The 111264-nt window shown below is 63.7% G+C and carries 109 protein-coding genes, 1 tRNA gene and 1 pseudogene (1 of these 111 only partly in view); 46 read left to right on the top strand and 65 right to left on the bottom strand.

The window, feature by feature from the left end:
- Positions 1-573, bottom strand: the start of a protein-coding gene (locus FJ490_RS30210; RefSeq protein ID WP_140627864.1) for an FGGY-family carbohydrate kinase. 795 nt of this gene lie to the left of the window's left edge; the window shows 573 of its 1368 coding nt (coding positions 1-573); its start codon is at positions 571-573; the stop codon falls past the left edge of the window.
- The gene (locus tag FJ490_RS30205; protein WP_140517930.1) at positions 570-1352 is read right to left on the bottom strand and encodes a DeoR/GlpR family DNA-binding transcription regulator; all 783 of its coding nucleotides are present in this window, start codon (positions 1350-1352) and stop codon (positions 570-572) included. Before FJ490_RS30205 ends, FJ490_RS30210 begins: the two co-directional genes overlap by 4 nt.
- 188 nt (positions 1353-1540) lie before the next feature.
- Between FJ490_RS30205 and FJ490_RS30200 the strand changes: the two genes are divergently transcribed.
- The 3 genes from FJ490_RS30200 to FJ490_RS30190 are packed head-to-tail and all read left to right on the top strand — an operon-like array spanning position 1541 to position 4735.
- Positions 1541-2584 carry a class II aldolase/adducin family protein gene (locus FJ490_RS30200; protein WP_140729382.1) on the top strand — a complete coding sequence of 348 codons (1044 nt, stop codon included), beginning with the start codon at positions 1541-1543 and terminating at the stop codon, positions 2582-2584.
- A gap of 1 nt (position 2585) precedes the next feature.
- A complete protein-coding gene (locus FJ490_RS30195; RefSeq protein WP_140729383.1) occupies positions 2586-3887 on the top strand; it encodes an FGGY-family carbohydrate kinase in 1302 nt (433 codons plus the stop codon).
- Positions 3884-4735, top strand: coding sequence for a TIGR01459 family HAD-type hydrolase (locus tag FJ490_RS30190; protein ID WP_140729384.1), 852 nt, complete (start codon positions 3884-3886; stop codon positions 4733-4735). The genes FJ490_RS30195 and FJ490_RS30190 overlap by 4 nt, the downstream gene beginning before the upstream one ends.
- Here the strand turns inward: FJ490_RS30190 and FJ490_RS30185 are convergent.
- Positions 4722-5732 carry a sugar-binding transcriptional regulator gene (locus FJ490_RS30185; RefSeq protein ID WP_140729385.1) on the bottom strand — a complete coding sequence of 337 codons (1011 nt, stop codon included), beginning with the start codon at positions 5730-5732 and terminating at the stop codon, positions 4722-4724. The two genes, FJ490_RS30190 and FJ490_RS30185, sit on opposite strands and share 14 nt — an antisense overlap.
- Positions 5733-5887: 155 nt before the next feature.
- Here FJ490_RS30185 and FJ490_RS30180 point away from each other — a divergent pair, with 155 nt between their 5' ends.
- A complete protein-coding gene (locus FJ490_RS30180; RefSeq protein WP_140729386.1) occupies positions 5888-6688 on the top strand; it encodes a hypothetical protein in 801 nt (266 codons plus the stop codon).
- A gap of 19 nt (positions 6689-6707) precedes the next feature.
- On the opposite strand, the gene ptsP is transcribed toward FJ490_RS30180, so the two are convergent.
- From ptsP to FJ490_RS30155, 5 genes are all read right to left on the bottom strand, one after another.
- Positions 6708-8678 (bottom strand): phosphoenolpyruvate--protein phosphotransferase, encoded by a 1971-nt coding sequence (gene ptsP / locus FJ490_RS30175; protein WP_140729387.1) that lies wholly within the window; start codon positions 8676-8678, stop codon positions 6708-6710.
- Between the two features lie 52 nt (positions 8679-8730).
- The gene (locus FJ490_RS30170; RefSeq protein WP_140501604.1) at positions 8731-9111 is read right to left on the bottom strand and encodes a PTS glucitol/sorbitol transporter subunit IIA; all 381 of its coding nucleotides are present in this window, start codon (positions 9109-9111) and stop codon (positions 8731-8733) included.
- A gap of 145 nt (positions 9112-9256) precedes the next feature.
- Positions 9257-10261: a PTS glucitol/sorbitol transporter subunit IIB gene (locus tag FJ490_RS30165; protein ID WP_140558471.1), complete on the bottom strand. Its 1005-nt coding sequence runs from the start codon at positions 10259-10261 to the stop codon at positions 9257-9259.
- Positions 10262-10277: 16 nt separating this feature from the next.
- On the bottom strand, positions 10278-11045 hold the full coding sequence (locus tag FJ490_RS30160; protein WP_140625045.1) for a PTS glucitol/sorbitol transporter subunit IIC: 768 nt from the start codon (positions 11043-11045) through the stop codon (positions 10278-10280).
- A gap of 52 nt (positions 11046-11097) precedes the next feature.
- Positions 11098-11535, bottom strand: a complete 438-nt coding sequence (locus FJ490_RS30155) for a transcriptional regulator GutM (RefSeq protein ID WP_140517924.1) — start codon at positions 11533-11535, stop codon at positions 11098-11100.
- A gap of 191 nt (positions 11536-11726) precedes the next feature.
- On the opposite strand from FJ490_RS30155, the gene FJ490_RS30150 reads away from it, so the two are divergent.
- Complete coding sequence (locus FJ490_RS30150; protein ID WP_140729388.1) at positions 11727-12368, top strand: hypothetical protein; 642 nt, start codon at positions 11727-11729, stop codon at positions 12366-12368.
- Between the two features lie 82 nt (positions 12369-12450).
- Positions 12451-13125, top strand: coding sequence for an HAD family phosphatase (locus FJ490_RS30145; RefSeq protein WP_140625043.1), 675 nt, complete (start codon positions 12451-12453; stop codon positions 13123-13125).
- Positions 13126-13134: 9 nt separating this feature from the next.
- Here FJ490_RS30145 and FJ490_RS33695 read toward each other — a convergent pair whose 3' ends face one another.
- The 6 genes from FJ490_RS33695 to FJ490_RS30115 all read right to left on the bottom strand — a co-directional run bounded on the left by FJ490_RS33695 (position 13135) and on the right by FJ490_RS30115 (position 20190).
- Entirely contained in the window at positions 13135-13782 is a 648-nt protein-coding gene (locus FJ490_RS33695) for a DUF930 domain-containing protein (RefSeq protein ID WP_348640097.1), read from the bottom strand.
- 657 nt (positions 13783-14439) lie between these two features.
- Positions 14440-15195, bottom strand: a complete 756-nt coding sequence (locus FJ490_RS30135; RefSeq protein WP_140729390.1) for a 5'/3'-nucleotidase SurE — start codon at positions 15193-15195, stop codon at positions 14440-14442.
- Entirely contained in the window at positions 15192-16358 is a 1167-nt protein-coding gene (locus FJ490_RS30130) for an MBL fold metallo-hydrolase (RefSeq protein WP_140558488.1), read from the bottom strand. Before FJ490_RS30130 ends, FJ490_RS30135 begins: the two co-directional genes overlap by 4 nt.
- Positions 16358-17434, bottom strand: coding sequence for an ABC transporter ATP-binding protein (locus FJ490_RS30125; RefSeq protein WP_140500632.1), 1077 nt, complete (start codon positions 17432-17434; stop codon positions 16358-16360). Before FJ490_RS30125 ends, FJ490_RS30130 begins: the two co-directional genes overlap by 1 nt.
- Positions 17422-19125: an iron ABC transporter permease gene (locus tag FJ490_RS30120; RefSeq protein WP_140500631.1), complete on the bottom strand. Its 1704-nt coding sequence runs from the start codon at positions 19123-19125 to the stop codon at positions 17422-17424. Before FJ490_RS30120 ends, FJ490_RS30125 begins: the two co-directional genes overlap by 13 nt.
- Before the next feature lie 78 nt (positions 19126-19203).
- Complete coding sequence (locus tag FJ490_RS30115) at positions 19204-20190, bottom strand: ABC transporter substrate-binding protein (protein WP_140525497.1); 987 nt, start codon at positions 20188-20190, stop codon at positions 19204-19206.
- A gap of 263 nt (positions 20191-20453) precedes the next feature.
- On the opposite strand from FJ490_RS30115, the gene FJ490_RS30110 reads away from it, so the two are divergent.
- Complete coding sequence (locus FJ490_RS30110) at positions 20454-21431, top strand: sugar-binding transcriptional regulator (RefSeq protein ID WP_140525496.1); 978 nt, start codon at positions 20454-20456, stop codon at positions 21429-21431.
- Positions 21432-21449: 18 nt separating this feature from the next.
- On the opposite strand, the gene FJ490_RS30105 is transcribed toward FJ490_RS30110, so the two are convergent.
- The 6 genes from FJ490_RS30105 to FJ490_RS30080 form a co-directional block, all read right to left on the bottom strand.
- A complete protein-coding gene (locus FJ490_RS30105; RefSeq protein WP_140500628.1) occupies positions 21450-21818 on the bottom strand; it encodes a hypothetical protein in 369 nt (122 codons plus the stop codon).
- A gap of 114 nt (positions 21819-21932) precedes the next feature.
- Positions 21933-23345 carry a pyruvate dehydrogenase complex dihydrolipoamide acetyltransferase gene (locus FJ490_RS30100; protein WP_140729391.1) on the bottom strand — a complete coding sequence of 471 codons (1413 nt, stop codon included), beginning with the start codon at positions 23343-23345 and terminating at the stop codon, positions 21933-21935.
- A 3-nt stretch (positions 23346-23348) separates the two neighbouring features.
- Positions 23349-24347: an alpha-ketoacid dehydrogenase subunit beta gene (locus tag FJ490_RS30095; RefSeq protein ID WP_140558466.1), complete on the bottom strand. Its 999-nt coding sequence runs from the start codon at positions 24345-24347 to the stop codon at positions 23349-23351.
- Complete coding sequence (locus FJ490_RS30090) at positions 24347-25375, bottom strand: thiamine pyrophosphate-dependent dehydrogenase E1 component subunit alpha (RefSeq protein ID WP_140500625.1); 1029 nt, start codon at positions 25373-25375, stop codon at positions 24347-24349. Before FJ490_RS30090 ends, FJ490_RS30095 begins: the two co-directional genes overlap by 1 nt.
- 2 nt (positions 25376-25377) lie before the next feature.
- Positions 25378-26706, bottom strand: a complete 1329-nt coding sequence (locus FJ490_RS30085) for an NAD(P)H-dependent oxidoreductase (RefSeq protein WP_140500624.1) — start codon at positions 26704-26706, stop codon at positions 25378-25380.
- A 279-nt stretch (positions 26707-26985) separates the two neighbouring features.
- Entirely contained in the window at positions 26986-27774 is a 789-nt protein-coding gene (locus tag FJ490_RS30080; RefSeq protein ID WP_140517914.1) for a 3-hydroxybutyrate dehydrogenase, read from the bottom strand.
- Between the two features lie 88 nt (positions 27775-27862).
- Between FJ490_RS30080 and FJ490_RS33410 the strand changes: the two are divergent.
- Positions 27863-27987 (top strand): annotated as a pseudogene (locus tag FJ490_RS33410) (acetoacetate decarboxylase family protein); the annotation flags it as partial.
- A 56-nt stretch (positions 27988-28043) separates the two neighbouring features.
- Here the strand turns inward: FJ490_RS33410 and FJ490_RS30070 are convergent.
- The gene (locus tag FJ490_RS30070) at positions 28044-28613 is read right to left on the bottom strand and encodes a TetR/AcrR family transcriptional regulator (protein ID WP_140517913.1); all 570 of its coding nucleotides are present in this window, start codon (positions 28611-28613) and stop codon (positions 28044-28046) included.
- A gap of 145 nt (positions 28614-28758) precedes the next feature.
- Between FJ490_RS30070 and FJ490_RS30065 the strand changes: the two genes are divergently transcribed.
- Together FJ490_RS30065 and FJ490_RS30060 are read left to right on the top strand one after the other, a co-directional pair.
- Positions 28759-30072 (top strand): efflux RND transporter periplasmic adaptor subunit, encoded by a 1314-nt coding sequence (locus FJ490_RS30065; RefSeq protein ID WP_140584505.1) that lies wholly within the window; start codon positions 28759-28761, stop codon positions 30070-30072.
- Entirely contained in the window at positions 30069-33152 is a 3084-nt protein-coding gene (locus FJ490_RS30060; protein WP_140525490.1) for an efflux RND transporter permease subunit, read from the top strand. The genes FJ490_RS30065 and FJ490_RS30060 overlap by 4 nt, the downstream gene beginning before the upstream one ends.
- Before the next feature lie 152 nt (positions 33153-33304).
- Here FJ490_RS30060 and FJ490_RS30055 read toward each other — a convergent pair whose 3' ends face one another.
- Complete coding sequence (locus FJ490_RS30055; RefSeq protein ID WP_140517911.1) at positions 33305-33769, bottom strand: L,D-transpeptidase; 465 nt, start codon at positions 33767-33769, stop codon at positions 33305-33307.
- Positions 33770-33982: 213 nt separating this feature from the next.
- Between FJ490_RS30055 and FJ490_RS32895 the strand changes: the two genes are divergently transcribed.
- Complete coding sequence (locus FJ490_RS32895) at positions 33983-34174, top strand: hypothetical protein (RefSeq protein ID WP_181165414.1); 192 nt, start codon at positions 33983-33985, stop codon at positions 34172-34174.
- A gap of 356 nt (positions 34175-34530) precedes the next feature.
- Entirely contained in the window at positions 34531-34698 is a 168-nt protein-coding gene (locus FJ490_RS30045) for a hypothetical protein (protein WP_140558462.1), read from the top strand.
- Between the two features lie 81 nt (positions 34699-34779).
- Here the strand turns inward: FJ490_RS30045 and FJ490_RS30040 are convergent, their stop codons facing one another.
- Positions 34780-35481: a response regulator transcription factor gene (locus FJ490_RS30040; protein ID WP_140500617.1), complete on the bottom strand. Its 702-nt coding sequence runs from the start codon at positions 35479-35481 to the stop codon at positions 34780-34782.
- Positions 35482-35526: 45 nt separating this feature from the next.
- Here FJ490_RS30040 and FJ490_RS30035 point away from each other — a divergent pair, with 45 nt between their 5' ends.
- Together FJ490_RS30035 and FJ490_RS30030 are read left to right on the top strand one after the other, a co-directional pair.
- On the top strand, positions 35527-36300 hold the full coding sequence (locus FJ490_RS30035) for a response regulator transcription factor (RefSeq protein ID WP_181165415.1): 774 nt from the start codon (positions 35527-35529) through the stop codon (positions 36298-36300).
- Between the two features lie 160 nt (positions 36301-36460).
- Positions 36461-38548, top strand: a complete 2088-nt coding sequence (locus FJ490_RS30030) for a sensor histidine kinase (protein ID WP_181165416.1) — start codon at positions 36461-36463, stop codon at positions 38546-38548.
- Between the two features lie 129 nt (positions 38549-38677).
- Here FJ490_RS30030 and FJ490_RS30025 read toward each other — a convergent pair whose 3' ends face one another.
- Complete coding sequence (locus FJ490_RS30025; RefSeq protein ID WP_140666462.1) at positions 38678-39088, bottom strand: hypothetical protein; 411 nt, start codon at positions 39086-39088, stop codon at positions 38678-38680.
- Between the two features lie 439 nt (positions 39089-39527).
- Between FJ490_RS30025 and FJ490_RS30020 the strand changes: the two genes are divergently transcribed.
- The gene (locus tag FJ490_RS30020; protein WP_140500615.1) at positions 39528-40730 is read left to right on the top strand and encodes an aromatic ring-hydroxylating dioxygenase subunit alpha; all 1203 of its coding nucleotides are present in this window, start codon (positions 39528-39530) and stop codon (positions 40728-40730) included.
- 74 nt (positions 40731-40804) lie between these two features.
- On the opposite strand, the gene FJ490_RS30015 is transcribed toward FJ490_RS30020, so the two are convergent.
- Entirely contained in the window at positions 40805-42229 is a 1425-nt protein-coding gene (locus FJ490_RS30015) for an aminotransferase (RefSeq protein ID WP_140729392.1), read from the bottom strand.
- Between the two features lie 26 nt (positions 42230-42255).
- A complete protein-coding gene (locus FJ490_RS30010; protein ID WP_140729393.1) occupies positions 42256-42501 on the bottom strand; it encodes a hypothetical protein in 246 nt (81 codons plus the stop codon).
- A gap of 63 nt (positions 42502-42564) precedes the next feature.
- Between FJ490_RS30010 and FJ490_RS30005 the strand changes: the two genes are divergently transcribed.
- Genes FJ490_RS30005 through FJ490_RS29995 form a run of 3 tightly spaced genes read left to right on the top strand, consistent with a single transcriptional unit; the run spans position 42565 to position 45414 of the window.
- The gene (locus tag FJ490_RS30005; RefSeq protein ID WP_140517906.1) at positions 42565-43482 is read left to right on the top strand and encodes an ABC transporter permease; all 918 of its coding nucleotides are present in this window, start codon (positions 42565-42567) and stop codon (positions 43480-43482) included.
- Positions 43479-44303, top strand: a complete 825-nt coding sequence (locus FJ490_RS30000; protein ID WP_140525484.1) for an ABC transporter permease — start codon at positions 43479-43481, stop codon at positions 44301-44303. Before FJ490_RS30005 ends, FJ490_RS30000 begins: the two co-directional genes overlap by 4 nt.
- 37 nt (positions 44304-44340) lie before the next feature.
- Positions 44341-45414: an ABC transporter ATP-binding protein gene (locus FJ490_RS29995; RefSeq protein WP_140729408.1), complete on the top strand. Its 1074-nt coding sequence runs from the start codon at positions 44341-44343 to the stop codon at positions 45412-45414.
- On the opposite strand, the gene FJ490_RS29990 is transcribed toward FJ490_RS29995, so the two are convergent.
- From FJ490_RS29990 to FJ490_RS29970, 5 genes are all read right to left on the bottom strand, one after another.
- Complete coding sequence (locus FJ490_RS29990) at positions 45378-46688, bottom strand: flavin monoamine oxidase family protein (protein WP_246672825.1); 1311 nt, start codon at positions 46686-46688, stop codon at positions 45378-45380. The two genes, FJ490_RS29995 and FJ490_RS29990, sit on opposite strands and share 37 nt — an antisense overlap.
- A complete protein-coding gene (locus FJ490_RS29985) occupies positions 46685-47761 on the bottom strand; it encodes an extracellular solute-binding protein (protein ID WP_140729395.1) in 1077 nt (358 codons plus the stop codon). The genes FJ490_RS29990 and FJ490_RS29985 overlap by 4 nt, the downstream gene beginning before the upstream one ends.
- 110 nt (positions 47762-47871) lie before the next feature.
- On the bottom strand, positions 47872-48972 hold the full coding sequence (locus FJ490_RS29980) for an ABC transporter substrate-binding protein (RefSeq protein WP_140525481.1): 1101 nt from the start codon (positions 48970-48972) through the stop codon (positions 47872-47874).
- A 33-nt stretch (positions 48973-49005) separates the two neighbouring features.
- On the bottom strand, positions 49006-49692 hold the full coding sequence (betI, locus tag FJ490_RS29975) for a transcriptional regulator BetI (RefSeq protein ID WP_224655901.1): 687 nt from the start codon (positions 49690-49692) through the stop codon (positions 49006-49008).
- A 27-nt stretch (positions 49693-49719) separates the two neighbouring features.
- Positions 49720-50520 carry a class I SAM-dependent methyltransferase gene (locus tag FJ490_RS29970; protein ID WP_140517901.1) on the bottom strand — a complete coding sequence of 267 codons (801 nt, stop codon included), beginning with the start codon at positions 50518-50520 and terminating at the stop codon, positions 49720-49722.
- Positions 50521-50721: 201 nt separating this feature from the next.
- On the opposite strand from FJ490_RS29970, the gene FJ490_RS29965 reads away from it, so the two are divergent.
- The 4 genes from FJ490_RS29965 to FJ490_RS29950 are packed head-to-tail and all read left to right on the top strand — an operon-like array spanning position 50722 to position 55425.
- Entirely contained in the window at positions 50722-52341 is a 1620-nt protein-coding gene (locus FJ490_RS29965) for an NAD(P)/FAD-dependent oxidoreductase (protein ID WP_140729396.1), read from the top strand.
- On the top strand, positions 52328-53893 hold the full coding sequence (locus tag FJ490_RS29960) for an NAD(P)/FAD-dependent oxidoreductase (RefSeq protein WP_140729397.1): 1566 nt from the start codon (positions 52328-52330) through the stop codon (positions 53891-53893). The genes FJ490_RS29965 and FJ490_RS29960 overlap by 14 nt, the downstream gene beginning before the upstream one ends.
- Positions 53894-53944: 51 nt before the next feature.
- On the top strand, positions 53945-55168 hold the full coding sequence (locus FJ490_RS29955; RefSeq protein WP_140729398.1) for an aminomethyltransferase family protein: 1224 nt from the start codon (positions 53945-53947) through the stop codon (positions 55166-55168).
- 2 nt (positions 55169-55170) lie between these two features.
- Entirely contained in the window at positions 55171-55425 is a 255-nt protein-coding gene (locus FJ490_RS29950) for a hypothetical protein (protein ID WP_140500602.1), read from the top strand.
- A 5-nt stretch (positions 55426-55430) separates the two neighbouring features.
- Here the strand turns inward: FJ490_RS29950 and FJ490_RS29945 are convergent, their stop codons facing one another.
- The 4 genes from FJ490_RS29945 to FJ490_RS29930 form a co-directional block, all read right to left on the bottom strand.
- A complete protein-coding gene (locus FJ490_RS29945) occupies positions 55431-56489 on the bottom strand; it encodes a dipeptidase (protein WP_140558438.1) in 1059 nt (352 codons plus the stop codon).
- Between the two features lie 153 nt (positions 56490-56642).
- Complete coding sequence (locus tag FJ490_RS29940) at positions 56643-56942, bottom strand: GNAT family N-acetyltransferase (RefSeq protein ID WP_140500600.1); 300 nt, start codon at positions 56940-56942, stop codon at positions 56643-56645.
- Entirely contained in the window at positions 56935-57564 is a 630-nt protein-coding gene (locus FJ490_RS29935; RefSeq protein WP_140525475.1) for an alpha/beta hydrolase, read from the bottom strand. Before FJ490_RS29935 ends, FJ490_RS29940 begins: the two co-directional genes overlap by 8 nt.
- Positions 57565-57575: 11 nt before the next feature.
- Positions 57576-58508, bottom strand: coding sequence for a VOC family protein (locus FJ490_RS29930; RefSeq protein WP_140517894.1), 933 nt, complete (start codon positions 58506-58508; stop codon positions 57576-57578).
- Between the two features lie 221 nt (positions 58509-58729).
- Here FJ490_RS29930 and FJ490_RS29925 point away from each other — a divergent pair, with 221 nt between their 5' ends.
- Positions 58730-60295, top strand: a complete 1566-nt coding sequence (locus tag FJ490_RS29925; protein WP_140729399.1) for an alkaline phosphatase family protein — start codon at positions 58730-58732, stop codon at positions 60293-60295.
- 58 nt (positions 60296-60353) lie between these two features.
- Here the strand turns inward: FJ490_RS29925 and FJ490_RS29920 are convergent, their stop codons facing one another.
- The gene (locus FJ490_RS29920; protein ID WP_140558434.1) at positions 60354-61664 is read right to left on the bottom strand and encodes a PRC-barrel domain-containing protein; all 1311 of its coding nucleotides are present in this window, start codon (positions 61662-61664) and stop codon (positions 60354-60356) included.
- Between the two features lie 276 nt (positions 61665-61940).
- Between FJ490_RS29920 and FJ490_RS29915 the strand changes: the two genes are divergently transcribed.
- The gene (locus FJ490_RS29915) at positions 61941-62861 is read left to right on the top strand and encodes a diacylglycerol kinase family protein (RefSeq protein WP_140525473.1); all 921 of its coding nucleotides are present in this window, start codon (positions 61941-61943) and stop codon (positions 62859-62861) included.
- A gap of 29 nt (positions 62862-62890) precedes the next feature.
- On the opposite strand, the gene FJ490_RS32890 is transcribed toward FJ490_RS29915, so the two are convergent.
- Positions 62891-63064, bottom strand: coding sequence for a hypothetical protein (locus FJ490_RS32890; protein ID WP_181165417.1), 174 nt, complete (start codon positions 63062-63064; stop codon positions 62891-62893).
- 158 nt (positions 63065-63222) lie between these two features.
- Between FJ490_RS32890 and FJ490_RS29910 the strand changes: the two genes are divergently transcribed.
- Positions 63223-64755: an HWE histidine kinase domain-containing protein gene (locus tag FJ490_RS29910; protein ID WP_224704190.1), complete on the top strand. Its 1533-nt coding sequence runs from the start codon at positions 63223-63225 to the stop codon at positions 64753-64755.
- Positions 64756-64798: 43 nt separating this feature from the next.
- Here FJ490_RS29910 and FJ490_RS29905 read toward each other — a convergent pair whose 3' ends face one another.
- The 3 genes from FJ490_RS29905 to FJ490_RS29895 all read right to left on the bottom strand — a co-directional run bounded on the left by FJ490_RS29905 (position 64799) and on the right by FJ490_RS29895 (position 66555).
- On the bottom strand, positions 64799-65263 hold the full coding sequence (locus FJ490_RS29905; protein WP_140500594.1) for a hypothetical protein: 465 nt from the start codon (positions 65261-65263) through the stop codon (positions 64799-64801).
- Positions 65264-65273: 10 nt separating this feature from the next.
- Positions 65274-65600 (bottom strand): DUF883 family protein, encoded by a 327-nt coding sequence (locus FJ490_RS29900; RefSeq protein ID WP_140517891.1) that lies wholly within the window; start codon positions 65598-65600, stop codon positions 65274-65276.
- Positions 65601-65793: 193 nt separating this feature from the next.
- Complete coding sequence (locus FJ490_RS29895; protein WP_140525472.1) at positions 65794-66555, bottom strand: Crp/Fnr family transcriptional regulator; 762 nt, start codon at positions 66553-66555, stop codon at positions 65794-65796.
- Between the two features lie 44 nt (positions 66556-66599).
- Between FJ490_RS29895 and FJ490_RS29890 the strand changes: the two genes are divergently transcribed.
- The gene (locus FJ490_RS29890) at positions 66600-67049 is read left to right on the top strand and encodes a response regulator (RefSeq protein WP_140500637.1); all 450 of its coding nucleotides are present in this window, start codon (positions 66600-66602) and stop codon (positions 67047-67049) included.
- Between the two features lie 77 nt (positions 67050-67126).
- On the opposite strand, the gene FJ490_RS29885 is transcribed toward FJ490_RS29890, so the two are convergent.
- Both FJ490_RS29885 and FJ490_RS29880 read right to left on the bottom strand, forming a co-directional pair.
- Entirely contained in the window at positions 67127-67678 is a 552-nt protein-coding gene (locus FJ490_RS29885; RefSeq protein ID WP_140500591.1) for an RNA polymerase sigma factor, read from the bottom strand.
- Positions 67679-67681: 3 nt separating this feature from the next.
- Positions 67682-67885 (bottom strand): NepR family anti-sigma factor, encoded by a 204-nt coding sequence (locus FJ490_RS29880; RefSeq protein WP_181165418.1) that lies wholly within the window; start codon positions 67883-67885, stop codon positions 67682-67684.
- Positions 67886-68104: 219 nt separating this feature from the next.
- Between FJ490_RS29880 and FJ490_RS29875 the strand changes: the two genes are divergently transcribed.
- The 5 genes from FJ490_RS29875 to FJ490_RS29860 all read left to right on the top strand — a co-directional run bounded on the left by FJ490_RS29875 (position 68105) and on the right by FJ490_RS29860 (position 71187).
- Entirely contained in the window at positions 68105-68899 is a 795-nt protein-coding gene (locus tag FJ490_RS29875; protein WP_140500589.1) for a response regulator, read from the top strand.
- 183 nt (positions 68900-69082) lie between these two features.
- Positions 69083-69247, top strand: a complete 165-nt coding sequence (locus tag FJ490_RS29870; RefSeq protein ID WP_006203859.1) for a DUF1328 domain-containing protein — start codon at positions 69083-69085, stop codon at positions 69245-69247.
- Positions 69248-69424: 177 nt separating this feature from the next.
- Positions 69425-70459, top strand: a complete 1035-nt coding sequence (locus tag FJ490_RS29865; RefSeq protein WP_140500587.1) for a PAS domain-containing sensor histidine kinase — start codon at positions 69425-69427, stop codon at positions 70457-70459.
- A gap of 129 nt (positions 70460-70588) precedes the next feature.
- Positions 70589-70759, top strand: a complete 171-nt coding sequence (locus FJ490_RS32885) for a hypothetical protein (RefSeq protein WP_181165419.1) — start codon at positions 70589-70591, stop codon at positions 70757-70759.
- Between the two features lie 182 nt (positions 70760-70941).
- Positions 70942-71187 (top strand): YMGG-like glycine zipper-containing protein, encoded by a 246-nt coding sequence (locus tag FJ490_RS29860; RefSeq protein ID WP_140500585.1) that lies wholly within the window; start codon positions 70942-70944, stop codon positions 71185-71187.
- 203 nt (positions 71188-71390) lie between these two features.
- Here the strand turns inward: FJ490_RS29860 and FJ490_RS29855 are convergent, their stop codons facing one another.
- The 4 genes from FJ490_RS29855 to xylF all read right to left on the bottom strand — a co-directional run bounded on the left by FJ490_RS29855 (position 71391) and on the right by xylF (position 76501).
- Positions 71391-73013: a CHASE domain-containing protein gene (locus FJ490_RS29855; RefSeq protein ID WP_140676410.1), complete on the bottom strand. Its 1623-nt coding sequence runs from the start codon at positions 73011-73013 to the stop codon at positions 71391-71393.
- Positions 73014-73149: 136 nt separating this feature from the next.
- On the bottom strand, positions 73150-73950 hold the full coding sequence (locus tag FJ490_RS29850; protein WP_140686493.1) for an ATP-binding cassette domain-containing protein: 801 nt from the start codon (positions 73948-73950) through the stop codon (positions 73150-73152).
- Between the two features lie 15 nt (positions 73951-73965).
- Positions 73966-75318, bottom strand: a complete 1353-nt coding sequence (locus tag FJ490_RS29845) for a sugar ABC transporter permease (RefSeq protein ID WP_140500580.1) — start codon at positions 75316-75318, stop codon at positions 73966-73968.
- 142 nt (positions 75319-75460) lie between these two features.
- On the bottom strand, positions 75461-76501 hold the full coding sequence (gene xylF / locus FJ490_RS29840) for a D-xylose ABC transporter substrate-binding protein (RefSeq protein WP_140500579.1): 1041 nt from the start codon (positions 76499-76501) through the stop codon (positions 75461-75463).
- 258 nt (positions 76502-76759) lie between these two features.
- On the opposite strand from xylF, the gene FJ490_RS29835 reads away from it, so the two are divergent.
- Positions 76760-78001, top strand: a complete 1242-nt coding sequence (locus tag FJ490_RS29835) for an ROK family protein (protein ID WP_140500577.1) — start codon at positions 76760-76762, stop codon at positions 77999-78001.
- 7 nt (positions 78002-78008) lie between these two features.
- Here FJ490_RS29835 and phoB read toward each other — a convergent pair whose 3' ends face one another.
- The 8 genes from phoB to FJ490_RS29790 all read right to left on the bottom strand — a co-directional run bounded on the left by phoB (position 78009) and on the right by FJ490_RS29790 (position 89402).
- A complete protein-coding gene (phoB, locus tag FJ490_RS29830; protein ID WP_010911896.1) occupies positions 78009-78698 on the bottom strand; it encodes a phosphate regulon transcriptional regulator PhoB in 690 nt (229 codons plus the stop codon).
- Positions 78699-78717: 19 nt separating this feature from the next.
- On the bottom strand, positions 78718-79425 hold the full coding sequence (gene phoU / locus FJ490_RS29825) for a phosphate signaling complex protein PhoU (protein WP_140729400.1): 708 nt from the start codon (positions 79423-79425) through the stop codon (positions 78718-78720).
- Between the two features lie 25 nt (positions 79426-79450).
- A complete protein-coding gene (gene pstB, locus FJ490_RS29820) occupies positions 79451-80254 on the bottom strand; it encodes a phosphate ABC transporter ATP-binding protein PstB (protein ID WP_140500574.1) in 804 nt (267 codons plus the stop codon).
- Complete coding sequence (pstA, locus tag FJ490_RS29815; RefSeq protein ID WP_140517887.1) at positions 80251-81102, bottom strand: phosphate ABC transporter permease PstA; 852 nt, start codon at positions 81100-81102, stop codon at positions 80251-80253. Before pstA ends, pstB begins: the two co-directional genes overlap by 4 nt.
- Positions 81103-81105: 3 nt before the next feature.
- Positions 81106-82095, bottom strand: coding sequence for a phosphate ABC transporter permease subunit PstC (gene pstC / locus FJ490_RS29810; protein ID WP_140517886.1), 990 nt, complete (start codon positions 82093-82095; stop codon positions 81106-81108).
- A 65-nt stretch (positions 82096-82160) separates the two neighbouring features.
- A complete protein-coding gene (gene pstS, locus FJ490_RS29805) occupies positions 82161-83219 on the bottom strand; it encodes a phosphate ABC transporter substrate-binding protein PstS (protein WP_140517885.1) in 1059 nt (352 codons plus the stop codon).
- Between the two features lie 517 nt (positions 83220-83736).
- Positions 83737-87870 (bottom strand): PAS domain-containing protein, encoded by a 4134-nt coding sequence (locus FJ490_RS29800; RefSeq protein ID WP_181165420.1) that lies wholly within the window; start codon positions 87868-87870, stop codon positions 83737-83739.
- 608 nt (positions 87871-88478) lie between these two features.
- Positions 88479-89402, bottom strand: a complete 924-nt coding sequence (locus tag FJ490_RS29790) for a DUF2865 domain-containing protein (protein WP_140525468.1) — start codon at positions 89400-89402, stop codon at positions 88479-88481.
- A 304-nt stretch (positions 89403-89706) separates the two neighbouring features.
- On the opposite strand from FJ490_RS29790, the gene FJ490_RS29785 reads away from it, so the two are divergent.
- Complete coding sequence (locus FJ490_RS29785) at positions 89707-89910, top strand: hypothetical protein (protein ID WP_140729401.1); 204 nt, start codon at positions 89707-89709, stop codon at positions 89908-89910.
- Between the two features lie 185 nt (positions 89911-90095).
- Here the strand turns inward: FJ490_RS29785 and FJ490_RS29780 are convergent, their stop codons facing one another.
- The 4 genes from FJ490_RS29780 to FJ490_RS29765 form a co-directional block, all read right to left on the bottom strand.
- Positions 90096-90455 carry a hypothetical protein gene (locus FJ490_RS29780; protein ID WP_246672828.1) on the bottom strand — a complete coding sequence of 120 codons (360 nt, stop codon included), beginning with the start codon at positions 90453-90455 and terminating at the stop codon, positions 90096-90098.
- Positions 90456-90877: 422 nt separating this feature from the next.
- Positions 90878-90952, bottom strand: a tRNA-Glu gene (locus FJ490_RS29775).
- A gap of 89 nt (positions 90953-91041) precedes the next feature.
- On the bottom strand, positions 91042-91449 hold the full coding sequence (locus tag FJ490_RS29770) for a VOC family protein (protein WP_140525467.1): 408 nt from the start codon (positions 91447-91449) through the stop codon (positions 91042-91044).
- 13 nt (positions 91450-91462) lie between these two features.
- The gene (locus FJ490_RS29765; RefSeq protein ID WP_140500558.1) at positions 91463-91861 is read right to left on the bottom strand and encodes a fimbrial protein; all 399 of its coding nucleotides are present in this window, start codon (positions 91859-91861) and stop codon (positions 91463-91465) included.
- A gap of 25 nt (positions 91862-91886) precedes the next feature.
- On the opposite strand from FJ490_RS29765, the gene FJ490_RS29760 reads away from it, so the two are divergent.
- The gene (locus tag FJ490_RS29760; RefSeq protein WP_140517878.1) at positions 91887-92942 is read left to right on the top strand and encodes an RluA family pseudouridine synthase; all 1056 of its coding nucleotides are present in this window, start codon (positions 91887-91889) and stop codon (positions 92940-92942) included.
- Positions 92943-93153: 211 nt separating this feature from the next.
- Positions 93154-94065, top strand: coding sequence for an RNA polymerase sigma factor RpoH (gene rpoH / locus FJ490_RS29755; protein ID WP_027023478.1), 912 nt, complete (start codon positions 93154-93156; stop codon positions 94063-94065).
- A gap of 86 nt (positions 94066-94151) precedes the next feature.
- Here rpoH and FJ490_RS29750 read toward each other — a convergent pair whose 3' ends face one another.
- The 4 genes from FJ490_RS29750 to FJ490_RS29735 all read right to left on the bottom strand — a co-directional run bounded on the left by FJ490_RS29750 (position 94152) and on the right by FJ490_RS29735 (position 96744).
- Entirely contained in the window at positions 94152-95024 is an 873-nt protein-coding gene (locus FJ490_RS29750; protein WP_140729402.1) for an MBL fold metallo-hydrolase, read from the bottom strand.
- Between the two features lie 248 nt (positions 95025-95272).
- Positions 95273-95932 (bottom strand): peroxiredoxin, encoded by a 660-nt coding sequence (locus FJ490_RS29745; protein WP_140500553.1) that lies wholly within the window; start codon positions 95930-95932, stop codon positions 95273-95275.
- A 169-nt stretch (positions 95933-96101) separates the two neighbouring features.
- Positions 96102-96467: a cell division protein ZapA gene (locus FJ490_RS29740; protein WP_140500552.1), complete on the bottom strand. Its 366-nt coding sequence runs from the start codon at positions 96465-96467 to the stop codon at positions 96102-96104.
- A gap of 4 nt (positions 96468-96471) precedes the next feature.
- The gene (locus FJ490_RS29735; RefSeq protein ID WP_140500550.1) at positions 96472-96744 is read right to left on the bottom strand and encodes a DUF4164 domain-containing protein; all 273 of its coding nucleotides are present in this window, start codon (positions 96742-96744) and stop codon (positions 96472-96474) included.
- A gap of 259 nt (positions 96745-97003) precedes the next feature.
- On the opposite strand from FJ490_RS29735, the gene tkt reads away from it, so the two are divergent.
- The 7 genes from tkt (at position 97004) to FJ490_RS29700 (ending at position 106559) form a co-directional block, all read left to right on the top strand.
- Entirely contained in the window at positions 97004-98995 is a 1992-nt protein-coding gene (tkt, locus tag FJ490_RS29730) for a transketolase (RefSeq protein WP_140525465.1), read from the top strand.
- A gap of 211 nt (positions 98996-99206) precedes the next feature.
- Positions 99207-100217 (top strand): type I glyceraldehyde-3-phosphate dehydrogenase, encoded by a 1011-nt coding sequence (gap, locus tag FJ490_RS29725; protein ID WP_140561556.1) that lies wholly within the window; start codon positions 99207-99209, stop codon positions 100215-100217.
- Between the two features lie 213 nt (positions 100218-100430).
- Positions 100431-102314, top strand: a complete 1884-nt coding sequence (locus FJ490_RS29720; RefSeq protein ID WP_140500544.1) for a potassium/proton antiporter — start codon at positions 100431-100433, stop codon at positions 102312-102314.
- 183 nt (positions 102315-102497) lie between these two features.
- Positions 102498-103694 carry a phosphoglycerate kinase gene (locus FJ490_RS29715; protein ID WP_140729403.1) on the top strand — a complete coding sequence of 399 codons (1197 nt, stop codon included), beginning with the start codon at positions 102498-102500 and terminating at the stop codon, positions 103692-103694.
- Positions 103695-103819: 125 nt separating this feature from the next.
- Complete coding sequence (locus FJ490_RS29710) at positions 103820-104845, top strand: class I fructose-bisphosphate aldolase (RefSeq protein ID WP_140729404.1); 1026 nt, start codon at positions 103820-103822, stop codon at positions 104843-104845.
- 167 nt (positions 104846-105012) lie between these two features.
- The gene (locus FJ490_RS29705) at positions 105013-105744 is read left to right on the top strand and encodes a thioredoxin family protein (RefSeq protein WP_140729405.1); all 732 of its coding nucleotides are present in this window, start codon (positions 105013-105015) and stop codon (positions 105742-105744) included.
- A gap of 98 nt (positions 105745-105842) precedes the next feature.
- Complete coding sequence (locus FJ490_RS29700; protein ID WP_140500537.1) at positions 105843-106559, top strand: SGNH/GDSL hydrolase family protein; 717 nt, start codon at positions 105843-105845, stop codon at positions 106557-106559.
- Between the two features lie 81 nt (positions 106560-106640).
- Here FJ490_RS29700 and FJ490_RS29695 read toward each other — a convergent pair whose 3' ends face one another.
- Positions 106641-106820: a hypothetical protein gene (locus FJ490_RS29695; protein ID WP_181165425.1), complete on the bottom strand. Its 180-nt coding sequence runs from the start codon at positions 106818-106820 to the stop codon at positions 106641-106643.
- Between the two features lie 97 nt (positions 106821-106917).
- The gene (locus tag FJ490_RS29690) at positions 106918-107865 is read right to left on the bottom strand and encodes a ring-cleaving dioxygenase (protein WP_140500536.1); all 948 of its coding nucleotides are present in this window, start codon (positions 107863-107865) and stop codon (positions 106918-106920) included.
- A gap of 302 nt (positions 107866-108167) precedes the next feature.
- Here FJ490_RS29690 and FJ490_RS29685 point away from each other — a divergent pair, with 302 nt between their 5' ends.
- The 4 genes from FJ490_RS29685 (at position 108168) to FJ490_RS29670 (ending at position 110309) form a co-directional block, all read left to right on the top strand.
- Entirely contained in the window at positions 108168-108335 is a 168-nt protein-coding gene (locus FJ490_RS29685; protein ID WP_140500534.1) for a hypothetical protein, read from the top strand.
- Positions 108336-108419: 84 nt separating this feature from the next.
- Positions 108420-109010 carry a type 1 glutamine amidotransferase family protein gene (locus FJ490_RS29680; protein WP_140561546.1) on the top strand — a complete coding sequence of 197 codons (591 nt, stop codon included), beginning with the start codon at positions 108420-108422 and terminating at the stop codon, positions 109008-109010.
- A gap of 55 nt (positions 109011-109065) precedes the next feature.
- Complete coding sequence (locus FJ490_RS29675) at positions 109066-109509, top strand: hypothetical protein (protein ID WP_246672830.1); 444 nt, start codon at positions 109066-109068, stop codon at positions 109507-109509.
- A gap of 80 nt (positions 109510-109589) precedes the next feature.
- Complete coding sequence (locus FJ490_RS29670) at positions 109590-110309, top strand: YafY family protein (RefSeq protein ID WP_140500532.1); 720 nt, start codon at positions 109590-109592, stop codon at positions 110307-110309.
- A gap of 62 nt (positions 110310-110371) precedes the next feature.
- Here the strand turns inward: FJ490_RS29670 and FJ490_RS29665 are convergent, their stop codons facing one another.
- Positions 110372-111064 (bottom strand): DUF1013 domain-containing protein, encoded by a 693-nt coding sequence (locus FJ490_RS29665; protein ID WP_140517606.1) that lies wholly within the window; start codon positions 111062-111064, stop codon positions 110372-110374.
- Between the last annotated feature and the right edge of the window lie 200 nt (positions 111065-111264).

The raw sequence follows: 111264 nt of genomic DNA, 5'->3' as shown, positions 1-111264 counted from the left end.
CCACCCCTCGGCGTCGACCAGTGAGGAAAAATCGTGACGACGCGGCGCCCACAGATGCGAATGGCAGCCGAGATAGGACACTTCGCAAACCGGCCTGCCGCCAAGGCGCCAGCTCCAATATTGCGGATAGCCGAGGATCCATTTCGCCGTCGCGAAAGCGTCGGGTGCGGCCTCCTGCAGCCACAGCATGTGGCGGCCGTAGTTGAAACCGAGCGGCAGCCGCGGCGAGAACGTCTCGGCGTAGTCCGGAATGCGGCGATCGATCCGCGCGGCGATTTCGGCCGGCGGCTCCTGCTCATAGTCGAGGATCGGATGCGTCAGCGCCGCGTCGTCCACGAGGGCGAAGGTGCAGCCATGGCCCGACACCATCACCCCTTCCACGCCATGGTTTTCGATCACAGCGGTGACGGCGCCGAGCGCCCAATCGTGGAGGTCGGCCTCATCGAGCACGCTGAAGCCGCCTTGGCGCGTCCATTTCGGCTGGGTCCGGCGCTCGTCGAGAATGCGTCCGTCCTGGCCGAAGACGAACAGCTTCGAATTGGTCTTGCCGAAGTCGAGCACCGCGACCTTCATGCGATGGCTCCCATGGTCGAAGCAATCCGCACCATGACGCCGGCATCCTCCAGCATGCGCGCGTCGGCATCGGAAAGACCGTCGTCGGTGACCAGCGTGCCGATGCGCGACAGGGGCAGCGCAACGTTACGGGCCTGGATCGAAAGCTTGCGGCTGTCGGCCAGCACGACGATCTGGTCGGCGCACTGGCTAAGCTCGACGATCGAGCGCACCAGCAGCGGGTGCGATTCCAGCAAGCCTTCCTGGCCGATGCCTTGCGCGCCGAGAAAGAACTTCGAAGCGTAGAAAGGTGCCGGATGGGTGAGCGAGTGAATGATGCCCGGCTCGCGATGCAGGTCGCCGCCGGCAACGGTCAGGCTGCAATGGCCATGATCGCTCAGATACGCCGCCAGCGGCATCGAGTTGGTGTAGAGCCGGATGCTGCGCTCGGCGAGCTTGACCCCGAGATGGAAACAGGTCGAGCCGCCATGCACGATGACCGCGTCGCCGTCGCGCACCATGGTCGCGGCTAGGTTGGCGATCTGCCGCTTGGCCTCGACCGCGAGGTCGCGATTCTCGTCATAGGGCCGGGCATAGGCGACGCCGGCCTGCGACGTGCCGTCCAGCGCCGAAACACCGCCATAGACCTTGCGCGCCTCGCCCGCCTCGTCGATCCGGTCGATGTCGCGCCGCACCGTCGCGGCCGAAACGCCGAGCCGCTCCTGCAGCTCCCGCACCGAGGCGAAGGGGCGATCACGCAAGAGCTCGACAATCTGACGCTGGCGGCCGGAGTCGCTCAACTGTTTCCTCCAAAACGCCGTTCTGCGACGGCAGTTGGTGTAACTTACTCAACATTAGCTCGATTGCAAGCCGCAACTGACGGTATTCGATCACGGTTGACGGAACTCACTCTTATCTGCGATATCAAACCCGTCGAATGCCCGACCACCGCATTCGACGGTTGGCGGATTGTTGGAGGAGATGCGTGATGGCGACCCAGGCGGATGCGCAGGAATTGGCGGCGCTGCGGGCGCTTTCGGCCGCCATCGGACAGGATCCGCATCTGACTCAGGCCGCCGGCGGCAACACCTCGCTGAAAGCCGGAGACACGCTGTGGATCAAGGCTTCCGGGACCTGGCTGAAAGACGCGCTCGCCGATGATATCATGGTGCCGGTGGCGATGGCGCCATTGCTCGAGGCGGTTGAACGACGCGATCCCGCCGCCGACCAGCCTCAGGCCTTCGCCATCGGCGCGCTCAACCCGCGCGGGCTGCGTCCCTCGATCGAGACCACGGTGCATGCCTTGATGCCGCAGCGCGTGGTCCTGCATGTCCACTGCGTCGACACCATTTCGCTTGCGGTGCAGGCCGATTGCGAGGTCCTGGCCGCGCGCCGGCTCGCAGGCATCCAATGGGCCTATGTTCCCTACCGCCGGCCGGGCCTGCCGCTGGCCCAGGGCATCTCCGAAAGGCTGCGGCCGGGCGTCGATGTCCTGATTCTGGGCAATCACGGCCTCGTCGTCGCGGCCGAGACCGTCACCGGGGCCGAGGCGCTGTTGCGCCGCGTGACCGGGCTTCTGGCAAGGGCGCCGCGCGACGCGGCCGCGCCCGACATCCCGGCACTGACCGCGCTTGCCGCAAATTCCGGCTACCGCTTGCCCGTCGACACCGAGGCGCACGCGGTCGCCATCGATCCCGACAGCCGCCGCATGGCATCGGGCGGCAGCCTCTATCCCGACCATGTCATCTTCCTCGGCAAGGGTTCGGTGGTGGCTGCGCCCGGCGAGGACGTCGCCGCTGTCGTCAGGCGTCGCGGCGCCCAGCCCCTGTCGATCCTGTTCCCGGGGCTCGGCGTCCTGATGCGCGCCAATGCCAGCGCCGGCGCCGACGCCATGCAGCGTTGCCTTGCCGACGTGACGGCGCGGGTCGATGTCACGGCGACGTTGAATTACCTTACCGAGGCGGAGAACGACGAACTCGTCAACTGGGACGCCGAGCAGTACCGCCAGAAACTGAACGCCTCCGGTGGCTGACATGTCGCCCGTCGCCGGCTCGCCTCTCTCGGATCGCCTCGTCATCGGCGTCGATATCGGCACCTCGGGCGCCCGCGCCGTAGCCATGCGTCCGGACTTTTCAATTGCCGGCCAAGCCGCCGTCCGCCTCGACGCATTTGGCCAGGATCCACGCAGTCCGGCGGCCTGGTGGCAAGCGGTCCGGGCAGCGCTGGCGGAGTTGATTGCGGGCATCGACCGGACCGCAGTCCGCGCCATCGCCGTGGATGGCACCTCGGGCACGTTGCTGCCGGTCGACGGTGCCGGACGGCCGCTCGCCGAACCGCTGATGTACAATGACAAGGTCGCCGGCGACGATATACTGGCCGCGATCGCGCGCGAGGCGCCGGCGGGCAGCGCCGCGCACGGCGCGACCTCAGGCCTCGCCAAGGCGCTTCACTTCCAGCATCTGCCGGGCGTGGCGGCGGTGCTGCATCAGGCGGACTGGATCGCCGGACAGTTCTCGGGCCGCTTCGACATCAGCGACGAGAACAACGCCTTGAAAACCGGCTACGATGTCGAGGCCCGCCGTTGGCCGGACTGGATCGCGGCGACCGGAATGCGCATGGATTTGCTGCCTGACGTCGTCGAGCCGGGCGACGTCACCGGCACGCTCACCGCGGCCATGGCGGATCTGTTCGGCTTGGCCCGCGACGTGACCGTCGTTGCCGGCACGACCGATGGCTGCGCCTCTTTCCTGGCGACGGGTGCGGCGGGGGCCGGCGACGGGGTCACGGCGCTTGGATCGTCGCTTACCATCAAGATCCTGTCCGACCGGCCGATCTCGGCGCCGCGATACGGCATCTACAGCCATCGGCTGGGCAATGCCTGGCTGGCCGGCGGGGCCTCGAATTCCGGCGGCAAGGTGCTGGCGCAGCATTTTCCGCTCGCGCGCATCATCGAGCTCAGTGCCATGATCGACCCGGCGACCGAGACCGGCCTCGACTATTATCCGCTCGCCACATCGGGCGAACGGTTCCCGATCGCCGATCCGGCGCTCCCCCCGCGCCTCGTCCCGCGCCCGGTGGATGATGCCGACTATCTCAAGGCGATGTTCGAAGGCATGGCCGCGATCGAAGCGCTCGGCTATCGCCGGCTTGGCGAGCTCGGCGCGCCGGCGCTGACTTCGGTGCGCAGCGTCGGCGGCGGCGCGGCAAATCCGGCGTGGAGCGCGATCCGGCAGCGTAAGCTCGGCGTTGCGTTCTTGCCGGCTTTGTCGGACGAGGCCGCTGCCGGAACGGCGCGGCTGGCGTTGAAGGGTGCGAACGAGGCGGGGCTGCTATGAACCGGAAACTGGCTGAACGCCTCGACGGCATCGGACCGCTGGCGGAGCGCTACCAGGTCTTCCTGGTCGACCAGTTCGGCGTGCTGCATGACGGCTCGGCCCCCTATCCCGGCGCGGTGGCGGCCTTGGCGGCACTGAAGCGCGCCGGAAAGACCGTGGTGCTGGTCTCCAACTCCGGCAGGCGCGCCAAGCCCAACGAGGACCGTTTGCTGAGGCTCGGCTTCGAGGCCGGAAGCTGGGATCATTTCGTTTCCTCCGGCGAGGTGGCGTGGCGATCCTTCCACGAAATGGCGGCGACCGGAGCGTTGCGGCCCGGCACGAACTGCCTGTTGATCAGCCGCGATAATGACCGCACAGCGATCGAGGGCCTGCCTTTTGTGTTGACCGGAGCCGGCGATACCGCCAACCTGGTACTGATCGCGGCCAGCGAAGGCGACCGCTACGACCTGGACCATTATCGCCGCCTGCTGGCGCCGGCGGCGGCGCGAAAGGTGCCATGCTTCTGCACCAATCCCGACAAGATCATGCTGACGGCCGTCGGGCCCCGCTTCGGCGCCGGCGAGATCGCCGATCTCTACGAGAGCCTGGGCGGCAGCGTCACCCGCATCGGCAAGCCCGGCCCGGCGATCTTCGATGCCGCACTGGCGCTGGCCGGCGAGCCCGACCGCGCCAGCGTGGTCTGCGTCGGCGACAGTGTCGAGCATGACATAGCGGGCGGAAACGGCTCCGGCATCGCCACGGCGCTGGTCCTGAGCGGGATATTGGCGGACACTTCGGATCTTGTCGCTGTTTTCGACGAGGAGCAGGCCTGGCCGGACTACGTCACGGGGTCCTTCAGCTTCCGTTGACCGCCTCGAGCATGCGCCTTGCGCTCTCTTCGTCGGTGATCAGGATGGTCGGCGCGATCAGGTTCATGGCGCCGAGCAGCGCCGCTGTCTTCTCTTCGCCGCCGGACGTGAGAATGCGGATCGGCGCCTTGCGCAGCCGATCGACCTCCACCGACATCACATGGCTGTTGACGGGGTGGTCGACGAGATCGCCATTGCGGTCGAAGAAATGGAACAGAAGGTCGCCAACGGCGCCACGCGCAACCAAAGCCTCGCGGTCCGCCTCCTTAAGAAAGCCGCCGCGAGAGAAGGTAGTGGCCGAAGCGATGCCGCCGACGCTCAGCAGAACGGCATCGAGCACGTTGGCCATCTCAAAAACCTCCTGCAGTCCGCAACGCTCGACCAGCGCGATCTTGGTCTCGACGCTGTCGACGACGGCCGGCGTCGGGATCAGATAGCCGTCGCCCTGGAAGATTTGGGCGAAGCGCCAGGCGAACTCGGCCGGGTTGTAGCGGCGCACGACGCCCACACCGCCTAGCAGCGAAATGACCTTGAAGTCGGTGAGCGATTTGGCGCTGATGAAGGGCAGACTCGAGAACAGCGTCTGACCCCAGCCGACGCCGACGCGCATGCCGGATTTCATCGTGTCGGACAGGAAAATCCCGGTCTTCGCACTGATCGCGGGGATCGGATCGGCATTGGGCGCGGTCAGCGGCGCCACCAGCGCCTGCTTCAGGCCGAACGTGCGCTCCAGCGCGCGCTCCAGCCGCACGATCTCTGACAACTCGCTTTCGATGGTGATTTTCACCTCGTTGCGGGACCTCGCCTCCGCCAGCATGCGAACGATGGTGACGCGGCCGACGCCGAGCACGTCGGCGATCTCGTTCTGCGTCATCTGCTCGACGAAATACATCCAGGCGGCGCGGATCCTGAGGCGGTCCGTGCGGCTCTCGTTGACGACCTGTTCGGGCCCCTCGGTCACTCCGCTTTCGCTATCGCCCTGCCGTCGCCTGCCCAACTGTCTTCTCCCCGCTCGGCGATGTAGGAGTCACTCGCCGATTCTCCACGCTGGTTTAATATCGCCTATTGATCTACCAATCGATAGGAACAATGTAGGGTCAGCGGCCGGCTCTCGGCGGCCGAGGCCGGTGGACGTTTTTGAGGCGATTCGCGATGCTCCGACAAATCTCCAGGGATGTCCGCGTCAATTTGAAGGACCGGCTGCGCGACGTCCGCGACATCATTCGCCAGAGCCGCCACGACAGCGACAGCGAGGCCAATCTCGTGCGGGAAGCAACCAGCCATTTGCCGCCGTTCCCGGGCAAAGGTATCGAAGGCCTGCTCGGCCATGCCGCCAGTGCCGTCGACGAAGCCTTGTCGATCGCCGAATCCTTTGTCCCGCATGACCGCCCGACGAAGATCGACGGAACGACTGTGAAAGGCCTTGGCATCTATTTCCCGGCCGGCAACGACGAACGCCAGTCCAGCGCCGAGCGCGTCTTCCGGCGCGACATGTACTATCTGACCAGGACCGTGCTCGCCGCCCTGAAGATCGACAATGCCCGGATCCACGAGGCGGATTTCGCCGCCGTCCACGCCGCCATGCAAAAACGCCACGCCGGTCTGCTGGCCGCGATGCCCGCCAGACCCGGCCCCGCCGCGCTGCCGGCCGTCGCCGCTGCCTGTGCGGCGCTGCTGGTCGAGTGCCTCAACCACCGTCCTGTCCGCTTTGTCGAAGCCGAACCGGATGCAATCGGCGACCGGGCGCTCGACATAGCTTGCTTGGCCCCCGTCGTCCTGGCCTGCGGCCTGGCCACCACGGCCAGCGACGGTGCGCCTGAGCCCGACATGCTGGAGACCGCTGTTCTGGCGGCCGGCATCCGTCACGACCGCATCGTCAAGGCCTGTGCCAAGGCGAGCCCGGTCGATGAATTGACACCTGTCTTCGCCACCTTGCTTGCCCATTTGCCGTAGCTGCCGGTTCTGGCCGAGACTATCGCCCGAGCGCCATGTCCGCGATGGTCTTCTTGGCGCGCTGGATCGAGGCCGGGCTCATCGAGAGCTCGGTCAGCCCCATCTTGAGAAAGGCCGGGATGAGGTCGGGGCGTCCGGCCGCCTCGCCGCACATGCCCACCATGATGCCGGCGGCCACGCCGGCTCTTGCCGTCAACTCGATCGCCGACATGACGGCCGGGTTGGCGACATCATTGAGCTTGGCCACGGTCGGGTTGAGCCGGTCGGCGGCCATGATGTACTGGGTCAGGTCGTTGGTGCCGATCGAGAAGAACGACACCTCTTTCGCCAGCGCCGGCGCGATCAGAACGGCGGCCGGCGTTTCGATCATCACACCAAGATCGAACGCCGCATGCGGCACGCCTTGCGCCTTCAGTTCCGCCGCGCACTCGGCAACCAGAACCCGCGTCTGCCGTACCTCCGATATGTCGGAGACCATCGGGAGCATCACCTTGATGTTGCCGTGCACGGCTGCCCTGAGCAGCGCCCTGAGTTGGCGCTTGAAGATATCCGGCCGGTCGAGGCACATGCGAATGCCGCGCCAGCCGAGGAAGGGATTTTCCTCGTCGGGAAATTCGATGCCGGCGATCGGCTTGTCACCGCCTATGTCGAGCGTGCGCACGATGACGGGATAGGGCGCGAATGCCTTGGCCAGCGCCGCATAGGTCTCGGCCTGCATGTCCTCGGAGGGCAGATGCATATGGCGCATGAACAGAAGCTCGGTGCGGAACAGGCCGACGCCCATGGCGCCGGCTTCCTGCGCTGCCGCGATTTCCTCCAGCGAGCCGATATTGGCGGCGACCTCGATGATCCTGCCGTCCGCGAGTTTGGGCGTCACGGTCTTGAACACGGCCAGTCCGGCGCGCTCCTTGGCCGCCGCCTGGACGCGGGCGGCGAAGTCCGCGCGGGTCGCCGCATCGGGGTCGACGATCACCTGCCCGCCATTGCCGTCCACGGCCACCTCGCGCGCGCTGCGCAGGGCATTGATCTGGTCGCCAAGGCCCAGCACTGCCGGAATGCCGTGCGAACGGGCGATGATGGCAATGTGCGAGGTGGCCCCGCCATGGCCGCACACCACCCCGCCGATGCGCTTCAGCGGCGCCCGCGCCAGGTCCCAGGCGCCGATGTCGTCGGCGATCAGGATGGCGCCTTCGGGGATATTTTCGAGGCTGGCGTCATCCTGGCCGAGCAGCGCCAGACAGATCTGTCGTCCGACCGCATGGCAGTCGTCGGCGCGCGCGTTGAGATAGTGATCATCGACCGCGCTGAAATCGGCGGCTATGGTGGAGGCGGCGGTGATGACGGCTGAGACAGCGTCATTGCCGCTTTTGATCGCCTTCTCGGCCTCGCCGGTCAGGCTGTCGTCGGCGGCGATGTCCCGCAGCGCCGCGATGATGCCGCGATCTCCGGCGGACAGGGTGTCCTGCGCCAGCGCCTTGTCCATGCGCGCCTGAACGGCGGCGACGGCGGCGCGGAACCTGTCGATCTCGCCGGCGATCTCCTCCGCCTGCAGCATGCGGCCCTGTCCAGCGATGTCAGGCGGAAAATGCGCGAAGGCAGGCCCGATGGCGACGCCCTCGCTCGCCGCGACGCCGCGCAAACCGGCCACGCCTGAAGCAGCCGGTACGGGTTCGGACGCCGGCACAATGTCCTCGCCCGTATTGGCGGCCGGTTGCGGATCGTCATCGTCGAGACCTGCCTTCGGATTCTCGAGATAGCCGATTAGCGCCTCGATCGCCTCAATGGCGTCCGCGCCATTCGCCCGCACGGTGACTTCCTGGTTTTCCTTCACCGCCAGCAGCATCAGCTTGACCGAGCTCTTGGCGCTGACCGCCTTGCCGTCCTTGACCAGCTCGACATCGGATTCGAAACCCTTGGCAAGCTTGACGAAGCGCGTGGCGGGACGGGCGTGCAAACCTTCATGCACTCTGACGATGGTCGAGCGTTCCATGGCAAATACTCTGTTGTGGCGCCGCGCCGACATGGGTCGCGGCGCGAATGCTTCAGGCGGCGATGGTGATGATCGCGTCTGTCTTCAGGGCGGCCACGAGCGCTTGGGTGTCGACCTGCGAAGCGCAGATCTCGCCCGGCCGCTCGGCCTCGGTGGCGCCATTGAACGAGATGACGACATGCCCCATCTCGAGCACCTTGCTCCAGGCGCTGGAGCCGACCGCCGTGATTGTCGCGGAAACAGGTCCAAGGGTGATCGACGCGCCCTTCTGCGGCGCGCCTTCGCTGGGCCCGAGTTCCGTCTTGTGGAGCACGGAAACCTCGGCAAGCTCCGGCGGCGAGCCATCCGCGAACAGGATGAGCACGCCCCCTTCGGCAAGGTCCGCTACTTCAGGCCCGATGGAAGTGACCCGTGTTCTCAGCAGAACCGTCATATGGCGAACCTCATTTCCTTACTTTCCTCGAGGGGGTCACGGACGCCCGTGAACCCCTCTATCTCCGTGCTTTGGCGCGATTCCCAAGGAAAGCGCTACGCGCCCTTTTTCCGGGAAAGCCGTTTCAGGCTTTCCCGGAATTTGCTTAGAACACGATCAGGCTGACGACCCAGGCGATCAGCACCGAGACCGGGCCCATGATCTGGCGGCTGATGAGAACCGCCGGGACGCCGATTTCGATCGTCTTGGGCTTGGCTTCACCGAGCGCCAGGCCGACCGGGACAAAGTCGCAGCCCACCTGGGTGTTGTAGGCAAACAGCGCCGGCAGCGCCATCGCCGGCGAAATCGTGCCGTTGGCGATCTGCGGACCGATGATGGCGACGCCGATGACCTGCGCGATGACCGCGCCCGGTCCCAGGATGGGGGACAGGAACGGCAGGCCGCAGATGGCCGAGATGATCAGCAGGCCGACGATGTTGTTGGCGAGCGGTCCCATCGGCTGGGCAAGCACGTCGCCGATGCCGGTGTACAGGATCAGGCCGATGAGCATGGTCACGAAGGCCATGAACGGCAGCACGTTGCGCACCACCTGGTCGATCGTACGGCGGCCGGCATTGAAGAAGATGCCGACCACGCGGCCCATGACGCGGCCGATCGAGCTGATCAGGCCGATCAGCCCGCCTTCGCTCGGTAGCGGCTGTGGTGCCGCGGCCGCGGTGTTGTTGCCTGGACTCATCGATGCTGCTCCCCCCGCAGTGGTGACCGCCTCGGATCCGTCCGCCATCGTGACATTGGCCGGCTTCACGCCCGAAACGTAGATGTCCTCGGTGATGAACTGGGCGAGCGGCCCAGCCTGGCCGACCGGCGTCAGGTTGACGGTCGGGATGCGCTTGCGCGGATAGACGCCGCAGCGTGCGGTGCCGCCGCAGTCGACGACGACGACCGCCATCTCGCTTTCGATCGGCGGCGCCTTGAAGCCGTCGACGGCCGTGGCGCCGGTCATGTCGGCGATGAGCTGTGCCACGGGATGGATGCCGCCTCCGGTGACGGAGACGATCTTGTCGCGCTGCGCGGTCGGCTCGATGACGAGCGGGCCGCCCCAGCCCGTGGAGCCCCGGGAGATCCTTACGGCTTTGTATGTCTTGGCCATGATGTCCTCCCCGCCCTTACAGCTCGACGCCCTGGCGGCGTGCCATGATGGCGGTGATGCGCTCGGTCAGCATGCCCTTGAGCAGGATGACGACGAGGCCGACGATGGCGTACCAGATCGCCACCTTGACGTGATAACCTCCGGCGACGACACCCCGCTTCTCCAGGTCGAGCAATGCGACCAGCATGCCGCCCCAGACGAAGTATTCGCCGGGGTTGATATGCGGGAACAGGCCGAGCGGCGGATGCACGTAGGAGACAGCCGCGTCATAGAAGGCGGGCTTGTGCTTTTCTTCCAGGAACGATCCGAAGGTGTAAGCCATCGGATTGGTGAGGAAGAACACCGCCAGCAGAGGCAGCAGCGTATAGCGGGTCAGCGCGATCCTGCCGGCGCCGCGTGCCAGGCCGTGGACGCGCTCCTCGCCGACCAGTTCGGTGACGGCGTAGAAGGCGGTCATCAGCACCACCAGTGTCGGGATGATGCCGGTAACGAAGCCGGCGAACACTTCGCCGCCTTTCTGGAAGATGCCGATGAAGTATTTGCCGATTGCGGTCAGCCAGCCGAGTTGCTCTTCCTGCTGCACGTTTTTCAGCTGTTCCTTCAGCTGATCGGCGGTGACAGGCGCGCTGTCGGTCTGCGCCTGCGCCAACACCACGAGATGATCGGTGGCATGCTCGACGCCGAGCCTGCCGTGCCAGGCAGCATCCGAGACCATGGTGCCTGCAACATGCAGGTTATGCACGGCCATGTCGGCATGCTGCGCCAATAACGAAAATACAGACATTTCTCCTCCTTATGCCGCCCGCCGGTTGATTCCGGCCGGTGCGCGGCGTCCTCTAGGCCCTTGCTACGTTCAAGCCGGACAAGCCCGGCTTCTTCCCCGGCTCCGACCGTGCTTTGTCGATCTGTTCAATCGCCCGTTTCACGGCCTCGGCCACACCGGGTTCCCCCTCCCCCAAGATCGCAGGGTTGGACCGGAGTTGATCGAGGGGAACACCCTCGAATTGTTGATGTCGTTTGAATTTGGTGAATACCGAGCGCCCGCTCATGACCATCATGCGGCGCACGATCAGGTCCGGCGTCACCACGACGAGCGCGATGGTGCCCTTGGCCAGCCGGCCGCGAAAATTGCCGGCCCCGACGAAGCCATCCTTGTACTGGTCGGTGACGCCCCGGAAGACGTCCGAATAGTGCCGCATCTGCAGCCAGACGCCGAGCGACTGCAGCGCCCACACGATAACCAGCAGAAGCAGTCCCCACTGCCAAATCGCCATTCGGTTCTCCTCCCGAAGCCTTCATTGAACCGCATCTTGGACGGATGCGCGACAACAGCAAAGTGAGAACATTTGTTTCCGAGAATGTCAATATGTATGATATTGACCTCGGTCATGGTCATCCACAGGCCGTCGGCCGATTTCGGCGACGGCACGGTTGTGCTAGCCTGTCGTCAAACGGGATATGTGAAATGGAACTGCCCTTCAGGGATGAACTGGCCCTTATGCCCGACCTTCGCCATCGGTTGCGGCAATTGCGCTGGTTCCGCGCCACGTTTCGCGGCAGCGCCAAGGTGGTGTCCGACACATTCGGCGTGCGTTTTGAAATCGACGAAGCCAGGCTCACAAGGGCTTTTCTCGACTGGGTCGAGATCATGGAGGCGCAGAAGCGTTTCGCCGCGATCGACCGCGCCGACTTCATCGTCTTTGCCGCCGGCCTCGTGCTGCGCGAACTGATACGGCAGGCGCCGGCCAGGGAAGTCTCCGGCCTCAGCCATCTCGTCGGGACCGAGCAGAATGCCGGCACGCTGGAAATCGTCCGCTTCTGGCCTGAGGGGTTCCTCTACACCAATTATTGCGTTTCGGTGATTTCGGCGATCTACGAGCAGGAATTCGGCTCAGCGCCCAGCATCGACAAATGCGCCGACGACCTGCGCACATGGTGGTCCTATCGCGAGAACGTGACCGAGATGCCGGCCTATGCCGTGGCTTTCCTCGACCGCTTCCTTGGCACCGAACCGAACTGGATCACGCCGGATCGCGCGCAATCGCGGCAGGCCATGCAAAGGGCGCTTGGGTCGGCCCGGGCCAGCGATGCGCTACGCCAGCTTTGACAGATTTTGGCGCCCGACCACCACGCTATTGAACATTTGACTTTTTGCCGGTAGCAAAGTGCAAAACTCCGGGGAGAAGCGCGTGGCGCGATCAAGGCCTATCATTTTCGATTGCGACGGCGTTCTCGTCGACAGCGAACCGCTGGCCGCCAAGGCCTATGAGCGCGTCTATGAAAAGCACGGCATGCCGGGCGTGCACGGCGGCATCATCGCCCAGTGCATCGGCATGAAACAGTCCGACATCATCATCAAAATCAGGGAATTGACCGGCCATCAGTTTCCGGCGGCGGCGGACGGCGACATCTGGACCGAGACCAGGATCCTGTTTTCGCAGGAACTGAAGCCGACACCAGGAATCGCCGCGTTTCTGGAGGCGTTTGAGGGCGACCGCTGCGTTGCCTCCTCGTCCTCCGTCGAGCGCATAAACCACAGCCTGGCAGTGACGGCGCTGGCGCGGTTCTTCGGCGACGCAATTTACAGCTCCTCGATGGTTAAGAACGGCAAGCCCGCGCCGGACATTTTCCTGTTCGCCGCGGCAAAGATGGGCGCCAATCCGGCGGACTGCATCGTCATCGAGGATTCGCCCTTCGGTATCCAGGGCGCGGTTGCCGCCGGCATGACGGCGATCGGCTACACCGGCGGCGGCCACACCTATCCCGAGCATGGCGCGCGACTGAAGGCGGCCGGCGCCGATTTCGTCTGCACCGACTGGCAAGAGATCAGCCGGCAATTGTCCGGGCTCGGTGTCCCCGCCTAAGAGCTTGTTCTAGCGAGTGGGTAGTCCAAGCCGAACCCATTCGTCTGGCGGGATTACAGATCCGACACGTAGGCCGAACGACAAAACCCTGGTCACATCGCTGTCGACCTCGCAGCGGAAGCCCAGATGGTACCACGTGCCCGTTGCGCGAAAAGCGACATCCGGGGCGTTGAGAATATTGCCGGCCTTCAGCGGCACGCTTGGGATCAAGTCGGGGAAATATGAGGCGTCCAGCAATTGCTGCTGCAATGCGCTGGCGCAAAGTTTGGCACCACGCTGGGCGCGCGGCACGCCGCCCATCGAGGTCGTGGCCAGCGCATCGCCGGTAGCGTCTTGCGAATAGAGCTTGCGAACGCCCGGAAGCCCGGAATAGCGACGCGACGCGGCACTGGCGACATCAGGGGAAGTTGGGCTTCCCGCGCTCCCGTTGGAGGACTTCGAAACTTTTGAAGAGCCGGGCTTCGGCGCATTTGCGGGTTTTGGCGTCGGCTTTTCAGCCGATATCGGAAGCTCGACCTCAGTATCGCCATCATCGGCGGCCAACGGCGCTGCCGCAGCCGTTTGGTTGTCGGCGTCGGGGGTTTCCGCCTCCTCAGCATCCTTCAGGGACTCGGCATCCTTCGCGGCGGTTGCCGGCTTCTCGCCGGTCTCGGGCAACTCTGCCGGCTTTTCGGTGGCCGCCGGCGCGCCAGACTTGGTCTCCGCAGGCTCAGGCGTCACGGGCGGCTTGGACGTCTCCTCCTTGGCAGGCGCTGGCGAACTGTCTTGAGCGCTGGCTCCGTCCAGGGATTTCCTGGGGCCGGCGTCCTTGTCGCCGAACTGAAAGACAGGTCTCAAGGTCTCGATCGGCGGCGTCTTGCGCGACTGCTTTTCGGGCGGTTCTTCAGGCTTCGTTTCCGGCGGCTTCTCGGCTTTGGGCTCCTTTGGCGGTGCGGGAGCAGGTTTCGGTTTTGGCTGATCGGGCGGAGGCACGAGCGCGACATTTACCGGCTGGTCCTGCTGCGGCTCTTGGCCTGGCCTCGGCAGGTTGTAGAACACCAGCGCTGCGAGGAGCGTATGCAGGATCAGCGATGCGGGCAGCGCCCACAACAGATCCCGACGCCGCTCTCGTGCCTCGTCCTTCATGCTGACCGATGTGGAATGAAATAGCGGCGGCTTCAAGCATAGGCTTTGGATTGATGCAATTTAACCGCTGCACAGCTCGGTGATCTGGATGATCCGCGCCGCCGCGCCGCCCGTCGAGGCGTTGGCACGGCTGGTCGAGCGACCGTACCGTCCTGAATATTCGCAACGACCCTGTTCTGTGACGAGTGACTAGCCTTGCCGCTGGTGCTGGATCTCGTCCAGAAACTGTCCGTCCAGCGGCGTTTCGCCAAACCAGTTCAGCCGGTTGATGCTGACGAAGCCGGCATCGATCGCCTCGTTCTCGTCGCCCGGCTCACTTGCGTGAGCGCGCCCGCGCGGGACTGTGATGACGGTGCGATCGCCGTCGCTCTCCAGGATTTCAGCCTTGCGGCCGATCTTGTCGCGGCCGATGCGCGGCTGCCGGATCCCGGCCGGCAGCGAAGCCGGCAGGTTGATGCTGAGCCAATGGCCATATGCCGCCCACTCTTCACGCGACCGCCAGAGCGAGGCGATCAACGCGCCGAGCCACTCGTCGTCGACACCGCTGAAGTCCGGATTCTTCACCCGGGAAAAGCCGATCGCCGGAATACCCCAGAATGTCGCCTCGCGCGCAATGCCCAGCGTCCCGGAATAGGCAAGGTCCTCGGCGACGTTGCGCCCGTCATTGACGCCCGCCAGAACCAGGTCGGGCTTTTGGCCATCCGCGAACAGCCAGGCCATCGCACTCACCACGCAGTCGGCCGGAGTGCCGGAACACGAATACCAGCCGGGCTTGACGCGCCGCATGATCAACGGCCGCGCGATCGTCAGCGATGCGCCCGCGGCGGTGCGCTTGCCGTCGGGTGCCACCACCCACAAATCGTCGCTCAGGCTGCCGGCCGCCTTGACCAGCCGGGCAAGGCCCGGCGCCTCGATGCCGTCATCGTTGCAGATCAGGAGTCTCATGTCTCGTTTCCTCGGCGCACCGGGATGTTCTGGCCGGTGCGGCATTGCGGGCGCAGCGACGGAATATGGGCTTTCAGGTCGTCGAGGAGTTCGCTCGCGCAGGAATGACCGAGCGCCTCCGGGCGCCCTGCCTTCTCCCAGATATCGACATTGCCCGACAGCGTTGGGTGGGTGGGCATGCGCACCCAGTCCGCCCGGCCGGCTTTGTGCAGCAGATCGCCGGGGGAGCCGGAGGGCAGATGCCCGGTCAGCAACACCGGAAAGCCGGCCCGGTCGGCGCGCGGCAGCAGGCGGGACGAAGGCCCGGCCTCGCCCATGCCGTCATCGGCCAGCAAGGGCAGCGAGGGCAGCGGGTCGGCGTCGGTCCAGTCTGCGGCACTACCCAGCCGCAAGCGCAGGATCTCGGATACGCCAGGCAGCAGCGCTGAAGTGGCGGCGATCTGCGCTTCGAGCGAAGCACGCATGCCGGCGTGGATGGCGAAGGGTCCCGGCAAGGCCGCGATCAATTCCAGCGACCGCCCCGACAGCGGCGTCGGCAGAAGGCATCCGTTCGAATGACGCGCCACCCAGCCCGAAATGGCCTCGGCGCGCGCCGCACCCGGCACGGGATCGGCGCCATAGGACGCGTCGAGAACGAGAAGATCGCATTCGGGGATCGCGTCCATCACGAAGACATTGCTGTCCGGCACCACGTCGGCCGAATAGACGACGCGGCTCTTGCCATCGTCGACGGCAAACCAGACGCCGCCGACGACATGTCCCGACCTCCCCGTCCTGACCCTGAGATTGCCGCTCTTCAGCAAATCGCCGGGTTCGAAAATCTCGATGCGATCTTCCGGAAAGGGAAATCGCTTGAGATCCCCGGGATCGGCATAGCCGGCGAGCGTGGCCGGAGCCTCGGCGCGGGTTTCGGCCGTCATGAAAATCGGACCGGCATAGCCGCGCGACAAAAGCCAGCTCAGAGCACCGACGTGATCCTCGTGCGCATGCGAGACAAACAACGCGTCGATGTCGGCGATCGACCCGTCAAGTGCCGGATAGTACTCCGCCCCTGTGGCCCCGACCTTGATGCCGATATCGAGCAGGATGCGATCGTTTCCGCTGCGGACGGCAACGCTGGTGCGGCCCTTTTCGCCGAAGCCGCCGGCCAGGTCCAGCTTCATCACGACGCCGCCTCCGCCGGGATTACCCAGCCGGACTTAATGCGCAGGCGCGCCTGGGCTCCGCTCTCCAGCACGACCGGGTCGGGCTGCTCGAAATGCAAGGTAAGATCAGGTCCTGCGGAAGGCGTAAATTCGATGCGCGCCGAGCCACCCTGGTAGATCACCCGCTTGACGAGGCCATCGAAGCCGGGGCCGTCCGACGAGACGTCGAGATCGGCCGACCGGCAGCAGATCCTTGCGCCAGCGCGCGGCCGCTCGCCTGCCCGGCAGCGGACGACCAGCTCGGTTCCGAGAACCCGGACCTTGCAATGACCCGCCTCCTCGGAGCTCAGCACGTCGGCCGGAAGCAGAATGCCCTGTGAAATGAAGGAGGCCACCATTTCATTCGCCGGCTCATGATAGAGCTCGCGCGGGGTCGCGAGCTGGACCAGGCGACCGTGATCCATCACCGCGATGCGATCGGCCAGCGCCATGGCCTCGGCCTGATCGTGGGTGATGTAGACGATGGTCGTGCCGGTGCGCTTGTGAAAGGCGGCGAACTCGTCCTCCATCGAGGCCCTGAGATGCACGTCGAGATTGGCGAGTGGCTCGTCGAACAATACCAGCGAGGGCGCGGCGACCAGGCAGCGCGCCAGGGCCACGCGCTGGCGCTGGCCGCCGGAGAGGTTGGCCGGCCTACGGTCTCCTAACCCCTGTAGATTGACCAGGGCCAGCGCGTCGGCAACCTTCTGGCGGGCGACCGCCTTGTCCAGCTTTGCAACCTTGAGCGAATAGCCGATGTTCTCGGCGACCGTCATGTGCGGCCACAATGCGTAGTTCTGGAAGACGATGCCGACCCGCCGCTTCTCTGGTGGAACGCTGCCGCCTGCACCCGACACGACCTCGCTGCCGACGCGGATTTCGCCCGACGTCACCTTCTCGAAGCCGGCGACAAGCCGCAGCAACGTCGTCTTGCCGCAGCCGGAAGGCCCGAGCACGGCAAGGAATTCGCCGTCGCCGACATCGATCGAAACGTCCTTGACCGCATCGAACTCGGCGAAGCTCTTGGTCACATGGTCCAGGGTCAATCGCGCCATGGCAGAACTCCACTCGGAAGATGAGGGGCAAGCAGGTTGGTCACCAGCATCAGCACGAAGGTGACCGCGACCGTGATGACGGACATCGCCGCCGCGTAGTTGGAATCGCCGCCCTGTTCGAACGAGAACATCACCACGCCGATTGTCTCGGAACCCGACGACCACAGCAGCGCCGAGACCGTGAGCTCGCTGAGCGCCGTCATGAAGATCAGCAGGCCACCGGCGATCGCCGCCGGCGCCACCAAAGGAAAGACGATGGTGCGCATGCGCGTGAACAGGCCCGCGCCCGCCACTTGTGCAGCCTCCTCCAGCGTCCGGTCGATCTGGTGATAGCCGCTGATCGTCGGCCGCAAGGCCAGCACCAGGAAGCGGGCGAGATAGGCGTAGAGAATGATCCAGACCGTGTTGTAAAGCTGTATGCCGGTCAGCGGGATCGGCCGCAGGAACAGCAGCAGCGAGGCGATCGCCAGCACCACGCCGGGCAAGGCATAGGGCAGTTCGACCGAAAGATTGAGCAGCCGCACCCAGCGCTGCTTGCCCCAGGCAATGAGATAGCCGATCGGCACGGCGACGAGGACCGCGAAGAAGGCGGCGGCGATAGACAGCCAGAAGCTGTTGAAGAAGGCGCGGCTGGCGGCAGCGTGCTCGAACAGCACGAAGCGGTAGTTGTCGAGCGTCGCCGTCTTGGCGCTGAGCGCGATGCCGTAGCCGGGAACCAGCGACGTCAGCACCAGCCCGAACAGCGGCAGGAACAACACCAGTACGACCAGCAGCCACATGCCGGCCTGGACGACCGGACGCCAGCGGCCAAGCTCGTAGGGCTCGGCGGGCAGCGAGGTGGAGCTGATGCGGTAGTCGCGGCGCCGGCTCATGACCTCCTGGGCGATAATGCCGGCCATGGCGATGATGCCGATCAGCACCGACAGGAACGCCGTCTCGCCGAGCACGGCCGGCCCGCCGCCGGCCAGTTTTTGATAGATCAAGGTCGGCAGCACGAGATAATTGGCGGGAATGCCGAGAAAGGCGGGAATGCCGAAATTGCCGACGCAGGACACGAAGGCCAGTGCCGCTGCCGCCATGATCGACGGTGTCATCAGGGGTAGCACGATGGTGACGAGCACGGTGAACCAGCTCGCGCCGCCGGCTCGCGCCGCCTCGACCAGTTCGCGCGGCAGCTTGCGCAGGCCGGCGCGCACCAGCAGGAACACCAGCGGGCCATACTGCACGCCGAGCAGCAGGATGATGCCCGACGTGGAATAGAGCGGGTTCTTGGTGCCCAGCGGCGGTGCGGCGCCGAACAGCTTGAGGAACGGGCTGGCCGGTCCGAACAGTTGCAGCCAGGCAAGCGCCGTGACCTGCGGCGCGATCATCAGCGGCATGACGTAGCAGAGCACCAGCGCGCTTCGGCCGCGTATGTCGGTCAGCGTGATGAGCACCGCCACCAGCGTTCCCGACAGCACGGCAAGCACCGTGCCGCCTATGCCGACGACAAGCGTGTGCCAGGTGGCGATCCAGGTCGCCGGACTTCTCAGTCCGGCCTCCAGCGCCATCGTCGACACCATGCCGCCGGGTGCCACGATCTCCTTGATGAGGCGCAGCATCGGCAGCAGGGAGAGCAGCACGATGACGACGGCTACCGCCGCCGTCAGGACCATTTCCTGGCCCCGGCTTTCCCTGATCGTTGATGGCATGGTTGCTTTCCTGAAATTCGACCAGCGCGCAGTGGGGATGCCGCCAAAGCGGCATCCCGCCCGGATCGCCGAGCCTTGTCAGCCGCCGAACAGTTCCGAGAACTTCGCCTTGTCGGCGTCGGTCTTGGCGACGATTGCCTTGGTGTCGAACGACATTACCTTGACCTTGACGCCTTCCGGCAGCCATTCGGGCCGGCCGACCGAGGCCCGTGCCGGCAGGTAGCCCATGGAAAGCGCCAGCTTCTGGCCTTCGTCCGAAAGAATGAAGTCGACGAACTTCTTGGCGCCGTCGACATTCTTGGCCGTCTTCATGATCGCGACCGGTTCGGTCACGGCCGGAACGCCTTCCGAGGGGAACACGAATTCCACCGGCGAGCCCTTCTTCTTGGCGTTCATCGCCATGAAGTCGACGAGGATGCCATAGGGCTTCTCGCCTGATGCCACGGACTTCAGCACCGCGCCATTGCCGCGCACGCTGACGGTGTTGTTGGCCTTCAGCTTCTGGAAGAAATCCCAGCCGTAATCGGCATCGCTGGCGAAACCCGAAAGCAGGTAGGCGGCGGCACCTGAATAGAGCGGGCTCGGCATGACGAGACCATCGGCATAGGCCGGCTTGGCGAGATCGGCCCAATGCTCGGGTTTTTGCGCAGCCGCGGTGTTGTAGACGATGCCGGTGGTGATCAGCTTGCTGCCGAAATAGGTCTTGTCGGCGTCGTAAGCATCCGGCTCGATGCCGTCGAGCTTTGCCTCGGGATAAGGCAGCAGCCGGCCATCCTTCTTCAGCAACTCCATCGAGACCGCATCGGCGATCAACAGCACGTCGGCCTGCGGGCTGCCGGCGGCGAATTCGGCCGCCATCTTTGTGAGGATGTCGCTGGTACCGGAACGATAGATTGCCACGTCGATGCCGGGCTGCGCCTTCTTGAAGGCCTCCACGGTCTTGGCCGCATCGGCTTCCGGCTGGGATGTGTAGAGCGTCAACGTTTCGGCACTTGCCATGCCGGCAAACAAAGTTGCCGCGAGCGCCAGCTGGCTGCCCAGCAGCTTGATGAATAGCGTCTTCATAAGACCTCCTGTCCTGTCTGTGCACGACTGGTCCGGCCCCGGCCGGTTCCCTGTCTCTTCCTCCCTGCACGGCGCATATGACTGGTGGATGACACAGCGCGTGAGATATACAAAATATGTTCATATGTTCGATGTCAATTACAAATGAACAAAACTGTGCAACAATCGACACGCCGGACATCCGGTGCCAGTTGACACGCGGCCGGCCTTGCTCCGAAGAGGCGATGCGGGGCCCAGGCCAAGGCTCATGAGGACGAAAAGCGATGCCCGTGGAAAAACCGAGACCGGCCCGCTCCGGATTGCCGATGGTGTCGTCGGATCTCAACGTCAAGACGGCGTGGCTCTATTATGTGGAGGGCTTCACGCAGGAGCAGATCGCCGAGAAGCTCGATGTCTCCAGGGTTAAGGTCATGCGCACGCTGGCCGCGTGCACGGCCGAGGGCATCGTCGTCACCATGATCAACGCGCCGACCGCCGAACAGGTGGCGCTCGAACGTGCACTCGAGAAGCGCTGGGGCCTCGATGCCGCCGTCGTCATCCCGACGCCTTCGGCGCAAGAGCACCTGGAGAAGGCGATCGGCCACGCCGTGGCGGCCTATCTCGGCGAGCAGATGCAGGACGGCATGACGCTGGCAATCGGCGGCGGCGCGACCCTGCATGCAAGTTTGGGCTTTCTCGCCCGCCGGCAGCTGAAGCACGCCTCGGTCGTGGCGCTCGTCGGCAGCCTGCCGCATTCGCAATGGATCAATCCGTCGATCGTCGCCGCCAAGGTCGCCGATGTCTTCGAGGTCGACAGCTACCAGATCACTGCGCCGGTGACGGTCGACAACCCCTCGCTGCGTGACCTGCTCTGGGCGCAGCCGGCGCTGCAGGACGTGCGGCAGCGCGCTGCCGCCGCCGATATCGCGCTGCTTACCGTCGGCGACATGTCGCCGGACGCGACCATCTTCCGCCACGGCATCGTGCCGTCGTCGCTCATCGCGTCGCTGAAAGCGAAGGGCGCGGTCGCCAACATGCTGTGCTATTTCGTCGATGCCTCAGGCAGGCTGGTCGACCACGAAGTCAACGGCCGCGTCATGGCCATCGACCTCGATGTCGTCGGCCAGGTGCCGAATGTCGTGCTGGCCGCCGGCGGAAAACGCAAGGTGGCCGCGATCCTCGCCGCGCTGAAGGCCGTCAGCACCAATGTGCTGATCACCGACAGCGATACGGCGACGGCGCTGCTGGCAAAGGCTGGCTGACGCTGCTTCCAGTGCCGCTTAGATCAGGCCGCGTTCGCGCAAGAAATCCTCGACGCCGACATGGGTCATGGATTCGAATTCGGCGATCGCCTCGGCCACCCGCCTGCGCTGGGCCGCCAGCAGCGTGAACACCTGCTTCATCTCGCCGGAAACGCCGAAGCGGCCCCAGCGCTCCGCGATATGCGCAGGCAAGCCGATATCGGCGCAGAACGCATCCAGGCTCTCATAGCCGAGACTGGCGACGAGTTGCTTGGTTTCGTCCGCCGACATGCGCGGCTCGAAAGCGTGATCGTGCAGGCGCTGCGCCACCAGCTTGATGTCGGACGGAGACGCGCCCATCACCTTGCCGAACAGGGTCTTGACGTCGGATGGATCGAATGCGGGCATGCGGACCTCCCTTGATCACAGTCCACCTGAAACATGGGCGAAGGGTTCGCGCCTGACAAGTCGATTCTGTGGTGAGCCGGCGCATCATTCGACGCCGGCTCACGTCAACGTGACCTACACCAGCATGCCCATCGGGTTCTCGATCAGCTTCTTGAAGGCGACCAGCAGTTCGGCACCGAGTGCTCCGTCCACGGCGCGATGGTCGGTCGACAGCGTCACCGACATCACCGTGGCGATTCTGATCTCGCCGTTCTTGGCCACCGCCCGCTCCTCGCCGGCGCCCACCGCCAGGATCGTCGCATGCGGCGGGTTGATGACGGCGGCGAAATCCTTGATGCCGAACATGCCAAGGTTCGACACCGCCGTGGTGCCGCCTTGATACTCTTCCGGCTTCAGCTTGCGACTGCGCGCGCGGCTGGCCAGGTCCTTCATCTCGTTGGAGATCACCGACAGCGTCTTTTCGTCCGCCTTGCGGATGATCGGCGTGATCAGGCCGCCGGGGATCGAGACGGCAACGCCGACATCGGCATGCCTGTGCTTGACCATGGCGCTTTCGGTCCACGAGGCATTGGCATCCGGCACCGCTTTCAGGGCCATGGCCATCGCCTTGATCACCATGTCGTTGACCGACAGCTTGTAGGCGGGCGCCTCGCCCTTGTCGGTCTTCTTTACCGGTGCGGCCGCATTGAGCTGCGTGCGCAGCGAAAGCAGCGCATCGAGCTCGCAGTCGAGCGTCAGGTAGAAATGCGGGATGGTGGTCTTGGCCTCGACCAGCCGGCGCGCGATGGTCTTGCGCATGTTGTCGTGCGGGACGAGTTCATAGGAGCCTTCCTCGAACAGGCGCAGCACGTCCCCCTCCCCCTTGAGGGGAGAGTGGCCGGCCGCAGGCCGGTCGGGTGGGGTCGCTTCGACGGGGCTCGGCGCAAAAGCGGTGCCTCCTGAGACGACCCCCTCCGTCCGCTTCGCGGACACCTCCCCCTCGAGGGGGGAGGAGAGTACCGCATCGATATCCGCCTTCACGACGCGGCCATGTGGGCCTGTGCCTGATATGCCGGAGAGATTCAGTCCTGCTTCACGAGCCAATCGACGCGCCAAGGGTGTAGCGCGGGTTTTTCCCTCCCCCTCGAGGGGAGGGTGGCCGGCCGAAGGCCGGTCGGGTGGGGTCGGTTCGACCGGGCTCAGCGCGAGGGCGGTGCCTTCTGAGGCAACCCCCTCTGTCGACTTCGTCGACATCTCCCCCTCAAGGGGGGAGATTGGCGCCTTGTCCTGCTTGGCCCCGTAGCTTTCATCATCGGCATAGATCCACGCAACCGGCGCGCCGACGGGGATATCGACGCCTTCCTTGCCGGAGACATCGCGCAGGATGCCGCTGGCCGGCGCGTCGATTTCCATCGCCGCCTTGTCGGTCTCGATCTCGAACAGCACGTCGCCCTTCTTGACCCGGGCGCCTTCCTCGGCGAACCAGCGCGAGATCTGTCCGGTCGCCATGTCCATGTCGACCTTGGGAAGAATGACTTCGGTCGGCATGTCTCAGCGAACCCCTCTCACGAGGTCGCGGGCGGCGGTGATGATGCCGGGAACCTGCGGCACCGTCGCCTTCTCCAGCTCCGGATTGTACGGGATCGGCGTCTCCGCGCCGCCCAGCCGCACGATCGGCGCGTCGAGATAGTCGAACGCCTCGCTCTCGGCGATCATGGCGCTGACCTCGGCGCCGATGCCCAGCGTCTTGACCGCTTCGTAGACGCACATCAGCCGCGACGTCTTCTTGACGCTGTCGATGACGGTCTGCTTGTCCATCGGCCGGATCGTCCTGAGGTCGACGACTTCGACGTCGATGCCTTCCGCTTCCAGCGCGGCCGCGGCGTCGAGCGCCTTCTGCACCATGATCGAGGTGGCGACGATGGTGAGATCGCGCCCTTCGCGGCGGATATCGGCCTTGCCGATCGGCACCGTGTAGTAGCCTTCCGGAACCGGGCCCTTCATCTTGTAGAGCAGCTTGTGCTCGAAGATCATCACCGGATCGGGATCGGCGACGGCAGCCAAAAGCATGCCCTTGGCATCGTGCGGCGTCGCCGGCTGGATGACCTTTAGGCCCGGCACATGGCCGAGCCAGGCCTCCAGGCTCTGGCTGTGCTGCGCGGCGGCACCGGTGCCGGAACCGGCGGGAAAGCGCATCACCACGGGAACGGAAACCTCACCGCCCAGCATGAAGCGCATCTTGGCCGCCTGGTTGACGATCTGCTCCATGGCGAGCGTGGCAAAGTCGGAGAACTGGAACTCGAAGATCGGCCGCATCCCGGTGAGGGCCGCACCCACCGCGACACCCGCGCCGCCCAGTTCCGAGATCGGCGTATCCATCACCCGGTCCGCGCCGTAGCGCTCGACCAGATCGCCGGTCACCTGGAAGGCGCCGCCATAGACGCCGATGTCCTCGCCCATCAGGAAGACGCGTTCGTCCATGTCCATGGCGATCGCCATGGCTTCCTGGATCGCCTGGGCGTAGCTCAGTTCACGCACCATCGCGTCCATCACGCCTGCTCCGTATACACGTAATTTCCGGTCTCGCTGACATCAGGCGACGGGCTCGCCTTGGCGAACTCGATGCCGTCGGCGATTTCCTTGGCCACCGCTTCGCGGATCGCCTCGATGCCCTTGTCGTCAATGAACCCGAAGTCGCGCAGCTCGCTTTCGAACAGGGTGATCGGATCGCGGTTCGACATCCAGTCCTCGATCTCCTCCTTGGTGCGATAGCGGTTGCGGTCGCTCTTGGAATGGCCGCGATGGCGGTAGGTCTTGGACTCGATCAGCGTCGGCCCCTCGCCCGCGCGTGCGCGCTCGACGGCCTTGTAGGACGCCTCGGCGACCTCCGAAAAAATGTTGCCGTTGACGATGACGCCGGGCATCGAATAGGCGGCGGCGCGCTCGGCGATGTTCTTGACCGCGGTCGAGCGGGCCGTCGACGTCGACATGCCGTAGCCATTGTTCTCGCACACGAAAATCACCGGCAGCTTCCAGATCGCCGCCATGTTCAGCGCCTCGTGGAAAGCGCCCTCATTGTTGGCGCCGTCGCCGAAGAAGGAGACCACGACCTTGCCGGTCTTCATCATCTTGGAGGAGAGCGCCGCCCCGACGGCGATCGGAATGCCGCCGCCGACGATACCATTGGCGCCCAGATTGCCCTTGGCCACGTCGGCGATGTGCATCGAGCCGCCGCGTCCCTTGCAGTAGCCGGTGGTCTTGCCGAAGAACTCGGCGAACATGCGCTTGACCTCGGCGCCCTTGGCGATGCAGTGGCCGTGGCCGCGATGCGTCGAGGTGATCTGGTCATCCTCGCCGAGCGGCATGCAGATGCCCATGGCGCTGGCTTCCTGCCCGATCGACAGATGCATGGTGCCGTGGATGAGGCCGCGCGTGTAGCTCTCCTCCGCGCCCTCTTCGAAGCGGCGGATGAGGTACATCTTGTAGAGCACCTGTCTGAGCTGCTCGGCGCTGTACTGGCGATAGACGAAGGGCAGGTTGGCACGGCTGTCCGCGACGGCTTTGCTGGCTGCGGCCATGATCACACCTCCACGGTTCCGTAGACGAGCTTGTCCTGGCGCGCGCGCAGTTCGGCGATCTTGGAGCCGGGAGCCGGGGCGGCATTGGCGTAGGTGATGAGCTCGCCCTTCTTGATCGGCGCCGTCACCGAACCGCCTTGCAGCAGACCGCAGGGAATGGCCCTGGCGGCATGTGCTTCCGGCGCCGTCATGATCCAGGCGCGGTAGCAATATTCGCCGATCGCATCGAGCTTCTCGCCCGGCTTCATGTCCTTCTTGGCCACGGCTGCGACTTCGGCCACCGGCTTTGCCAGCGGCACCATGTCGGCCTTGCCGTAGAGCACGACGCGGGCGCAGGTCAGGGGCACTTCGAGCGAGGTCAAATGGTAGGGCCGATGGAAGGTGAAGTACGGGCCCTTGCCCATCTTCAAATCTTCCATGCGCTCCGAAATGCGCGGATGCGACATGTCGGCGACGACGAACACGCCGGGCGCGACACCCTTGCCGATCGAATAGTCGACGACGCCGACCTTCGACAGCACGCCGCCGTCCTTCTGCGGCACCAGCACCTTGGACAATTCGCCGAGCGTCGCCGCCGGACCATGCATGCCGGCCTTGTCGGGCACCAGCCCGGTGGCGTTGGCGATCGCCGCCATCTCGACCATGGTCTTGGAGCCGTCGACGAACTCGACCAGCATACGCACATTCATGTGCCGGCGCTTGGCTTCCTCTTCATAGTCGGGCGGCGTGGCGTCGATGTTGAGCGGATTGTTCTTGCCCTTGCCGGCGGCGACGATCGGATGGCCCATGGCCGAGACGAATTCGATAAGCTCCATGCAGGAAGACGGCTCGTCGCCGGCGCCCAGCGAATAGGTGACGCCGAGCCGGTCGGCCTCGCTCTTGAGATAGGCGCCGATGGTGACGTCGGCCTCGACATTCATCATCACCAGGTGCTTGCCGTGCTCCATGGCGCGCAAGCCGATCTCGGCGCCGACGGCGGGAACGCCGGTGGCGTCGATGACGACGTCGATCAGGTCATTGTTGATGACCAGGCTGGCGTCGTTGGTGACCGCCACCTTGCCGGCCTCCATGGCGGCCGTCATCGCCGAGGCGTTCGACACTTCGCGCGCATGCCCGGTTTCCTGGAAGGCGATATCCACGGCCTTACTGGCGGCGGGCAGGTTCAGCTCGGAAATGGCGCCGATCTCAATACCGGACATATGGGCGACGCGGGTGACGATGTCGGTTCCCATCTCGCCCGAACCGATCAAGCCGATGCGGATTGGCTTGCCCGACCTGGCCCGCACCTCGAGATCACGGGCAAGGCCCGTCAACGAAACATTGGAAGCCATACCGCTCATTCCTCCCGTAATGCTGCTATTCAATCACCTGACGGGTATTGAACATCTGTATTTCTGTCAAGACTAATGTCCAGATTCGTAGCACTTTTGTACCCTTTCCAGCATCACGAGCAAGGTGGGAAAACCGGCAAATCCGACAACCAAACGGCTCGCGACGGTTCGACGCATTCGGGCCCAGAAAGTTCGGGCTCAAGACGCGCTTGCGCGTCCCGACGCCGAGGGCTGTGCCTCTTGCAGCATCAGCGAGGAACAGAACCCCTCGCCTGGGCTCTATTGTGCCGTCCAGCCGCCGTCCATCGGCAAGGTCGTGCCGGTGATCTGCCTGGCTGAATCCGAGCACAGGAACAGCGCCAGGGCGGCAAGGTCCTGGACGGCGACGAATTCCTTTGTCGGCTGTGCGGCCAGAAGCACATCGCGCTTGACCTGTTCCTCGGTCATGCCGCGCGCCTTCATCGTGTCGGGGATCTGCTTCTCGACCAGCGGCGTCCAGACATAGCCGGGCGCGATCGCGTTGACGGTGATGCCGTCCTGCGCGACTTCCAGCGCCACCGTCTTGGTCAGGCCTGATATGCCGTGCTTGGCCGAGACATAGGCGGATTTGAACGGCGAGGCGACGAGCGCATGAGCGGAAGCCGTGTTGATGATGCGGCCCCATTTGCGGCTCTTCATGCCAGGCAGCGCCGCTTTTATCGCGTAGAAGGCCGACACGAGGTTGATGCGGATGATCGCTTCCCATTTGTCGTCCGGGAATTCCTCGATCGGCGCGACATGCTGGATGCCGGCGTTGTTGACCAGGATGTCGAGGCTGCCGAACGCCTCTTCCGCCTCATGCACCATGGCGCTGACCGCCGCGCCGTCCATCATGTTGGAATCGGAGTAGCGGCATTTGACGCCGAAATCCTTCTCGATGCCGGCGCGCTCCTGCTCGATCGCCGTGGCCTCGCCCAGGCCGTTGATGGTGAGATTGGCGCCTTCGGCGGCGAAGGCGCGGGCGATGGCCAGGCCGATGCCGCTGGTCGAGCCGGTGACGAGCGCATTCTTCGAAGACAGGGAACCCATGGGTGATCTCGATATGGTGGGAGGGAACACGAAAGATAGGGCGCGGTCTTGTGCGCCGCAACATGACGATGCCACAGCCATATATCCGCGCATGCCCGACTCGACCGGCTTCGGCGACTACACCGAGACCGGTCACGTCATTCCGGTGCGCTACAAGGCCAGCATGGCGACTATGTCCACTCGATGTACCTCGACGACGCGCCGATCACCGGCGCGAGCGCGGTTTTTCCTCCGGAATTGCCTGGAAACCGAACCGCCCTGATGGTCCGTCAGGGTCGCTTGGCCCGGGCAGGGCCAACATCGGGCGACCCGGCGATTTCCAGCAGCGACGACACCAGCAATTGCCGCTCGTCTGGGGAAAGCACGTCCGCGTCGAACAGGTTCATGCTGCGCAGGCCCTCGATGGCGAGATAGCAGACCAGCAGCGACTTGAGATCCGGCGTCTCGCTCTTCAGTCGTTGGAAGAGTTGTCGCTTGAACGTCTTTATCGGCGACATGAAGTCCGGATCCTCGGCGATCGCCGAAAATATCCACGACGCCGATGGCTGCTTGTCCTCGCAATCCTTGGCCGAAAGCCTGATGTAGACGGCGAGCGGATTTGCGCCATTGTCGTTGCTGCTGGCGGTCTCCAGCGCCTGCTCGAATTCGCGCAGATAGCCTTCGACCAGGCCCTGCATCAATTTGGCCTTGGTCGGGAAATTGTAGAGCAGTCCGCCCTTTGATACGCCGGCGCGGCTGGCGACGGCATCCAGGGACAGGCTACCGGGACCGGATTCCCGTGCGACGTCCGCCGCCGCAGCGAGAATCCTCTCGCGCGAGTTCGTTCGTTGGGCTTTCATGGCGCCTCCCATCGCAAGCTTAGGCCCAATTGACAAGACCGTCCAGACGGTACAGTAAGACCGCGGTCATTTGAAATCGGGGCCCGCAGTCGATATGTGTCCCGATATCCGCGCTTCGCGCCGGATTTCGACTGAGGGGACTTCTTTGTTCAAGCGCATACTCCGTTTCGTTATCATCATTCTTGTGTTGGCCGTGCTCGTCATCGTGGTCGGCGGCATCGTCGGGTTCAATTTCCTGCGTGACAACGGCATCAAGCAATATTTCGCCACGATGAAGCCGCCAGCGGCAACCGTGTCGACAACCATCGTCAAGCCGTCGAACTGGACGCCGGGCATCGAGGCGATCGGCACGGTCCGCGCCGTGCGCGGTGTCGACCTGACGGTTGAGACCGCCGGCATCGTCAAGGAGATCCCCTTCCATGCCAACGAGAAAGTGGCGGCCAATGCGGTGCTGCTGCAGCTCGACGACGCCGTAGAGCGTGCCGATCTCGCGGCACAGAAGGCGCAGGCGGCGCTCGATCAGACATCGCTGACCCGTGCACTCGAACTGACCAAGCGCGGTGTCGGCTCGGACTCGACCTTGGACACCGCACGTGCGGCCGCGTCCGCCTCGGCATCCCAGGTCAACAGGCTTCAGGCAGTGCTCGACCAGAAGCAGCTGACGGCGCCCTTTGCTGGAACCGTCGGCATCCCGAAGATCGATCTAGGCCAATATCTGGCGCCCGGCACCGCCGTGGTGACGCTGCAGGATCTCGACACGATGCGGGTCGACTTCACGGTTCCCGAACAGCAACTGCCGCTGCTCAAGATCGGGCAGACGGTTCGGCTGGGCCTCAGCGGCGGCGACATGCCTTTTGCCGGGACCATTCGCGGTATCGATCCCAAGATCGACCCGTCCAGCCGGCTGGTGAACATCCGGGCGGAAGTCGCCAATCCCGAAGGCAAGCTGACCCCCGGCCAGTTCGTGCAAGTGCGTGTCGAACTGCCCGAGGAGCAGAATGTGCTGGCGCTGCCGCAGACGGCGCTGACCACCAGCCTCTATGGCGACTACATATTCGTAGTGCACCCGGCAAAGCCCGCCGAGGCGCAGCCGACCAAGCCGGAGACAAACCCCGCCGCGGCGGCGACCGACAAGCCGGCGGACGCCAAGCCCGCGGCCGATGCCAAACCGGCCGAAGCCGCGAAGCCTGCCGCCGATGCGGCAAAACCAGCGGACAAGGCCGCCGCCGATCAGGCCAAGCCGGCCACGGGGGGCGAGCAGCCTGCCCTGGTCCTGTCGCAGGTATTCGTCAAGCCCGGCCGCCGCAACGAGGGCATGGTCGAGATCGTCGAGGGCCTCAAGGCGGGCGATGAGGTTGTCACGGCAGGTCAGAATCGCCTCTTCAACGGCATGTCCGTCAACGTCGACAACACCATCGACCCAACCAAATCGGCGAACAAGCAGGCCGACCAGCAATGAGCGTTTCCGATCTCTTCATTCGCCGGCCCGTCCTCTCCACGGTCCTTGCATGCATGATCCTGCTCCTGGGTTTCCAGGGCATATTCAGCCTGTCGATCCGCCAGTATCCGAAGGTTGACGAAACCGCGATCACCATCACGACGGCCTATCCGGGCGCCAGCGCCGACCTGATCCAGGGCTTCATTTCCGCTCCGATCGCGCGCGCCGTCGCCTCGACCGAGAACATCGATTACGTCACGTCGTCGAGCCGACCGTCCTCCAGCACCGTGACTGTGCAGATGAAGCTCGGCTCCAACCCGGACGTCGCGCTGACCGAAGTGCTGTCCAAGGTCCAGGGCGTGCGCGGCACCTTGCCGGACGCCTCCAAGGATCCCGTCATCGTCAAGGGCACGGGCCAGCAATTCGCGATGATGTACATCTCGATGCAGAACCCGAACATGACCAAGGAGCAGCTGACCGAGTATATCGAGCGCGTCATCAGGCCCCGCATGTCGACGGTCGAAGGCGTCGCCGACGTGCAGATCTTCGGCGCCCAGGAATATTCGATGCGGGTCTGGATCGATCCGGTCAGGCTCGCCGCGCGCGGTGTGACCGCATCGGAAGTGCTGACGGCGATCAACAACTCCAACTTCCTGTCGGCGCCCGGCAACACCGAGAACGAATATGTCGTCTCCTCGATCACCGTGCGCTCGACGCTCCAGACGCCGGAAGCCTTCGCCGAACTGCCGCTGCGCTCGACCGACGGCAATGTGGTGCGGCTGCGCGATGTCGCCCGCGTCGAACTGGGCGCCGAGAATACCGACACCAGGGTTTCCTTCAACGGCAAGCCAGGCACCTTCCTCGCCATCTTCCCGACCCCGGCTGCCAATCCCCTGACCACGGCGGCGGCGCTCACCAAGCTGGTGCCTCAAATCCAGGAGACGTTGCCGAAAGGCATGACGATCGAGATCGTCTACGACGCGACCGGGCAGATCAGCGCCTCGATCGACGAAGTGTTCAAGACCATCGGCGAGGCCGTTGCCATCGTCGTCGTCGTCATCCTTTTGTTCCTTGGCTCTTTCCGTTCGGTGATGATGCCCATCGTCACCATCCCGCTGTCGCTGATCGGCGTCTGCTTCCTGTTGTTCGCGGTGGGCTATTCGATCAATCTTCTGTCGCTGCTCGCCATGGTTCTGGCGATCGGCCTCGTCGTCGACGACGCCATCGTGGTGGTGGAGAATATCCACCGCCACATGGAAGAGGACCACATGTCGCCGATGCAGGCGGCCTTCAACGGCATGCGCGAGATCGCCACCGCCATCGTCGCCATGACCATGACGCTGGCCGCGGTGTTCGCACCATTGGCCTTCACCGGCGGCCTGACCGGCGCGCTGTTCCGCGAATTCGCCGTCACGCTCGCCGGCTCGGTGGTGCTGTCGGGCGTGATCGCCATCACCATCACGCCAATGATGTCGGCGCGCCTGCTGAAGTCCGGCACGCCAGGCCGTTTCCAGCGCATTGTCGACGGCACTTTCGCGCGGGTCGAGCACGTCTATGAGCGGGCCGTCACCGGGTCGCTCAACTATCGCCCGCTGACGCTGATCATCGTGCTGGCGCTTGTCGGGGTGACCGGCTTCATGTTCACCAAGACCTCAACCGAACTGGCGCCGGAAGAAGACCAGGGCTTCCTGCTCTCGCTTGTAACGGCGCCGCGTTATGCGACATCCGATTACACCGAGACTTACGTCAACCAGATGCTCGGTCTGGTGAAGGATATTCCCGAAACGCGGGCGCAGTTCTCGGCCGTCGCGTTCGGCGGCACGACGAACAGTGCGTTCGTCGGTTTCGCCTTCAAGGACTGGGCGGAGCGCAAGCGCAACTCGAAGGAGCTGCAGGCCGACATCACAGCCCGTCTCGCCAAGGTGGCGGGCGTCCAGGCCTTCGTCTTTGCGCCACCGACGCTGCCGGGCTCCGGCGGCGGCCTGCCCATCGCCCTGGTGGTGCGATCGACCGGCGACTCCTCGGAAGTGTACGACGTGGCCGAGAAGATCAAGAACAAGGCACAGGCCTCCGGCCGCTTCATCGTCGTGCAGAATTCGATGGCCTATGACGCGCCGCAGGTGACGGTGACCATCGATCGCGACCGCGCCGCGGCGCTGAACCTGCCGATCGCCGATATCGGCCGGACGCTGACGCTGCTGGTCGGCGGCGCCGAAGTGGCGCAGTTCGACCGCGACTCCAACAGCTACGACATCATCCCGCAGGTGCCGAAAGAATTCCGCGACAATCCCGAAAAACTCGGCGAGTACTTCGTGCGCAGCGTAACGGGCGAGATGGTGCCGCTGTCGGCGGTGGTGAAGATCTCGACCAATGCGTCGCCGGCCGCGATCGAGCAGTTCAACCAGCTGAATTCGTCGACGATCTCGGCGCTGCCGCTGCCCGGCGTCACCACGGGCGATGGATTGAAAGTCCTCGAGGACATAGCCAGGGAGAGCCTGCCCGACACCTTCTTCATCGACTATTCGGGCCAGTCCAGGCAGGAGAAGGAACAGGGCAACACGATCCTGATCGCCTTCGGGGCGGCCGTCATCGTCATCTATCTGGTGCTGGCGGCGCAGTTCGAAAGCTTCCGTGATCCGCTGATCATCATGATGGCGGTGCCGCTGTCGATCTTCGGCGCCATCGTGCCGCTCAATCTGGGCCTCGGCACACTCAACATCTACACGCAGGTCGGACTGATCACGCTGATCGGCCTGATCACCAAGCACGGCATCCTGCTGGTCGAGTTCGCCAACCAGCAGCGCGAGATCCACGGTATGCGGCGACGCGACGCCATCATCGCTTCGGCCAAGGTGCGGCTGCGGCCGATCCTGATGACGACGGCGGCGATGGCGCTTGGCGTGGTGCCGCTGATCACGTCCAGCGGCGCCGGCGCCGCGGCCCGTTATTCGATGGGCCTGGTCATCTTCACCGGCATCCTGGTCGGCACCATGTTCACGCTCTTCGTCGTGCCCATGTTCTATACCTTCATTGCCAGCAAGGACTTGCCCCAGCTGGCCGAGAAGCCGGATCCCAAATTGATGCCGGCATTGCCGAGCTGATGGAAACGGCATTGCCGAACTAACAAAAACTAACAAAAAAGAGGCCGGAAACGTCCCGGCCTCTTTTTTGGCTGTGCTCGATTACCGCGGGAAAATGTTCCGGCGGGAGCCCTGAACGGATATGGCTACTGTGCCGATCCGTTGCCAGCCAGCTACTTGACGATGACGATGCTGGTGTTGGCCGGCCCGAAGGTTTCGACGAGCTGGTAGAAATCGGCGGCATTGTCGGGATGCAGCCGGACGCAACCATGCGAGGCCGGCCGGCCAAGCCGCTTTATGGCATAGGTGGCGTGCACCGCATAGCCGCCGCTGAAGAACACCGAATGCGGCATCGGCGCGTTGTCGTACTTCTTCGAATACCACATTTCATGCATGCGCGTCGGCTTGAACGAGCCGGTCGGCGTCACATGCGCCCTGTCGCCGGTGGAAACCTTCCAGGCGAAGGCCGGGCGGCCGTCGACCGAGACTTCCATGACCTGTTGCGAAAGCGAGACGCGCGCCACGATCTTGTTGGCGGCATGCGCGGTACCCGTGCCGGCGCCGAACAGAAGCGCCGCACCCGTCAGGGCAGCGGCGGCGGTTATGTTGATGAGCTTGGCGGAAATAGCAGTATGCATGATGTCCCTCTCTCTGCCGGGCTGGCCGGCCCCAAATTCGATGAGCGGCTTATCGATGCATCATGTTTCGGAGAGATTTCGTGAAATGCTCGTTTGTGTTTCGAATATGTTTCCTCTGGTTAACGGGCCAAAGTTCCCAAATGGCGGACATTGACGCTGTCACCCTGGACAGGAGTAGGCACATAGGTATCCAGCCCGAAACGAAAGTTCGGATTGGCCAAACTTGAAAGGTTGGAGCCCTATTTCGAAACAGAATCTGCAACAAAGCGCATTTTCGGCGGCATGAAGCGGATACAGGCCGCCGGCAGAGTTGACGTAACGAAAGCAGACGGCAACGACCACGGGAACGAAAACGAACATGCGGTCCTGGTTTCTCGGGATCAGCATCGCAGCAGCAGCCACTAGCGGCGCCGGCACGGTTGCCGACGGTTCCATGGCCCGCCTCGCGGCGATGAGTTCGAGTGAGATCTCAACCCTGCATACCGTCCTGTTTTGTGCCACGGTCTGGATTGTTCCAGCCTGCGCATCGTCCGGCTCAAGGCCCACTGGCGGGTTGGCCTTCAGCTGCTGGCATTGCGCGGCCCCTCCGGCAACTTGCTGCTGAGAGGACCGAAGGCCCGCGCCGTGACGGGGGGCTCCGTAGACGGCGCGGGCACTTCGGGAGTTCCTGAAGTATGCCGAGGCGTCACGCGCCCACCCAAGACGGGCGTTGGTCTTCGGAAAACAAGCTGCCGCAACATGATTTACTGGGGATTGACGCAATGAAAACGAAACTTGCAGCTTCGGTGCTTTCGGCACTGCTCTACGCACAGGGCCTGCTCGGCTTTGCCGGGCTCGCCACCGTGCTCTTGAAAGAGCGCGCGCATGCAGGCGAGTTCGCGGCAGGCAGCGACATGCCGCCGGGGCCATCGCTACTGGTGGTGCGCTGAGCGCAGGGCAATCGGGCCCGAGGTGAAAACCGGTTTGGAAATCCGATGCTCAACCAGAGGAATTGCGTGAGCGCCCAGCCGTCAATCGGCGAATTGCGCCGGCGGATCGAAACGGTAGCCGGCGCCGCGTATGGTGATGATGGCTTCCGTATCGAGCTTGCGGCGCAGCCGCACGATGCGCGAATCGATCGAGCGGTCGAAAGCGTCGACATTCTCGGCCGGCGCCGCCGCGATTATGTCGTCGCGCGTCAGCACCTTGCGGGGACTGGCCAGGAACAGCCGAAGCAGCGCCACCTGGCCGGGCGAAAGCTGCTCCTCCGTGCCCGAGCGGTGCATGACGATGGCCGACCTCAAATCGACGGTCGCGTTCTCCAACACGATCAGTTCCTGGGCGGCCCTGCCCCGCCGCGTCAGCAGGCCGCCGACGCGGGCGGCGAGTTCCCTGACATTGAGCGGACTTTCGATGACGTCGGCCGCACCGAGCTCGAGCGCCAGCACCTTGTCGACGAGGTCGCACGGCCGGCAGATCAGGATGAAATCCGGTCCGCCTTCACCGCCCCCGCCTTGGCTGCCATAACGCCTGAGCAGATCACGTCCCTCCGCCTGGCTGAGGCTGTCACCGACGACGACGACGTCGACGCCCTTTCCCGCCAGCATAGATTCCGCTTCCCAGGGCTGGCGCGCCTGACGCACGTCGTGGCCTCGCCGCTCAAGGTGATCGGCGAGTTCGGTCGCCACCACGTCGGCGACGCAGATAAGCCCGATAACGGCGCGTGCAGCCATGTTTTCCAACCATTTCCTGGCAACCCGATATGAGTGCTGGACATCATGTTTATACCCAATCTACTTTCCACCGAAAGTGGGAGCGAGCGCATCGTGCGGGCAAGAATTTTAATTGTCGAGGATGAGCCCGATCTAAGAGAGGCGGTCGCCGAATATCTCGGCGCCGCCGGCTATGACGTGGCGACCGCCGAAACCGCGGCCGCCGCGCGCAGCCTGGTCGAAACGCAATCATTCCACCTCGCCATCCTCGACATCGCCATGCCGGGTGAGGATGGGCTATCGCTCGGCCGCTGGTTGCGCTCGAGACTGCCGATCGGCATCATCTATGCCACCGCCGCCGGCACCGCGCTTGATCGCATCGTCGGACTTGAGCTCGGCGCCGACGACTACATCGTCAAACCCTACGAGCTGCGCGAGGTGCTGGCCAGGATCCGCAGCGTGCTGCGCCGGGTTCCGCAGCACGCGCCGATGCACGGCCAAAAGGCGAGCGATCCCCGCCGCTCCGTCGCTTTCGGCTCCTTCCAGGCTGATCTCGACGGCAGGCTGGTCACCGGCGCCAACGGCGCGGTGATCGACATGGCCAAGAGCGAGTTCGACGTGCTGGAGGTTTTCCTGACCCGCGCCAACCGGCTGCTGACACGTGCTGCCATTTCCGAAGCGATCGGCCTCACCGAAGATCCGGAATCCTCGCGCGCGGTCGACATTCGCATCATGCGCCTGCGCAAGAAGATAGAAACGGATCCGGCCAGCCCGAAATTCCTGCGTACGGTGCGCGGCGAAGGCTATATCTTCTCGCTGCCGGCCGGCGACGGCCACTAAGTGGGCGCGGGGGATTGCTCCCGCGCCTGTGCTGGTCTGTGGACGGACCCGTCGCAATACTTGTCTCCCAAAAACGCTCTTGGATTTGGGACAAGGCATAAAAACAAGGATTTGAAACGCGGCGCATGAAATCCGCTTGGCACCGCAACAATGGCTGAAAATGACCGCTGAAGCAGCAGGCACGGACATGCAAGACGGCCGGCAAGGCGCGGCGATGGCGGCCGTGCGCGTGGTGCGGCGGCTGCGCGAGGCCGGCGACTGGCAGCGCGAGATGGAAGCCATACTGGAAACGCTTTGCCACGCAATGGACTGCCAGCGCGGCATCCTGTTCCGCCTGCGCGAACTGCCCGGCCAGGGATTTGCCCAGTCGGTGGCCGCCTACTGGATCGATCCCGTGGTCGGTGGCGAGCTGGCCTCGCCGACGGTGATCGTGCAGTCGATCATCAACGCCGATCCGCTGCTGGAACGGCTGCAGGAGGATGAACGGCAGGGCAAGATTTTCGCCGGCCATACGCGCGACCTCGAGGGCTTCCTGAGAGCCGACTTCGAGAAACAGAGCATTAAGTCGTTCCTGTCGGTGTCCGTATTCGCGCATGGCCACCTATGGGGGACGCTGGCGGTCAATGACTGCATCGAGGAGCGCGAATGGACCGACGAGGAAGAAGCGACGCTGCACATCATCGCGCTGGCCATCGGCGACGCGATCGAACGCTCGCCCTCCGACGCCCACGCCAGCGAGGTCATCCGCCGCACCATGCTGCAAGCCTCGCTCGATGCCATCCTCGTCATCGACGAGACCGGCTCGATCGTCGAATTCAATCCGGCCGCCGAGAAGATGTTCGGCTTCCTGCGCAGCGATATCCTCGGCAAGGACCTGCTCGACACCATCGTGCCGATCTATTACCGTAAGGGCTATGCGTCGGGGGCCGAATACATGTCCGGACGCGGCGCGCCAATGGTCGGACAGCGGCTCGAGACGGTGACCCAGAACGCCGCCGGCGAGATTTTCCCCATCGAACTGACGGCGACCGAGATGCGGGTCGCCGACCGCCGCCTGATCTTCGGCTCCATCCGCGACCTGCGCGACAAGCTGCGCGCCGAGGAGGAGATCAACCGCCAGCGCGAGAAGCTGCACCAGAACGAGAAGATGGCGGCGATGGGTTCGCTGCTTGCGGGTGTCTCGCATGAACTCAACAACCCGCTGGCCGTGGTTGTCGCGCAGTCGACATTGCTGCACGAATTCGCCTCCGATCCGCAGACCAAGGTTCGCGCCGAGAAAGTGCGCGCCGCCGCCGAGCGCTGCGGCCGCATCGTCAAGAGCTTCCTGTCGATGGTCCGGCTGCATCCGACGGAGCGGGCCGAGACGGACCTCAACCAGGTGATCCGCGCGGCGCTCGAGGTGACCGCCTACGGCGCGCGCTCGAGCGGGATCATCATCGACACCGATTTCGCGCCTGGCCCGTTGCTGGCCATGGCCGATGCCGATCACGTCACCCAGGTGGCCGCCAATTTCCTCATCAACAGCCAGCATGCGCTGGCAGGCATAGGCGGCGACCGGCTGATCAAGGTGCGGACCTTCCGCAGCGAGCGCGGCGATCCCGGTTTCTCGGTCGAGGACAATGGGCCTGGCGTACCGGAAGCGATCCGGTCCCGCATCTTCGAATCCTATTTCACCACCAAGCCGGTCGGCGTCGGAACCGGCATCGGCCTGTCGATCTCGAAATCGATCATCGAGCGGCACAATGGCAATGTCTGGTTCGAGGAAGTGCTGCCAAGTGGCGCCCGTTTCGTCGTCCAGCTGCCGGCCATTGTAGCCGGCGTCGCCATCGCCGGCGAGAGCCAGCCGCGATCGAGCGGGCTGCGCCACGCCTTGATCATCGATGACGAGCCCGACGTCGCCGGTTCGCTCTCCGACATACTCGAACTGATGGGCATCAAGTCACGGATCGCGCCCCTCTGGGACACGGCCACAGCCATATTGGCTGGCCACATGCCGCCCGACATCGTCTTTTCGGACCTGCGCATGCCTGGAACAAGCGGCATGACCATCTATCGAGAGTTGCTTGCCGAAAGACCGGAACTGGCGCGGCGTTTCGTGCTGGTCACTGGCGACCTGATCGGCGCCAAGGCCGAAATCGAGGCGCTGCCGCTACTGCAGCGTCCGCAGATCCTGGAGAAACCGTTCAGCACGCTGGATGTGCGCAGCGTCCTGTCCGCCATTGCCGACCAGGTGGTTTCGAAGGGATAGATCGCACCAACCGGTAAAAAAGCCCCCGGCCGACATGCGGCGGGAGCCGAAGGGAGCGCTGGACGCGCTCGGGGAGCGCCGCGGCACGTTCCAAAGCGGAGCCGCTTCGGAACCATGTTTCAGTCGAACTCAGAAAATATTCGGCGTATTGGTCAGCGGCGCGGCATTGGCGATCATCCGGACCGCACGGGCTTTGTGGGCTCCGGACTGCTCGGCTATGGCCCGCAGGCAATCGGCGCTCTCGGCGCCCCAGGCCTGACCCTTGCAGGCAAGGTCGACCATCGGCATCGGCAGGCGTGCGGTTCTGGTGGTGGTCATTGCGCCGCCGACGACGTTGGCCGGTGGATTGAGCGAAGCAAAGGCCGGGCCGACCGTCGGCGCGAACGCCATGCCGGCGAAGGCGCAAGCAGCCAGCGCCATGAACATCGCCATGGGGTGGTCGCTGGCGCGCTGGCGCAACGCCAGCTTCGGGCGGCGGCCAACGCGCTCCGGAGCCTGGGACCGGCGGTCGTTGCTGGCAATCTGAACTTTCGCATGCATCATCATCCCCTTCGTTGACTTTCTTTTTTTGATAAAACGAACTTAGTCGCGCTCTGTATCAGCGGAAAGCTGGTGTGAATCTGATATTGTAACCGCCTTGAAACGGCACCCGCGGCAGACCCCACCAACTGGGCATCACGCGCCCGCTTGCCGATCTCGGCTCGGCGGATCGGCAAGCGGGCAAGACGCGCGGCGACGCCTTTTGCCTCGGCTTCCGCCGTGGCAGGATTTGCTTCGAAACCCTGCCGGAACCAAGCTTTGAAACCCGGGCTAACGCGCGGATTCTCCGGGGTTTTCGGGGCCAGCCGTCACATCGGATTGGATTGAAATCGGCGCGCCAATTTTCTTTCGAAAATATGCTCGTTTCCACAAGCCATTGCATTTCAATGAAAAATATGATTATATTGAACGGATATTCAATAAAAAGAAGAGACGTTTTATGAACCCGCATCTCCGTGACGTGGCCATTCCCAACGATTGGGACCGGCGGGGACTGCCTGGCTGGAGCTACCATTCCGATGCCCTCCTCGAACTCGAGAAGGAGCACGTTTTCCGCAACCACTGGCAGATCGCCGGACATGTCAGCGACATCCCTGACGCAGGCGACTACCTGGCCATGGACGTCGTCGGCGAACGCGCTCTGATCGTGCGCGGCAAGGACGGCGTCGTGCGCGGTTTCAACAATATGTGCCGCCATCGCGGCAGCCGTGTCGTCGCCGACAGCCAGGGCAATTGCAAGAACGCGCTTGTGTGCCCATTCCACGGCTGGGTCTACAATCTCGATGGCACGTTGCGCGGCGCTGCCCGCCCGCGTTCCTTTCCCGATCTCGACAAGACCGAGTTCGGCCTGATGCCGCTCGATCTGGAGGTCTGGATGGGCTTTATCTTCATTCGCTTCCGCGCTGGCGGCCCGCAGCCCTCCGTCGCCGAGCTGATGAAGCCGATCGAGCCCGAATTCTCGCACTACAAGGCCGCCGACATGGTGCCCTCCTGGGGCATCTGGACCCAGAAAACTCCGGTCAACTGGAAGTCGGTGCGCGACGTCGACAATGAGGGCTATCACGTCGCCATGGCGCACCCGGCCCTGCAGGACCTCTATGGCGCGACCTATTTCGACGAACCCTTCGTCAACGGCGTGTCGCGCTCCTTCGCCAGCTACAACCCGCATGCCGGCCGTCGCTGGAGCGTCAGGAACTACGTCAAGATCGCGCCGGAGCCGGCGCATCTGCCGGACTATCTGAAGAAGGCCTGGGTCTATTATGGCATCTTCCCCAATGCCGTCCTCTCGGTGATGCCGGAATCGGTGCAGTTCTATCAGGAGTTCCCGCTGTCGACGGGTGAGACCCTGCTGCGCGGCGCCATTTACCGCTATCGCGACGAAAGCCGCGAGCAGGCTGCGGCCCGCTATCTCTCCTTCCGCATCGACCGCGACACCATGTCGGAGGATGTCCAGCTTTCGGTGTGGTCGAACGAATCCATGCTGTCGGAAGCCTTCGAGGGTTTTTACCTCTCCGACCTCGAATACGGAGTGCGCACCCACCACGACCATCTGCGCAGGCAGATCCCCGTGCTTGGGCTCGAAACGGCGCCGGAGGAGAAGGACATGTGGAACTTGAACGACGCGCTGCGGTCGCGTGGATAGGCGACGCCGATAATTGGCGAAACCATCGGTGAGAGCGCTCCTCTCCCCGTCCTATGCGGGGCGAAGAAAGAACGTCATCCCCGCCACACCCCTTCTTTCCTGAGGTCATCCATCGTGCGCGAAATGCCCTCGCGCAAAATGCCGACCATGTCGTCGATCTGCTCGCGCGTGATGACCAGCGGCGGCGACATCACGCACATGTTGATCAGCGGCCGCACCAGCAGGCCGAGCTCGTGGCAATGCGCGTCGATGCGTTTGCCGACATCCTTGTCGAGCTGCAGCGGGTCCTTGCTTTCGCGGTCGGCGACACATTCGACGCAGCCCATCAATCCCAGCCCGCGCACCTCGCCGACCAACGGCAATTCTTCCAGCGTCTTCAGCTGCGCCTGGAAATAGGGCGCGACCGCTTGCGTATGGGCAAGTACGCCCTGTTCCAGAAGGTCGAGATTCCTGAGCGCCACTGCGCAGCCGACCGGATGGGAGGTGTAGGTCAGGCCATGGCCGAACATCGCGTCGGGATGGTTCGACCGGCGCAGTTCCTCCAGCAGCCGTTCCGATATGATGACGCCGCCGAGCGGGAAATAGCCTGACGTCACACCCTTGGCGAAGGTGATCATGTCGGGATCGATGCCGAACACATCGCCGGAGGCGAAGACATGGCCCAGCCGTCCAAAGCCCGTCACCACCTCGTCGGAGACATAGAGGATGTCGTTGTCGCGGCAGATCTCGCGGATGCGCTTGAGGTAGCCGTCCGGCGGCACGATAACGCCGCCGGAGGCCTGCACCGGCTCGCCGACGAAAGCGCCGATCCGGTCAGCACCGACTCGCGCGACGGTGTCGCGGAACTGACCGACGAGGAAGTCGGTGAAATCAGCTATGCTCATGCCCTGCGGACGACGGAACGGGTCGGGCGAGGACAGCTTGATCACCAGATCGTCGGCGCCGTCCATCCAGTCACGGTCGCGCGGTCGGCCATTGAGCGAGGCCGACAGATAGGTCGAGCCGTGATAGGCGCCGCCGCGCGACAGGATCAGCTTCTTCTCAGGCCGGCCCCGCACATTGTTGTAGAACTGCATGAAGCGCAGCGCCGTCTCCACCGCCGAGGAGCCGCCTGTGGTGTAGAAGACGTGGCTGAGATCGCCGGGCGCGTGACCGGCTATGCGACCGGCAAGTTCCGCCGAAGGCGCGTTCATCGTGTACCACGGCGTGTTATAGGATAGCGCCATCGCCTGGTCGTACATCACCCTGGCGAGTTCCTCGCGCCGATGACCGACATTGACGCACCACATGCCGGCCGGCCCGTCGATCAACCGCTTGCCGGTGCCGTCGGCGATGTAGATGCCGTCGCCTTCGCTGATCAGCGCGCGCGCTTCCGCGCCGACCGAACCGGCATACGGCCAAGGCTGGACGAGATGGCGCCTGGCCAACTCGACGGCATCGGCAGCTCCGGCTCCGGCTCCGGCCATTTCGCTCGCCTTCAGGTCCCTCGCAGCCGCCATCGTCATCTCCACATCACTTGTCGAATTCAGGATTTCGAAAGTTGGCCGGCAATGCTGGAAATTTCCGGCATAATCCCCACAATTTTGAATGTCCGTTCAATCAATATCTCAGAAATAGCGCTTGATTTCAATCCGCGGATGCGGGCATGATGAAAGAAAGCCGGCAAGCTCGGAGCGCGATCAGCAAAACTGGTCACCGGTTTTGCGTTCGATCGCGCTCCAAAACAAAGTTGGGAACAAACAGCCGGCGCCAGTCCAACGGGATACCGCATGGCGGGACGCTCCAGGCCAGCAACCGAGATCACAGCCGGAGCCCTGCCCCCCGGAGTCTGGCAATGACGGCGGCGGTGGAAGGGTCGCCCCCGTTGCGCATGACGCGGGCCAGACGAAATGCCCTTCTGCAATCCGAACCCGTGCAGGGCTTTGCCCTGATCAGCCCAACCTTTCTCTACGCGCTCATCCTCCTGGTCCTGCCGATCCTGGTGGTCATCGCCCACTCCTTCTGGACGCAGAACTATCTGACCATCGACCGCACCTTCACGCTGGAAAACTACCGCGTCGCCCTGACCGAGCCGATCTATCGCGATCTGTTGTGGCGCTCGCTGTATATCTCGCTGACGGTCAGCTTCTTCACCGTCGTCCTGGCTTATCCGATCGCCTATTTCATTTCCTTCCACGGCGGCCGCCACAAGAGCCTGTGGCTGTTCCTCATCACCATCCCGTTCTGGACCAGCTATCTCCTGCGCGTGATGTCGTGGAAGGTCATTCTCGGCTATAACGGCGTCTTGAACTCCGGGCTGATCGGCCTCGGCATCATCAACGAGCCGTCGACGGCGCTGCTCTACAATTCGAGCGCCGTCATCATCACGCTGACCCACGCCTGGGCGGCCTTCGCCATCCTGCCGATCTTCGTCTCGCTGGAGAAGATCGACCGGACCCTGGTGGAGGCGGCTACGGATCTCGGCGATGGTCCCTTTCGTTCGTTCCTTCGCGTGACTTTGCCGCTGTCGGCGCCAGGCATCATCTCGGCGGCGCTGATCGTGATGATCCCGACGGTCGGCGACTATGTCACCCCCAAGCTCGTCGGCGGCAAGGACGGCGTCATGATCGCCAACGCCATCCAGGCGCAGTTCGGCAAGGCCTCGAACTGGCCGCTGGGCGCCGCCCTTTCCGTCACCACCATGCTGGTCGTGACGTTGATGGCCGGCGCCACGGTGCTGGTCATCCGTGCCGCCCAGAGGCTTGCGCGATGAGCGCGGCGCGACGTCTGCTGCCGGGCGGCTGGCTGTCGGCCTACGCCTTCCTTTATGTCGGCTTCCTTTATCTGCCCGTGATCTTCCTGCCGATCTTTTCGATCAACACTGCGGCCACGCCGAAATTCCCGCTGACCGGCTACACCCTCAAATGGTACGAGGACCTGCCCAACACGCCGGCGCTGCTCGACGCCACCTGGAACAGCCTGATCGTCGGCGTCTCGGCGTCCGTCCTTTCGACGGTTCTCGGCATCCTCGCTGCCCGCTCGATCACCCGCTACCGCTATCCCGGCCGGCGGGCCATCAACGGTCTGATCATGGCGCCGCTCGTGCTGCCGGAAGTCATCGTCGCCATCTCGATGCTGCTGGTGATGCTGCAGCTCGGCTTGAGCCTCTCTCTGTTTACCGTCGTGCTCGGCCATGTCCTGGTCTGCATCCCCTATTCGATGACGGTGCTGACCTCCGGCTTCGAGGGTTTCGATCGCAGCCTCGAGGAGGCCTCGGCCGACCTCGGCGAGAGCGCCTTCGGCACCTTCCGGCGGGTGACGCTGCCGATGGTGGCGCCGGCAATCATCTCCAGCCTGCTGGTCTGCTTCACCATTTCGCTGGACGAGTTCATCATCGCCTTCTTCCTGACCGGTACCGAGGCGACGCTGCCGATCTATATCTGGGGCCAGTTGCGCTTCGCGGCGAAACTGCCGGGCGTGCTCGCGCTCGGCACGCTGCTGCTGGTCGCCTCCTTCCTGCTGATGACCGTCGCCGAAATCCTGCGCCGCCGCGCCGCCAGACGCACCCAGAACGAGGGAGGGCTTTATGCCTGAGCAGGCCCCATCGGCACGAACCCTGTCCGAACGGACGATGATCGAGATCAACCGCGTCACCCGCAGCTACGGCGCCTTCAAGGCGCTCGACGATGCCTCCTTGACCATTCGCGAGGGCGAATTCTTCTCGCTGCTCGGCCCGTCCGGCTGCGGCAAGACCACGCTGTTGCGCATGATCGCCGGCTTCGACAACCCGACGAGCGGTTCGATCTCGGTCGGCGGCCAGCCGATGGAAGGCATTGCGCCCAATCGCCGCCCGACCAACATGGTGTTCCAGAGCTATGCGATCTTCCCGCATCTCAACGTCGAGCAGAACGTCGCCTATGGCCTGAAGCGGCTGAAATTGCAGGGCGGCGAGGAGAAGCGCCGCGTCGAGGAAGCCCTGGCGCAGGTCTCTCTCACCGGCCTCGGCAAGCGTCTCGCCACCGAGCTGTCCGGCGGCCAGCGGCAACGCGTCGCGCTCGCCCGCGCGCTGGTGATGCGGCCCAAGGTGCTGCTGCTCGACGAGCCGCTGTCGGCGCTCGACAAGAAGCTGCGCGAACAGATGCAGGTCGAGTTGCGCCGCCTGCAGCAGGCCGTCGGCATCACCTTCGTGCTGGTCACCCACGACCAGTATGAAGCGCTGGCCATGTCCGACCGCATCGCCGTGATGTTCGGCGGCAGGATCGCGCAGGTCGCCTCGCCCAAGGAGATCTACCAGCGGCCGGTCAACCGCCAAGTCGCCGACTTCCTCGGCGGCATGAATTTCGTCAAGGCCGAGATCGTCGAGGAGAACGGCGCCTCGCTGGTCGTCGACACGCTGGGCTTCGGCCGTGTGAAGACCGACAAGCCGAAGGCCTTCGTGCGCAATGGCGGCGGCGCCACGCTCGGCATCCGCCCGGAGCGCCTGCGCGTCCTGTGGGACAATGCGACGGCCAAGTTCGAGGTTGCCGGAAAGGTGGTCGAACGCCACTATTTTGGCGAGATCACCCATTTGATCGTCGAGATCCCCGGCCTGGAAAAGCCGCTGTCGGTAACCGAGACCAACGATTTCGGCGCCGACGATATTCCGGTCGGCACTTCGATTCGCCTCGCCTACGATCCCGAAGCCCTGGTGGCGATGGCGGATTGACGGTCCGCGATGATCTTTCGCGCCGCTATGCGACCGGCAACGATCGCCCCTTCGACATAGCCGGGAAATGACGGCGACAGCTCCGACGATGCGAAATGAACAGGCGGCGCGCCGGCCAGGAGCACAGGTTCGGCATCGGTCGCCGCGACGTCGACGATGAGGTCGCTGTAGCCGCCGCCGCTCCAGCGGTCATGCGTCCAGTCGCGCTGGCTGAAACCCGCGATTTCGGCCGCGTCGGGACCGAGGGCTTCCACCAGTTTCCCGGTCACTTCGGCGCGCAGTGCCGTCTCGCCAAGCTCACCCCAGCGCAAGGCGAGCGGGCCGCCGACGAAGACGACCAGCGCCGCGTGGCCTTCATCCGGACTGGCATCGCAAGCGAACAGCCCCGGCGGGTCGCGCCACATCACCATGCCGCTCAAGCCGCGGCGGCGCCAGAAGGCAGCGGGGTAGCGCACTAGCACCTTGATCACGGCGCCGCTTTCCCAAACGCCGAGCGCCTTCGCCAGGGATTCGGGCAGGGCGGGTGCGAAGCCCAGTTTCGCCGCCATGACCGGCGGCACCGCGACAAGTGCCGCCCGCGCTTCAATGACACCCGCCGCCGAGACGATGCGAACGGCTTGCGGTCCATGCTCGATGCATGAAACGGCCGCGTTGAGCCACAGCCGGTCGCCGAGATCGCTGGCCAGGTCCTCGGCCACCGACTGCATCGTCTCGCGCAGGAAATACTGGAGCTCCGGCACCTCATTGGTGATGCGCCGATCGTTGTCGATCAGGTGCCAGAGCGGCAGTTTCTCCAGCGTCAGGCACCACAGGCCTTCGATCATCGAGCGGAAGGCTGCCTTGGCGGCATCGGCATCGTCTTGCCGGTCGAGCCAGGCGGCAACGGTCAGCCCGGCAATCGAGGGATCGTCCGGCGCGATCGCGTTCATCCGATCGCGGATCGCCATCGAACCAGAATAGGTTCGCTTCGCCTCGGCGGCGGAGATTGGCGGCTGGGCGATAAACGCGCCGTCGACATGGGTTTCGACAAGCGTCTTGCCGCGCACGTCGACAAGCGCCATCAGCTCCGGCATGTCCTCGCACAGGAACTGCCCGCCACTGTCGATGCGCTCGCCGGAACCGATCTCCATCGACTCGACGCGCCCGCCGACACGGTCGCGCGCTTCGAGCAGCACGAAATCGACGCCGGCCTTTTTCAGCTCGAGCGCGGCCGACAGCCCGGTGAAGCCGGCGCCGATGATGACGACATCGGCTCTTGTGGATTCGCTGTTCAATAGCCGGCCTTGATCTTCTCGAACTCGGCGACCATGCGCTGCTTGAGCTCCGGCCCCACCGGCTGTTGGAACAGCGTCTTGTCGAGGAATTTGTCGAGATCGTCGAAGCCGCGATCGGCCAGAACCGTGTGGTCGACTACAGCCATGCCGGCGCTGTTGCCGTGGCCGTAGCCGAAGGTCTTCACCAGATAGTCCGAAACGGCAGAAGCGTTGACTGCATTCAGAAAGTCATAGGCCTGATCGAGCTTGCCGGGTGCATCCTTCATCAGCACATAGCCGCACACCCAGGTCGAGATACCCTCCTTGCTGTCGCGGTTCATCGCGATCGGCAGGCCTTGCCCCTTCAGCGTCACATAGGTCTCGTTCCAGCCCCAGACGAGATCGACCTCATTGCCGATGAAGGCCTGGTTGAGATCAGTGTCGTCGGTCCAGTAGAAACGGATGTTCTTGTGCACGTCGCGCAGGAAGGCGGACGCCTCCTGGAACTGGGCATCGGTCATCCCTGTCCAGTCTTTCAGCCCGATGACCAGGCTCGCCAGCGCATAGGCGTCGTCGACATTGTCGCCGATGGTGACGCGGCCCTTGAACTTCGGGTCAGCGAAGATCCTGAGCGATTGCGCCTGCTCCGGCGTCACCTTGTCGGTGCGGTAGAGAAGCGAGGTGTTGCCCCAGTCGAACGGCATGAACCATGCCTTGCCGTCGTCTGTGGTGGCGAGATCCTTCATCGCCATGATGCCGGGATTGAGGTCTTTCCAGCCTGCTATCCTCGACGTGTCGAGCGGCTGCAGCATGCCCGCCTCGCGCCACTTGACCACGCTTTGCGAACAGGGATGCGCGATGTCGGCCTTGAAGCCGGCCCGCATCTTCTCGAAGGCCTCGTCCTCGTCGCCGAAGAAGGCGAAGGTCGGCTCGGCGCCGTATTTGGCGGCATAGGCGGGGTGCAGCAGCGGGTCCTCATAGCCGGACCAGTCGAACACGACGAGGTCGCCGCCACCTTCCGCCCAGGCATAGACGGCGCCGGCGCCGATCACGCAGGCGGCGGCAAGGGCAAGGCTGCGTAGCACTGGCTTCATGGTGCGAATTCCCCCGTCGCGAAAGGCTGCCGCGAGGTTATGAGAATTCGCCTCTCTTGGCGAGCCCGCCCGCCCACCATCTCCGCAGGCGGGCGGGCGGCCGAACCGGCTCAATATCCGGCTTTGATCTTCTCGAATTCGGCGATCATCTTGAGCTTGAGCTGCGACGGCACCGGCGACTGGAACAGCGTCTTGTCGACGAATTTCTGCACGTCGTCATAGCCTTTTTCCTTCAGCACGGCCTGATCGACGCCGGCCATGCCCTTGGCGTTGGCCTGGCCATAGCCCCAATCCTTGACCAGCACCTTGGCGGTTTCGGGATCGTTGACGGCGTTCAGATAATCATATGCCTTGTCGACATTGCCGGGCGCATCCTTGAACAGCACATAGCCGCAGACCCAGGTCGAAATGCCTTCGTCCGTGTCCTTCTTGGCCTTGATCGGCACGCCGGCGGCGACCGATTGCACGGTGGCGTCGTTCCATGCCCAGGCAAGATCGACCTCGCCGCCGCTCAAAAGCTGCACCACGTCCGTTGTGTCGGTCCAGTAGGAGCGCACGTTCTTATGCACCTGGCGCAGGAAATCCGACGCCTGCTTGAACTGGTCGTCGGTCATCTTGGTCCAGTCCTTGACGCCGATGGCGAGGCTCGCCAGCGCATAGGCGTCGTCGACATTGTCGCCGATCGAAACCCGGCCCTTGAACTTCGGATCGGCGAACGCCTTCAGCGACTGCACGTCCTTGGCGTCGACCTTTTCGGAATTATAGGTGAGCTGGGTGTTGCCCCAGTCCCAGGGCATGAACCAGGCCTTGCCATCGGCGGTCGTGGCGAGATCCTTCATCGCCATGATTCCGGGATTGAGATCTTTCCAGCCTGTTATCTTCGATGTGTCGAGCGGCCGCAGCAGGCCGGCCTCGCGCCATTTCACCACGCTCTGCGAGCAGGGATGGCCGAGATCGGCCTTGAAACCCGAGCGCACTTTTTCGAACGCCTCGTCCTCGTCGCCAAAGAAGGCGAAGGTCGGCGAATCGCCGTTCTTCTCGACATATTTCGGATGGAAGCTCGGATCCTCATAGCCGGACCAGTCGAACACGACCAGGTCTTTGTCGGCGGCAACCGCCAGGGCTGCGGCCGAGGCCGCCAGCACGCCGGTCAATGCCAGGGTCAATGTCAGGCGTCGGGCCAATGTCAGCCGCTGGATTGATGTCTTCATTGCTGTTCCATCCTCTTTTATTTATCGATTGCTTCATGCCTTGCGACGGGTGGCGGCTGCTCCCTGGTAATGTTTGGGGAATGCGGCCGACAGGAATTCGTTGGCTGCCTGCAAGGCGCTCTCGCGGGTAGTGTCTTCGGTGCCCATCATCAAGCGCAGCCACAGTCCCTCCAGCGTCGCGCTGAGCGCCAGCGCCATGACCTGCGGCTCATAGGCATAGCCGCCGCTTTGCTTGAGCGTCGCGCAAAGCTCGATGAAGATGTTCTGGTAGACGGCATCGCGGGCGCTGCTCAGCGCCTGGTAGGTCGGCCGCGACTTGGCCTCGCCCCAGAAGGCGCACCAGGCCGCCAGCTTGCGCTTGTTGCAGATCGAACGGTCGAAATCGGCCGCGACCAGGGTCCGCAACTGGTCGGCGGGATCGTTCCCCGCTTTCTCCAAGGCATTGCGCCAATGCGCCGAGTACTCGTCATACATATGCTGCAAGGTCGCGATCAGCAGTTTTTCCTTGCTCTCGAAATGGAAATTGACGATGCCGCGCGACAGGCCCGCGCCATCGGCGACGTCGGCCATCGTCGTCTCCGAATAGCCGCGCTTGGCCAACGAATCGATCGTCGCCTCGATCAGCTGAAGCTGCCTGACCTCCTTGGAAGCCTTACGCCCGCGTTTCTCGGGTTCGCTCGATGCCTCGGCGGACTGCTCTTGGCGTGCTGCAATTTTCATGGGTGCGGTCATGCTCCACATCGCCGGCTAGCCGACCATCTTCGGTTTTTGCCCGCGAAGATGAGTGGGACGGTGCTCGCCACTGTCAAGCACCTTCTGCATGGCCTCCCAGGTTCGTATGTTCTTGTCGACATAGGCGGCGCCCACTGCCGCCGCGACCGTCGGATAGAGCGGCCCCTTCAGCCTTTCCAGTTCGCCCCGCGCCACCTCGCGGTACCAGGGATTGCGGTCGCGAACCGCGATCTCGGCAAAGCCCGCCTGGCGCATCGCCTGTGCGTAGCGCGCCGGCGAGGCCATCGCGAAGGACAGCCCTTCGGCGGCGACATAGGCCTTCATCTCCGGTGATGGTTCGCCGTCATGCGAGATCATCCAGTTTGATGCCGCAAAGGCGCCGCCGGCCTTGAGCACGCGGAATATCTCCGCAAACAGCGCATCCTTGTCGGCGACATGCAGCAGCGCATCCTTGGAGAAGACGACGTCGAACGACTGATCCTCGAAAGGCAACCGCCCAGGCGGCGCCTGGATGAAGCTGGCGCGGTCGGCAAGCCCGCGGGAGGCTGCCCGGCGCCTGGCCGTTTCGATCACCGGCCGCTCGACATCGAAGCCGGTGACGTGCGCGGCGCCATGCCGTTCGACCAGATGCAGCGTGATGCCTCCGGACCCGCAGCCGATGTCGAGCACGGTCTTGCCTGCGAGCGAAAGTCCCTCGAGCACGCGGTCGACTTCGTCGGGCCCGCCCGGCGACAGGTAGCCGTCGCCCCACAGCGCCTCGAGGAAGCGGATGGCGGCTCCGTCATACTCCGGCTCGGCCTCGGCCGTTTCGATCATCAACCCTCGATCCCCAATCGACGAATGTCCGTCTCGAACGCCTGCAAAGCCTAGCCCATGTCTGGGAAAACGCAACATCATTTGTTGAACATTCATTCAATATAGCTGGACAAAACGACGACTACCATGCCAAATTTCGCGCATTGAGGGGACGGATTACGCCAAGATGAACAGCGGATCGCATGGAAAGACTGGGCCAAAATGAAAGCTTGGGATGCGATCGTCATCGGCGGCGGACACAACGGACTGGTCAATGCCTGCTATCTCCAGCGCGCCGGGCTCGACGTGCTGGTGGTGGAGAAGAATCCCTGGGTCGGCGGCGCCGCCACCAGCCGGGAACTGACGCCGGGCTTCCTCTATTCCAACTGTTCCTATGTTTGTTCGCTGTTTCGCCCTGAAATCATGCGCGACCTCGAACTGCCGCGCTTCGGCCTGCAGGTTATTTCCTATGAGGGCGGCGCGGTGTTCACCAGGGATGGCGATTATCTCGCCAATTACCGGGACCATGATGCACACCGGCGCGAATTTGCGCGCTTCTCGAAACGCGATGCCGAAGCCTACGACCGTTATGCGCGCGACGTGACGCGCCAGTGCCGTTTCATCCAGCCGCTGTTGATGCGCACCGCGCCCGACCCGACCAGTCTGCGGCCGCGGGATCTGGGCGAGCTCCTTTATCTGGGCAAGAAATTCGCGGGCCTGTCGGCGGAGGAAATGGCGCTGACGCTGCGCTTCTGGACCATGTCGATCTCGGACTTCCTCGATGAATATTTCGAGACCGATGTCATCAAGGCCAATTTCGCTTTGTCCGGCATCATCGGCACGGCGCTCGGGCCGATGTCGCCCGGCACGGCTTATGTGCTGCTGCACCACTATATGGGCGAGGTCGACGGCTCGGTCGGCGCCTGGGGCTATGCGCGCGGCGGCATGGGCGCGGTGACAAAAGCGCTGGCGGCATCCTTCAGGGCGTCGGGTGGAACCATTCGCACCGGCGCCGAGGTCGACCATGTTCTGGTGAGCCGCGGCAAGGCCAAGGGTGTGGTGCTGGCTGGCGGTGAGGAGATCCGTGGCAAGCTCGTCGTCTCCAACGCCGACGTGAAACGAACCTTCCTGAAACTGGTCGAGGAAAAGGAACTGCCCGAGATTTTCCTGCGCCGGGTCAGGAACTTCAAGATCCGAGGTTCGTCCGGCAAGGTCAACATCGCGCTGGACTCGATGCCCGAATTCCCAGCTCTGCCGAAGGATTCGCCGGTTTATCGCGGCGACATGCATTTCACCGATTCGATGGAGCGGATGGAGCGCGCCTATGACGACTGGAAGGCCGGGCGCTGGTCGGCCGACCCCTTCCTCGACATGGTCATCCCGACGACGCTCGACCCGACGATGGCGCCGCCGGGAAAACACTTCATGAGCTGCTTCGTGCAATACGCGCCGCCCAAGGTGAACGGCCATGAATGGACCGACGCCGATCGCGACGGATTCGCCGAAAGCGTGATTGCGCAGATTGCCGACTACTCGCCCGGCTTTCGCGACCGCATCGTCCACATGGAGGTGCGCACGCCGCGCGAAATCGAGGCCGAGGTCGGGCTCACCGAAGGCAACATCTTCCAGGGCGAACTGACCTTCGACCAGCTTCTGTTCAACCGCCCGGTGCCGGGCTACGCGCAATACCGCTCGCCGGTCGGCGGTCTTTATATGTGCGGCTCCTCGACCCATCCCGGCGGCGGCGTCATGGGCGCGCCCGGCCGAAATGCCGCGGCCGAGATCCTGCGCGATCTCGCCAAATCGACCTCGCATATGAGCCCGGCCCATGACGTCATATGATGCAATCGTCATTGGCGGCGGCCATAATGGCCTCGTCACTGCTGTCACGCTGGCGAAGGCAGGGCGCAAGGTGCTGCTGCTGGAAGCGGGAGCCGATCTCGGCGGCGCCGCGCGCACGGAGGAATTCGCGCCGGGTTTTCATGTCTCGTCGATCGCCCATCTGCTGAACCGCCTGCATCCCGACGTGGTGAAGACGCTGGAGCTGGAGAAGCATGGCTTGCGGATCACCCCAGACGACTTCGCGCCGTCGGTTGCGCTGTCGATGGACGGCTCCCCGCTGGTCCTGCACCGCGCCTATGGCGAAATGCTGACCGGCGCAAGTTCGTCGGAGCAATCGGCGTGGAAGCAGTTGCGCGCGCAGCTGCTGCGCTACGCCGGCATCCTGGAACCCTTCCTCTCGCGTCGTCCGCCCGAGCTGGCCGGCATGTCGCTGCTGGAGACAGCGGCGCTCGGCCAGGCCGCACTGGCGCTGAAAAGGCTCGGCAAGGAAAACATGCGCGATTTCCTGCGCGTGCTTTTGATGAACGTCGCCGACCTGCTCGACGAGCAGCTTGCCGACATCAGGCTGAAAGGGCTGCTTGCCTTCGACGCGACGCTCGGCAGCCATCTCGGTCCGCGCTCGCCCACCTCGCTGCTCGGCCTCTATTACCGGCTGGCCGGCGAGGCCGGCGGTGTGGCCGGCGCGCAGATAGTGCCGAAGGGCGGCATGGGCGCGGTGATCGCCGCCATCCGCGCCTCGGCCGAAAAGGCCGGCGTGAACGTCCGCACATCGGCGCCTGTCGCAAGGATCATTGTCGAGAAAGACCGCGCCGTCGGTGTCGCATTGGACAATGGCGAGGTGCTGCGCGCCAGGACGATCGTCTCCGCGACAAATCCGGCGACGACTTTGCTCGACCTTGTCGGTCCACGCGAACTCGACACCGGCTTCGTGCGCAAGGTGAACAACATCCGCATGAAGGGTGATGTCGCCAAGCTTCACCTGGCGCTCGACAGGCCGCCGCAATTCACAGGTGCCGATGCCGCCGGCCACAGGGGGCGGCTGGTTATCGCCCCCTCGCCCGATCATGTCGAGCGCGCCTTCAATCCATCCAAATACGGCGCGTTCTCGCCCGAACCGGTGATGGAGATCACGCTGCCAAGCCTCGCCGATCCATCGCTCGCGCCCGACGGCGCCTGCGTGCTGTCGGCGGTGGTGCAATACGCGCCCTATGCTCTGAAAGAGGGATGGGGCGCCGGCAAGGCGAAATTCCTGGAGGCAATCATGGCTCAGCTCGAAGCCTACGCGCCAGGCATCGGCAAGACGGTGCGCCACACCGAGCTCTTGACGCCCGCCGACATCGAAACGCGCTACCGCATGCCGGGCGGCCACTGGCACCACGGCGAGTTGCAGGCCGACCAGATGCTGATCTCGCGCCCGGTCTCGGGCTGGTCCGGCTACGACACACCGCTCGACGGGCTGTTTCTCGCCGGTGCCGGTTCACATCCCGGCGGCGGCGTCTCCGGCGCACCTGGATTGAACGCCGCTCGACGCATTATTGCGATGAAGGGGTAAGGCGATGTTTCAGTTGGCGGCAGTCGCGTTCTACGGCGAAGGATCGCCAGCATGAATCAGCAACCATCATCCGCCCGCATCGCCGCCCAATCCCACTTCCGCACGTTGCGTCTCGGCACGCCGTTCCAGCCGCGCATCGATGCTCTGGCCAAGACCCAGGATTGGTACAACTGGGCGGGCTACCGCGCCCCCCATTCGCTGTGGGACGAGGAGCTCGAATATTTCGCCATTCGCAGCCAGTCGGCGCTCTTCGACATCTCGCCGATGACCAAGTACCGCGTCGAGGGACCGGACGCCGAGGCCTTCCTCGACCGCGTCACGCTGCGCGACGTGACCAGGCTGAAGCCGGGCCGCGTCCATTATACCGCGTGGTGCGACGACGAGGGCTTCGTCCTCGATGACGGCACGCTGTTCCGGCTCTCGCCAACGCGGTTCCGGCTGTGCTCGCAGGAGCGGCATTTGCCTTGGCTGCTCGACAGCGCCATCGGGTTCGATGTGACGGTGGAGGAAGAGACCGAAGCCGTCGCGGGCCTGGCACTGCAAGGTCCGACCTCTTTCGCCGTGCTGCGTGATGCCGGTTTTGCCGATGTCGAAAAGCTGAAGGCATTCGACCTCGCCGAATTCCCGCATGATGGCGAAACCGTCACCATCTCGCGCACCGGCTTCACCGGCGACCTCGGCTATGAACTGTTCATGCCGGTCGACAAGGCGCTGAGCCTGTGGGACCGGCTGATGGCGGCCGGCGAACTGCGCGGCATCCGCGCCATCGGCTATGCCGCGCTCAGCCGCGCCCGGATCGAGGCCGGGCTGATCGTCGCCAATGCCGACTTCACGACGGCCGAACACGCCATCCGCGCCGACCGCTTGCGCATGCCCGATGAGATCGGGCTCGGCTTCATGATCGACCTGGAAAAGGCCCATTTCAACGGCCGTCGCGCCATCTTCGAGGCGCGCGCCAAGCGCAAGCTGCGGCATGTGCTGGTCGGGCTGGAGATCGAAGGCAACATCCCGGCCGAACACGCCATCGTCTATCACAGAAAGAGCCAGGAGGTCGGGCTGGTCAGCGCCGCCATGTGGTCGCCGATGGCCAAGCGCAACATCGCCATCGCTTCGCTGGTGCGACCATATGGTGATACTGTCGTCGACGACCTCTGGGTCGAGATCTACGCAATGCGCGAGCTGCAATACCAAAAGCTGATGAAGCGGGCCAAGGTGGTGCCGCGGCCGTTCATCAAGCTCGATCGCCGCACCGCCAATCCGCCGGCGGATTTCTGACCATGGACGAGGAAGCCGACAAGCAGCAAGAAGAGGCGGCCGAACAGTGGGAACTGGTCAACACGCCGCTCGGCGAAAAATGGTCGGGCCGCACACGCTATGCCGCCGCCATGTTCTTCTACAAGCGCGGCGAGATGAGCGCCGAGACGCTTGAGGTCTACCGCATCTGCGCGCGGCTCGATTCGGAAAACCCGCTGCCGATCATCCGCGACCGCGGCGTCGGCAAGGACTGGCTGAAGCGCATGGGGTTCGGCTGACCTGCCTATCCTATGGTTCTTTCCAGCATGGCCAGCCAGTTTCGGTAGGCGATCTTTTCGATCAGCGCGCGGCCGAAGCCGCGTGCGGCGAGCGCATCGATGAGCTTCGGCAGACCGGCGGCGTCGCCAATGACGGCCGGGATCATGGCTCCGTCGAAATCGGAGCCGAGGCCAACCCCATCCTCACCCAGCGCCTGCAGCAGGGAATCGATGTGGCGCACCATGATGTCGAGGCCGGTATCGGCATTCATCTTTCCGTCCTCGCGCAGGAAGCCGGTGGCGAAGTTCAGCCCGACCATGCCGCCGGTTTCGCGAATCGCGCCGAGCTGCCAGTCGGTGAGATTGCGTGAGTGGCCGCAGATCGCATGCACGTTGGAATGGGTCGCGACCAGCGGCGCATCGCTGAGCGCGGCGACGTCACGAAACCCCTTCTCGTTGAGATGCGACAGGTCGATCATGATCCTGAGTTGGTTGCAGGCCTTGACCAGCGCCTTGCCGGCATCGGTCAAGCCGGGACCGGTATCGGGCGAGGACGGAAAGCGGAACGGCACGCCATGGCCGAAAGCGTTCGGGCGGCTCCAGACGATGCCGAGCGAGCGCAAGCCGGCGGCATGCAGCACGTCGAGCATGGTGAGTTCGGGATCGATCGCCTCGACCCCTTCGATATGGAATACCGCAGCGATCGACTCGCGCGCCATGGCGCCGCGCACATCTGCGGCATTGCGGCAGACGCTCAGCGCTCCGGCCCGTTCCAGCCTGAACAGGATCGAGGCCATCGCAATCGTCGAGGCCAGCGCATCGCTGTGCGGGAGTTCGGGCGGCAAAGGCTCGGCATCGCTGGGCGTCGACGGGACAGCGCCGCGCCGGCCTCTCTCGACAGGCGGCGGGAAGATCGCGAACATGCCGCCGGCGAACCCGCCGGCCCGTGCGCGCGGCAGGTCGATATGGCCGCCCGATTTCCCTTCCATGAACAGCTTTTCGACGTCCGGGTCTTTCGACTGATAGAGTCTGAGCAGCGTGTCGTTATGGCCGTCGAAGACGGGAACGAGATCGGTTTCGGTCATGAAGGGATCATTCGGTTCGATGTGTCGCACGCTGCCCGCGATATATCATATCTACTTAGGCAAGATGGGCCGAGCGTGCAAATGCCAAAGCCGTGCTGGCCTATCAGACTGTTTTACTCCCGCGGGTCCCGAATGGTAAAGCGCCGGCTGATCCTACCCCTTCAGCACGTCGGCCCACTCCGGATGGCGGCGGAACTGGGCGTTGGCGAAGGGACAGAGCGGGATGATCTTCTTGCCCGCCGCGCGCGCGTCCTCGACGGCGCGGGTGACGAGCCGAAGCCCAGCACCCTGGCCGCGAAACGCGTCGGGCACTTCGGTGTGGTCGATGATGATCTGGTGCTCGCCGATCCTGGTGAAGGTCATCTCCGCCTCGGCGCCGCCCGGACCACGCAGCACGTAGCGGCCCTTGGAACCACGATCTTCGAGTTCGATCTCCGGCAGTTGGTCAGGCATCACTTACTCCTTGGGCCACGCCGGCAAGGAGCTGCCGCGCCGCCTCGATTTCGTTCGGCCGCACTTCGTGCCCGCCTTCATGCCACTCCACTGTGACATCGGCGCCATCGGCGCGCAAATAGGCTTCGAGCCGCGAAGTCAGGTTCGGCGGACAGATCGGATCCCGCCTGCCGGCGGTCACCAGAATGCGGCGCCCGGCAAGACTGCCGTTCACCTCCGGTTCGAACGGGATCAGCGGGTGCATCAGCACCGCCGCGTCGAACAGGTCAGGGGCTTCGAACAGCAGCGACGCCAGGATGTTGGCGCCGTTGGAGTAGCCGAGAGCGTGTATCGCCGACGGCTTCGCCGCTGCTATCTGCGCCTTGACGAAGCCCGCCATCTTCCGAGTCGCGCGCGCCAGGTCCTGCATGTCATAGACGCCCTCGCCGGTGCGACGGAAAAAGCGCGCAGCGCCTTGTTCAGACACATCGCCGCGTGGCGAGATGATGGTTGCCTGGGGCGCGAGATCGCGCCCCAGCGAGACGAGCTGGCCCTCGTCGCCTCCGGTGCCATGGAAGACGAAGAGCAGCGGACCGCCCGGCGAACCGGGCAGCACCTTGTGGATGTAGCTGTCTGTGCTCATGACCCCGCCCCTCAGTCTTCCAACTTCTGCAGATGCTTTTCGAGATAGGGCCGCAGGTGCTGATGCTGCGCCGGCAGCTTCAAGGCTTCACCGAGATGGGCGGTGTCCTCGTCGCGGTCGAAGCCCGGCTCGTTGGTGGCGACTTCGAACAGAACGCCGCCCGGCGTGCGGAAATAGATCGCCCAGAAGTAATCGCGGTCGATCACTGGCGTCACCTGGTAGCCGGTATCCATCAGCGCCTTGCGCACTTCGAGCTGCCTGGCTCGATCCTCGACGGCGAAAGCGACGTGATGGACCGAGCCCGCGCCGAGATCGGCAAAGGCGGCACCGGGTAGCGATTCGATGTCGACGACGTCGGCGCCATTGCCGTTCCTGATCGCCAGCCGCCTGACATTGCCGGATTTGTCGAGCTCCTCATAGCCCATGAACTTCAAGAGTTCCTCGGTGGCGCCGCCATCCTTCAGGCGCAGCGACACGGAGTGAAAGCCCCGGATCGCCTCGTCGGCGGGAATGCCGCCCTTCACCCATGGCGCGCGCGTGTCGGCCCTGTCCTCGACGAGCGCGAAACCGTCGCCGTCCGGTCCGGCGAAGGCCAGACGCTTCTCGCCAAAGGTCTCTTCGCGCGACAGGCCGGCGATACCTTCCTCGGCGAAGCGCCTTTCCCAATAGGCGAGCGTGCCTTCCGGCACCGAATAGGCGGTGGTGCCGACTTCGCCGACGCCGTGACGGCCCTTGCCGATATTGGGAAACGGAAAATAGGTCATCACCGAACCCGGCGTGCCGAGCTCGTCGGCATAGTAGAGGTGGTAGACGTCGGGCGCGTCGAAATTGACCGTTTTCTTGACCCGGCGCAGGCCGAGCTTCCCAGTGAAGAACTCATTGTTCTGGCGGGCATCGCTGGCCATCGAGGTGACGTGATGCAAACCCTTGATCTGGTCGAGCATGAGTGCTGCTCCCTTGTTCTATTGCGGCCCCTGCCGCTGTCCTCGCCAATATGAGCATCGGCCTGTTCCCGTCAAAGGCGACAAAGACGGGATGGACTGTACTCTGGAAGTGAACAATCGAAAGCAGTTTGTTCACCGAACCACCAGCAGCCCGGGCTTGCGCCGGGGCGGGATTTCGGTTCCATGAGCGACGCTCGCACATTAGCCAAGGATTATCGCCAGTGACCGGAAAAGGCAGGCGTCCGAACGTTCTCCTGATCACCTGCGACCAATGGCGCGGCGATTGCCTTTCGGCGGCCGGCCATCCCCTGGTGAAGACGCCGAATGCCGACGCATTGGCAGCGGAAGGCGTATTGTTCAAGCGGCACTATGGCGGCGCGGCACCCTGCTCGCCGGCCCGTGCCTGCCTCTATACCGGCCTCTACCAGATGAATAACCGGGTTTGCCGCAACGGCACGCCGCTCGATGCCCGTCACGGCAATATAGCGCTTTCGGCGCGCGCGCTGGGCTACGATCCGACGCTGTTCGGCTACACCGACGTATCGCTGGATCCGCGCCGGCTCGCTCCGGCTGATCCGCGGCTGCGAAGCTATGAAGGCGTGCTTCCTGGTTTCACGGTGCGCCAATTGCTGCCAGAGCATCAGAAGCAGTGGCTGTCATGGCTGGGAATGCAGGGCATCGATACCGACGCCGGCTCCCCCGCGATCCATCGACCGGCGAACGGGGCAGGCGACGCCGGCTCCGTGACGACTGCGCCGCCCGTCTATTCGAAGGAGCAGACGCCGACGGCTTTTCTTGCCGGCGAATTCATCCGATGGCTGGGCGAACAGGATCATGCCGCGCCCTGGTTCGCGCATCTCTCTTTCATCAGCCCACATCCGCCCTTCATCGCGCCTGCACCATACGACGCGATGTACGACCCCGCCGACGGCCCCGGCTTTCGCCGCGCGGCAGGCTGGCAGAAAGAGGCGGACAGCCATCCCTATCTCGCCTACGATTTCGGCAGGCAGAAAAAGCACAAGTTTCGACCTGGCGCCGCAGGCAGCGTACATGACTGGAGCGAGGATGATTTCCGCCGCATCCGCGCGATCTATTACGGCATGATCTCGGAAGTCGATGCGCAGCTCGGCCGTATCTGGCAGGCGGTCAAGACGGCGGGCGCGTGGGACGACACGGTCATTGTGCTTACCTCCGACCATGCCGAGATGATGGGCGACCATTTCATGCTGGGCAAAGGCGGCTTCTTCGACGCCAGCTATCATATCCCCCTGGTCATCCGCGACCCGCGTCACGGCCACACCGCAGGCGTGGCCGTCGACCGCTTTACCGAGGCGGTGGACATATTGCCGACCTTGCTCGACCTGCTGGGCGGCGAACCGGCGCCGCACCTCGACGGTCACTCGCTGCGGCCGTTCATCGCCGGCGAGGAGCCGTCGGACTGGCGCGACGCCGCGCATTGGGAATTCGATTTTCGTTCGATCGCGGAAGGCGAAGCCGAACGGCATTTCGGCCTTGCCTCGCGCCAGTGCAATCTCGCCGTGATCCGCACGGAAAAATTCAAATATGTGCATTTCGGCGGCGGCCTGCCGCCATTGCTGTTCGACCTGGAAAAGGATCCCGCCGAGCTCGCCAATCTCGCCGCCGATCCCGCCTATCTCCCGATCAGGCTCGAGTTCGCCGAACGGCTGCTTGCCTGGCGGGCCGAACATCTCGACCAGTCGCTGGCGCTGGCGGAGCTGACCAGGGATGGCGTTGTGGGCTATGTAAGTAGGGCAGTAGGGGAATAGGGAATCCCTACTGCCCTACTGCCTACTGCCCTACTACCCTACTGCCCTACTGCCGTTGCTATCTCACGATCATCCGCTGCTGCTCGCGGTTCTGCGCATAGCTGCCTTTGTCGTAGGCGGCCTGGGCCTCGAGCTGCTCCTTGGTGAAGGTCGTGTAGAGATATTTGTTACCGTCCTTGTCGGTCATGAATTTCAGGTTGTCCATGCCGACGGCGACTTCCTTCTCGCCGACGCCGAGGAAACCGCCGACATCCACGATGACCGCGTCGGTCTTGTTGTCGGGCGTCAGCACGACATCGCCGATCTCGCCGACCTTGACGTCGTTGGCGCCATAGACTGTGGTACCCTTGAGATCGTCGCCCCTGACTTCGCCGACAGGCATTTCGGTCAGTTTGGATTTGTCGATCGCTGCGGTCTTCGTCTGGTCGGGGGCGGTCGCATCAGGCGTCGAGGCGGACGGGGCCTGCGCCGTCTTGTCGATCGGAGCCGTATTGGTTGTCGGCGCGACGGCCGGGGTGGACGCAGCAGGTGCGTTGGATGCCGTCGTGACCGGAGCCGGATCATAGGCCTTGCGGTTGAAGTCCGGCAATGCCTGCAGCTCTTCCTTGGTGGTTTGGGCTACCAGCCAGCGGTCGCCGTTTTTCTCGGCCCACTGGGCCTTGCCGAAATCATAGGTGACGTTCTTCTCGCCGATGCCGAGGAAGCCGCCGACGCCGATGACCAGTGATTGCGCCTTGCCTTCCTTGGTCAGGACGATGTCGTTGACGTTGCCGATGTTCTGCGCATCGTCGCCGGTCCCGTTATAGACGCTCTCACCGATGATATTGGTGGCGAGATTGCCGGCGGCGCGCTTCACCGATTCCGCCGGAGCCGCGTTCATGTCGACTGGCGCCTGGGCGGTATCGCTCGGCGCGGATGTGGACGGCGCCTGTGCGGCTGTCGATGCGGCCGGTGCCGGAGCATAGGGCTTGGTGTCGAACTCCGGCTGCGCCGTCAACTGGTCCTTGGTCGTCTGGGCGACCAGCCAGCGGTCGCCGTTTTTCTCGGCCCACTGCAGCTTGTCGTAATCGAACGCGACATTCTTCGTCCCGACGCCCAGAAAGCCCCCGACGCCGATGACTATGGATTTGGCCTGACCGTCCTTGTCGAAGACGATGTCGGTTACTTTGCCGATATTCTCGGCATTGTCGCCGGTGCCGTTATAAACCGATTCACCGATGATGTTGGTGGCGATGCTGCCCTCGGCGTGCACCACAGGAGCGGCGGGTTGCTCCGCGCCAGGCGCAGCCGGTGTCGGAGTCGTCTGCGCATGCGCGCCCGTCGCCACGAACATGGCAAGAGCAGTCGTGGCTAAAAGATTGCGGATCATGATGGTGTCTCCTCGTGCCTGATTTCATGCATGCCGCACCGGCCTCCGCCGTCACCGGCGACGGGCGAACGCGGCATTCGCCTGATCACAACGTCGTGACTGCGCCCATTGTTCCGACAAAAGCCAGGACGCATATTCTCCGCACACGCGGCTCGCAACTTGCGTCCTGCAAAGGGAAATTCGCCGCATCATCCGGAACCTTTTTGCTACTTGCGCCGTTCAGCCGACGGCTGGAGCTTCTCCGGCTCGGAGTTTTTTTGAGAACACGGAGGGGACATGCGGTTTGCGGCGGTGCTGAACCGGGACGGTGGCACCTTGCGCACCCTTGACCTGGATGGCTTTCGCGATCGCATGCGCGACCTGCTGGAGGCGGCAGGCCATTCCATCGATATCGACGTGGTTGCCGGCAAGGACATCGTGCCGGCATTGGACAACGCGGCTTCGCGTCGCGGCATCGACGTGATTCTCGCCGGCGGCGGCGATGGCACGATATCGGCGGCGGCGGCGCGGCTGATGGGCAAGAAAAAGGCGCTGGCCATATTGCCCGCAGGCACCATGAACCTCTTCGCGCGCGGGCTCGGCATCCCGCAGACGCTCGATGCGGCTTTGCGATCCTTCGCCGATGGCGAGGTGATGGCGGTGGACATCGCCACCGCCAATGGCCGACCTTTCGTGCATCAGTTCTCGATCGGCATGCACGCCAAGATGGTGCAGCTACGCCAGAACATGGAGTTCGGCTCCCGGCTGGGCAAGATGCGGGCATCCGCGAAAGCGGCTTGGCAGACGATCAAGAATCCGCCGGCGATGACGGTCACCCTGACCATTGGCGAGGCCGAGATCACGGCGCGAACCACCGGCGTCGGCGTCACCAACAACCTGTTTGGAGAGGGTCACCTGCCCTTTGCCGACAATCCGGCGGGCGGCGTGCTCGGCATTTATGTCACGGTCGCGCGGCAGCGCGCCGAACTGGTCAAGTTCTTCTTCAACGTCGCGCGTGGCAAATGGCGGGACAATGAACATGTCGAAATCCATCAGACAGAGCGGGCTGTGCTGAAGATCCGGTCGGCGGCCAGGAAATACCGCGCCGTCCTCGACGGTGAACTTATCAAGCTCGAGGACGAAATTACCATCGAAATCCACCCGGGCGCCTTGAACGTGCTGGTGCCGCGGCACGCCATGCGGGCAAAGGCGGCCTGATGCAGGGGCAGCCGACGAGGAACAGAAGACTAGCCGCTCGGAGCGCTGCCTTGTTCGGTGGTCGGGGATTTCGTGTACTCGCCGTAAATCTCGACGATGCCCCAAACGACAAAGGCCAGGAGAAGTCCCGCAATCAGGATCCGCAAGCCGTGCCAGCCCCAGTGTCCCTGACGCGCTTTGTTTTCAGGAATGGTCTTGGGCATAGCCGGCCTCGATGCGATGTGGACGCGTTGAGCGTCTCTGGCAAAACATCTTCGGGTAACGGTTCCTTGCTACGAAGGTTCCGCGTTTGGCCAAGCCCTTCGCCGGCAAGTCGGGAAGGCGAAGTCGGAGGGCTCGCGAGGAAGCGTCGGGGGCGCTGGTGAACAAGGCGGCGAAATTGGCGCCGGGCCTTCCGGCCGAAGTAATGCACGTCGTCAACGACGCCGGCCGGCTGGCCGTGCTGCACGGCTTGCAGGCGCTGGATACGATGACTGACGCCGACTTCGACGGCGTCAGCCGCCTTGCCGCGGCCGCCATGCGCGCACCGATCGCGCTGGTTACGCTCGTCGACGTCGAGCGGCAATGGTTCAAGTCGCGTGTCGGCCTGGACGAGATCGAGACCGCAACCGACATCTCCTTCTCCGCCCATGCGATTGCCGCGGGCGGCGAACTGATGGTGGTACCCGACGCGACCTTGGATCCGCGTTTTAAAGCCAACTCACTGGTCACGGGCAAGCATCACATCCGCTTCTTTGCGGGCGCGCCGGTGACCGTCGCCGGCGCCAGGATCGGAACGCTCTGCGTTTTCGACCGCAAGCCCCGTCCCTTTCCATCGCGCGTCAGGCTCGACCAGTTGAAGGCGCTGGCCGGCCTAGCCGCCAGCCTGTTCACGCTGAAGGATGCGACGCGCAGCGGCGCCATCGCCGAGGCGGCGCTGGTTCGCGAAGAAAAACGGCGCGCCATAGCGCTCGACGCGGCATCGCTTGCCAGCTGGGCCTGGGACATCCGCACCGACATGATCGAATGCGATGGTTTGCTGCCGGAATTGTTCAATCTGCCGCGATCGAACCGGTTGCGGGCGCGCGACATCCTGATGGCAATAGATCCACGCGACGTCTATCAAACCGAAACCCGCTTCCGCGACGCCTTGGCCGGCGGCGACGACTATTTCGGCGAGTACCGCGTGAAAGGCTTCCATCCACCCCGCTGGCTGGCGACGCGCGGCCGCGTCATCGAGCGCGATGGCGACGGCAAGCCGACGCTGATCTTCGGGGTCAATTACGACATATCCGAACGCAAGCTTGGGGAGGAAAGGCAAAGGCTGCTGCTTCGCGAACTCAATCATCGCGTCAAGAACACGCTGGCGACCGTTCAGGCGCTGGCGACGCAGACCGTGCGCCATGCCCGGCAGCCGAGCGCTTTCCTGGAAGCCTTCGGCGCCCGGCTCCAGGCACTCGGCATTGCCCATAATCTCCTGTCCGACCGGGAATGGCGCGGCATCGGCATCCATGAACTCATCCAGATCGAGGTGAGGCCCTTCGACACCGCCGAGCAACTGCGCATGACGATCACCGGTCCCGATCTGTTGCTGTCGCCGGACCAGGCAGTGGGGCTGGGCCTGATCTTGCACGAACTGGCCAGCAACGCCCTACAATATGGGTCGCTGTCGGCAACATCCGGCAAGGTCGATCTGAGCTGGAAGACACAAGGCAGAAAAAGCGACCGGCGCCTTGTCTTGACCTGGCGCGAAAGCGGCGGTCCTGCGGTTGCCCCGCCCGAGCGGCACGGTTTCGGCTCGATCCTGATCCGCCGCAGCCTGGCCAAGGTCATCTCCAGCGAAGTGGCGCACGAGTTCCGGCCGGAAGGCGTCTTTGCCGAAATATCCATGCCGCTGGAGGATCTCTCCAAGTGACCGGCCCAGCTTTAATCCGGACGCAGCCTTCATCCGGTCAGCCTCAATCAGGATCGCCGCCAGCCGGCCCGCCGGGACCTGGTTTCACGTTCTCGCGGTAGATGGCATAAGCCGCCAACGCCACGGCGGGACCGAGAATGGCCCCGAGGCCGCCCTTTCCCTTGAGCAGCGCCGGCAGAGCGGCCAGTGCGGCGGTGACCCCGATTGCGGTCATGTCCGCCTTGCGCCGTTCTGCCCGGCGCCGTGCGCGCGAGCCGGCCGAGAAGCGATAGATCAGCAAGATCAGGCCCGCGACGATCAGAAAGCCGACGCCGAAGCCCAACGCCGCCGCGAGCGGCCCATAGCGGTCCGCAGCCCATATATAGCCGGCCCCGATCAGGAAGCCGAGACCGCACAGCGCCGCGAGCGCGGCAAGCGCATAGACAATTGCAGCCGTGCGCGCGCGGCGCATGGCTGCAACGGTTTCGCCCGAAGCCAGGCCCGAGACAAGGGAAGCCAGCAATCCCATTTGAGCGGGACTAGCGGCGCGCCAGGAGCGCGAACAGGAAGCCAACGCCGGCGGCGATCGCCAATGAAGTCACCGGCTTCTCGCGCACGCTTGCCGCTATCTGCGCCTCTATATCCCTGGTGTTGCTGCGCAGGCTATCAAAGGCTGCCTCGCCTTGGGCGCGCAGATGCTCGACACCTTCGGCGGCGGCACGGCGGGCGGTGCCGTATCCATGCTCACCTGTCTTTGCCAGCTGCTTCGTCAGCTTGTCGATATCGGCCTTCAACTGCCTGATATCGGCTTCGAGGTCCGAGTTCGCCCGCGCTTCGCTTGCGTTCTTTCCTGCGGCAGCTGCCATCGCTTAACTCCCTGTGATTGCTTTGATTTCAACGCGCTGCATGTCTCAAGGTTCCGAGCCCCTCGGATAAACGGGCATGATCCCGCAAAGCGGGTGTCGGTTTGCCAAAAGATCACGCTCAATCCAATGGATAGAGGCCGTCCCGGTTCCATCGATCTGGACCCTAGCTCAAAACGGGGCCTCCTGCATCCGATCAGATCAGTGGCCGTCGTTCCTTGCCCAGCCCCTCCCAGCCAGCAAGCTGCTTCAACCCTTCATGATCGATGATCTCGCAGCCGCCATCGCGCCAAGCGATCAGCTTGCGATCCATCAGTTTGCGAATCGTCTTGTTGGTATGGACCAACGACAGCCCGAGCGTATCGGCGATGTGCTGCTGCGTGAACGCGATCCGGGTGAGCCGCCCGCCATTGAGGCCAACGGCCTTGGCCCGGCTGCCGATGAAGGCGATGAGATAGGCGGTGCGCTCGATCGCGCTGCGGCGGCCGACGCTGAGCAGGTTCTCATCCAGCATCCGCTCCTCGCGCGACGCGATCCAGGTGATGTCATAGGCCAGGCCCGGATGGTTGCGGAAAAGCTCATGCAGGGACTCCCGCTCGAACACGCAAAGCAGCATCGGCGACAAGGCTTCGACGGAATGCTGCATTTCGCCCATCACGCTGCCTTGCAGCCCGATGAGATCTCCAGGGATGGCGTAGTTGAGGATTTGACGGCGGCCATCCGACAACAGCTTGTAGCGGAAAGCCCAGCCCGACAGCACCGTGTAGAGATGAGTGCTGCGGCGTCCTTCCACCAGCACCGTTGCGCCCTTGTCGACCGCGAGCTCGCCTTTCTTCAATTTGTCGATGAAGGCCAGTTCCGATCTCTCGAATTTGCGGAAACCCGGCAGCGGCCGCAGCGGGCAATTCTCGCAATCATACCGGCGGCTGGAGGAAGCAAGGCCGTTCTGGATTGACATTTCGACCGCTCCTCGAGAACCGCGGGCTCAGCCGCTGCGGTGGCATGTCTTTTTTAAATGACAGCGCGTCAAATAGCGATCATGACTCGCTGCGTTTCAAGGAGCCATTGCCTGTGTCGCCTTTGCTTGACGGATTGCGCATTCTTGTCCTGGAAGATGAATTTCTCATCGCCATGGATGTCGAGCAGCTTTGCCGTGATCACGGCGCCGACGACGTAGTGCTTGTCCGCGACCTGGCCGAGATCGATGGTCGACAGGTTGCCACCCAATTCGATGCGGCGATCGTCGACCTCATGCTGGGGGGCACTCCGACTTTCGACTTTGCATCGCGCCTGCGTGAAACGGGCGTGCCCTTCGTCTTTGCCTCCGGTTATTCGGATGCGGACGAGATCAAGGTTGCCTTTCCAGGGATAAGGCTGGTCAGCAAACCTTATTCGGGCGAAGATCTTGTGGAAGCGGTGGCCCGGGCCTGCGGACGAGTCCCGCCCGCCTGACGACGTCGCGTCGCGTCGCGTAAGAGTCAGAGCGGATGCGATGGCGATTCTGTCAGCCGTTTCGATGCGACGCTTTTTTAGTGCGCCGCCGTGCCCGTGACCTGTGCTGAGATCGCATCGGGACCGTACTCGTCTTCGCCGGAGATTTTCAGTATCTCCTGCAGGCGCGTGCGGGCTCGGCTGACGCGGCTCTTGATCGTCCCGACCGCGCAACCGCAAATCTCGGCCGCCTCCTCGTAAGAGAAGCCCGAGGCGCCGATGAGGATGATGGCCTCGCGCTGGTCTTCGGGCAGTTGCTCGAGCGCACCGCGGAAATCCTTGAGGTCGAGCTGGCCGTGCTGGGCGGGATGCACCGCAAGCCTGGCTGTCATGATGCCGTCGCTGTCCTGCACCTCGCGGCCGCGTTTGCGCATCTGCGAATAGAACTCGTTGCGCAGGATGGTGAAGAGCCATGCCTTCAGGTTGGTACCGGGCTGAAAGCTCTCATGCTTGTCCCAGGCCTTGACCAGCGTTTCCTGCACGAGGTCGTCGGCCTTGTCGGCATTCTGCGTCAGTGACACTGCGAAGGCACGCAAGCTCGGTATTGCCCCAAGCAGATCGGTCTTGAAGCCTTGTGAGACCGTTGCCATGCCTCAGTCCTTTTTCTGTGCGGGCTCGGCCCGCTCCAGTTGGCTGAGCAACTGCGCGAAACGATCCGGCACATCGTCGGAGACCAGCTCGTCGTAATACTGCTTGAGTTTGCGTCCGATTTCGGAATTCGGCCCGAGCGGGTCGCCCACGCCGTTCCGGCGCCTGATTGAGGCGCCAGTCAAGACATCTTTCGTCATTTCCTTCATTTCGCCCTTTAATCCAGCCCCATAGCCGCTCAACATAACTCAACACAACACAAGCGGCATCCTCGTCTGGTTGCCCATCCCCAATTCAAACGCCGTTCAGGCGTATTAGTTCCCGGGGCCGGAACTTTTTGCGAAAGCCCGCGTTTGTGTCGTTGGGGCTTGCAATGGGGCTTGACCTGCATTTTTAGTCAATCACGTCATCTGAGGGAGACGTCCGTCATGAGTTTATCCGCCACCATCGCTCCGCACCTGCCGTTCCTGCGCCGCTTCTCGCGTGCCGTATCGGGATCGCAGGAGAGCGGCGACGCGCTGGTTGCCGCGATGCTCGAGGCCATCATCGCCGATGTCGACATTTTTCCCGAGGCATCTAGCGACCGAATCGCGCTGTACAAGGTCTTCGCCAAACTGTTCACGTCCGTCGCCATCCGCGTTCCACAAGAACAGGCGCAATCGGCATGGGAACAGCGCGCCGCGGCCAATCTCAATGCGATCGCGCCGCTTCCCCGCCAGGCCTTCCTTCTGGTGGCCGTCGAGGGTTTCAGCGAGGATGAGGCGGCCGAAATTCTTGGCGTCGGCGAACAGGAATTCTCAGAACTGCTTGCCCAGGCGAGCAACGAGATTTCCCGCCAGGTGGCGACCGACGTGCTGATCATCGAGGATGAACCGCTGATCGCCATGGATATAGAGGAGATGGTCGAGAGCCTGGGCCATCGGGTCGTCGGCACCGCCCGCACCCATGCCGAAGCGGTGACGATGTTCGGCAAGACGCGGCCGAAGATGGTGCTCGCGGACATCCAACTCGCCGACGGCAGTTCGGGCATCGAGGCGGTGAACGAGATTCTGTCGTCGACTTCCGTGCCGGTGATCTTCATCACCGCCTTTCCCGAGCGTCTCCTGACCGGCGAGCGGCCCGAACCGGCTTTCCTGGTGACGAAGCCGTTCAACCCGGACATGGTCAAGGCGTTGATCAGCCAGGCTCTGTTCTTCGACCGGCAGGCGAAAGCAGCCGCATAGCCATGCGCAACTGAAGTCGCAAACGCGCGCAAAAGCAGGGCGCGACCAGCCGGAAGGTTCCGCTGGCCGCGCCTTGCTTTTCCGCGCCACGATGGTGCGCGGGGGGATCGTCTTTTTCGGCAAAAAGTGGAACAAACCGCATCCACCCACGTTTTTCTCACATAGTTGGAAGGAGATGGAACCATGCTTTACTGGGCGCTCGTATTTCTCGTCGTGGCAATCATCGCCGGCGCGCTTGGTTTCGGCGGCATTGCCGGTACATCTGCCGGGATAGCGCAGATATTGTTCTTCATCTTTCTCGCTTTCCTCATCATTTCGCTTCTCGCCGGCCTGTTCAGACGGGCCTGAGGGTTATCAGGCGAACACTGGAAGCCGCACCCCTCAAACGGTTTCCAGCCACCGCCGGGTGGTGTCCCACAAGGACGCCGCCCGGCGGACCGCTTTTGGGCGTCTGGTTCCCGTAAAACCTGCCTTGGAACCCATTGGACGGTGAGCCGTTCAGCCTGAGTTGGGTGAACAGGTCGGATGCGTTCCAGGGCTCGAGATACCAAGAAGAACGAGCGGGGGGACGAGGTCATCGCCCTGCATCCCGCCGAAAGCGGCATGCAACTTGGCCGGGCGCTTCTCCACGCACTCCACAATGCCGGCATTTCCGTCCTCTACCAGGACCGCGACATGAAAACGGTCTGGGCGCGGAACATGCGTGCGCCCTGGGCCGCCGACAGCAGCGAGGGCGACGGCATCCTGCCGCCGGCACAGGCCGACCGCATTGGCGCTGCCAAGCGCAACGTCGTCGCAAGCGGCGATCCGCAGCGCCTCGAGATCGGCGTCCCGATGGAGGACGGCATGCGCTGGTTTCAGGTCTGGATCGACGCCGACCATGGCGAGGCCGGCGACGTGCAAGGTGTCGTCACCACCATGGTCGAGACGACCGAGCAGCGACGCCGCGAACAGACGCTGACGACGCTGTTGCGCGAAGTCACGCACCGCTCGAAGAATTTGCTGGCAATCATCCAGAGCATCGCCACCCAGACGGGACGCTATTCCGACAGCATCGGCGATTTCCTGACCCGCTTTCGCGGCCGGCTCCAGTCGCTGGCCTCCTCCCAGGATTTGGTAACCTCCTCCAACTGGCGCGGTGCTGCCCTTCGCGAACTCGTCGCCGGTCAGGTCGGCCGCTACGGGACGGACGCGTCGCACAGCCTTCGCTTCCGCGGCGCAAATCCTTACCTCAACCCCAACGCCGCGCTGCATATCGGCCTTGCGATGCATGAACTGGCCGTCAACTCGGTCAGCTATGGCGCCCTGTCGCGGCCGGAGGGCTTCGTCGAAGTGACCGCCGTCCTCGACACCGCCGCCGATGGCGGCATTGCCCTGTCGCTGACCTGGGCCGAAACCATAGGAACCGACAGCAACCAAGAGGGCAAAAAGCGCTTCGGCAGCGTCGCACTGGAACGCGTAGTGCCCTCTTCCCTGAACGGAACGGCGCGCCTCGAGATCGCGGATGGTCGCCTCGAATACCATCTCGTTGTTCCGCACGGCAATTTCGAGACGGAGTAGGCGACCGCCATTTTTTAACCGGCTGTTCACCATAGAAGCAGATGCTGTTTTTGCCAGATACCGATGGAACTGCCGAGCCGACGAGCATGCTTTCGAGGGCTTTGCCGCAGCATAGTGGGGAGGAGCGCCTTGACGGTCGCCGATATCAACAGACTCGAGCATGCCGCTCGCATTTCGATGGGCGAAATCCAGGATCCCGAGACATCCACGGCATCGCCGGTTGCTCATGGCATCCTGCCCATCGTCGCTCCGGCGTTGGCCGCGGCAATTGTCCTGATCGCCCTGTCCCAGCTGGCCTGATCCCGCCCCCACGTTCGCGCGCGCACATCGCTCGGGTTTTTCGGCGGCCGAGGCATCGGAAAGCTGCGCCCAGAAAAAGACTCTCTTCACCAACAATAAATTGGAGCAGCAAAGGTCGTTTTTTCATGCTAAGTGACGGCTGGAGCTTATTAAAGTGAGGACACGAAGTGAGGAGTGACCCTATGCGGAAAATTCTTATTGCCATGGCTGCCGTGGTCGCCGTCAGCGGCTGTACCTCGACCGAGCAGGATGTCGTCGGCGGCGGCTTGATCGGCGCCGGCGTGGGCGGCTTGGTCGGCGGCGGCAAGGGCGCGCTGATCGGCGCGGCCGTCGGTGCCGGCTCCGGCCTGCTGGTCCGCAACCTGCGCAATGGATACTGCCAGTATCGCGATCATCGGGGTCGCATCTACACGGCTCGCTGCAACTAAGGCAATTCGGGCGGGAAAAGCGCGGAGCGGTTTTCCCGCCGGAATTGCGAGCAAGGAGCGGATCGGCGATCTATCAGACGCTGAACCGCTCCGAGCAACTTGAATCGCGCGCTGTCGGGCTCATTCGCGAACCCGGCAGCGGTGCGGCAATTTATTGGCCGCCGCGTGAAGCCTGGAGCGATTCCGCCAAGGCCCGATGGCATTCACGCCGGCAGCGGAATCCTGATTTCCACATTCAATCCGTCATCGCGATAATCGCGGTGGATCGTGCCACGCAGCTCACGCGTGACATTGAGGTCGATCAATTTGGTGCCGAAGCCGGTCGTGGCCGGCGCGTCGACCTTCTTCTGCCCGGTTTCCTGCCAGCTCAGAGCCAAGACCCGGTCACGCCCGCGCCCTTCGACCGACCATTCGATCCTGAGGGCGCCGACCGTATTGCCGGCCTCGCCATATTTCAGCGCATTCGTTGCCAGTTCGTGGAAGGTGAGGCCCAGTGCCTGCGTCGTGGTTTCGTCAAGCAGCACCTCCGGCCCGGACAAAAGCTCTTCCGGCAGCTCCTTTCCGAACACTTGGCCAAGCTCGATGCGCAGGAGATCGCCGAGATCCGCCTTCTGCCAGCGCGAGCGCGTCAGCATGTCCTGGGACGCGGCCATTGCCTGTAGCCGGGCCGAGAAAGATGCCGAGAACTCATTGACGTCGCTGGCACGTGACGCGGTCTGGCGCGCGATCGCCAGCACTCGCGTGATCGAATTCTTGATGCGATGCTTCATCTCCTGCAGCATCAAATCCTTTTCGAGCAGGCTCTTTTCCGTCGTCTCATGCAGCAGCGATGCTGCCTCGTAGGCTCGCTCCTGATAGCGCGCGACGAGCGCGATGGCGCCGGCCAGCAGCAGCCCGAACAGGCCGAGCATGACCGGGATGGCCCGTGACGATGGCTGCGAGAAGGCGCTTGTCGGCCTGAACTGCACGGTCCACGGCCGGCCCGCCACGCTGATCTTGCGGGTGACCAGCAGCCTGTCGCCAAAGCCCGAGACGGGCGGTGTCTCCGACCGGAACAGCAGATGATCCGGATCGACGCCGCCATCGTAGATTTCGGTGTTGACGGGCAGCAGCGGCGCACGGCTGAGCGCGATCTGGAACAGCTCCCTGGCCCGGAAGGCCGCGTAGAGAAAGCCTACCGTCGAGGACCGCGATGCGTTTATGGCATCAGGTGCGGTCTCGACGTTGAGCCGCACGAAGACGAGAAAGCCGGTGAAGGTCTGCGCCGCGCCCGTGCCCTGGCCGAGTTGCACCAGCCCGCTCGCGTGCTGCTGGTCATCTGCCATTGCCTTCTCGATTGCCGCGCGCCGCACGGGCTCGGTGAACATGTCATAGCCGATGCTGGCCTTATTGGACGGGTCGAGCGGCTCGAACAGCACAACGGGCGTCCGCCATGGCTGGGTGGTGTCCGGATAGATCGCACGCCTGGTGCCCTGGTCATGCAGCATGTCGCGCTCGACCGTCGCCTCGTCGCCTGCTTTCACCAGCCGGAGAAAGCCGATGCCGCGCAGGCCGGCGAAATTGGTATCGACATTGAGGGCATTGAAGAACGCTTTGAACTCGCTCTGCGAGATGTCGCCATTGCGGGCGTCGAACAAGGCTTGCGACGAGCGCAGCAGCGACAGCTGCAGGTCGATCCGGCTCTCGATACGGTTGAGCGCATCGTCCGCGGTCGCGTCGAACTTGATGCGAGCCGCCTCTTGCGTCGCGAAATAGGCGAACCCCGCCATTGTCATGCTGATCAGCGCAACGGCAACGAAAGCGACGATTGGAAAAAGCTTCTTCAACGGATAATGCGGCCTATCAGCATGTGAGCCCTTTATGGGCAAGTCGCCCGGTCAACACAATGGCAAGGCCAAGCCATCCCGCCGGCTGGCATATCACCTGATCGGCAGATCGGTAACGGGCTCAGGCCAGCAGGCTTCAGGCAGCGATCTTCAACGCGCCTGGTCCGGGAATGGCGCCAGGCGGACATTTGCCCAGGATGATCATGCCCAGCACCTCGTCCTGGGTCACATCGGTGGTGCGGGCAGTGCCGACGACCTGGCCGTTTTTCATGACGCACACCCGGTCGGCCAGTTCGAATACGTCGTGAATGTCATGGCTGATCAGGAAGATGCCGATGCCGTCGGACTTGAGCTGCCTGACCAGTTCCCCGACCTGGGCCGTTTCCTGCGGTCCAAGTGCTGCCGTCGGCTCGTCCATGATCAGGATGCGGGCGTTGAACAGGATCGCGCGTGCGATCGCCACCGACTGCCGCTGTCCGCCCGACAGCTTGATCACCGGCTCCTTGAAGCGCTGGAAGCGGGGATTGAGCCTGCCCATCACCTTGCGCGCCTCGGCCTCCATGGCGACATCATCGAGCGTGCCCCAGGCGGTCCTCAGCTCGCGGCCGAGGAACAGGTTGGCGGCGGCGTCGACATTGTCGGCGAGCGCCAGGGTCTGGTAGATCGTCTCGATGCCGTATTTCTTGGCATCGCGCGGGTTGGAGATCGAAGCCTCTTCGCCGTTGACGAAGATTTGGCCCGCGTCACGCTTGTAGGCGCCCGACAGGATCTTGATCAGTGTCGACTTGCCGGCGCCGTTATGGCCGAGCAGGGCCACGACCTCGCCGGGGAAAAGATCGATCGAGGCATCGTCGACGGCGCGAATGCCGCCGAACGCGATTGAGATGTTGCGCATGTCGACCAGCGGGTTGCCGGCGGGAGCGATCCTCTCAGCCATGATTGTCCTCCTCCCTCAAACGCGTTTGCGATAGACGGTGTCGAGCCACACCGCGATGACCAGCACGGCGCCGACGACGATGCTCTGCAGCGGCGAGTCGACGCCAAGCAGCACCATGCCGGATTGCAGCGACTGCATCAAAAGCGCGCCCAGCATGGCGCCGATGATTGTTCCCGAACCGCCGGCGAGCGATGTGCCGCCGATGACGGCCGCCGCGATCACCAGCAATTCATCGAGCGTTCCGAGCACGTTGGTGGCCGAGTTCTGCCGGGCTGACGAGATCGCGGCGGCGATCGTGGCCAGCACGCCCATGATCATGAACACTTTCATCGTGATCCAGCGTGTATTGATGCCGGCGAGGTTGGCTGCTTCCGGATTGCCGCCAATGGCAAAGACATAGCGACCAAAACGGGTGCGTTTGGTGATGAAGGTCATGACCAGCCCGACGGCGATGGCCATCAGCACCGGTATGGCGATGCCGTGGGCGATGAACAGGCCGCCCTCGGGCACGGTTATGTTGTTGGCGGCTGCATATCTGTTCACGATGCCGACTGGCCACGGATAGGAATTGGCCAGCCAAACCGCGCCCATGATGACGGCGCAGGTCAGCACGCCGATCAGCGTCTCGGCCCAGATCGGACGCAGCGGGAAACGGAAGCGCTTGCGCTGTACCCGCCCGTTGAACAGCGCAAGCACCACCGCAAGGCAGGCGGCGATACCGACCACCCAGCTCCAGGTCGCGCCGATCGATCCGGCCGGGCCGCCGCCCATCAGCTGGAACGTCGCGTTGAGCGGCGCCACCGTCTGGCCGCTGGTAACCCACCATGCCGCACCGCGCCAGACCAGAAGCCCGCCCAGCGTCACGATAAAGGCCGGCACTTCGAGATAGGCGATGACAAAGCCCTGGAAGGCGCCGATCAACAGACCGAGCACCAGGCCGATGACCAGCGCCAGCACCCAGATCCATGGGTTGCCAAGCTCAAGCCCGACGAAGCGCACTAGGAAATGCACCTGGGCGAAGCCCATGACCATGCCGATCAACCCTTCGGCGGAACCGACGGACAGATCGATATTGCGCATGACGATGACCAGCACCATGCCGCAGGCCATGATGGCGACGGCCGAGGTCTGCACCGACAGGTTCCACAGATTGCGCGGCGTGAGAAAGGTACGGCTGTCGAAATCGAGCGGATTGACGCCGAGACGCAGGCTGGACAAGACATGCAACCCGATCCAGATCAGCAGCAGCGCGCCGATCATGCCGAGCATGCGCGTGTCGATCTCGGTCGCCTTAAGGAACCGGGCGACGGCGCCGAGTTCCGACGCACGCGCGGTGTCGGCCTGCGGGTTGGACGTCGTATCGGTCATGATTTTCTCCCGCCGGCCTGCCCGTCCGATGCGGGATGCCGGAAGCCAGCCTAGAAGTTACCCGCCCGGGGCGGAAAAACAAATTTTCTTGAAAAAACGCCGCGGCTTGGCAGCCGCGGCGTTCATCGCATGAAATGGAAGATCAGTTGCAGGCCGCTACGCTGCCCGCCGCGACGCCGGCACAGACCTCGTCTTTCTTGATCCAGCCGGCGTCGATGACGACGTTGAGATTGTCCTTGGTGATCGCAACCGGGGTCAGGAACAGCGATTTGACGGTGTTCCCACCGGGCGTTGTGAAGTCCTTGACGCCGGCGATATCGGTCATCTTCTTGCCGTCGGCCAGCTGCGAGGCGATCTCGGCGGCATTCTTGCCGAGTTCACGCGCGTCCTTCCACACCGACACGGTCTGCGTGCCGAGCGCGATGCGGTTCAGCGCCGCGTGGTCGCCGTCCTGGCCCGAGACCGGAACGGTACCGGCCAGGCCTTGAGCCGTCAGCGCCGCGACGACGCCGCCGGCAGTGCCGTCATTGGCCGCGACGACCGCGTCGACCTTGTTGTCGTTGGCGGTCAGGAACTGCTCCATGTTCTTCTGCGCATTGGCCGGCAGCCAGCCATCCGTATAGGCTTCGCCGACATTCTTGATCTTGCCGCTGTCGATGGCGTCCTTGAGCACTTCCATGGAGCCCGAGAACAGGAAATCGGCATTCGGATCGGCACCCGAGCCCTTGATGAAGACGTAGTTGCCTTCCGGCTTCACCTTGAACACTTCGCGGGCCTGCATGCGGCCGACTTCCTTGTTGTCGAAGGTCAGATAGAAGACGTCCTTGTTCTCGATCAGGCGGTCATAGCCGACGACCGGAATGCCTTCGTCGAGCGCCTTCTGCACCGCCGGGCCGATGGCGGAGGCGTCCTGCGCCAGGATGATCAGCGAATTGGCGCCCTGGGAGATCAGGCTCTCGACGTCGGTGAGCTGCTTGCCGGGATTGGACTGGGCGTCGGCGGAAATATACTTGTCGCCGGCGGCTTCGATCGCCTTCTTCATGGCGGCCTCGTCGGTCTTCCAGCGCTCTTCCTGGAAGTTCGACCAGGAAACGCCGATGACCTTGTCCTTCGCCTGCGCGACCGACGCGAGCGTCAGCGACATGGCGACACCCGCCAGGATGGCGGCTGTGAATCTCTTCATCTTAATCCTCCCTGCGCCGCGTATGGCGCGACCAAACAGGCCCGTAGGCCGGCACAAGGCTCTATTTTTTCGAGCCTCGAAAAAACACTGGTCCATCGTCGGAACGCTGTCAACGTCGATTCTGATGTATTTTGATGTCCTCGTGAATTTTTTTCGAGCTCCGGAATAAATAATGACAGCCAAGGCCGGTTCTGCCAGTATTTGACGGTCGTCGGGATCCTGGGGAGAGAACGCGGCGACGGGGAGGATGCGAGAAACATGTCGGTCGGAATCCGCCACGACGATTTGCGCCGACGCAACCGGGCGATGGTGATCGCGGCCGTGCGCCGTGCCGGGCAGCCCTCGCGCACCGAGATTGCCGCGACCACCGGGCTCAGCCATTCCACCATATCGGCGATCTCCTCCGACCTGATTGGCGAAGGCATCCTGGCGCAGAGCAAGCCGAGCGAGGCCGGTGCGCTGAAACGCGGCCGGCCGCAGGTCGGCCTCAGCCTCAACCCTGAAGCCGCGGCGGTGATGACCGTGGTGCTGTCGCTGAATTTTCTCTCCGTCGCCGTCATCGACTATGCCGGCCAGGTGATATCTGAAGAGCAGCGCCGGCTGGACACGCTCACCCTGTCGCGCGAGGCGCTGATCGGCGAATGCGTGGCCATCGTCAGGCGGCGGTTCGAGGATCCCGACCTCGACGTCGGCAGCATCGCCCGTATCGCGCTGGCGATCCAGGGCATCACCGACACGGATGCGCGCACCATGCTGTGGTCGCCGATCACGCCGCAGACCGACATCGCCTTCGCCGACATACTGGAGGCCGAGTTCGGCATTCCCGCCACCATGGAGAACGATTGCAACATGATGGCGGTGGCGCTGCGCTGGCGCGATCCCCAGCGCTACCGCGACGACTTCATCGCCATCCTTTTGTCGCACGGCATCGGCATGGGCTTGGTGCTGAAGGGTGAACTGTTCACCGGCACCCATTCATCCGGAGGCGAGTTCGGCCACATGATCCATCGCCCCGGCGGGGCGCTCTGCCGCTGCGGGCGGCGCGGCTGCGTCGAGGCCTATGCCGGCAACTATGCCATCTGGCGCAACGCGAGGCAGCTTGGCGAGGACACCGAGCCCGTCGACGTCAGCGACGCCGACATGCGCACCCTGGCGGCCTCGGCGCGCGAAAAGGACGGGCCGGAGCGCGAAGCCTACCGCAAGGCCGGCGAGGCGCTGGGTTACGGCCTTGGCAGCCTGTTCGCGCTGATCGATCCGGCGCCGGTCGCCATGGTCGGCGTCAGCGCCGCCGCCTTCGACCTGATCGAGCCGGCTCTGCGCGAGGCCATTGCCCAGACCGCCGGCGGCCAGCACTCGAAATCGATTTCCTTCGACACCGAGCCGAACGAACTGCCACTGATCCGCGAGGGCTGCGCCATGCGCGCGCTGACCTTCGTCGACCAGGAGATTTTCGCGCCGGGGGCACAGGCGAAATCAGGCGTGGGCGAGAACGTTGCGTGACATATCCCTAGTCTTCGCGAATCGCATACCCCGCGCCCCGAATGGTGCGGATCACGTCAGGCATGCGGCCATTGTTGACCGCCTTGCGCAGCCGGCCGACATGCACGTCCACGGTGCGCTCGTCGATATAGATCGTTTCGCCCCAGACATTGTCGAGCAGTTGGCTGCGCGAGAACACGCGGCCGGGATGTCGCATCATGAATTCGAGCAGGCGGAACTCGGTCGGCCCGAGCCGGATCTCGCTTTTCTTGCGGTAGACCCGGTGCGATTCACGGTCGAGCACGATGTCGCCAACCTTGAGCACGCTGGACAGAACTTCGGGCTTGGCGCGGCGCAGCAGCGCCTTGACGCGTGCCATGAATTCCGGCGTTGAGAACGGCTTGACCAGATAGTCGTCGGCGCCGGTGGAGAGACCGCGCACCCGGTCGCTTTCCTCGCCGCGCGCCGTCAGCATGATGATCGGCAGCCGCTCGGTCTCGGGCCGCATCCGGAGACGGCGGCAGAGCTCGATGCCGGAAACCGCCGGCACCATCCAGTCGAGCACAAGAAGGTCAGGGACATTCTCCTGCAAGCGGATCTCGGCTTCGTCGCCGCGCGTCACCACCTCTACCTGATAACCCTCCGATTCCAGATTGTAACGGAGCAGCACACCCAGCGGCTCCTCGTCCTCCACCACCATGATGCGTGGCGCGATCATCGACTGGTCACCCCTGCCGTCAAGCCGCTGGCGCCGACATCGCCGTCTCGTCCTGCTTCGGGCGATTGGCGGGCAATTGCGTGCCGGTCAGCACATAATAGGCATTTTCGGCAATGTTGGTCACGTGATCGCCGATGCGCTCGAGATTCTTGGCGCAGAACAAAAGATGCGTGCAGGCGGTGATGTTGCGCGGATCCTCCATCATGTAGGTCAGCAGCTCGCGGAAGACCGACGTGTATTTGACGTCGATGCGTTCATCGTCGGCGCGCAGCTTCGCAAGTGCCGCGGCATCGCGCGCCGCATACTCCTCGATCACGCCTTGCACCTGGATCAGCACAAGCTGCGCCATGGCGTCGATGGAGTGCGACAGGTCGCGCGGCGTGGCGGCAAGGCCGACGGTGCCGACGCGCTTGGCGATGTTCTTGGCGAGATCGCCGATGCGTTCGAGATCGCCCGCCATGCGGATCGAGCCGACGACATGGCGCAGATCGTCCGCCATGGGCTGCCGCTTGGCGATCAGGGTGATGGCGCGGTCGTCGAGTTCGCGCTGGCGCGCATCCATGATCGCGTCGTCGGAGACGACGCTCTGGGCGAGCGCGTTGTCGGAATTCAGGAGCGCCTTGGTCGCGCCGCCGACCATCGATGAGGCGAGATCGCCCATGTCGCGGATCAGCCTGCTGATCTGTCCGAGATCTTCGTCAAAGGCTGCGACTGTGTGTTCGGCCATGATCTTGGTCCTCGTATGCCTGGGATCAGCCGAAGCGGCCGGTGATATAGTCCTGCGTGCGCTTCTCGCGGGGCGACGTGAAGATCTTCTCGGTGCGGTCGAACTCGACCAGCTCGCCCAGATACATGAAGGCGGTCTGCTTCGACACGCGCGCCGCCTGCTGCATGTTGTGGGTGACGATGACGATCGTATAATCGGCCTGCAACTCGTCGATCAGCTCCTCGATCTTGGCGGTCGACAGCGGATCGAGCGCCGAGGCAGGCTCGTCGAGCAGGATGACCTCCGGCTTCACCGCCACCGTGCGGGCGATGCAGAGGCGCTGCTGCTGGCCGCCCGAAAGGCTGAGGCCGCTGGCGTTGAGCTTGTCCTTGACCTCGCTCCACAGTGCCGCGCGCTTCAGCGCCTGCTCGACACGGCCGTCCATCTCCGCCTTGCTGAGCTTCTCATAGAGCCTGACGCCGAAGGCGATGTTCTCGTAGATCGACATCGGGAACGGCGTCGGCTTCTGGAACACCATGCCGATCTTGGTCCTGAGCAGGTTGAGATCCTGCGAGCGGTCGAGGATATTCTGGCCGTCGAGCAGCACCTGGCCCTCGGCGCTCTGCCTCGGGTAAAGCTCGTAGATGCGGTTGAAGACGCGCAGCAGCGTCGACTTCCCGCAGCCCGAAGGCCCGATGAAGGCGGTGACGCTGCGCTCGGGCAGCGACAGGCTGATATCCTTCAGCGCCTTCGACTGGCCATAGTAGAAATTGAGGCCCTTGACCTCGATCTTGGCTTTCTCGACCGCGACTTCGGGCGTATTCAACTCGGTGGACAACATCGGTTTCATCTGTCCTCTCTGCGTCCGGTAAGGCTGCGGGCGAAGATGCTCAGCCCGAGAACCGTAAGGGTGATTATGAGTGCGCCGGTCCACGCCAGCTGCTGCCATTCCTCGTAGGGGCTGAGAGCGAACTGGAAGATGGTGACGGGCAGGCTGGCCATTGGGGCGTTGAGATTGCTCGACCAGAACTGGTTGTTGAGTGCCGTGAAGAGCAGCGGCGCCGTCTCGCCGGAAATGCGGGCGATGGCCAGCAATATGCCGGTGACGATGCCCGACAGCGCCGCACGGTAGGCGACCGAGCGGATGACCACCCAGCGCGGCGCGCCGATCGCGGCGCCGGCCTCGCGCAGGGCGTTCGGCACCAGGTTGAGCATGTCCTCCGTGGTGCGAACGACGACCGGGATGACCAGGATGGCCAGTGCGACGGCACCGGCAATCGCCGAGAAATGTCCCATCGGCCGCACCAGCAGCTCGTAGACGAACAGGCCGACGATGATCGAGGGTGCCGACAGCAGGATGTCGTTGATGAAGCGCACGACGGTGGTGAGGCGCGAGAAGCGGCCATATTCGGCCATGTAGGTCCCAGCGAGGACACCGATCGGCGTGCCGACGATGACGGCGATGACTGTCATCATGATACTGCCGTAGATGGCATTGAGCAGGCCGCCGGCATCGCCGGGCGGCGGTGTCATTTCGGTGAACACAGAGAGCGAAACACCCGACAGGCCCTTATAGAGCAGTGCGCCGAGGATCAGCGCCAGCCAGGCCAGGCCGATGCCCGCCGCCGCGACGCATAGCGTCATCATCACGGCATTCCTGCGCTTGCGTCGATTGTGAAGCGATGTGGCCGTCGACATCGGTCAGGCTCCCGTGCGGCTGTCCATGCGCAGCAGCATGTAGCGCGCAAGGGCAAGGATCAGGAAAGTGATGACGAACAGGATCAGGCCGAGCGCCACCAGCGAAGACGTATAGAGATCGCCGTCGGCTTCGGTGAACTCGTTGGCGATGGTCGCCGAGATCGTCGTGCCGGGCGCGAACAGCGAGGCGCTGATGCGGTGGGCGTTGCCGATGACGAAGGTTACCGCCATGGTTTCGCCGAGCGCGCGGCCGAGGCCGAGCATGACGCCGCCCATGATGCCGACGCGGGTATAGGGGATGACGACGCGGCGCGTGACCTCCCAGGTCGTGCAGCCGATGCCGTAGGCCGATTCCTTCAGCACCGCCGGCACCGTGTCGAAGACATCCTTGGTGATCGAGGTGATGAAGGGCAGGACCATGATGGCAAGGATCAGCGCCGAGGTCAGAAGGCCGATGCCGTAGGGCGGGCCGGCAAACAGGCTGGAGAGTCCCGGCACGTCGTGGAAAAGCTTGATGATGAAGGGCTGCACCGTCGTCTGCAGGAACGGCGCGAACACGAACAGGCCCCAGATGCCGTAGATGATGGAGGGTATGCCGGCAAGCAGCTCGACGGCGATGCCGATGGGGCGCCGGAGTGGCCGCGGGCAGAGTTCGGTAAGGAAGATGGCGATGCCGATGCCGATGGGAACGGCGATCAGGATAGCGATGGCGGCGGTGACGATGGTTCCGTAGATCGGGGCCAGCGCTCCGAAATTCTCGGTGACCGGGTTCCACGATTCGGTCGTCAGGAAGGAGAACCCGAATTTCGACAGCGCTTCCCACGAGCCGGCAAACAGCGAAATCGCCACGCCGCCGAGGATGAGCAGGACGAGGATGGCGGAAAAGCGTGTCGCCGTCCGGAAAATCGTATCGGTGAGCGCGAAGCGTCGGACCGTCGCTTCCCTGGCCCGCATGGCGGCCGACGATGGCATGGCTTCGGAGACGGCGGTCATCTGGCCCTCGCGTTTCAAGGAAGACAGGGAGGGCGCCGTGAAGCGCCCTCCTCGTTCAGCAGGGATTACATGGCGGAATAGAGCGGCTTGCCGTCTTCGCCGACGATGTCCTTGGCCCACATGTCCTCGACGCTCTTGACGACCGCGTCGGGGATCGGAACGTAGTCCAGCGCCCCGGCCATGTCGTCGCCCTTGGCGTAGGACCAGGCGAAGAACTTGAGCGCTTCACCGGTCGCCGCCACGTCGCCGGGCTTCTTGTAGACCAGGATCCAGGTCGCCGACGTCATCGGCCAGGATTCGGCGCCCGGCTGGTTGGCCAGGATGACGCCGTAACCAGGCTGCGAGCTCCAGTCGGCATTGGCCGCCGCCGCCGAGAACGCCGCCGCCGTCGGCTCGACCTTCTTGCCGTCCTTGTTGATCATGTCGGCATAGGTCAACTTGTTCTGCTTGGCGTAGGCGTATTCGACATAGCCGATCGAGCCACCGGTCTGCGAGACGTTGTTGGCGACGCCTTCATTGCCCTTGGCGCCGATGCCAACCGGCCATTCGAGCGCGGTGTTGACGCCGACCTTCGACTTCCAGTCGGCGCTGACGTCGGCCAGGTAGTAGCTGAAGTTGAACGTGGTGCCCGAACCGTCGGAGCGATGCACGACGGCGATCGCCTGGTCGGGAAGCTTGACGTCGGGATTGAGCTTGGCGATCGCCGCGTCATTCCAGTTGGTGATCTTGCCGACGAAGATATCGGCCAGCGTCGGGCCGTCGAGCACCAGTTCGCCCGGCTTGATGCCTTCGAGATTGACGACCGGAACGATGCCGCCCATCACCATCGGGAACTGTGCAAGTCCGGTGGATTCGAGATCCTCGCCCTTCAGCGGCGCATCGGAAGCGCCGAAGGTGACGGTCTTGGCTTTGATCTGCTTGATGCCGCCGCCCGAGCCGATCGACTGGTAGTTGAGACCGATGCCGGTCTCCTTCTTGTAGGCATCGGCCCACTTCGCATAGATCGGGTAAGGGAAGGTGGCGCCGGCACCGGAGATGTCAGCTGCCATTGCCGCGGAAAGGGTGAGGGTGGACGCCGCAGCCATTGCGATCGCAACGGCCGCCGAGCGGATGAAATGTCTCATATGGCCTGCTCCTGTTCGGAAGATGGTCTCTCGGCGCCATTCCTTGCCAGCGCCCGCTGAGGCCAATAGCGTTCGATTATAACAGTCGCATGACAGTTTCGTGTCAGCCCGGTAACGCGTCGCCGGCGCTTGGAAAGGCGATGGCGATTAGCGGCTGCGGCATGGCGCCGGTTTGCCTTCGGGAATCAGGGACTTGCGCGATCCGGCCACCCAAACAGCCATCGGATTCGGCATGGATCGCTGATCGAAGAAAAGCCGGACGGGAGCGCGTTGCTCGAGGCCAGAGGATGTCTTGGCCGGGCCATCGCCAAAAACAGGTCCGTTGGGGTAGATTGACGCTGCTTCATACTGGCGGTCGCTGCTCCCGCCCGTAACTAGAAGAGAGCGGAAATTCGATGCCGTCATTGTCCCGGCTGGACGCCGGCTTTGATATGGTGCGATCGCACCATAGTCTTGCTCGAAGGGCTGCAGCCGGCCCCGGGTGATTCTCGCCGCAATCCGGCCGAAGGCGCAAAGTCTATCCCGCGTTGCGCCGGGCCTGGCGACCGGCGCCGACCCAGCGCTCGACCTTTTCGAGCAGGGCCCTGGGGCTGATCGGCTTGGGCAGATAGTCATCCATGCCGGCGTCCAGGCAGCGTTCGCGATCGCCCTTGAGCGCATGCGCGGTGACCCCGACGATCGGCACATGCGTGCCGGTTTCCTCTTCCAGCCGGCGGATGGCGGCGGTTGCCTCGAGCCCGTTCATCTCCGGCATCGAGACGTCCATCAGGATCATGCACGGATTGAGCCTGCCGAAAGCGTCCAGCGCCTTGCGGCCATTGCCGACGATCTCGAAACCGTAGCCGGTCTCGCCGAGGATCTGGGTGAAGACCATCTGGTTGACCTCATTGTCCTCGGCCACGAGGATGTCCAGCCGCTGCTCGCCGCCAGTCGCGGCAAGCCGAGGCCTGACCGGCGGCGGCTGCAGCAACGCGCGTTGCCCTGCCGCCGGTGGCGGTGACTGTGGATTGTTCCCGCCGCCTCCCTCGACAGCAAGCGGCCGGGCGACATCCGTGGCGTGGCGATGCCGCTGGATGGTGGCGACCAGCGTTTCCAGGAGCACCGAGGAGCGTGCGGGCTTGATGAGTTGGGCATCAATGCCGAGATCGCGGTAACTGGTGTTGGCCAGCGACTGGTCGACGGAGGTCAGCATGATGATCGGCGTGTCGGCAAGCCCGGCGGTGTTGCGCACGACACCTGCCATCTCGGCACCGCTCATCTCGGGCATCTGATAATCGAGCACGACGCAATCGACCGGCACGCCGTAGGCGGCGGCCGCGATCAGCACTTTCAGTCCCTCGGCGCCGCTCTCGGCCGCGCAGGAATCGAAGGTCCATGACGTCATCTGCTCGGTCAGGATGGCGCGGTTGACGGCATTGTCGTCGACGATCAGCACCCGCGCGCCGGTCACGTCCACCGGCATGATGCGCTGCGCATTCTGTTGTCCGGCCCTGGGCAGCGTGACCGTGAACCAGAAGGTCGACCCCTTGCCTTCGGCGCTTTCCACGCCGATGTCGCCGCCCATCAATTCGACCAGCCGCGAGGTGATCGCGAGCCCGAGCCCAGTGCCCTCATGCCGCCTCGTCGAGGAGGTGTCGACCTGGCTGAATTTCTCGAACACCTGTTTCAGCTTTTCCTCAGGGATGCCGATCCCGGTGTCGGTGACCGAGATCGTCAGCCTGGTTCCGTCCGGCACACTTTCGCCGGTGACGTCGACGAGCACATGGCCTTCTTCGGTGAACTTCACCGCATTGCCGAGCAGGTTGGTGACGATCTGCCGGATGCGGCCGACATCGCCGATGAACAGGCTTTCGAGCCCAGGCTCGATGCGCACGATGAGCTCGAGGTCCTTTTCCTTGGCCCGCGTCGACACCAGCGTCGCCACGTCCTCGATCGCCTCGGCGAGATTGAAGGGGGCGGGATCGAGCACCAGCTGGCCGGCATCGATCTTGGAGAAATCCAGGATATCGTTGATGATGGTGAGCAGCGCGTTGCCCGATTTGACGATGATGTCGGTGAAGGTCTTCTGCTTCGGATCGAGATCGGATTTGGCCAGGAGTTCGGCCATGCCCAGCACGCCGTTCATCGGGGTGCGAATCTCATGGCTCATATTGGCGAGGAATTCCGACTTGGCGCGGTCGGCAAGTATGGCGCGCTGGCGCGCCTCGCGCAGTTCCGCCTCGCGCAGCTTCAATTCGGTGATGTCGGTGGTCGACCCGATCAGGTAGAGCGACCCGTCGGACGCGATCATCGCGCCCTTGCGGGCGAACTGGTGGCGCACGCTGCCGTCCGGGAGCATCACCGTCTCCTCGACCTCCTGGGTTTCGCCGCTGCGCAGCACCGCGAGGTCGCCATTGACGAAGGCTTCGCCGTCGGGCCCGAAAATTTCGATATCGGTCTTGCCGATCGCGTCCTGCTTGCTGAAGCCGGTGAGATCGCACCAGCCCTTGTTGACGTAGAATTGCCTGAGATCGGAGCGTTTGGCATAGATCGACACCGGCACGTTGTCGATCAGGCTGCGGAATACCTCGTTCTCGCGCATGCTTTCTTCCAGCGCCCGCTCGCGCGCCTTGACCTCGGTGATGTCGGTGCTGGAGCCGACCAGATGCACCGATCCGTCCAGCGCCACCAGCCGGCTCTTGCGCGTCATCAACTGCCGCACCGTGCCGTCGCGATGGGTGACGGGCTCCTCGACCTCCCTGACGCTGCCCGTGAGGGCAACCTCGGTATCGTCCAGGCTGTAGCTTTCTCCATCCCCGTCGCCGAACAGCTGCCGATCGGTGCGGCCGATAACGTCTTCCTTGGCGAGCCCGGTGATCGCGCACCAGGCCTTGTTGACGAACTCGATGCTGAGGTCCTGCGCCTTGATGAAGGCGGCCACGGGCAGTTCGTCCAGCACGTGCCGGAACAGGTCGATCTGCCGCATCGAATCGTGCAGCGCCTTTTCGCGGCTCTTGATCTCGGAGATGTCGACGCGCACGCCGATGAACGTGCCGTCATCGGTGCGCATGTCATAAACCTGATACCAGCGGCCGTCGGGATTGAGACGTTCGAAGGATGAGTATGGCAGGTGGTAACGGGCGAGGATGCTGTCCAGCCAGCCATCGAGATCGCCATCATAGAGCGCATCGACCCGCGGATCGCCGCTCGAGCGGAAATAGCCAGCCGAATGACCGAGTGCCAGCGCGTCGCGGAAGGTGCGGCCGGGCTGCCACGCCGGCTTCAGCGCCGGCAGCGTGTCCTGCATCTTGCGGTTGGCGAAAACGAAATTGTCCTCGCGGTCGTAGATGATCACGGCGGCCGGCAGCGATTCCAGCACGCTGGCCAGGTGTTTGCGGGCGTCCTGCGCCTCGGTCTCACGGCCCTTCATGTCCGAGACGTCGAAGAGGAAGCCGGCCACGTAGTTGCGGCCGCTTACCATTCTAACGCGGTTCTTCCTGACGACGCGCGAGCGGTTGACGCCGTCGACCTGGAAACTTTCCTCCACCTCGTAAGGCCGCCCGGTCGCCAGCACCGCGCGCTCGCTTTCCTCGAACAGCGCGACCTCGGCGGGCGCGAGAAAATTGCCGCCGGGCTTGCCAAGCATGGTTTGCGGCGTCTGGCCGAACAGGCCCGCAAACGCTTCGTTGACGAAGACGAAGCGCAGATCGTCGTCCTTGACGAAGATCGGATCCTTGACGCCGTTGATCACCGCTTCCGCCAGTCGCGCCTTTTCCAGCGCGTCGGCCAGCTCGGCCTCGCGATCCTTCATGTCGGTGACATCGACATAGGAGATGAGCCGCTTGCCGCCGGCCAGCGGCGCCAGCGATGCAACCAGGGTACGCCCGTCATTGCGCGGCAATTGTCTCGAGCCGGCGACGCCGGCCCTGATCTCGGCCTCGCGCTCGGCGGTATGACGCTGCCAGGCAACGTCGTCGGCGCCGTAGGAATCGGCGGCGCGGCTGGCCTCCATCAACTCGCGGAAGCCCGAGCCGATCCCGGCGCGCTGGGGATCGATTTTCCACAAATTGTAGAAGGCCTGGTTGATCACTTCGGCGCGCAGGTCGGCGTCGAGGACCATGATCCCGATCGGCATCGAATCGACCATCGTGCGAAGGTCGGGAAGGCCTCCCGAAGACGCCTCTCCTTGCTGCTTCTGCTCCAGTTCTTCGAAGGCGACGGCCAATCCCGTGACATTGCGTCCAATGCCACGATAGCCGGCGAATTTCCCCTCGTCATCGAAGCGTGGAAAGCCTGAGGTCAGCACCCAGCGGCAATCGGCGCGACCTCCCTTCAGTTCGTAGACAAAGTCACGGAACGGCCGATGCGCCTGCAGATCCTCCAGATGCATTGCCGCGCTGCGGTTGCCGTTCAGGACCTGCTTCAGGAAATCGAAACGGAAGCGGCCGAGCACGGCGGCCGGGTCGATGCCCGTGACCGCCTGGTAGTTGTGCGAAAGCCAGGAAAAGCGCAGCTCGGCGTCGGTCTCCCAGATCCAGTCCGAGCCCGTTTCGACCAGCTGGCGTAGCATGGCCAAATCCATGCCTGCGGTGAACGAAGCCGCGTCGTTCACCGCCATTTCGCCCGACCCGCGCTCGCCGCGCACGCCGGCTGTCTCGTTCGCTTCAGCCATGCCGTCCCCACCCCGAATCCAAGGCCGAACCCTCCCTCCGCGGTTCGTCGGCGGAATGTGCCCGAGAAGCATTAACGATCCGCTAACCTTAACAAGCCGTTGCGCACCGGACGGGCCCTGGCCTGCGCCATTGCGCCCGGTTGTCGGCCTGATCGAAGCCGCGCTATAAGCCAATATTGGGGTGTTGCTGATGTTTGGACGGATTGTGCCTTGCTTGCTGAGCGCGGCGCTGCTTTTCGGCAGCGGCTGTTCGCGCAGCTATGACGGCACCGTCGTCATTCCGCGCCCGCTCGATGCCCGGCGTTTCTGGGACCGGCCGCCGCCCAATGTGGAATACGGGCCGTCCGGAATGGAAAACGGCGCTTTTCCGGCGCCGCCACAACCGCCAACCCGGTTTTCCGAGCGCAGGCCCGCGCCGCGCGCCGCACCGAGACGTCATCTTTCAAGAGTTTCGAGGCCACCTCCGCCGTCCTCCGATGAGGAAAAGCCCCTGGCATGCAGGAATGTCAGCGAACCCGGAAAGAGGGTTCGCATGGTCTGCGACTGATGGGTGCCACCCAAAACTGACCTTGGCTGAGAAACCGGCGCCTACAACCGGGGGCGGATGATCATTCGGCTGGGAAGAAGGCCGGGCCGACTATTCTCACCGGCCGCTTGCCGGCCTCTATCGACTGATGCTGGGCCGCCCCGGAGGCTTCGGCGTCCGCCGCGGGAATTGCCGCGACGCTGCCGAGGTCCGGCTTGGCCGACGGCAAGGGGATGATGGCATTGGTCATGTTTGTGGGCGTTACCGTTCGGGCCCTCAATTCGGCGACCCTGCTGTAGTAGCGTTTTAGGTCACATGCCTTGAAATTGACGTCGTCGCGGTAGCGGAATGCGGTCGGCAGATCGGTGTAGGGCTTGCGCGTGTCGAGAGAGACCATCTTTTCGGTTTCGAGGCTGACGTCGCTGAGCGTATAGAGGTCGACGCCCGGCTCGTCGCAGATGTAGCGGCATTGATCGGCCATATCCTTCACATCGTCGCTGCCGGCGAACTGCGACTTGGGTGCTGGGAAGAAATATCCATCCGAAAGGCGCACGCAGAACAGCATCGCGTTGCCGGCGCCCGTTGCCCTCGCCGCTGGCGCCGCCGCAGACACCGATTGGGTCTTCGCCGCCGCGCGCTTTGCCGCTGGCGCGCAGCCAAGCGCGACAAAGCGTGCCCGCAGCCCCGACATGTCCCGGCCTGAATTGGAGGCCGCAGCGATCTGGCGCTGCACCTCGCTCCTGTTCCTGGCAAGATCGGCGCATGCGTTGAAGAAACCACCGAGGGAATTTTTCGCCGTACACTTGCGCTGCCTCTCGATGCCTTGGATCGCGGCAAGCTGGCGGTGCAACTGGGCAAGCTCGGGGCTCGTGCCGCCGCCACGGCCGGCCGAAGACAACTGATTTCTTATTGCACTGCAACTGTCGGCATAAGAACTGGACATGCCGAGCGCGAGCACGGTCAGGGTGACGAACGCGATCATCATGGGGGACCAGAAACGGATCATCGGAAGGACGCGGTCCTTGTTGCTGAGAACCTGGAATGACAACTCTTTCGACTTCGGTAAGCTTTCGCTAAATGAGTTTTATCTAATCTTTCTAATCTCCATGCATTGAGAGACTTGTCTTTAGTTTAATAGAAGAACCTCTGGGAATTCAATATTGCATTTTTATTTCAAGATTGAGACGAACTGCAAAACAATGCAGCCGGACCGACGGCTGGCAGGCCTGCCGAATCACTCCGGCGTTACCGGAAACGGGCCCTGAAACCTTTGCCCGTCCTTTCGCGTTGAAGCGCGAAGGAGAACGCAGATGTCGATCCAGATCACGGTATCGGAACTGACAAGAAATCTTTTTCATTCCCTGGGACTTGACCCGAGGCCCCTGAGCGCCGAGCAAAACCTGCTGCTGGAATGCTATCTGGCCGGGCAAATCCCGGAATCGACCTGGAACGACTACGTCTTCGAGACACCCGACCTGGCGCGGCACGCTGAGGCGCGGCGTACCAGTCACTGACCGGTGAAGGCGGTGCTGGGCGAGTGGTTTGGTAGTAGCTACCTGAGCGGCTCGCTGACCCTGGCAGATGTTTTCCGGCAGGAATTGCGTAAAAAATGGAAGCGGGATCGGCGATCCGCCGAACGCCGAACGGCGCTAGCACATTAAGCCGCGGCGCGCCCTGCGCGGAGAGTTGCGGAAAACAGCTATTGGCGGATCTTGGGAGATACGAATTGCAAGGTGAACACGTTGCCGGCAATCCCTTGCGCCAGTTGCGGCGAAAGGCTGAGCGGCGTGCAATCCTTCACCGCGGTCATTGCGGCGTCGATGAACGACTTTCGCGCCTTGTCGTCGCCGGCCACCTTGGCGGCGGTCGGCCGTGGCGGACCAAGCAGCGTGCCGTCGCGCTTGAAGCTGAAGCTCAGCGTGACGATGGAATTTCCGGCATCCACCGGCGGCGTCCAGCATGCCTGGATCGCCGTGCCGACTTCCTCCATCGTGTTGAGCTGGGCGGCAGCCGATGGGCAGGTGGCGCCAATCGCCAATGCGCCGCTAATCAGGAGCATTCCAGCGGTTCTTTTCATTGCAATTCCTCCACCGTCGACCCTTCCGGCCGCCCGCGTGCGATCGTCAGGATTGATGGTAGGGCTGGAGATGGCAAGGGCAATATGCTTTGGCGAAAGCTCTTGCCGAAAGCATTGGAGGCAGCCCCGCCCGCAGCGGCCGGCCAAAAAACAAAAGGCCGGCAGTGGGCCGACCTTTTGTTTTCACCGCAGCGCCAGTACATCCGTGGTCGCGGGTGAATTGTCTCCAATAGACAGATTATAGGTAAACGAAACGTTAATCGAAGCCGCCATGCCATAGCTCCAAGCCCGGCTTTTGCCAGCGCTCCATGCGGTCATATGCGCGCATATGACGAAGCTTCCGCGGAGGCCTTGAACATTGTTTGATGCTGGAGGGATCATCAACGGCTGAGCCGTCGCCTTCTTGGTACGCCCAAGGGGAATCGAACCCCTGTTCCCGCCGTGAGAGGGCGGTGTCCTGACCGCTAGACGATGGGCGCGTTCAAGAACCGGCGATATAGGCTGGCGGCGGAGAAAAAGCAACTGGGGTCCGCCGGCTTTCCCGGGATCAAGAAAAAGCTGGCTGCTGCTAGCGTTTTGGCTCGATCAGGTCCCATAGATTGCCGTGGAGATCGGCGAAAACCGCCACCGTGCCGTAGGGCTCCAAGCGCGGTGGCTCGCGAAATTCGACGCCCTTCGCCACCATCGCCGCATGATCGCGGGCAAAGTTGTCGGTTTCCAGGAAGAGAAAAACCCGCCCGCCGGTCTGGTTGCCGATGCTCTTCCTTTGTGCCTCGTCGGAGGCCTCGGCCAGAAGCAGCCGCGCGCCGCGCCCGCTGGCCGGCGCGACCGTCACCCAGCGCTTGCCGCCGCCAAGGTCCACATTCTCCAGGAGCACAAAGCCCATTCGCTCGACATACCAGTCGATTGCTTCGTCATAGCTGTCGACGACCAGCGCAACGGTGGCGATATGACGGTTTTCGGCAAAGCCGGTCATTGCGCGCCGGGCTTCATTTGTTGCGGATCGCGAAGCGGCCGATTATGCGCCGCTCGCCCATATCGTAGACGAAGATCGTGCGGCTGCCATCGACAAGTTCGGCGTCGATCGAGACGCGATTGCCGGATAGCGACTGGCTGACCACCCTGGCGCCGACCGGCAGCACGATGTCTCCGCTGAGCGGTTCGCCGGCGGGCACCTGGATGTCGCCGGCCAGCGGCGGGCTCACCGGCGCTGCCTTGCGTGATTTGTAGACAATCGCCGCGATCACCACCATAAGGGCCAGCAAGAGCAGGCCGAGATTGATGGCCATGAAGCGGATGAGCCTGCCGCGCACCTTTTCGATCTCGGGGTTGAGCGGCTTTTCCCCGCCTTCAACAACGGCGTCTTCGTCGGCGGCGGGGCGGGCCATGGCAAACATTCCGGAACGATTCTCGATGAGCGCTCATAACGAAGAGGCCCCCGGATTGATAGAGGACCAATTCATGCAGGCAGAACCGATCGTGCTCGTGGCCGGCGCCGACGATGCCGGCCAGCGCATCGATCAGTGGCTGGCAGGCAGGCTCGGCCCGGAAATGTCGCGCAGCCGCGTGCAGATGCTGATCAGGCAGGGCGCGGTCTTGGTCGACGGCAAGGCCGTTGTCGAGACCAAGTGCAAGATGTCGCCGGGCGAAACTGTCTCGGTCGCCATGCCGGAGCCGGAACCGGCGGAGCCACAGGGGGAAAACATCGCCCTCGATATCCTCTATGAAGATGACGAACTGATCGTCATCAACAAACCCGCCGGGCTTGTCGTCCATCCCGGCGCCGGCAATTGGACCGGCACGCTGGTCAATGCGCTGATCCATCATTGCGGCGACAGCCTGTCCGGCATCGGCGGCGTGCGCCGGCCGGGCATCGTTCATCGCCTCGACAAGCAAACCAGCGGCGTCATGGTCGTGGCCAAGACCGACCGCGCCCACAAGGCGCTTTCGGAAGCCTTTGCCGATCACGGCCTGACAGGCGATCTCGAGCGCGCCTACCTGGCGCTGGTCTGGGGCATACCGCAGCGGCCGGCCGGAACGGTGGATGCCCCACTCGGCCGCGCCGCCGACCGTGTACGTCGCGCCGTAGTACCCGAAGGACGCGACGATGCCCGCCACGCCGTCACCCATTTTGCGGTGCAGGAGCGCTTCGGCGAAAACCAAAAGGAATTCGCAACCGCAAGTCTGGTTGAATGCCGGCTGGAGACCGGCCGCACCCATCAGATCCGCGTCCACATGGCCCATATCGGTCATCCGGTGCTCGGTGATCCCGATTACGGCCAAGCCTTTCGCACCAAGGCCAACCGGTTGCCCGAACCGCTGAGAAGCCAGGTCAAGGCCTTCTCCCGGCAAGCTTTGCACGCCTGGCTCCTTGAATTTCGCCATCCGACTACCCATCTATCGATGAGGTTCGAGGCACCGATACCGAGGGACATGGAGGAACTCGTCGGCGGCTTTCGCAGTCTTTGAATCCGCCGCCCGGCAAGCTTCAAATCAACCATCAAAAAACCTGACTGGCGTTGTTCACTTCAGCGTGACACACTGTTTCGTGTTGAACAAATGCCTGTCTTTTCTGGTTTTGTTCCTGTATATATCTGATGTCGCGAGCGAGCCTTTGGTGCTCGCGTCACATGCCCGCCGCGTTTCGGGGGCATCACTCCAATAGAGAGGGGGCGCTATCATGGCCCAGTCACTACCCAGTATCGTTTCCGGCGAAGGCGGCCTCAGCCGCTACCTGGAAGAGATCCGCCGCTTTCCGATGCTTCAGCCGCAGGAAGAGTACATGCTCGCCAAGCGTTATGCCGAGCATGAGGACACTTCCGCAGCGCACAAGCTCGTCACCAGCCATTTGCGGCTCGTCGCCAAGATCGCCATGGGCTATCGCGGCTACGGCCTGCCGATTGGCGAAGTGATCTCGGAAGGCAATGTCGGCCTGATGCAGGCCGTCAAGAAATTCGAGCCAGAGCGTGGCTTCCGCCTCGCGACCTACGCCATGTGGTGGATCAAGGCCTCGATCCAGGAATACATCCTGCGCTCGTGGAGCCTGGTCAAGATGGGCACGACCGCCAACCAGAAGCGTCTGTTCTTCAACCTGCGCAAGGTGAAGGGCAAGATCCAGGCGCTTGACGACGGCGACCTCAAGCCCGACCAGATCGCCGAAATCGCCACGAGGCTGAACGTCTCGGAAGCGGAAGTCGTGTCGATGAACCGCCGCCTGTCGGGCGACGCCTCACTCAACGCGCCGATCCGGGCGACGGAAGGCGAGTCCGGCGAATGGCAGGACTGGCTGGTCGACGACCACGAAAGCCAGGAAGAGATGCTGATCGAGCAGGACGAGCTGGAAAACCGGCGCGGCATGCTGTCGGGTGCTCTTGCGGTGCTCAACGAACGCGAACGGCGCATCTTCGAGGCGCGCCGCCTCGCCGATGAGCCGCTGACCCTGGAAGAACTGTCGGCTGAGTTCGACATCAGCCGCGAGCGCGTGCGCCAGATCGAAGTGCGCGCTTTCGAGAAGGTGCAGGATGCCGTCAAGGCCGCCGCCAAGCGCCAGACCCAGGCGCTGCGCACCATCGAGGCGCAGCCGGCGGCTTAAAGCCGGCATCGGCAACAAGATAAAAAGGCGGCGTCAGGAGACTGGCGCCGCCTTTTTCGTATACCGCAGCGGGTGGCGTGATTGCTTCAAAGCCCATCCAGCGGAAATTTCAGATACCGTCGGCCATTGGCTTCCGGTTCCGGCAGGCGTCCGCCATTCATGTTGACCTGCAGCGCATGCAGGATCAGCCTCGGCATCGGCAATGTCCGGTCGCGCGCCTCGCGCAGGGCAACGAATTCGGCCTCGCCGCGCGCGGCGGCAAGATGTATGTTGTCGGCTTTCTGCGCGGCAACCGTGCTCTCCCATAACGCCTGGCGCCCGCCGGGCTGATAATCATGGCCGACAAAGACGCGCGTGTCCTCCGGCAGGGCCAGAATGCACTGGATCGAGTGCCACAGGCGCGCGGCGCTGCCGCCGGGAAAATCCGTCCTTGCCGTGCCGCTGTCGGGCATGAACAGCGTGTCGTGAACAAAGGCTGCATCCCCGATCACATAGGTGATCGACGCCAGCGTGTGCCCGGGCGAGAAAAGCACCCTTGCTGGAAGCGTTCCCACCCGAAAAACCTCGCCGTCGCCGAACAGCCGGTCCCACTGCGAGCCGTCGGCGGGGAAATCCGGCCAGTTATAGATCGCCTTCCACAATTTCTGGACCTCGACGATCCTCTCGCCGATCGCCGTCGGCGCCGCGGTCCTTTGCTTCAGGTACTGCGCGGCCGAGAAATGATCGGCATGCGGATGGGTGTCGAGAATCCATTCGACGCTCAATCCCTCCGCCCTGACGAAATCCAGCAGCGCATCGGCATTGGCTGTCGAAACTGCGCCGGACTTCTCGTCGAAGTCGAGGACCGGATCGATTATGGCACACCGCTTCGTCACCCGGTCGGCGACGACATACTGGATGGCGCCGGTCGGCTTGTCGTGGAAACCAGTGACCTCAGGCTTTGCCGAACCTATGTCCAATCCGACGTCCCCTCCGTTAGCCAGACAGGAATGATTTTCTCTGCCAGAGCAACATAAGAGCATGCTTGTCTAGCGGGGACCTGCCGTCAAGCACGCCTTGCCAGAAAAACGACGGAAGTCGAAAAATGCCGGCCAGGCAACTGGAGCAATTCCAAGCGGTTTCCCGGGAAAGGCGCGTGGCGCTTTGCCCAAGGAATTGCGCAAAAACAAAGAGATGGTTCGCCGTTTCCGTGAACCGGAGAGCCGCTTTACGCGGAAGGCTGCTTGGTCTTCCTGAGATAGGGCAGGATGGTCTCGTAGGCGCCGAAGCGCTTGATGGCGTCCTCGTTGGAAACGGCCGCGGTGATGATGACGTCCTCGCCCTGTTTCCAGTTCGCCGGCGTCGCCACCTGGTGCTTGGCGGTCAGTTGCATGGAATCGACAGCGCGCAGGATCTCGTCAAAGTTGCGGCCCGTGGTCATCGGATAGGTCAGCACCAGCTTGATCTTCTTGTCTGGCCCAATGACATAGACCGAACGCACGGTGGCATTGTCGGCGGGCGTGCGGCCTTCCGAGGTCTCGCCGGCACCAGCAGGCAGCATGTCGTAAAGCTTGGCGACCTTGAGATCCTTGTCGCCGATCAGCGGATAGTTCACCGAATGGCCGGTCGCCGTCTTGATATCGTCCTGCCATTTGCCGTGGCTTTCGACCGGATCGACCGAAATGCCGATGATCTTGACATTGCGCTTCTTGAACTCGCCCTCGAGTCCCGCCATCGTGCCCAACTCGGTCGTGCAGACGGGAGTGAAATTCTTCGGGTGGCTGAACAGCACCGCCCAGCCGTCACCGATCCACTGGTGAAAGCTGATCGGTCCTTGCGTGGTCTCGGCGGTGAAATCCGGGGCGATATCGTTGATGCGAAGGCTCATGTTGTTTCCCTACCCTTGAAATGTTGCCGGCAACGGCTGGCGAGCGCTCAAATCTTTTTAACACCTCGGCGGCAACCCACAAATGCCTAAAGCCACAGGCGCCCGTCGCGCCCGCGAAAAAATTTCTCTTCTTGCCGCCAAGTTCGGCAGGAATTTCCGAGGAGACCGCTTATGCCTTGTTGACGGCCAGCGTCGCCGCAAGATCTTCCATGCGCTGCGCCAGCGCGCCAAGCGCGTTGGTCAGCACGCTGTCGCTCTTGTCGGCCTTGGTCAGCGCCTCGTCGCGGGTCTTGCGCAAGGTCAGCACTTCGCTTTCCATGCCCTTGACGCGCTTCTGCAGCTCCGAGAGTTCATCCATGACCATGATGCCGGCCATGACCGTCAGCCGCTGGTCGCCGATCTCGCCGAATGAATCCTTCAGATGCGAGACGTAGCGGTCGAAACGCTCGGCGAGATCGATCAGATGCTCTTCCTGGCCTTCGTCGCAGGCCATCCGATACTGCTTGCCGTCGATGGAAACCGTGACCTGTGCCATCAGCCTACCTATCCAACACAGCGCGGATGGTTTCCATGGCGGTCACCAGTCGTCGCGACACTTCCTTGTTGGCATCCTCCAGCCGCTCGGCGCGCGCCTCGGAACTGTCGAGCTCCTGCGCCAGCCGCGAGCGGTCGGCATTCATCCGCTGCACCTCGGCCTCGGCTTCCGAATAATCGCGCTCATGCTCGAGCTTGGCCGCGACGGCGTTTTCCAGGCCTTCCATGGCCTTGCCCAGCCTTGCGATGACTTCCTTGAGTGTCGTTTCCCCGGTCATGGCCTCGTCCTGTGCCCTGCCCATCACCGAATCGCTCGCGTTCAGAACGCGTTATCTCTGAAACATTAGGCACCGGGTGAAGGCGACGTCAACAAAGCTCTCGCGACTGTCCCCTGCTAACGCTAATATAGGCCTGCCCGCGGCATCACAAGGCCGGCAAATGCGCACCGGTTTGTTGACTAAAAGTGCGCGCCTGCTATGTGTCGCGCACGTTTTTCAAGGGCTCTCCCAAGGCCCCGAACCCCACCCCGGAGGAACCATGACGTCGCGTGAACAACATGACCGGATGGCCAATGCGATCCGCTTTCTCTCCATGGACGCGGTCGAGAAGGCGAACTCCGGCCATCCCGGCCTGCCCATGGGCTGCGCCGACATTGCCACGGTGCTGTTCACCCGTTTCCTGAAATTCGACGCCAAGGCGCCGCATTGGGCCGACCGCGACCGCTTCATCCTGTCGGCCGGCCATGGCTCGATGCTGCTCTACTCGCTGCTCTACCTGACCGGCTACGAAGACATGACGATCGACCAGATCAAGCACTTCCGCCAGTTGGGCTCGAAAACCGCCGGCCATCCCGAATATGGCCACGCCGCCGGCATCGAAACGACCACCGGCCCGCTCGGCCAGGGCCTTGCCAATTCTGTCGGGTTCGCGCTCGGCGAGCGCATCATGAACGCCGCCTTCGGCAACGACCTCGTCAGCCACTACACCTATGTGCTGGCCGGCGACGGCTGCCTGATGGAAGGTGTCTCCCAGGAGGCGATCGCGCTTGCCGGGCACCTCAAGCTCAACAAGCTGATCGTGTTCTGGGACAACAACAACATCTCGATCGACGGCCCGGTGTCGCTGGCTGACAATACCGACCAGGTCGCGCGCTTCCAGGCTTCCGGTTGGAACGCCAGCCACATCGACGGCACGGATCCGGAAGCCATCGCCTATGCGATCGAAGCCGCCCGCCATTCCGACAAGCCGACGATGATCGCCTGCAAGACGACCATCGGCTTCGGCGCCCCGACCAAGGCCGGCACCAACAAGGCGCACGGCTCGCCCCTCGGCGCCGACGAGATCGCCGGCGCGCGCAAGTTCTTCAACTGGGAGTCACCCCCCTTCGAGGTTCCAGCCGACATCCTCGATGCCTGGCGCACGGCCGGCACGGCCGGCGCCGAGGCGCGCGCCGACTGGGAAGGTCGCCTCGCCAAGGCCGACGCCAAGCTCAGGGCAGAGTTCGAGCGCCGCGTTGCCGGCAAGCTGCCGTCCAACTTCGACGCCGTCATTGCCGACTACAAAAAGAAGCTCTCCGCCGACAAGCCGAAGGTCGCCACCCGCAAATCTTCCGAAATGGCGCTGGAAGTCATCAACGGCGCCGTGCCCGAAACCATCGGCGGCTCGGCCGATCTCACCGGCTCCAACAACACCAAGACCAGCCAGACCAAGAACATCACCCCGGACGACTACGGCCAGCGCTATGTCCACTACGGCATCCGCGAACACGGCATGGCTGCCGCCATCAACGGGCTGACGCTGCATGGCGGCCTGATCGCCTATGGCGGCACTTTCCTGTGCTTCTCCGACTACGCCCGCCCCTCGATGCGGCTGGCCTCGCTGATGGGCATCCGCTCGATCTTCGTCATGACCCATGATTCCATCGGTCTCGGCGAAGACGGCCCGACCCATCAGCCGGTCGAGCATGTGGCGGCACTGCGCGCCATCCCGAACCACAACGTGTTCCGTCCGGCGGACGCGGTCGAGACCGCCGAATGCTGGCAGTTGGCCCTTGAATCGGAAAAGACGCCGTCAACGCTGGCGCTGACCCGACAGAACCTGCCGACCGTGCGCACCGAATTCACAGAGAAGAACCTGAGCAGCCAGGGCGCCTATGAGCTCGCCGCCGCCAGCGGCGAAGCCGCGGTGACGATCTTCGCCACGGGTTCGGAAGTCGAGATCGCGCTCGGCGCCCGCGACCTCCTGGAGAAGCACGGCCATCCGACCCGCGTCGTCTCGGTTCCTTGCTTCGAACTGTTCGATAAGCAGAGCGAGGACTACCGCCGCAAGACGATCGGCAATGCGAAGGTGAAGATGGCGATCGAAGCCGGCATCCGCCAGGGCTGGGATCACCTCATCGGCTCCGATGGCATCTTCATCGGCATGACCGGCTTCGGCGCCTCGGGAACGATCGAGCAGCTCTATCCGCATTTCGGCATCACCGCCGAGGCGGCCGCCAAGGCGGCGGAAGCCCGCCTGCATGGCAAGTAAGGCCGTGCTTGTTGCCCAAAAGTGTATCTCGATTTTGGGACAGCGACATGTATGAAACAAGAACGCTCGGCGAAACCGCGTACAGCGGTTCCGCCGGACTGGCCTGACCTAATCGATTTAAATCCACGTCGCCGCGGCTGGATTCTTTCCGCTTCCGCCGCTATGAAGCTGCGGACCAATCGTCTGCCCTCCAGCTCCCAAGGAGAGAAAAATGACCGTCAGAGTTGCCATCAACGGATTCGGCCGCATCGGCCGCAACATCCTGCGCGCCATCCATGAATCCGGCCGCAAGGACATCGACGTCGTCGCCGTCAACGACCTCGGCCCGGTTGAAACCAACGCCCACCTCCTGCGCTACGACAGCGTACACGGCCGCTTCCCGCACGAAGTATCGGTTTCCGGCGACCAGATCACCGTCGGCAAGGAGACGTTCAAGGTCACCGCGATCAAGGATCCGACCCAGCTGCCGTGGAAGGAGCTCGGCGTCGACATCGCGCTCGAATGCACCGGCATCTTCACCGCCCGCGACAAGGCAGCCGCACACCTGACCGCCGGCGCCAAGCGCGTCCTCGTTTCGGCGCCCGGTGAAGGCGCCGACCTCACCGTCGTCTACGGCATCAATCACGACAAGCTGACCAAGGACCACATCGTCATCTCGAACGCGTCCTGCACCACCAATTGCCTGGCGCCGCTGGCCGCAGTCCTGCACGAGACGGTCGGCATCGAAAAGGGCATGATGACGACGATCCATTCCTACACCGGCGACCAGCCGACGCTGGACACCATGCACAAGGATCTCTACCGCGCCCGCGCCGCGGCACTCTCGCAGATCCCGACCTCGACCGGTGCCGCCAAGGCCATCGGCCTGGTGCTGCCCGAGCTCAAGGGCAAGCTCGACGGCATCTCGATCCGCGTGCCGACGCCGAACGTCTCGCTCGTCGACTTCAAGTTCATCGCCAAGCGCTCGACGTCGGCGCAGGAGATCAACGAGGCGGTGATCGCCGCCTCCAATGGCAAGCTCAAGGGCATCCTGTCGGTTACCCATCATCCGAACGTGTCGATCGACTTCAACCACGACCCGCACTCCTCGATCGTGGCGCTCGACCAGACCAAGGTGATGGACGGCAACTTCGTTTCGGTGCTGTCCTGGTACGACAATGAATGGGGCTTCTCCAATCGCATGGGCGATACCGCGGTCGCCTTCGGCAAGACCATCGCCTGATCGCGGGCCCATCTTCCAGAGACTTGAAACGCCCGGTTTCGTCCGGGCGTTTTCGTCGGAGTGCTCGGCAACGCGTCGCTTCGCTCCTGCTAAGCCCAAGGACGATGAAGTTGTGGGGCTTCGGCCCAAAAAACCGCTCTCCCGCCTTGCGCCGGCCATGCCTTCGCCCCACTCTTCCTTGAATCGAGAGAAGAGGCAGGGGACAAGTCACGGATGGAGCATGCGATCTATCTCGTCACGCTGGTGGGCACCGCGCTTGTCGTCGTCGCCGCGTTTTCGAGCCTGATCGCCTTCCGCTTCGGCGCACCGCTGCTGCTTCTGTTTCTCTGCATCGGGCTCGCCACCGGGACCGATGGCCTCGGCATCGAGTTCGACAATGCCCGCATCGCCTATTTTGCCGGCTCACTGGCGCTGGCGGTGATCCTGTTCGATTCCGGCTTCGGCACGCCTCTCAATGCCTTGCGGCAGGCAGCCGGGCCGGCGCTGTCTCTGGCCACATTCGGCGTGATCCTCACCACTGGCCTGTTCGGCGCCGCCGCCTACTATATGCTCGATCTCACCTGGCTGGAATCCTTCCTGCTCGGTGCCGCCGTCGCCTCCACCGACGCGGCCGCCGTGTTCTTCCTTTTGCGCGCCGGCGAGATCAATCTGCGCGAGCGCGTGCGCTCCACGCTGGAGGTGGAGTCCGGCACCAACGATCCGATCGCCATCTTCCTGACCATCACCCTGGTCGAGATCATAGCCGCCCATGCCGACCCCGAGGCCAATGTCCTGGTCACCAACCTCGTCCTCGGCTTCCTCATTAACATGGGCCTGGGCGCCATTGTCGGCGTGCTGGGGGGCCTCGCCATCGTGCGCCTCGTCGACCGGCTCAATCTCGACCATGGCCTGCTGCCGATCTTCGTGCTGACCCTATCGCTGATGGTCTTCGCCGCCGCCGGCGCCATCGGCGGCTCCGGTTTCCTGGCGGTCTATCTTGCCGGTCTCATCGCGGGTAATTCCGACATCCGCGCCGTCACCATCCTCAAGCGCTTCCAGGACGGCATGTCCTGGCTGGCGCAGATCATCATGTTCCTGATCCTCGGCCTGTTCGCGACGCCCTCGCAATTCCCGGCGATCATGGTGCCGGCGGTGCTGCTTGGCCTGTTCCTGATGTTCGTCGCCCGGCCGATCGCGGTCTGGCTTTGCCTGGTCCCGTTTCGTCTGCCGCGCCCCGAAGTCGCCTTCGTTTCCTGGGTCGGCCTGCGCGGCGCCGTCTCGATCCTGCTTGCCATCACTCCCTTGCTCGGCGGGCTGGAGAATGGCCGCACCATCTTCAACGCCGCCTTCATCATCGTCCTGGTGTCGCTCGTCATCCAGGGCTGGACCGTTGGTCCGCTGGCGCGCCGTCTCGGCCTGATCGTGCCGGCGCGGCTCGGACCTCTGGACAAGGTCGAGCTCGAACTGCCGGGCTCGGCCCATCACGAGCTCCTCGCCTACCGCGTCGCGCCGGGCAGCCCGGTGGCGCGCGGCGAGCGCATCCCTCGCTGGGCGCGGCCCTCGCTGGTGTTGCGCGACGGACGCTCGATGCGTTTCCAGGACATGGGCAGGCTTGCCGCCGGCGACCAGGTCTACATCTTCGTGCCGGACCGCTATCCACGCCTGCTCGACAAGCTGTTCGCCAGCCGCGCCGTCGTCGACCCCGAGGACGCCGATTTCTTCGGCGCCTTCGCCGTCGATCCGGCGCGTTCCGCTGCCGAACTGGAAGCCGCATACGCGCCGGGCCTGAGCGAGGCGGAACAGAAGCTCACCGTCGGCGCCCTGGTCACGGCGCGGCTCGGCGGCCATGCCGAATATGCTGACCGCGTGCTGATCGGCCCGATCGAGCTGATCGTGCGCGATGTCGATGACAAAGGCAGGATCACAGGCCTGGGCCTCTCCTTCGAACCGACCGCGCCCGTTGCGCGGGTACCGGTCTTCCTCAGCGCCGGCGAGATCGCCGACCGGATCAAGGCCTTCGTCCAGACCTGGCGCAAGCCGGTGGAACCACCGATCGCAGAGGCACACGCGGACGAGAAACCGGAGCCGGCGGCGGAAAAGGCGACGACCGAGAGCTGACAACGTCGACCCTTTGCGGCCCCCCCCTCATCCGCCTGCCCTGACGCTTCGCGACGTCAACGCCCTCGCCTTCGCCTTCGCCTTCGCCTTCGCCTTGAAAATTTCGCGCCCTCCCCAGCCAAGTCTTGCATCGTCGTCGGTGCGGGGTATGGTCCCGGCGATTTCTCAGCGAAAGGAACCAGCATGGCCAGCTTCAAGACACTGGACGATATCGGCAACATCAATGGCAAGCGCGTGCTGGTGCGCGTCGACCTCAACGTTCCCGTCGCTGACGGCAAGGTCACCGACACGACCCGCATCGAACGCATCGCGCCGACCATCGCTGAATTGTCAGGCAAGGGCGCCAAGGTCATCCTGCTCGCCCATTTCGGCCGGCCCAAGGACGGTCCCTCGCCGGAATTCTCGCTGGAGCCGATCGCCAGGGCGACGGCCGAGGTGCTTGGCCGTCCCGTGGGCTTTGCCGGCGACTGCGTCGGCGACACGGCGGGAAGTGCGGTCGCCGCCATGAACAAGGGCGACGTGCTGCTGCTCGAGAACACCCGCTTCTACAAGGCCGAGGAGAAGAACGACCCGGCCTTCACCGAACGGCTCGCCGCCAATGGCGATATCTTCGTCAACGACGCCTTCTCCGCTGCCCACCGGGCGCATTCCTCGACCGAGGGACTGGCGCATCTGTTGCCAGCCTTTGCCGGCCGCACCATGCAAGCCGAACTGGAAGCGCTGGAGAAGGGCCTTGGAAATCCTGTTCGCCCGGTGGTCGCCATCGTCGGCGGCGCCAAGGTCTCGACCAAGATCGACCTGCTGATGAACCTGGTCAAGAAAGTCGACGCGCTGGTCATCGGCGGCGGCATGGCCAACACCTTTCTCGCCGCACGCGGCACCGATGTCGGCAAGTCGCTGTGCGAGCACGACCTCGCCGCTACCGCCAAGCAGATCATGATCGAGGCGGCCGAGGCCGGCTGCGCCATCATCCTGCCCGTCGACGGCGTCGTGGCGAAGGAATTCAAGGGGGGCGCGGCCAGCGAAACCGTGGCCATCGCCGACGTGCCGCCGGACGGCATGATCCTCGATGTCGGCGAAAAGACCGTGAGGGCCGTTGCCGACTGGATCGACCGCGCCGCGACCTTGGTCTGGAACGGGCCGCTCGGCGCGTTCGAGATCGAACCCTTCGATCGCGCGACGATGGCGGCAGCCAGGCATGCGGCGGCGCGCACCAAGGCCGGCAAGCTGGTTTCGGTGGCCGGTGGCGGCGATACCGTGGCGGCGCTCAACCAGGCCGGGGTTGCCGACGATTTCACCTATGTCTCGACTGCCGGCGGCGCCTTCCTCGAATGGATGGAAGGCAAGCCGCTGCCGGGCGTCGACGTGCTCAAGCATTGAGACGATCAACTCGAGGCGAGCGCGCGGCGTTGCCGGGACTTTCGATCGATTGGAGCTTTCCGGCGTCATTCCTTTGGCGGTAGTGTTCTGTCAGGCGCAGAACAACACCGTCAAGGAGAAGCACGATGAGCGAACGTCTTGAAGACATTGCCGCCGCGATGGTGGCCAACGGCAAGGGCCTGCTGGCCGCCGACGAAAGCTCGGGCACCATCAAGAAGCGCTTCGACGTCATCGGCGTCGAATCGACCGCGGACAGCCGGCGCGACTACCGCGAGATGATGTTCCGCACCAGCGATGCCATGACCAGGTATATTTCCGGCGTCATCCTTTACGACGAGACTATTCGGCAGAAAGCGGCCGATGGCACGCCGCTGGTCGATATCATCAAGGCTTCAGGCACCATCCCCGGAATCAAGGTCGATGCCGGCGCCAAGCCCCTGGCCGGCTTTCCCGGCGACACGGTCACCGAGGGCCTCGACGGCCTGCGCGAGCGGCTCGCCGACTATTACAAGCTCGGCGCCCGCTTCGCCAAATGGCGTGCCGTGATCGACATCGACAAGGCAAAGGGCGTGCCGTCGGTCACCTCGATCAGCGCGAACACCCATGCGCTCGCCCGCTATGCGGCCCTTTGCCAGGAAGCCGGCATCGTGCCGATCGTCGAGCCGGAAGTGCTGATGGACGGCGCCCACGACATCGACACGTGCTATGAAATCTCGAGGGCGACGCTGACGAAGCTCTACGACGAGCTCTACGCGGCCCGGGTGGTGCTCGAGGGCACGATCCTGAAGCCCAACATGGTGCTGGCGGGCAGGAAATCGGGCACGGTGAGCAATCCTGAAGAGGTCGCGCAAAAGACCATAAAGCTGTTCCGCGAGACCGTGCCGGCGGCGGTGCCGGGCATCGCCTTCCTCTCCGGCGGCCAGGAGGACGAGGAAGCGACCGCCAACCTCAACGCCATCAACGCCATCGGCCCGCATCCGTGGAAGCTGACCTTCTCCTATGGCCGCGCCCTGCAGGCTGCCCCGCAGAAGGCCTGGAGCGGCAAGGCATCCAATGTTGCCGCGGGTCAGGCCGCCTTCACCCACCGTGCCCACATGAACCATCTGGCGGCGCTTGGACAATGGAAGCCGAGCCTGGAGCAGGCTGCCTGACCACGGTTTTCCGTCTCTATCGGACCCGGGCCATGCGCCCGGGTTTTGCTGCGCTTCGCCGGACTTGGGATGAAGCGCCTCCATCCCTATTTCTCTCCAGCGCAGCCGGCGCGATGTCGGCTCATGCCCGTCCCGAACGTCCTTGGGATGAAGCCAGGGAGAGATTCATGCATCGCAACAAGGTCGTTTCACGCGAGGATTGGTTCCGGGCACACAAAGAGCATCTGGCGCGCGAGAAGGAATTGACGCGATTTCGCGAGCGCATCGCGGCGGAACGGCGCGAATTGCCTTGGCTGAAGGTGAGAAAGGACTACGTCTTCGAAACCGAGCAGGGTCCAAGATGCCTGGCCGAACTGTTCGCCGGCCGCAGCCAGCTGATCGTCTATCATTTCGTGTTCGGGCCCGGCTCGACCCATCATTGCGAAGGCTGTGCGTTCGTCGCCGACCACATGGACGGTGCCAATCAGCATCTGAGACACCATGACGTGTCACTTGTCGCGGTGTCACGCGCGCCGCTCGCCGAGCTGCTGCCCTACCGAGAGCGCATGGGTTGGAAATTCGACTGGGTCTCGTCCTATGCCTCGGACTTCAACTTCGACATGCAGGTGTCGTTCACCGACAAGCAGATCGCATCCGGTGAAGCGATCTACAATTTCGAGACGCCCGTTCTGAAATCGAAAGACCTGCCCGGCACCACCGTGTTCTACCGGGACGAGACCGGCGACATCTTCCTGACCTTCATGTCGCGCGCCCGCGGCAGCGAACAGCTGATCGGCGCCTATCAATATCTCGACCTTGCGCCGAAAGGCCGCGACCAGACCGGGCCTTATAGAACCTTGATGGACTGGGTGCGGCTGCATGACCAGTATGGAAACAGGTCGCAAGCGGACAGGGCTTAGGCATTCAGCGATCCCATCGAACATTGGACGCTTGAAGGCGTCCGCCACCGGTGCAAGGATCGTTCACCTCCGGCGCAACATGCGTTAAATGCTGCTCGATGCGACGCTTTCCGGCTCTCCTCACTTGGCTCGCCTTCCCTGTCTATGTCTGGCAGGGGCTTGGCGTGCGCCGACGCACCTCGCGCATGCTGCCCGCGCAAGGCCCGGTCATGCATGAGATCGCCGGCGGCCAGCCGGCGGTCTGGCTGCTGGTGCTGGGCGATTCCTCCGCCGCCTCGGTCGGCATCGAAAAATCCGAGAATGGCCTGGCCGCGCAGCTGGCCGTCCTGATCTCGCAGCGAACCGGCCGCGCCGTGCGCTGGCGCGCCGCCGGGTTCAATTCGGCGACGTCGGGGCAGATCCGCGACCACGTCCTGCCCAATCTCTCGGCCGATCCGTGGACGCATATCGTGCTCGCCATTGGCACCAACGACACCAAGAATTTCCACTCCGTGCCCCGCTTCAAGAGAGCGTTCGGCGGTCTACTCTACGCCCTGCGCGCCAAATGGCCTGAGGCCCGCGTGGTGTGGTCTCCTGTGCTGGAGTTCACGCAAGCGCCAGCCATGCCGCCGCTGCTCGGCAAGATCCTGGAAATTCGCGCCGGTGAGATGAACCGGATGGGCAAACGTCTTTGCCTCGAACGCGGTGCGGTGCCGGCGCCGCGCTTGCCGATCACCAATCCCGAAGCCGGCTTCGCCTCGGACGGATTTCATGCATCGGAAGCCGGTTACCGGGCCTGGGCCGAGCACCTCGTCGGCTGCGTGATCGAAGAGTGATTGCCGCCGGCTCGTGCCGGCCCGATATGCCATCCTGCGCATTCCAGGCGGGAAACCGCCAGACACCTTCCTGGAACTGCGCTACGTCCAATGTCCAAGCACGGCCGTTATCGAAATGGCCGCCATGGCCAGGAGCGCCAGCTTCCAGAAGTCGCTGCGCCGTTTCAGCCCCGGCCAGCCGAGCGGCTTGATCAACTGGATGACCATGATGCCAAGGATGACGAGGGCGAGGAGTTTCGACATGCCGCCTTTGACCAGCATCGCGGTCGGCTGTCAAAGCGCGTCGTTCGTCGCTCGAAAAAAATAGGCGCCGCGATCCGGACTGGAACGCGGCGCCAGCCTTTGTTCGGGGAACGATCTACTTCAGCGGCTTGAGGCCGGCCTCGATCGAAGCGCGCTTCGATTCCAGGAATGGCGGCAGGGCCAACTTTTCGCCCAACGTCTCCAGCGGTTCGTCGGCGGTGAACCCCGGCCCGTCAGTGGCGATCTCGAACAGGATGCCATTCGGCTCGCGGAAATAGAGCGAGCGGAAATAATAGCGCTCGACCTCGCCGCTCGACGGCAGACGGAATTCGGCCAGCCGCGCCGTCCATTGATGCAGCGTCTCCTGGTCCGGCGCCCTGAAGGCGACGTGATGAACCGCACCGGCACCTTGCCTTGCCGGCGCCAGTCCCGGCTGCACCAGGACGTGCAATTCCGCCGCCGGCCCACCCTCGCCCATTTCAAAGACCTGAACCTGGCCCTCCGGCGAGGCATAGTCTCGGACCTTGCGCATGTTCATCACTTGCGTCACCACTGCTTCGGTATTGGTGAGGTCGGGAACGCTGATGACGATCGGCCCGAGCCCGCGGATCTGGTGTTCGACCGGCACGCGGCTTTGCGCCCAGGGGCGGCTGTCGCCCTTGCCGTCATCGCTGACGAGGCGCAGACGCTGGCCCTCGGGGTCCTCGAAATCCAGGCTGGCGTAGCCACCGATGTCGGCAATCTCACTCGTGACGATATTTTCGTCAGTCAAGTGTTGCTTCCACCAGGCAAGGCTGTCCTCGCCACCAACCCTGAGGCTGGTCCGGACAATGCTGTGGGTGCCGCGTCGCTCGCGGCCGACCGGCCAGTCGAAGAAAGTAAGGTCGGTGCCCGGCGTCGCTTCGCCATCGGCATAGAAGAGGTGGTAGGCTGAGGTATCGTCCTGGTTCACCGTCTTCTTGACCAGCCGCAAACCCAGCACCCTTGTGTAGAAATGAAGATTTCCACGCACATTGGCGGTGATGGCGGTCAGATGGTGAATTCCTGTCAGTTGAAGGCTCATGGTCGTCTCCCTGTTTTTGGGGAAGAATTTTCTCCTTCCATATCAGAACTTCGGATCCCTGGCTGGAGACCACGTATCCTGACAGTCCGTCGCCAAAGGCTGAACAATGGATCATGACCAGGCATTGCATTAGTGAACAATCTCGGCCTTCTAAACCTGCTTCGGGCCGCGGTCTGATGCAGTGAAAACGACACCTTCACAGGGATAACGCACCGATCGCAACCAGCCCTGCCATCCTCCTGACAGACTGCTGTCAGGAGGGGTGTGCGATACTGTCTTCATTCACAGAGAGGAGACTAGCCATGACCGGTTCCACCATTCTGCGCGGCATGCAGCACTATGTCGGCAAGATTCGTACGATGCGCAACGAGATCCGCACCCAGCGGTTCATCAACTCGCTGCCGGCGGACATTCGCAAGGATATCGGCTGGCCGGACATGTATGCCGAACGTCGCCTTCGCGACAATTGAGACGAATTTTTCGGCAAAGCGGTTGGATGTAGGCGCCCCAACGCCCAGAGGATAAGTCCGGCACGCGAGGGACGGAGCGAGCGTATGCCCAAGCAGAAGACAATTGGCCTTCTTTTCATGGACGGCTTCGCCGACTGGGAATATGGCCTGCTGGCCGCCTCGGCGGTCGAATGGTTCGGCGCCCGCGCGGTTTCGCTGACACCCGATGGCAGGCCGGTGAGCGGGATCAGCGGTTTCCGGCTGACGCCCGACCGCTCGGCCGGCGCTGATGAAAATGCCGATCTCGATGCCATCGCCGTCATTGGCTCCGACCGATGGGCGGGCGAGGCGCCGCCCGAGGTGGCGGAATTGCTTAGGGACGTTGCGATGCGGGATGGTGTCGTCGGCGGTATCTGCGCCGGAACGCTGGCGCTGGCCCGAGCCGGCATGTTCGAGAAGGCGAGGCACACCAGCAATGGCCGTGACTGGATCAATCGCCACATTGCTGGCTATGCCGGCGATCACAATTATCAGGACGTGCCGCATGCCGTGTCCGACGGCAAGATCGTTTCCGCGCCAGGTTCGGCGCCCGGCACCTTCGCGCTGGCCTTCCTGAAGACGCTCTATCCTGAACGAAACGGCGAACTTGCCGAGATGCGGACGCTATTCGCCAGGGAGTATGCTGAACCCTCCTGACAGAATGGTGTCAGGAGCGCCATGCCATAGATGCGAGCGGTGAACAGGACGAGCGATGAAGAGCTGGACCGACAGATTGAACACGCCGGGGGTGAACGGCATCAAACCGGCCCCGCGCACGGTGGCAGATGGAGTCGAAGACCAGACGATGCTGGTGCCGACGGCGCAACAGGTCGACGAATTCATCCGCTCGATTCCCGAAGGCGTCGAGATGGACGTTCGCGTGCTGCGCACGGCGCTTGCCTTTGACCGTGGCGCCGAAGTGACATGCCCGGTCGCGATCGGCTATCATCGGCGTGCCGTTGCCGAAGCAGCCATTGAGGATCTCGGGCGCGGCATGACGCTGAGCGATGTCGCGCCATTCTGGCGCGAGCTCGATGCCAATGACGCCGACAAGGAGGAAATTGTCCTTCGGCGCGGAATCTGTGGCCGCGCAGCGCGAGTGCGAAGGCCTGAAACCATGATGCATGCCGCCGAGTGTTCTGCGGTTTCGGAATAAAGGCATGCGCAAGAACACGATGCATGCAGCCCAACCGGTTTTGGGCGACATGCATAGGAACAACATCGAGGGACCATACGATGCGACGCGCCGACAGGCTCTTCCAGATCGTGCAGCATTTGCGCGGTGGCCGTCTGGTCACCGCGCAGAAGCTTGGCACATGGCTCGAGGTTTCCGAGCGAACCATCTATCGCGACATAGCCGACCTTCAGTCGACCGGAGTGCCGATCGATGGGGAAGCGGGCGTCGGCTACATGATGAGGGAGGGTTTCGACCTTCCACCGCTGATGTTCACGCGTGACGAGATCGTGGCGCTGGTCGCCGGCGCCCGCATGGTGCGTGCCTTTGGCGGTGCGGCCATGGCCCGGGCCGCTGATGAGGCTTTGGTCAAGATCGGCGCGGTGCTGCCCGATGCCGAAAAGGACCGTATCGCTCGCACCGAGATCCACACGCCGATGTGGGTGGTGAGCGATGCCGCGCGCGAGGCGATCGACCTGATCGAGCGCGCCATCGAGAAGCGCCAGGTGCTGACCATCGACTATTCGGACGAAGCCGGCCGCGGCACCGCCCGCGACATCAGGCCCTTGGGCCTTTGGTTCTGGGGCAAGGTGTGGACGCTGGTCGCCTGGTGCGAGATGCGCGACGATTTCCGCGCCTTCCGCATCGATCGCATCGCCTCGGTGGTCATCGCAGGCCGCGTCTTCAAGCCGGAGCGCGGCAAGCAGCTCGCCGATTTTTACCGGGCGGTGGAACGCAGCGAGGATTACGGCATGGCGCCGGACCGTGCGGCGCGAAGCTGAAATCTCCCAACCCGTAAAAAAGCCCGCTCGAAGCGGGCTTTTCGGTCGAGTTCGCGAGAATTCTACTCCTCGTCGTTATCCCTGTCCTTCGACTTCAGAGCCGAGAGCTTGGCGAACACGGCGTTGGCGTCGAGTTCGGCATCCTCGTCCTTCGGCTTTTCGGGAGCCGGAACCAGGCGCTCGGTCAGCGCCGCCGGCAGCAATGTGTCGCCGACCGGCTGTGCCTGCTCGCGGCCGCGCGATGCGCGGTTGACTTCCATGTCAAGATCGATCTGCGAGGCGAGACCGAGCGTCACCGGGTCCATCGGCTGCAGGTTGGCAGAGTTCCAGTGCTTGCGCTCGCGGATCTGCTCGATCGTGGACTTGGTGGTGCCGACGAGGCGCGAGATCTGCGCGTCCTTCAATTCGGGATGGTTGCGCACTAACCAGAGAATGGCGTTCGGTCGGTCCTGACGCTTCGACAGCGGGGTGTAGCGCGGCCCCTTGCGCTTGGATTCCGGCACCCGCACCTTGGGGTCCGAAAGCTTCAACCGCTGGTTCGGATCCTTCTCGGCACGCGCGATCTCGTCGCGGGTCAACTGGCCGGTCATGATCGGATCCATGCCCTTGATGCCTTGCGCCGATTCGCCGTCGGCGATCGCCTTGACCTCGAGCGGATGCAGCCCGCAGAACTGTGCTATCTGCTCGAAGGAAAGCGCGGTGTTGTCGACCAGCCAGACAGCGGTCGCCTTTGGCATCAGCAGCGTATTGGCCATTTTAAAAATCCTTCTCGTTCGCCCGCGTTCCCGCGCGGGCGGTGGTTTAGAGCCACCAAAATGGGAAATTCGCAGGTTATATAACCGCTCTCCGGCGGTTCCGCAATGTTTTTGGGAAGGCGTTGTCGTAAGCAGATGAGTTGTCCGGATTAGGTAGCACGTGAGTTGTCCGGTTTTATCGCCAGCGGATGGAGGCTGGG

The organism is Mesorhizobium sp. B2-5-11, assembly GCF_006440835.1.
GTDB lineage: Bacteria > Pseudomonadota > Alphaproteobacteria > Rhizobiales > Rhizobiaceae > Mesorhizobium.
The sequence above is the reverse complement of the archived record's forward strand: the minus strand, read 5'-3'. Positions and strand labels throughout refer to the sequence as shown.

Bases quoted from the DNA above. Each gene is read 5' to 3' on its own strand.
- FJ490_RS30060 (WP_140525490.1), top strand. From the start codon at position 30,069: ATGAGCGTTTCCGATCTCTTCATTCGCCGGCCCGTCCTCTCCACGGTC.
- FJ490_RS29670 (WP_140500532.1), top strand. From the start codon at position 109,590: ATGCGACGCGCCGACAGGCTCTTCCAGATCGTGCAGCATTTGCGCGGT.
- FJ490_RS29900 (WP_140517891.1), bottom strand. From the start codon at position 65,600: ATGGCAGCTGCCGCAGGAAAGAACGCAAGCGAAGCGCGGGCGAACTCG.
- FJ490_RS29895 (WP_140525472.1), bottom strand. From the start codon at position 66,555: ATGTCAATCCAGAACGGCCTTGCTTCCTCCAGCCGCCGGTATGATTGC.
- FJ490_RS29740 (WP_140500552.1), bottom strand. From the start codon at position 96,467: ATGGCACAGGTCACGGTTTCCATCGACGGCAAGCAGTATCGGATGGCC.
- FJ490_RS30150 (WP_140729388.1), top strand. From the start codon at position 11,727: ATGGAACTGCCCTTCAGGGATGAACTGGCCCTTATGCCCGACCTTCGC.
- FJ490_RS29695 (WP_181165425.1), bottom strand. From the start codon at position 106,820: ATGCTGGTCAAAGGCGGCATGTCGAAACTCCTCGCCCTCGTCATCCTT.
- FJ490_RS30165 (WP_140558471.1), bottom strand. From the start codon at position 10,261: ATGGCCAAGACATACAAAGCCGTAAGGATCTCCCGGGGCTCCACGGGC.
- FJ490_RS29995 (WP_140729408.1), top strand. From the start codon at position 44,341: ATGATCGAGATCAACCGCGTCACCCGCAGCTACGGCGCCTTCAAGGCG.
- FJ490_RS30055 (WP_140517911.1), bottom strand. From the start codon at position 33,769: ATGCATACTGCTATTTCCGCCAAGCTCATCAACATAACCGCCGCCGCT.
- FJ490_RS30135 (WP_140729390.1), bottom strand. From the start codon at position 15,195: ATGAGACTCCTGATCTGCAACGATGACGGCATCGAGGCGCCGGGCCTT.
- FJ490_RS30195 (WP_140729383.1), top strand. From the start codon at position 2,586: ATGTCGCCCGTCGCCGGCTCGCCTCTCTCGGATCGCCTCGTCATCGGC.
- FJ490_RS29915 (WP_140525473.1), top strand. From the start codon at position 61,941: ATGCGGTTTGCGGCGGTGCTGAACCGGGACGGTGGCACCTTGCGCACC.
- FJ490_RS29945 (WP_140558438.1), bottom strand. From the start codon at position 56,489: ATGACCGAAACCGATCTCGTTCCCGTCTTCGACGGCCATAACGACACG.
- FJ490_RS30110 (WP_140525496.1), top strand. From the start codon at position 20,454: ATGCCCGTGGAAAAACCGAGACCGGCCCGCTCCGGATTGCCGATGGTG.
- FJ490_RS29930 (WP_140517894.1), bottom strand. From the start codon at position 58,508: ATGCTCGACCAGATCAAGGGTTTGCATCACGTCACCTCGATGGCCAGC.
- FJ490_RS29690 (WP_140500536.1), bottom strand. From the start codon at position 107,865: ATGAGCCTTCAACTGACAGGAATTCACCATCTGACCGCCATCACCGCC.
- FJ490_RS30010 (WP_140729393.1), bottom strand. From the start codon at position 42,501: ATGCGGTATCCCGTTGGACTGGCGCCGGCTGTTTGTTCCCAACTTTGT.
- FJ490_RS30005 (WP_140517906.1), top strand. From the start codon at position 42,565: ATGACGGCGGCGGTGGAAGGGTCGCCCCCGTTGCGCATGACGCGGGCC.
- FJ490_RS30180 (WP_140729386.1), top strand. From the start codon at position 5,888: ATGCTCCGACAAATCTCCAGGGATGTCCGCGTCAATTTGAAGGACCGG.
- FJ490_RS30030 (WP_181165416.1), top strand. From the start codon at position 36,461: ATGACCGCTGAAGCAGCAGGCACGGACATGCAAGACGGCCGGCAAGGC.
- FJ490_RS30025 (WP_140666462.1), bottom strand. From the start codon at position 39,088: ATGCATGCGAAAGTTCAGATTGCCAGCAACGACCGCCGGTCCCAGGCT.
- FJ490_RS30020 (WP_140500615.1), top strand. From the start codon at position 39,528: ATGAACCCGCATCTCCGTGACGTGGCCATTCCCAACGATTGGGACCGG.
- FJ490_RS30045 (WP_140558462.1), top strand. From the start codon at position 34,531: ATGAAAACGAAACTTGCAGCTTCGGTGCTTTCGGCACTGCTCTACGCA.
- FJ490_RS29675 (WP_246672830.1), top strand. From the start codon at position 109,066: ATGAAGAGCTGGACCGACAGATTGAACACGCCGGGGGTGAACGGCATC.
- pstA (WP_140517887.1), bottom strand. From the start codon at position 81,102: ATGTCGACGGCCACATCGCTTCACAATCGACGCAAGCGCAGGAATGCC.
- FJ490_RS29970 (WP_140517901.1), bottom strand. From the start codon at position 50,520: ATGATCGAAACGGCCGAGGCCGAGCCGGAGTATGACGGAGCCGCCATC.
- rpoH (WP_027023478.1), top strand. From the start codon at position 93,154: ATGGCCCAGTCACTACCCAGTATCGTTTCCGGCGAAGGCGGCCTCAGC.
- FJ490_RS30040 (WP_140500617.1), bottom strand. From the start codon at position 35,481: ATGGCTGCACGCGCCGTTATCGGGCTTATCTGCGTCGCCGACGTGGTG.
- FJ490_RS30085 (WP_140500624.1), bottom strand. From the start codon at position 26,706: ATGGCTTCCAATGTTTCGTTGACGGGCCTTGCCCGTGATCTCGAGGTG.
- FJ490_RS29985 (WP_140729395.1), bottom strand. From the start codon at position 47,761: ATGAAGCCAGTGCTACGCAGCCTTGCCCTTGCCGCCGCCTGCGTGATC.
- pstB (WP_140500574.1), bottom strand. From the start codon at position 80,254: ATGAAACCGATGTTGTCCACCGAGTTGAATACGCCCGAAGTCGCGGTC.
- FJ490_RS29955 (WP_140729398.1), top strand. From the start codon at position 53,945: ATGAATCAGCAACCATCATCCGCCCGCATCGCCGCCCAATCCCACTTC.
- FJ490_RS32890 (WP_181165417.1), bottom strand. From the start codon at position 63,064: ATGCCCAAGACCATTCCTGAAAACAAAGCGCGTCAGGGACACTGGGGC.
- FJ490_RS29935 (WP_140525475.1), bottom strand. From the start codon at position 57,564: ATGAGCACAGACAGCTACATCCACAAGGTGCTGCCCGGTTCGCCGGGC.
- FJ490_RS30170 (WP_140501604.1), bottom strand. From the start codon at position 9,111: ATGACGGTTCTGCTGAGAACACGGGTCACTTCCATCGGGCCTGAAGTA.
- FJ490_RS29885 (WP_140500591.1), bottom strand. From the start codon at position 67,678: ATGGCAACGGTCTCACAAGGCTTCAAGACCGATCTGCTTGGGGCAATA.
- FJ490_RS30070 (WP_140517913.1), bottom strand. From the start codon at position 28,613: ATGAAAGCCCAACGAACGAACTCGCGCGAGAGGATTCTCGCTGCGGCG.
- FJ490_RS29800 (WP_181165420.1), bottom strand. From the start codon at position 87,870: ATGGCTGAAGCGAACGAGACAGCCGGCGTGCGCGGCGAGCGCGGGTCG.
- FJ490_RS30190 (WP_140729384.1), top strand. From the start codon at position 3,884: ATGAACCGGAAACTGGCTGAACGCCTCGACGGCATCGGACCGCTGGCG.
- FJ490_RS29745 (WP_140500553.1), bottom strand. From the start codon at position 95,932: ATGAGCCTTCGCATCAACGATATCGCCCCGGATTTCACCGCCGAGACC.
- gap (WP_140561556.1), top strand. From the start codon at position 99,207: ATGACCGTCAGAGTTGCCATCAACGGATTCGGCCGCATCGGCCGCAAC.
- FJ490_RS29700 (WP_140500537.1), top strand. From the start codon at position 105,843: ATGCGACGCTTTCCGGCTCTCCTCACTTGGCTCGCCTTCCCTGTCTAT.
- FJ490_RS29710 (WP_140729404.1), top strand. From the start codon at position 103,820: ATGAGCGAACGTCTTGAAGACATTGCCGCCGCGATGGTGGCCAACGGC.
- betI (WP_224655901.1), bottom strand. From the start codon at position 49,692: ATGAAAATTGCAGCACGCCAAGAGCAGTCCGCCGAGGCATCGAGCGAA.
- FJ490_RS30095 (WP_140558466.1), bottom strand. From the start codon at position 24,347: ATGGACGCGATGGTGCGTGAACTGAGCTACGCCCAGGCGATCCAGGAA.
- FJ490_RS29770 (WP_140525467.1), bottom strand. From the start codon at position 91,449: ATGACCGGCTTTGCCGAAAACCGTCATATCGCCACCGTTGCGCTGGTC.
- FJ490_RS29960 (WP_140729397.1), top strand. From the start codon at position 52,328: ATGACGTCATATGATGCAATCGTCATTGGCGGCGGCCATAATGGCCTC.
- pstC (WP_140517886.1), bottom strand. From the start codon at position 82,095: ATGACCGCCGTCTCCGAAGCCATGCCATCGTCGGCCGCCATGCGGGCC.
- FJ490_RS30160 (WP_140625045.1), bottom strand. From the start codon at position 11,045: ATGTCTGTATTTTCGTTATTGGCGCAGCATGCCGACATGGCCGTGCAT.
- FJ490_RS29860 (WP_140500585.1), top strand. From the start codon at position 70,942: ATGCGGAAAATTCTTATTGCCATGGCTGCCGTGGTCGCCGTCAGCGGC.
- FJ490_RS29720 (WP_140500544.1), top strand. From the start codon at position 100,431: ATGGAGCATGCGATCTATCTCGTCACGCTGGTGGGCACCGCGCTTGTC.
- tkt (WP_140525465.1), top strand. From the start codon at position 97,004: ATGACGTCGCGTGAACAACATGACCGGATGGCCAATGCGATCCGCTTT.
- FJ490_RS29765 (WP_140500558.1), bottom strand. From the start codon at position 91,861: ATGGCCCGCCCCGCCGCCGACGAAGACGCCGTTGTTGAAGGCGGGGAA.
- FJ490_RS29980 (WP_140525481.1), bottom strand. From the start codon at position 48,972: ATGAAGACATCAATCCAGCGGCTGACATTGGCCCGACGCCTGACATTG.
- FJ490_RS30015 (WP_140729392.1), bottom strand. From the start codon at position 42,229: ATGGCGGCTGCGAGGGACCTGAAGGCGAGCGAAATGGCCGGAGCCGGA.
- FJ490_RS30120 (WP_140500631.1), bottom strand. From the start codon at position 19,125: ATGCCATCAACGATCAGGGAAAGCCGGGGCCAGGAAATGGTCCTGACG.
- FJ490_RS29760 (WP_140517878.1), top strand. From the start codon at position 91,887: ATGAGCGCTCATAACGAAGAGGCCCCCGGATTGATAGAGGACCAATTC.
- FJ490_RS29890 (WP_140500637.1), top strand. From the start codon at position 66,600: ATGTCTTTTTTAAATGACAGCGCGTCAAATAGCGATCATGACTCGCTG.
- FJ490_RS29850 (WP_140686493.1), bottom strand. From the start codon at position 73,950: ATGGCTGAGAGGATCGCTCCCGCCGGCAACCCGCTGGTCGACATGCGC.
- FJ490_RS29865 (WP_140500587.1), top strand. From the start codon at position 69,425: ATGCGTTCCAGGGCTCGAGATACCAAGAAGAACGAGCGGGGGGACGAG.
- FJ490_RS29870 (WP_006203859.1), top strand. From the start codon at position 69,083: ATGCTTTACTGGGCGCTCGTATTTCTCGTCGTGGCAATCATCGCCGGC.
- FJ490_RS30125 (WP_140500632.1), bottom strand. From the start codon at position 17,434: ATGGCGCGATTGACCCTGGACCATGTGACCAAGAGCTTCGCCGAGTTC.
- FJ490_RS30130 (WP_140558488.1), bottom strand. From the start codon at position 16,358: ATGAAGCTGGACCTGGCCGGCGGCTTCGGCGAAAAGGGCCGCACCAGC.
- FJ490_RS30100 (WP_140729391.1), bottom strand. From the start codon at position 23,345: ATGCCGACCGAAGTCATTCTTCCCAAGGTCGACATGGACATGGCGACC.
- ptsP (WP_140729387.1), bottom strand. From the start codon at position 8,678: ATGGAACGCTCGACCATCGTCAGAGTGCATGAAGGTTTGCACGCCCGT.
- phoU (WP_140729400.1), bottom strand. From the start codon at position 79,425: ATGGCCGAACACACAGTCGCAGCCTTTGACGAAGATCTCGGACAGATC.
- FJ490_RS29665 (WP_140517606.1), bottom strand. From the start codon at position 111,064: ATGGCCAATACGCTGCTGATGCCAAAGGCGACCGCTGTCTGGCTGGTC.
- FJ490_RS29920 (WP_140558434.1), bottom strand. From the start codon at position 61,664: ATGATCCGCAATCTTTTAGCCACGACTGCTCTTGCCATGTTCGTGGCG.
- FJ490_RS30035 (WP_181165415.1), top strand. From the start codon at position 35,527: ATGTTTATACCCAATCTACTTTCCACCGAAAGTGGGAGCGAGCGCATC.
- FJ490_RS29845 (WP_140500580.1), bottom strand. From the start codon at position 75,318: ATGACCGATACGACGTCCAACCCGCAGGCCGACACCGCGCGTGCGTCG.
- FJ490_RS29680 (WP_140561546.1), top strand. From the start codon at position 108,420: ATGCCCAAGCAGAAGACAATTGGCCTTCTTTTCATGGACGGCTTCGCC.
- FJ490_RS29715 (WP_140729403.1), top strand. From the start codon at position 102,498: ATGGCCAGCTTCAAGACACTGGACGATATCGGCAACATCAATGGCAAG.
- FJ490_RS30000 (WP_140525484.1), top strand. From the start codon at position 43,479: ATGAGCGCGGCGCGACGTCTGCTGCCGGGCGGCTGGCTGTCGGCCTAC.
- phoB (WP_010911896.1), bottom strand. From the start codon at position 78,698: ATGATCGCGCCACGCATCATGGTGGTGGAGGACGAGGAGCCGCTGGGT.
- FJ490_RS29905 (WP_140500594.1), bottom strand. From the start codon at position 65,263: ATGGGATTGCTGGCTTCCCTTGTCTCGGGCCTGGCTTCGGGCGAAACC.
- FJ490_RS29705 (WP_140729405.1), top strand. From the start codon at position 105,013: ATGCATCGCAACAAGGTCGTTTCACGCGAGGATTGGTTCCGGGCACAC.
- pstS (WP_140517885.1), bottom strand. From the start codon at position 83,219: ATGAGACATTTCATCCGCTCGGCGGCCGTTGCGATCGCAATGGCTGCG.
- FJ490_RS29875 (WP_140500589.1), top strand. From the start codon at position 68,105: ATGAGTTTATCCGCCACCATCGCTCCGCACCTGCCGTTCCTGCGCCGC.
- FJ490_RS29735 (WP_140500550.1), bottom strand. From the start codon at position 96,744: ATGACCGGGGAAACGACACTCAAGGAAGTCATCGCAAGGCTGGGCAAG.
- FJ490_RS30105 (WP_140500628.1), bottom strand. From the start codon at position 21,818: ATGCCCGCATTCGATCCATCCGACGTCAAGACCCTGTTCGGCAAGGTG.
- FJ490_RS29880 (WP_181165418.1), bottom strand. From the start codon at position 67,885: ATGAAGGAAATGACGAAAGATGTCTTGACTGGCGCCTCAATCAGGCGC.
- FJ490_RS30090 (WP_140500625.1), bottom strand. From the start codon at position 25,375: ATGGCCGCAGCCAGCAAAGCCGTCGCGGACAGCCGTGCCAACCTGCCC.
- FJ490_RS29950 (WP_140500602.1), top strand. From the start codon at position 55,171: ATGGACGAGGAAGCCGACAAGCAGCAAGAAGAGGCGGCCGAACAGTGG.
- FJ490_RS30080 (WP_140517914.1), bottom strand. From the start codon at position 27,774: ATGGGTTCCCTGTCTTCGAAGAATGCGCTCGTCACCGGCTCGACCAGC.
- FJ490_RS29965 (WP_140729396.1), top strand. From the start codon at position 50,722: ATGAAAGCTTGGGATGCGATCGTCATCGGCGGCGGACACAACGGACTG.
- FJ490_RS30200 (WP_140729382.1), top strand. From the start codon at position 1,541: ATGGCGACCCAGGCGGATGCGCAGGAATTGGCGGCGCTGCGGGCGCTT.
- FJ490_RS29790 (WP_140525468.1), bottom strand. From the start codon at position 89,402: ATGATCCGTTTCTGGTCCCCCATGATGATCGCGTTCGTCACCCTGACC.
- FJ490_RS30115 (WP_140525497.1), bottom strand. From the start codon at position 20,190: ATGAAGACGCTATTCATCAAGCTGCTGGGCAGCCAGCTGGCGCTCGCG.
- FJ490_RS29940 (WP_140500600.1), bottom strand. From the start codon at position 56,942: ATGCCTGACCAACTGCCGGAGATCGAACTCGAAGATCGTGGTTCCAAG.
- FJ490_RS29780 (WP_246672828.1), bottom strand. From the start codon at position 90,455: ATGCTCCTGATTAGCGGCGCATTGGCGATTGGCGCCACCTGCCCATCG.
- FJ490_RS29685 (WP_140500534.1), top strand. From the start codon at position 108,168: ATGACCGGTTCCACCATTCTGCGCGGCATGCAGCACTATGTCGGCAAG.
- xylF (WP_140500579.1), bottom strand. From the start codon at position 76,501: ATGAAGAGATTCACAGCCGCCATCCTGGCGGGTGTCGCCATGTCGCTG.
- FJ490_RS30155 (WP_140517924.1), bottom strand. From the start codon at position 11,535: ATGGCGATTTGGCAGTGGGGACTGCTTCTGCTGGTTATCGTGTGGGCG.
- FJ490_RS29785 (WP_140729401.1), top strand. From the start codon at position 89,707: ATGTCGATCCAGATCACGGTATCGGAACTGACAAGAAATCTTTTTCAT.
- FJ490_RS29835 (WP_140500577.1), top strand. From the start codon at position 76,760: ATGTCGGTCGGAATCCGCCACGACGATTTGCGCCGACGCAACCGGGCG.